Origin of the sequence: Saccharothrix sp. NRRL B-16314 (genome assembly GCF_000716595.1) — a bacterium.
GTDB lineage: Bacteria > Actinomycetota > Actinomycetes > Mycobacteriales > Pseudonocardiaceae > Actinosynnema.
The window spans coordinates 1-100,778 of record NZ_JNXC01000026.1 but is presented as its reverse complement, the minus strand read 5'-3'; the positions used below and the strand labels follow the sequence as shown (position 1 = coordinate 100,778).

At 71.7% G+C, this 100,778-nt stretch carries 109 protein-coding genes, 1 tRNA gene, 1 other RNA gene and 2 pseudogenes; 55 read left to right on the top strand and 58 right to left on the bottom strand.

What is annotated here, in order from left to right:
• Positions 1–92: 92 nt before the first annotated feature.
• Complete coding sequence (locus OQ02_RS29985) at positions 93–365, bottom strand: hypothetical protein (protein ID WP_197043560.1); 273 nt, start codon at positions 363–365, stop codon at positions 93–95.
• On the bottom strand, positions 362–658 hold the full coding sequence (locus OQ02_RS29980; protein WP_033441981.1) for a hypothetical protein: 297 nt from the start codon (positions 656–658) through the stop codon (positions 362–364). Before OQ02_RS29980 ends, OQ02_RS29985 begins: the two co-directional genes overlap by 4 nt.
• Before the next feature lie 98 nt (positions 659–756).
• Here OQ02_RS29980 and ffs point away from each other — a divergent pair.
• From ffs to OQ02_RS29960, 5 genes are all read left to right on the top strand, one after another.
• Positions 757–853, top strand: an RNA gene (gene ffs / locus OQ02_RS41995) — signal recognition particle sRNA small type.
• Between the two features lie 30 nt (positions 854–883).
• Positions 884–3,115: a DNA polymerase III subunit gamma and tau gene (locus OQ02_RS29975; RefSeq protein WP_033441980.1), complete on the top strand. Its 2,232-nt coding sequence runs from the start codon at positions 884–886 to the stop codon at positions 3,113–3,115.
• A gap of 86 nt (positions 3,116–3,201) precedes the next feature.
• Positions 3,202–3,528, top strand: a complete 327-nt coding sequence (locus OQ02_RS29970) for a YbaB/EbfC family nucleoid-associated protein (RefSeq protein WP_231500292.1) — start codon at positions 3,202–3,204, stop codon at positions 3,526–3,528.
• Positions 3,528–4,121: a recombination mediator RecR gene (gene recR, locus OQ02_RS29965; protein ID WP_033441978.1), complete on the top strand. Its 594-nt coding sequence runs from the start codon at positions 3,528–3,530 to the stop codon at positions 4,119–4,121. The genes OQ02_RS29970 and recR overlap by 1 nt, the downstream gene beginning before the upstream one ends.
• On the top strand, positions 4,118–4,603 hold the full coding sequence (locus OQ02_RS29960; protein ID WP_033441977.1) for a uridine kinase family protein: 486 nt from the start codon (positions 4,118–4,120) through the stop codon (positions 4,601–4,603). Before recR ends, OQ02_RS29960 begins: the two co-directional genes overlap by 4 nt.
• A gap of 296 nt (positions 4,604–4,899) precedes the next feature.
• Here OQ02_RS29960 and OQ02_RS29955 read toward each other — a convergent pair whose 3' ends face one another.
• Positions 4,900–8,157, bottom strand: coding sequence for an AfsR/SARP family transcriptional regulator (locus OQ02_RS29955; RefSeq protein ID WP_033441976.1), 3,258 nt, complete (start codon positions 8,155–8,157; stop codon positions 4,900–4,902).
• A 229-nt stretch (positions 8,158–8,386) separates the two neighbouring features.
• Between OQ02_RS29955 and OQ02_RS29950 the strand changes: the two genes are divergently transcribed.
• From OQ02_RS29950 to OQ02_RS29930, 5 genes are read left to right on the top strand one after another with little or no spacing between them, the layout of a single operon-like run.
• Positions 8,387–10,069, top strand: coding sequence for an ABC transporter substrate-binding protein (locus tag OQ02_RS29950; RefSeq protein ID WP_033441975.1), 1,683 nt, complete (start codon positions 8,387–8,389; stop codon positions 10,067–10,069).
• Positions 10,070–10,105: 36 nt separating this feature from the next.
• Complete coding sequence (locus OQ02_RS29945; protein WP_033441974.1) at positions 10,106–11,110, top strand: ABC transporter permease; 1,005 nt, start codon at positions 10,106–10,108, stop codon at positions 11,108–11,110.
• A gap of 6 nt (positions 11,111–11,116) precedes the next feature.
• Complete coding sequence (locus tag OQ02_RS29940) at positions 11,117–12,049, top strand: ABC transporter permease (protein WP_033441973.1); 933 nt, start codon at positions 11,117–11,119, stop codon at positions 12,047–12,049.
• 3 nt (positions 12,050–12,052) lie between these two features.
• Complete coding sequence (locus tag OQ02_RS29935) at positions 12,053–13,048, top strand: ABC transporter ATP-binding protein (RefSeq protein WP_033441972.1); 996 nt, start codon at positions 12,053–12,055, stop codon at positions 13,046–13,048.
• Positions 13,049–13,104: 56 nt separating this feature from the next.
• Entirely contained in the window at positions 13,105–14,196 is a 1,092-nt protein-coding gene (locus OQ02_RS29930) for an ABC transporter ATP-binding protein (protein WP_033442000.1), read from the top strand.
• A 48-nt stretch (positions 14,197–14,244) separates the two neighbouring features.
• Here the strand turns inward: OQ02_RS29930 and OQ02_RS29925 are convergent, their stop codons facing one another.
• Complete coding sequence (locus OQ02_RS29925) at positions 14,245–14,952, bottom strand: SDR family oxidoreductase (RefSeq protein ID WP_033441999.1); 708 nt, start codon at positions 14,950–14,952, stop codon at positions 14,245–14,247.
• Positions 14,953–15,075: 123 nt separating this feature from the next.
• Complete coding sequence (locus OQ02_RS29920) at positions 15,076–15,639, bottom strand: TIGR03086 family metal-binding protein (RefSeq protein ID WP_033441971.1); 564 nt, start codon at positions 15,637–15,639, stop codon at positions 15,076–15,078.
• A gap of 77 nt (positions 15,640–15,716) precedes the next feature.
• Between OQ02_RS29920 and OQ02_RS29915 the strand changes: the two genes are divergently transcribed.
• A complete protein-coding gene (locus OQ02_RS29915; protein ID WP_033441970.1) occupies positions 15,717–16,337 on the top strand; it encodes a TetR/AcrR family transcriptional regulator in 621 nt (206 codons plus the stop codon).
• Here the strand turns inward: OQ02_RS29915 and OQ02_RS29910 are convergent.
• Positions 16,301–16,861, bottom strand: a complete 561-nt coding sequence (locus tag OQ02_RS29910) for a DedA family protein (protein ID WP_033441969.1) — start codon at positions 16,859–16,861, stop codon at positions 16,301–16,303. The two genes, OQ02_RS29915 and OQ02_RS29910, sit on opposite strands and share 37 nt — an antisense overlap.
• Positions 16,862–17,004: 143 nt before the next feature.
• Positions 17,005–18,795 carry a 2-isopropylmalate synthase gene (gene leuA, locus OQ02_RS29905; protein WP_051772951.1) on the bottom strand — a complete coding sequence of 597 codons (1,791 nt, stop codon included), beginning with the start codon at positions 18,793–18,795 and terminating at the stop codon, positions 17,005–17,007.
• 226 nt (positions 18,796–19,021) lie between these two features.
• Between leuA and OQ02_RS29900 the strand changes: the two genes are divergently transcribed.
• A complete protein-coding gene (locus OQ02_RS29900; protein ID WP_051772950.1) occupies positions 19,022–19,321 on the top strand; it encodes a hypothetical protein in 300 nt (99 codons plus the stop codon).
• 161 nt (positions 19,322–19,482) lie between these two features.
• Here the strand turns inward: OQ02_RS29900 and OQ02_RS29895 are convergent, their stop codons facing one another.
• Together OQ02_RS29895 and OQ02_RS29890 are read right to left on the bottom strand one after the other, a co-directional pair.
• Entirely contained in the window at positions 19,483–20,076 is a 594-nt protein-coding gene (locus OQ02_RS29895) for a nitroreductase family protein (protein WP_033441967.1), read from the bottom strand.
• Complete coding sequence (locus OQ02_RS29890; protein ID WP_231500291.1) at positions 20,076–21,275, bottom strand: hypothetical protein; 1,200 nt, start codon at positions 21,273–21,275, stop codon at positions 20,076–20,078. Before OQ02_RS29890 ends, OQ02_RS29895 begins: the two co-directional genes overlap by 1 nt.
• Positions 21,276–21,375: 100 nt before the next feature.
• Between OQ02_RS29890 and OQ02_RS29885 the strand changes: the two genes are divergently transcribed.
• The 3 genes from OQ02_RS29885 to OQ02_RS29875 are packed head-to-tail and all read left to right on the top strand — an operon-like array spanning position 21,376 to position 25,153.
• Entirely contained in the window at positions 21,376–22,641 is a 1,266-nt protein-coding gene (locus OQ02_RS29885; RefSeq protein WP_033441965.1) for an aspartate kinase, read from the top strand.
• Positions 22,638–23,699 carry an aspartate-semialdehyde dehydrogenase gene (locus OQ02_RS29880; RefSeq protein ID WP_033441964.1) on the top strand — a complete coding sequence of 354 codons (1,062 nt, stop codon included), beginning with the start codon at positions 22,638–22,640 and terminating at the stop codon, positions 23,697–23,699. Before OQ02_RS29885 ends, OQ02_RS29880 begins: the two co-directional genes overlap by 4 nt.
• A gap of 26 nt (positions 23,700–23,725) precedes the next feature.
• Positions 23,726–25,153, top strand: a complete 1,428-nt coding sequence (locus OQ02_RS29875) for a gluconokinase (RefSeq protein ID WP_033441963.1) — start codon at positions 23,726–23,728, stop codon at positions 25,151–25,153.
• Here OQ02_RS29875 and OQ02_RS29870 read toward each other — a convergent pair.
• Entirely contained in the window at positions 25,136–26,308 is a 1,173-nt protein-coding gene (locus tag OQ02_RS29870; protein WP_033441962.1) for an MFS transporter, read from the bottom strand. The genes OQ02_RS29875 and OQ02_RS29870 overlap by 18 nt on opposite strands.
• Before the next feature lie 85 nt (positions 26,309–26,393).
• Here OQ02_RS29870 and OQ02_RS29865 point away from each other — a divergent pair, with 85 nt between their 5' ends.
• Together OQ02_RS29865 and OQ02_RS29860 are read left to right on the top strand one after the other, a co-directional pair.
• Positions 26,394–26,828, top strand: coding sequence for a Fur family transcriptional regulator (locus tag OQ02_RS29865; protein ID WP_033441997.1), 435 nt, complete (start codon positions 26,394–26,396; stop codon positions 26,826–26,828).
• A complete protein-coding gene (locus tag OQ02_RS29860) occupies positions 26,825–28,273 on the top strand; it encodes a catalase (protein ID WP_033441961.1) in 1,449 nt (482 codons plus the stop codon). The genes OQ02_RS29865 and OQ02_RS29860 overlap by 4 nt, the downstream gene beginning before the upstream one ends.
• A gap of 48 nt (positions 28,274–28,321) precedes the next feature.
• Here the strand turns inward: OQ02_RS29860 and OQ02_RS29855 are convergent, their stop codons facing one another.
• Positions 28,322–29,464, bottom strand: a complete 1,143-nt coding sequence (locus tag OQ02_RS29855; RefSeq protein WP_033441960.1) for a cytochrome P450 — start codon at positions 29,462–29,464, stop codon at positions 28,322–28,324.
• A 97-nt stretch (positions 29,465–29,561) separates the two neighbouring features.
• Between OQ02_RS29855 and OQ02_RS29850 the strand changes: the two genes are divergently transcribed.
• Entirely contained in the window at positions 29,562–30,107 is a 546-nt protein-coding gene (locus tag OQ02_RS29850) for a MarR family transcriptional regulator (protein WP_081916040.1), read from the top strand.
• Between the two features lie 7 nt (positions 30,108–30,114).
• On the opposite strand, the gene OQ02_RS44255 is transcribed toward OQ02_RS29850, so the two are convergent.
• Positions 30,115–30,351, bottom strand: coding sequence for a hypothetical protein (locus OQ02_RS44255; RefSeq protein WP_156077389.1), 237 nt, complete (start codon positions 30,349–30,351; stop codon positions 30,115–30,117).
• 88 nt (positions 30,352–30,439) lie between these two features.
• On the opposite strand from OQ02_RS44255, the gene OQ02_RS29845 reads away from it, so the two are divergent.
• From OQ02_RS29845 to OQ02_RS29835, 3 genes are read left to right on the top strand one after another with little or no spacing between them, the layout of a single operon-like run.
• Entirely contained in the window at positions 30,440–30,742 is a 303-nt protein-coding gene (locus OQ02_RS29845; RefSeq protein ID WP_051772949.1) for a YbaB/EbfC family nucleoid-associated protein, read from the top strand.
• Between the two features lie 17 nt (positions 30,743–30,759).
• Positions 30,760–31,080, top strand: a complete 321-nt coding sequence (locus tag OQ02_RS29840; protein ID WP_033441959.1) for a type VII secretion target — start codon at positions 30,760–30,762, stop codon at positions 31,078–31,080.
• A complete protein-coding gene (locus OQ02_RS29835; RefSeq protein ID WP_033441958.1) occupies positions 31,077–31,781 on the top strand; it encodes a hypothetical protein in 705 nt (234 codons plus the stop codon). The genes OQ02_RS29840 and OQ02_RS29835 overlap by 4 nt, the downstream gene beginning before the upstream one ends.
• A gap of 63 nt (positions 31,782–31,844) precedes the next feature.
• Here the strand turns inward: OQ02_RS29835 and OQ02_RS29830 are convergent, their stop codons facing one another.
• Entirely contained in the window at positions 31,845–32,927 is a 1,083-nt protein-coding gene (locus tag OQ02_RS29830) for an alpha/beta hydrolase (protein ID WP_033441957.1), read from the bottom strand.
• An 80-nt stretch (positions 32,928–33,007) separates the two neighbouring features.
• Between OQ02_RS29830 and OQ02_RS29825 the strand changes: the two genes are divergently transcribed.
• From OQ02_RS29825 to OQ02_RS29815, 3 genes are all read left to right on the top strand, one after another.
• Entirely contained in the window at positions 33,008–33,568 is a 561-nt protein-coding gene (locus OQ02_RS29825; protein WP_033441956.1) for an NADPH-dependent FMN reductase, read from the top strand.
• A gap of 114 nt (positions 33,569–33,682) precedes the next feature.
• Positions 33,683–34,105 carry an organic hydroperoxide resistance protein gene (locus OQ02_RS29820; protein ID WP_033441955.1) on the top strand — a complete coding sequence of 141 codons (423 nt, stop codon included), beginning with the start codon at positions 33,683–33,685 and terminating at the stop codon, positions 34,103–34,105.
• 15 nt (positions 34,106–34,120) lie between these two features.
• Entirely contained in the window at positions 34,121–34,597 is a 477-nt protein-coding gene (locus OQ02_RS29815) for a Dps family protein (protein ID WP_033441954.1), read from the top strand.
• Positions 34,598–34,666: 69 nt separating this feature from the next.
• Here the strand turns inward: OQ02_RS29815 and OQ02_RS29810 are convergent, their stop codons facing one another.
• Both OQ02_RS29810 and OQ02_RS29805 read right to left on the bottom strand, forming a co-directional pair.
• A complete protein-coding gene (locus OQ02_RS29810) occupies positions 34,667–36,475 on the bottom strand; it encodes a prolyl oligopeptidase family serine peptidase (RefSeq protein ID WP_033441953.1) in 1,809 nt (602 codons plus the stop codon).
• Positions 36,472–37,278 carry a class I SAM-dependent methyltransferase gene (locus OQ02_RS29805; RefSeq protein WP_033441952.1) on the bottom strand — a complete coding sequence of 269 codons (807 nt, stop codon included), beginning with the start codon at positions 37,276–37,278 and terminating at the stop codon, positions 36,472–36,474. The genes OQ02_RS29810 and OQ02_RS29805 overlap by 4 nt, the downstream gene beginning before the upstream one ends.
• A 194-nt stretch (positions 37,279–37,472) precedes the next feature.
• Between OQ02_RS29805 and OQ02_RS29800 the strand changes: the two genes are divergently transcribed.
• Both OQ02_RS29800 and OQ02_RS29795 read left to right on the top strand, forming a co-directional pair.
• Positions 37,473–37,673, top strand: coding sequence for a hypothetical protein (locus tag OQ02_RS29800; RefSeq protein WP_033441951.1), 201 nt, complete (start codon positions 37,473–37,475; stop codon positions 37,671–37,673).
• 898 nt (positions 37,674–38,571) lie between these two features.
• Positions 38,572–38,934 carry a helix-turn-helix domain-containing protein gene (locus tag OQ02_RS29795; protein WP_033441950.1) on the top strand — a complete coding sequence of 121 codons (363 nt, stop codon included), beginning with the start codon at positions 38,572–38,574 and terminating at the stop codon, positions 38,932–38,934.
• Positions 38,935–39,003: 69 nt separating this feature from the next.
• Here the strand turns inward: OQ02_RS29795 and OQ02_RS29790 are convergent, their stop codons facing one another.
• From OQ02_RS29790 to OQ02_RS29780, 3 genes are all read right to left on the bottom strand, one after another.
• Entirely contained in the window at positions 39,004–39,372 is a 369-nt protein-coding gene (locus OQ02_RS29790) for a hypothetical protein (RefSeq protein WP_156077388.1), read from the bottom strand.
• 63 nt (positions 39,373–39,435) lie between these two features.
• A tRNA-Pro gene (locus OQ02_RS29785) sits at positions 39,436–39,512 on the bottom strand.
• 24 nt (positions 39,513–39,536) lie between these two features.
• A complete protein-coding gene (locus tag OQ02_RS29780; RefSeq protein ID WP_033441948.1) occupies positions 39,537–40,496 on the bottom strand; it encodes a metallophosphoesterase in 960 nt (319 codons plus the stop codon).
• 62 nt (positions 40,497–40,558) lie between these two features.
• Between OQ02_RS29780 and OQ02_RS29775 the strand changes: the two genes are divergently transcribed.
• Entirely contained in the window at positions 40,559–41,026 is a 468-nt protein-coding gene (locus tag OQ02_RS29775) for a GatB/YqeY domain-containing protein (RefSeq protein WP_033441947.1), read from the top strand.
• A 282-nt stretch (positions 41,027–41,308) separates the two neighbouring features.
• On the opposite strand, the gene OQ02_RS29770 is transcribed toward OQ02_RS29775, so the two are convergent.
• The gene (locus OQ02_RS29770) at positions 41,309–43,777 is read right to left on the bottom strand and encodes a transglycosylase domain-containing protein (protein ID WP_033441946.1); all 2,469 of its coding nucleotides are present in this window, start codon (positions 43,775–43,777) and stop codon (positions 41,309–41,311) included.
• A gap of 256 nt (positions 43,778–44,033) precedes the next feature.
• Between OQ02_RS29770 and OQ02_RS29765 the strand changes: the two genes are divergently transcribed.
• On the top strand, positions 44,034–44,327 hold the full coding sequence (locus OQ02_RS29765; protein ID WP_033441945.1) for a WhiB family transcriptional regulator: 294 nt from the start codon (positions 44,034–44,036) through the stop codon (positions 44,325–44,327).
• Positions 44,328–44,396: 69 nt separating this feature from the next.
• Here the strand turns inward: OQ02_RS29765 and OQ02_RS29760 are convergent, their stop codons facing one another.
• From OQ02_RS29760 to OQ02_RS29750, 3 genes are read right to left on the bottom strand one after another with little or no spacing between them, the layout of a single operon-like run.
• Complete coding sequence (locus tag OQ02_RS29760; protein WP_033441944.1) at positions 44,397–45,512, bottom strand: ArsA family ATPase; 1,116 nt, start codon at positions 45,510–45,512, stop codon at positions 44,397–44,399.
• Positions 45,509–46,501, bottom strand: a complete 993-nt coding sequence (locus tag OQ02_RS29755) for an ArsA-related P-loop ATPase (RefSeq protein ID WP_081916039.1) — start codon at positions 46,499–46,501, stop codon at positions 45,509–45,511. Before OQ02_RS29755 ends, OQ02_RS29760 begins: the two co-directional genes overlap by 4 nt.
• Before the next feature lie 55 nt (positions 46,502–46,556).
• Positions 46,557–46,808, bottom strand: a complete 252-nt coding sequence (locus tag OQ02_RS29750; RefSeq protein ID WP_033441942.1) for a hypothetical protein — start codon at positions 46,806–46,808, stop codon at positions 46,557–46,559.
• Positions 46,809–46,932: 124 nt separating this feature from the next.
• Here OQ02_RS29750 and OQ02_RS44250 point away from each other — a divergent pair, with 124 nt between their 5' ends.
• From OQ02_RS44250 to OQ02_RS41435, 4 genes are all read left to right on the top strand, one after another.
• Positions 46,933–47,088 (top strand): hypothetical protein, encoded by a 156-nt coding sequence (locus OQ02_RS44250; RefSeq protein WP_106616451.1) that lies wholly within the window; start codon positions 46,933–46,935, stop codon positions 47,086–47,088.
• On the top strand, positions 47,085–47,543 hold the full coding sequence (locus tag OQ02_RS29745; protein WP_033441941.1) for a RidA family protein: 459 nt from the start codon (positions 47,085–47,087) through the stop codon (positions 47,541–47,543). The genes OQ02_RS44250 and OQ02_RS29745 overlap by 4 nt, the downstream gene beginning before the upstream one ends.
• 1 nt (position 47,544) lies before the next feature.
• Positions 47,545–48,147: a hypothetical protein gene (locus tag OQ02_RS29740; RefSeq protein WP_033441940.1), complete on the top strand. Its 603-nt coding sequence runs from the start codon at positions 47,545–47,547 to the stop codon at positions 48,145–48,147.
• 86 nt (positions 48,148–48,233) lie between these two features.
• The gene (locus tag OQ02_RS41435) at positions 48,234–49,547 is read left to right on the top strand and encodes a hypothetical protein (RefSeq protein ID WP_051772948.1); all 1,314 of its coding nucleotides are present in this window, start codon (positions 48,234–48,236) and stop codon (positions 49,545–49,547) included.
• Between the two features lie 414 nt (positions 49,548–49,961).
• On the opposite strand, the gene OQ02_RS29730 is transcribed toward OQ02_RS41435, so the two are convergent.
• Together OQ02_RS29730 and OQ02_RS41430 are read right to left on the bottom strand one after the other, a co-directional pair.
• Entirely contained in the window at positions 49,962–50,861 is a 900-nt protein-coding gene (locus tag OQ02_RS29730) for a Gfo/Idh/MocA family protein (RefSeq protein WP_033441939.1), read from the bottom strand.
• An 8-nt stretch (positions 50,862–50,869) separates the two neighbouring features.
• Positions 50,870–51,226 (bottom strand): hypothetical protein, encoded by a 357-nt coding sequence (locus tag OQ02_RS41430; protein ID WP_051772947.1) that lies wholly within the window; start codon positions 51,224–51,226, stop codon positions 50,870–50,872.
• Between the two features lie 52 nt (positions 51,227–51,278).
• Between OQ02_RS41430 and OQ02_RS29720 the strand changes: the two genes are divergently transcribed.
• Both OQ02_RS29720 and OQ02_RS29715 read left to right on the top strand, forming a co-directional pair.
• A complete protein-coding gene (locus tag OQ02_RS29720; protein WP_033441938.1) occupies positions 51,279–52,061 on the top strand; it encodes an NUDIX hydrolase in 783 nt (260 codons plus the stop codon).
• Positions 52,058–52,843, top strand: a complete 786-nt coding sequence (locus tag OQ02_RS29715) for an MBL fold metallo-hydrolase (protein WP_033441937.1) — start codon at positions 52,058–52,060, stop codon at positions 52,841–52,843. Before OQ02_RS29720 ends, OQ02_RS29715 begins: the two co-directional genes overlap by 4 nt.
• A gap of 60 nt (positions 52,844–52,903) precedes the next feature.
• Here OQ02_RS29715 and OQ02_RS29710 read toward each other — a convergent pair whose 3' ends face one another.
• Positions 52,904–53,197 (bottom strand): YybH family protein, encoded by a 294-nt coding sequence (locus OQ02_RS29710; protein WP_033441936.1) that lies wholly within the window; start codon positions 53,195–53,197, stop codon positions 52,904–52,906.
• A 25-nt stretch (positions 53,198–53,222) separates the two neighbouring features.
• On the opposite strand from OQ02_RS29710, the gene OQ02_RS29705 reads away from it, so the two are divergent.
• Positions 53,223–53,603: a winged helix-turn-helix transcriptional regulator gene (locus OQ02_RS29705; RefSeq protein WP_051772946.1), complete on the top strand. Its 381-nt coding sequence runs from the start codon at positions 53,223–53,225 to the stop codon at positions 53,601–53,603.
• 335 nt (positions 53,604–53,938) lie between these two features.
• On the opposite strand, the gene dnaN is transcribed toward OQ02_RS29705, so the two are convergent.
• The 4 genes from dnaN to OQ02_RS29685 all read right to left on the bottom strand — a co-directional run bounded on the left by dnaN (position 53,939) and on the right by OQ02_RS29685 (position 57,921).
• The gene (gene dnaN, locus OQ02_RS29700; protein WP_033441934.1) at positions 53,939–55,042 is read right to left on the bottom strand and encodes a DNA polymerase III subunit beta; all 1,104 of its coding nucleotides are present in this window, start codon (positions 55,040–55,042) and stop codon (positions 53,939–53,941) included.
• A 48-nt stretch (positions 55,043–55,090) separates the two neighbouring features.
• Positions 55,091–56,329, bottom strand: a complete 1,239-nt coding sequence (locus tag OQ02_RS29695) for an MFS transporter (protein ID WP_033441933.1) — start codon at positions 56,327–56,329, stop codon at positions 55,091–55,093.
• A 452-nt stretch (positions 56,330–56,781) separates the two neighbouring features.
• The gene (locus OQ02_RS29690) at positions 56,782–57,456 is read right to left on the bottom strand and encodes a Crp/Fnr family transcriptional regulator (RefSeq protein WP_033441932.1); all 675 of its coding nucleotides are present in this window, start codon (positions 57,454–57,456) and stop codon (positions 56,782–56,784) included.
• Positions 57,457–57,669: 213 nt separating this feature from the next.
• Positions 57,670–57,921, bottom strand: a complete 252-nt coding sequence (locus tag OQ02_RS29685; RefSeq protein ID WP_015097743.1) for a hypothetical protein — start codon at positions 57,919–57,921, stop codon at positions 57,670–57,672.
• A gap of 278 nt (positions 57,922–58,199) precedes the next feature.
• On the opposite strand from OQ02_RS29685, the gene nth reads away from it, so the two are divergent.
• The 4 genes from nth to OQ02_RS29665 are packed head-to-tail and all read left to right on the top strand — an operon-like array spanning position 58,200 to position 61,406.
• Positions 58,200–58,967 (top strand): endonuclease III, encoded by a 768-nt coding sequence (gene nth, locus OQ02_RS29680; RefSeq protein ID WP_033441931.1) that lies wholly within the window; start codon positions 58,200–58,202, stop codon positions 58,965–58,967.
• Complete coding sequence (locus tag OQ02_RS29675; protein ID WP_033441930.1) at positions 58,964–59,554, top strand: TlpA family protein disulfide reductase; 591 nt, start codon at positions 58,964–58,966, stop codon at positions 59,552–59,554. Before nth ends, OQ02_RS29675 begins: the two co-directional genes overlap by 4 nt.
• A complete protein-coding gene (locus OQ02_RS29670; RefSeq protein WP_033441929.1) occupies positions 59,551–60,222 on the top strand; it encodes an NUDIX hydrolase in 672 nt (223 codons plus the stop codon). The genes OQ02_RS29675 and OQ02_RS29670 overlap by 4 nt, the downstream gene beginning before the upstream one ends.
• Positions 60,219–61,406 carry a MarP family serine protease gene (locus OQ02_RS29665; protein WP_033441928.1) on the top strand — a complete coding sequence of 396 codons (1,188 nt, stop codon included), beginning with the start codon at positions 60,219–60,221 and terminating at the stop codon, positions 61,404–61,406. Before OQ02_RS29670 ends, OQ02_RS29665 begins: the two co-directional genes overlap by 4 nt.
• Here the strand turns inward: OQ02_RS29665 and OQ02_RS29660 are convergent, their stop codons facing one another.
• The 5 genes from OQ02_RS29660 to OQ02_RS29640 all read right to left on the bottom strand — a co-directional run bounded on the left by OQ02_RS29660 (position 61,407) and on the right by OQ02_RS29640 (position 66,969).
• Positions 61,407–62,330, bottom strand: a complete 924-nt coding sequence (locus OQ02_RS29660) for an alpha/beta fold hydrolase (RefSeq protein WP_033441927.1) — start codon at positions 62,328–62,330, stop codon at positions 61,407–61,409.
• An 8-nt stretch (positions 62,331–62,338) separates the two neighbouring features.
• Positions 62,339–62,815 (bottom strand): phage holin family protein, encoded by a 477-nt coding sequence (locus OQ02_RS29655; RefSeq protein WP_033441926.1) that lies wholly within the window; start codon positions 62,813–62,815, stop codon positions 62,339–62,341.
• 79 nt (positions 62,816–62,894) lie between these two features.
• Complete coding sequence (gene nhaA, locus OQ02_RS29650; protein ID WP_033441925.1) at positions 62,895–64,094, bottom strand: Na+/H+ antiporter NhaA; 1,200 nt, start codon at positions 64,092–64,094, stop codon at positions 62,895–62,897.
• A 125-nt stretch (positions 64,095–64,219) separates the two neighbouring features.
• Positions 64,220–66,196 carry an acetate--CoA ligase gene (gene acs, locus OQ02_RS29645; RefSeq protein WP_033441924.1) on the bottom strand — a complete coding sequence of 659 codons (1,977 nt, stop codon included), beginning with the start codon at positions 66,194–66,196 and terminating at the stop codon, positions 64,220–64,222.
• Between the two features lie 203 nt (positions 66,197–66,399).
• Positions 66,400–66,969, bottom strand: coding sequence for a GNAT family N-acetyltransferase (locus OQ02_RS29640; protein ID WP_033441923.1), 570 nt, complete (start codon positions 66,967–66,969; stop codon positions 66,400–66,402).
• 93 nt (positions 66,970–67,062) lie between these two features.
• Between OQ02_RS29640 and OQ02_RS29635 the strand changes: the two genes are divergently transcribed.
• Complete coding sequence (locus tag OQ02_RS29635; RefSeq protein ID WP_033441992.1) at positions 67,063–67,788, top strand: hypothetical protein; 726 nt, start codon at positions 67,063–67,065, stop codon at positions 67,786–67,788.
• A gap of 210 nt (positions 67,789–67,998) precedes the next feature.
• On the opposite strand, the gene kynU is transcribed toward OQ02_RS29635, so the two are convergent.
• Positions 67,999–69,129 carry a kynureninase gene (gene kynU, locus OQ02_RS29630; RefSeq protein ID WP_033441922.1) on the bottom strand — a complete coding sequence of 377 codons (1,131 nt, stop codon included), beginning with the start codon at positions 69,127–69,129 and terminating at the stop codon, positions 67,999–68,001.
• Positions 69,126–69,941, bottom strand: coding sequence for a tryptophan 2,3-dioxygenase (locus tag OQ02_RS29625; protein WP_033441921.1), 816 nt, complete (start codon positions 69,939–69,941; stop codon positions 69,126–69,128). The genes kynU and OQ02_RS29625 overlap by 4 nt, the downstream gene beginning before the upstream one ends.
• A gap of 106 nt (positions 69,942–70,047) precedes the next feature.
• Here OQ02_RS29625 and OQ02_RS29620 point away from each other — a divergent pair, with 106 nt between their 5' ends.
• The gene (locus tag OQ02_RS29620; RefSeq protein WP_197043558.1) at positions 70,048–70,497 is read left to right on the top strand and encodes an Lrp/AsnC family transcriptional regulator; all 450 of its coding nucleotides are present in this window, start codon (positions 70,048–70,050) and stop codon (positions 70,495–70,497) included.
• 32 nt (positions 70,498–70,529) lie between these two features.
• Here the strand turns inward: OQ02_RS29620 and murQ are convergent, their stop codons facing one another.
• The 6 genes from murQ to OQ02_RS29590 form a co-directional block, all read right to left on the bottom strand.
• On the bottom strand, positions 70,530–71,465 hold the full coding sequence (murQ, locus tag OQ02_RS29615) for an N-acetylmuramic acid 6-phosphate etherase (protein WP_033441920.1): 936 nt from the start codon (positions 71,463–71,465) through the stop codon (positions 70,530–70,532).
• Complete coding sequence (locus OQ02_RS29610; RefSeq protein ID WP_051772944.1) at positions 71,462–72,379, bottom strand: MurR/RpiR family transcriptional regulator; 918 nt, start codon at positions 72,377–72,379, stop codon at positions 71,462–71,464. Before OQ02_RS29610 ends, murQ begins: the two co-directional genes overlap by 4 nt.
• Positions 72,380–72,487: 108 nt before the next feature.
• Positions 72,488–74,140: a serine hydrolase domain-containing protein gene (locus OQ02_RS29605; protein WP_033441919.1), complete on the bottom strand. Its 1,653-nt coding sequence runs from the start codon at positions 74,138–74,140 to the stop codon at positions 72,488–72,490.
• A gap of 12 nt (positions 74,141–74,152) precedes the next feature.
• Positions 74,153–75,418, bottom strand: coding sequence for an exo-beta-N-acetylmuramidase NamZ family protein (locus OQ02_RS29600; protein WP_033441989.1), 1,266 nt, complete (start codon positions 75,416–75,418; stop codon positions 74,153–74,155).
• The gene (locus tag OQ02_RS29595; RefSeq protein WP_442973689.1) at positions 75,418–77,139 is read right to left on the bottom strand and encodes a glycoside hydrolase family 3 protein; all 1,722 of its coding nucleotides are present in this window, start codon (positions 77,137–77,139) and stop codon (positions 75,418–75,420) included. The genes OQ02_RS29600 and OQ02_RS29595 overlap by 1 nt, the downstream gene beginning before the upstream one ends.
• A gap of 599 nt (positions 77,140–77,738) precedes the next feature.
• Positions 77,739–78,551, bottom strand: a complete 813-nt coding sequence (locus tag OQ02_RS29590) for an HAD-IB family hydrolase (protein WP_033441918.1) — start codon at positions 78,549–78,551, stop codon at positions 77,739–77,741.
• Positions 78,552–79,030: 479 nt separating this feature from the next.
• Here OQ02_RS29590 and ssd point away from each other — a divergent pair, with 479 nt between their 5' ends.
• The 7 genes and pseudogenes from ssd (at position 79,031) to OQ02_RS29555 (ending at position 83,694) form a co-directional block, all read left to right on the top strand.
• A complete protein-coding gene (ssd, locus tag OQ02_RS29585; protein WP_033441917.1) occupies positions 79,031–80,089 on the top strand; it encodes a septum site-determining protein Ssd in 1,059 nt (352 codons plus the stop codon).
• Positions 80,079–80,330, top strand: coding sequence for a hypothetical protein (locus OQ02_RS29580; protein WP_033441916.1), 252 nt, complete (start codon positions 80,079–80,081; stop codon positions 80,328–80,330). The genes ssd and OQ02_RS29580 overlap by 11 nt, the downstream gene beginning before the upstream one ends.
• Positions 80,327–80,908, top strand: a pseudogene (locus OQ02_RS29575) (ATPase, T2SS/T4P/T4SS family); the annotation flags it as partial. The gene OQ02_RS29580 and the pseudogene OQ02_RS29575, both read left to right, overlap by 4 nt.
• 27 nt (positions 80,909–80,935) lie before the next feature.
• Positions 80,936–82,387, top strand: a complete 1,452-nt coding sequence (locus OQ02_RS29570; protein ID WP_033441915.1) for a recombinase family protein — start codon at positions 80,936–80,938, stop codon at positions 82,385–82,387.
• On the top strand, positions 82,384–82,785 hold the full coding sequence (locus OQ02_RS29565; RefSeq protein ID WP_033441914.1) for a hypothetical protein: 402 nt from the start codon (positions 82,384–82,386) through the stop codon (positions 82,783–82,785). Before OQ02_RS29570 ends, OQ02_RS29565 begins: the two co-directional genes overlap by 4 nt.
• 142 nt (positions 82,786–82,927) lie before the next feature.
• Positions 82,928–83,170 carry a hypothetical protein gene (locus tag OQ02_RS29560; protein ID WP_156077387.1) on the top strand — a complete coding sequence of 81 codons (243 nt, stop codon included), beginning with the start codon at positions 82,928–82,930 and terminating at the stop codon, positions 83,168–83,170.
• Positions 83,167–83,694, top strand: coding sequence for a hypothetical protein (locus tag OQ02_RS29555; RefSeq protein WP_033441912.1), 528 nt, complete (start codon positions 83,167–83,169; stop codon positions 83,692–83,694). The genes OQ02_RS29560 and OQ02_RS29555 overlap by 4 nt, the downstream gene beginning before the upstream one ends.
• A 93-nt stretch (positions 83,695–83,787) precedes the next feature.
• On the opposite strand, the gene OQ02_RS29550 is transcribed toward OQ02_RS29555, so the two are convergent.
• The gene (locus OQ02_RS29550) at positions 83,788–83,982 is read right to left on the bottom strand and encodes a MerR family transcriptional regulator (protein WP_033441911.1); all 195 of its coding nucleotides are present in this window, start codon (positions 83,980–83,982) and stop codon (positions 83,788–83,790) included.
• A 146-nt stretch (positions 83,983–84,128) separates the two neighbouring features.
• On the opposite strand from OQ02_RS29550, the gene OQ02_RS29545 reads away from it, so the two are divergent.
• Entirely contained in the window at positions 84,129–84,371 is a 243-nt protein-coding gene (locus OQ02_RS29545; protein ID WP_033441910.1) for a zinc finger protein, read from the top strand.
• Positions 84,372–84,459: 88 nt separating this feature from the next.
• Here the strand turns inward: OQ02_RS29545 and OQ02_RS29540 are convergent, their stop codons facing one another.
• Positions 84,460–84,657, bottom strand: a complete 198-nt coding sequence (locus OQ02_RS29540) for a hypothetical protein (RefSeq protein ID WP_033441909.1) — start codon at positions 84,655–84,657, stop codon at positions 84,460–84,462.
• 181 nt (positions 84,658–84,838) lie between these two features.
• Here OQ02_RS29540 and OQ02_RS29535 point away from each other — a divergent pair, with 181 nt between their 5' ends.
• Positions 84,839–85,648, top strand: coding sequence for a hypothetical protein (locus tag OQ02_RS29535; RefSeq protein ID WP_033441908.1), 810 nt, complete (start codon positions 84,839–84,841; stop codon positions 85,646–85,648).
• Positions 85,649–85,666: 18 nt separating this feature from the next.
• On the opposite strand, the gene OQ02_RS29530 is transcribed toward OQ02_RS29535, so the two are convergent.
• From OQ02_RS29530 to OQ02_RS29475, 14 genes are all read right to left on the bottom strand, one after another.
• Complete coding sequence (locus OQ02_RS29530) at positions 85,667–86,383, bottom strand: recombinase family protein (RefSeq protein ID WP_033441907.1); 717 nt, start codon at positions 86,381–86,383, stop codon at positions 85,667–85,669.
• Positions 86,384–86,431: 48 nt separating this feature from the next.
• Complete coding sequence (locus OQ02_RS29525; protein ID WP_156077386.1) at positions 86,432–86,647, bottom strand: hypothetical protein; 216 nt, start codon at positions 86,645–86,647, stop codon at positions 86,432–86,434.
• Entirely contained in the window at positions 86,644–87,423 is a 780-nt protein-coding gene (locus OQ02_RS46815; RefSeq protein ID WP_156077385.1) for an HK97 family phage prohead protease, read from the bottom strand. The genes OQ02_RS29525 and OQ02_RS46815 overlap by 4 nt, the downstream gene beginning before the upstream one ends.
• Entirely contained in the window at positions 87,423–87,944 is a 522-nt protein-coding gene (locus OQ02_RS29515) for a hypothetical protein (protein WP_156077384.1), read from the bottom strand. Before OQ02_RS29515 ends, OQ02_RS46815 begins: the two co-directional genes overlap by 1 nt.
• Positions 87,934–88,098 (bottom strand): hypothetical protein, encoded by a 165-nt coding sequence (locus OQ02_RS29510; protein ID WP_156077383.1) that lies wholly within the window; start codon positions 88,096–88,098, stop codon positions 87,934–87,936. The genes OQ02_RS29515 and OQ02_RS29510 overlap by 11 nt, the downstream gene beginning before the upstream one ends.
• The gene (locus OQ02_RS29505) at positions 88,095–88,616 is read right to left on the bottom strand and encodes a helix-turn-helix domain-containing protein (protein ID WP_197043557.1); all 522 of its coding nucleotides are present in this window, start codon (positions 88,614–88,616) and stop codon (positions 88,095–88,097) included. Before OQ02_RS29505 ends, OQ02_RS29510 begins: the two co-directional genes overlap by 4 nt.
• Positions 88,617–88,694: 78 nt before the next feature.
• Entirely contained in the window at positions 88,695–89,105 is a 411-nt protein-coding gene (locus OQ02_RS29500; protein WP_033441901.1) for a hypothetical protein, read from the bottom strand.
• A gap of 623 nt (positions 89,106–89,728) precedes the next feature.
• Positions 89,729–92,977, bottom strand: coding sequence for a hypothetical protein (locus OQ02_RS29495; protein ID WP_033441900.1), 3,249 nt, complete (start codon positions 92,975–92,977; stop codon positions 89,729–89,731).
• On the bottom strand, positions 92,974–93,342 hold the full coding sequence (locus OQ02_RS29490) for a hypothetical protein (RefSeq protein WP_033441899.1): 369 nt from the start codon (positions 93,340–93,342) through the stop codon (positions 92,974–92,976). The genes OQ02_RS29495 and OQ02_RS29490 overlap by 4 nt, the downstream gene beginning before the upstream one ends.
• Positions 93,343–93,529: 187 nt before the next feature.
• Positions 93,530–93,682 carry a hypothetical protein gene (locus OQ02_RS44245; RefSeq protein ID WP_156077382.1) on the bottom strand — a complete coding sequence of 51 codons (153 nt, stop codon included), beginning with the start codon at positions 93,680–93,682 and terminating at the stop codon, positions 93,530–93,532.
• A gap of 254 nt (positions 93,683–93,936) precedes the next feature.
• The gene (locus OQ02_RS44240; protein ID WP_156077381.1) at positions 93,937–94,092 is read right to left on the bottom strand and encodes a hypothetical protein; all 156 of its coding nucleotides are present in this window, start codon (positions 94,090–94,092) and stop codon (positions 93,937–93,939) included.
• Between the two features lie 209 nt (positions 94,093–94,301).
• Positions 94,302–96,476 carry an FtsK/SpoIIIE domain-containing protein gene (locus OQ02_RS29485; protein ID WP_051772942.1) on the bottom strand — a complete coding sequence of 725 codons (2,175 nt, stop codon included), beginning with the start codon at positions 96,474–96,476 and terminating at the stop codon, positions 94,302–94,304.
• Positions 96,473–97,444, bottom strand: a complete 972-nt coding sequence (locus tag OQ02_RS41425) for a hypothetical protein (protein WP_051772941.1) — start codon at positions 97,442–97,444, stop codon at positions 96,473–96,475. The genes OQ02_RS29485 and OQ02_RS41425 overlap by 4 nt, the downstream gene beginning before the upstream one ends.
• On the bottom strand, positions 97,441–97,641 hold the full coding sequence (locus OQ02_RS29475) for a hypothetical protein (RefSeq protein WP_033441898.1): 201 nt from the start codon (positions 97,639–97,641) through the stop codon (positions 97,441–97,443). The genes OQ02_RS41425 and OQ02_RS29475 overlap by 4 nt, the downstream gene beginning before the upstream one ends.
• Positions 97,642–97,757: 116 nt before the next feature.
• On the opposite strand from OQ02_RS29475, the pseudogene OQ02_RS29470 reads away from it, so the two are divergent.
• The 5 genes and pseudogenes from OQ02_RS29470 to OQ02_RS29450 all read left to right on the top strand — a co-directional run.
• Positions 97,758–98,321 (top strand): annotated as a pseudogene (locus tag OQ02_RS29470) (CpaF family protein); the annotation flags it as partial.
• Positions 98,318–99,121 carry a type II secretion system F family protein gene (locus OQ02_RS29465; RefSeq protein WP_033441897.1) on the top strand — a complete coding sequence of 268 codons (804 nt, stop codon included), beginning with the start codon at positions 98,318–98,320 and terminating at the stop codon, positions 99,119–99,121. The pseudogene OQ02_RS29470 and the gene OQ02_RS29465, both read left to right, overlap by 4 nt.
• Positions 99,118–99,672, top strand: a complete 555-nt coding sequence (locus OQ02_RS29460; RefSeq protein WP_081916035.1) for a type II secretion system F family protein — start codon at positions 99,118–99,120, stop codon at positions 99,670–99,672. The genes OQ02_RS29465 and OQ02_RS29460 overlap by 4 nt, the downstream gene beginning before the upstream one ends.
• A 28-nt stretch (positions 99,673–99,700) precedes the next feature.
• Positions 99,701–99,874 (top strand): DUF4244 domain-containing protein, encoded by a 174-nt coding sequence (locus OQ02_RS42905; RefSeq protein ID WP_033441896.1) that lies wholly within the window; start codon positions 99,701–99,703, stop codon positions 99,872–99,874.
• Positions 99,871–100,212 carry a TadE family type IV pilus minor pilin gene (locus OQ02_RS29450; RefSeq protein ID WP_033441895.1) on the top strand — a complete coding sequence of 114 codons (342 nt, stop codon included), beginning with the start codon at positions 99,871–99,873 and terminating at the stop codon, positions 100,210–100,212. The genes OQ02_RS42905 and OQ02_RS29450 overlap by 4 nt, the downstream gene beginning before the upstream one ends.
• Positions 100,213–100,778: the final 566 nt, after the last annotated feature.

Genomic DNA, 100,778 nt, shown 5'->3' with positions numbered 1-100,778 from the left:
CCGCCGCCATCTGGCACAACGACCACACCGACCAGCCCGTCAAGCGATCACTGACCGCCTACGACCACTAACGAGCCCTTGGACTTACTCATCTAGCAGAACCAGCCGTCGGCCACCCAGCCGTTCGCGTTGATGTGCCCGTAGGCGAAGCCGTAGATGTAGCTGCCGGACTTCGGGCCCTTCACCAGGAACGTCTGGCCGCGGTAGAGGGTGCCCATCCACGGGCCGTCGTTGGGGGCGGTGCGGACGTAGAGGTCGTCGGCGCACACGGTCTCGCGTTGGCCGATGGTGCCGTTGGCGGCGTGCGCGGGGGTCGCGGTGGCCACGAGGGCGACCGCGGCGGCCAGTGCCGCTGCTGCTCTCACCACGAGTCGTAGCCCCCGATGCACTCGAGCCGGAGGTAACCCCAGTCGTTCGGGCCGTAGTCCATGCTCGCCGCCCAGCCGTTGTAGACGGGGTGGGCGCCGGGTGTGTGGCCGATCTTGTTGCCGTACACCAGGGTCCGCTTGAACTCGACCGGGCCGACCGAGTGGTTGTAGTTGCCGTAGAAGCTCGCCGTCTGGCAGACCACGATGGCGTGCCGGGGCGGGACCGGTTCGGCCGCCGCGGTGGTGGCTCCGAGCAGCAGGGCGGTGCACGCGAGGACGAGAGCCCTCATCTGGTTCCTCCTTCACCGGGTAGTGCCACTAACCGGTGAAAGTTTCCCGTGCGGGGTGTGGGGGTGGACAGGGCCGGAAGGGCGACCGGCTACACTTGAACCGGACCTCGTGCGGCACACATCTCGCGAACCTCCCCAGGGCCGGAAGGCAGCAAGGATAAGCGGGCTCTGGTGGGTGCACGGGGTCCCCTTTCTTTGTCGGACCCTCCCGGTAAGGTCCCCGACGTGGCGCTCGCCCTCTATCGCAAGTACCGTCCGGCCACCTTCGGCGAGGTGGTCGGCCAGGAGCACGTCACCGATCCGCTGCGCACCGCCTTGGGCGCCGGTCGGATCAACCACGCCTACCTGTTCTCCGGGCCGCGCGGCTGCGGCAAGACGTCCAGCGCCCGCATCCTCGCGCGCTCGCTGAACTGCGCGAAGGGCCCGACTCCCGACCCGTGCGGCGAGTGCAACTCGTGCGTCGGCCTGGCGCCCAACGGCCCCGGCAGCGTGGACGTGGTCGAGCTCGACGCGGCCAGCCACGGCGGTGTGGACGACGCCCGCGAGCTGCGGGACAAGGCGTTCTACTCGCCCGCCGAGGCGCGCTACCGGGTGTTCATCATCGACGAGGCGCACATGGTCACCACGCAGGGCTTCAACGCCCTGCTGAAGATCGTGGAAGAGCCGCCCGAGCACCTGATCTTCATCTTCGCCACCACCGAGCCGGACAAGGTGCTGCCCACCATCCGCTCGCGCACGCACCACTACCCGTTCCGGCTGATCCCGCCGAGCGCGATGCGGGCGCTGCTGGAGCGCAACTGCGCGGACGAGGGCGTGACGGTCGACCCGTCGGTGTTCCCGCTGGTCATCCGCGCGGGCGGTGGGTCGGCGCGGGACACCCAGTCGGTGATGGACCAGCTGCTGTCCGGCGCGGGCCCGGAAGGCGTCCGGTACGACCGGGCGATCGCGCTGCTCGGCGTGACGGACGTGGCGCTGATCAACGACGTGGTGGACGGCCTGGCGGCGGGTGACGGCTCGGCCGTGTTCGGCACCATCGACCGGCTGGTCGAGGCCGGGCACGACCCGCGCCGGTTCGCCTCCGACCTGCTCGACCGGCTGCGCGACCTGGTGCTGCTGCACGCCGTGCCGGACGCGGCCGAGCGCGGGCTGGTGTCCGCGCCGGACGACGAGCTGGCCAAGATGGCGGCCCAGCGCGAGGCGACCAGGCCGGGCACCGTCACCCGGTGGGCGGAAATCCTGCACCAGGGGTTGACGGAGATGCGCGGCTCGACCGCACCCCGGCTGCTCCTCGAACTCGTGTCCTCGCGGATGCTCCTGCCGTCGGTCGGCGATGTCGAGTCCGGCCTGTTGCAGCGCGTCGAGCAGCTGGAACGCCACGGTCCGCCGGCCGGGGGCGCGGTGGCGGGCGACACGTCGGGCGGCGGCCCGGTCGAGACCAGGTTCCAGCGGCCCTCGCAGCGCCCCGCGCCGAACGCCGACGTCCCGCCTGCCGCGAGCAGCGGTCCGGCGCCCGTGGAACGGCCTGCGGCGTCCCCCGAGCGGCCCGCGGCACCGGTCGGTCCGCCGCCCCCGCCGCCGGTGCTGCGATCCGTGTCCACGCCTCAGCCCGCCGCGGTGGACCGGTCGGTCCCCACGGCTCACCCTGCCGCCGCGGACCGGTCGGTTCCGGCGCCTCAACACGACGCGGCAGACCGGTCGGCCCCGACGCCCCAGCACGACGTGGCAGACCGGTCGGCCCCGACGCCTCACCCGGCCGCTGCGGACCGGTCGGTCTCCGCGCCGGTCGAGCCACGGGCGGAACCCGCCGTGCCCGCCGCCGAAGTGCCGGCGGCGTCCGCGCCCCCGGTGGTGCCCTCGGCGCCGTCCGCGGGCGGTGTCGACGCGGCCGAGGTGCGGCGGCGCTGGTCGGAGCTGCTGGGCGTGGTCCGCGGCAGCAGCCGGAGCACCGAGGCGATGCTCACCAACGCCACCGTCGCCGACGTCGACGGCAACACGGTCACCCTCGCCCACACCTCCGCGCCGCTGGCCCGCCGGCTCGCCGAGGCGCGCAACGCCGATGCCATCGCGGCGGCGTTCTCGCAGGTCCTCGGCGGCACGTGGCAGGTGCGGTGCGTCCACGGCGACGCGAGCGCCGCCCCCGCGCGCCAGGCGGCGCAGAAGCCGCAGCGACCGGCACCGACCAGGCCGAGCCAGAACGCGCAGTCGCAGGCACAGGCCCGGCAGTCGGAGCCGTCCCGCCAGGCGCCGTCAGGCCGGTCGAACCCGGTGGACGACGTGCCGCCGCCGCCCGAGCCGCCCGAGCCCGACGACCCCCTCCCGCCGGAGCCGGTGGACGAGGAGGAGATGCTGGCCGAGGCCGCCCGCCCCGGTGAGGACGACGGCCAGCGGCTCGACCCGGAGGCCGTGGTGCTCAAGCTGCTGGCCGAGGAGCTGGGTGCCCGCCCGTTGAAGGGCTGATCGATCCGACCGCGGTCGCGACTACGCTGGCGAACGGCGGCATACCCCGAAGAGAGGAACCCGCGGTGCAACCCGGTGGGCCCAACATGCAGCAAATCCTCCAGCAGGCGCAGAAGATGCAGCAGCAGCTGGCCACTGCGCAGCAGGAGCTGGCCGAGGCCGAGGTCACCGGCACCGCCGGTGGCGGGCTGGTCACCGCCGTGGTGACCGGTGGCGGCGAGCTCAAGAGCCTCGACATCGACCCGAAGGCGGTCGACCCGGACGACGTCGAGACGCTGTCCGACCTCATCGTCGCGGCCGTGCGCGACGCGAACCGCGCCGCCCAGGAGCTGGCCGCCGAGAAGATGGGCCCGCTGGCCGGCGGCATGGGCGGGATGGACGACCTCGGTGGTCTCGGGAAGCTGTTCGGCTGATGTACGAAGGGCCAGTCCAGGACTTGATCGACGAACTCGGCCGGTTGCCGGGCGTCGGTCCGAAGAGCGCGCAGCGCATCGCCTTCCACCTGCTCGCTGCGGAGCCGGCCGACATCGGCCGGCTCCAGGACGCGTTGCAGAAGGTGAAGGACGGCGTGGTGTTCTGCGACGTGTGCGGCAACGTCTCGGCCGAGGCGACCTGCCGCATCTGTCGCGACCCGCGCCGTGACCTGACCCTGATCTGCGTGGTGGAGGAGCCGAAGGACGTGCTCGCGGTGGAGCGGACCCGGGAGTTCAAGGGCCGCTACCACGTCCTGGGCGGCGCGCTCGACCCGTTGTCCGGTGTCGGGCCGGACCAGCTGCGGATCAGGCAGCTGCTGACCCGGATCGGCACGGACGTCAACGAGATCATCATCGCCACGGACCCGAACACCGAGGGCGAGGCGACCGCGACGTACCTGGTGCGGATGCTGCGGGACTTCCCGGGCCTCACCGTCACCAGGCTCGCGTCGGGCCTGCCGATGGGCGGCGACCTGGAGTTCGCCGACGAGCTGACCCTCGGCCGGGCGTTGTCCGGCCGGCGCAGCATGTGAGGCTGATCGCGGTCGACGGGCCGTCGGGTTCGGGCAAGTCGACCTACGCGGCGCGCCTCGCCGAGGAGCTGGGCGCGGCCCTCGTGCCGACGGACCACTTCGCCACGTGGACCGACCCGGTGGCGTGGTGGCCGCGCCTGCTCGGTGAAGTCCTCGAACCGCTGTGGTGCCGCCGGGAGGCCCGCTACCGGCGGTTGGACTGGACCGGCGGCCTGCCGAAGTTGGGCGAGCACGTGACCGTGCCGGTGTCGGAGGTGCTGGTCGTCGAGGGCGTCTCGGCGGCCCGCCGTTCGATCGCACCACGCCTGGACGAGGCGATCTGGGTGGAGCTGCCGGACCCGGAGGAACGCTTGCGCCGCGCCGTCGCGCGGGACGGTGAAGCGAGCCGGGAGCACCTCAGGCGCTGGCAGGCGTTCGAACGCGGCTGGTTCGCGGTGGACGGCACGAAGGCCCGCGCCGACCGGATCGTCACGATCACCTGAGCCGGCCCGATCACGTGGGTCGGCCCGATCACGTGGGTCGGCCCGATCACGTGGGTCGGCCCGATCACGTGGGTCGGCTCGGTCACCTGTGCCGGCGCGACCGCCAAGGCAGGCTCGGCCACCCGAGTCGGCCCGATCACGTGGTCGGTTCGAGCGCTGGGCCGACTCGGTCACCTGTGCAGGCGCGACCGCCTGTGCAGGCGCGATCGCCTGTGCAGGCCCGATCACGCGGGTCGGCTCGGGCGGCTGTGTCGGCTCGGCCGCCAAGGCAGGCTCGGCCACCCGAGTTTCCCGAGTCAGCCGAGCGCCGCCCGCACAACGTCCGCCTCCGGTGACCCGACGGCGGTGTACCACTCCAGCGCCGTCCGCCAGTGCGTGCCCGCCTCGACGTGGCTCCCGGACACCGCCAGGGCGTCACCCGCCAGGTGGGCGGCCCTCGCCTGCACGAACCGCTGCCCGGTGGCCCGGCTCAGCTCGAGGCACCGCAGCGCGAGGTCGAGGGCCTGGGACACGTCGCCCTGGTCGAGCCTGATCCGCCCGAGCACCGTCATCACGTCCACCTCGGCGATCCGCAGCCGGTAGCGCACCGCGCTGTCCAGCGCCTGGGTGGCCGAGTACCGCGCCTCGTCCAGCCGCCCTGCCGCCCGGTGCGTCAGCGCCAGGCTCCGCCGCGCCGCGCAGATCCCCAACGGGTAGCCGGTCTCCTCCGCGATCCGCAACGCCTTGGTGGTCCGCTCCACCGCCTCGTCCAGCCGTCCCAACCCGCACAGCGCCTCACCCAGCGCGTTCTTCGCGTCGCACAACCCCTTCAGGTTGCCCAGCTCCTCCGCGATCGCCACCGCCCGCCCGGCTTCCCGCGCGGCGTCGGCCCACTTGCCGCGCATCACGTACGCCAGCGCCAGGCCCTCGTGCGAGAAGTGGGCGAACCGCCGCGCGCCGGCCCGTTCGTACAGCTCGCCGCACCGCTCGTAGAGCTGCGCGGCCCGCTCGGGCTGCCCCAGGAACAGGTGCGCCTCGGCCAGCGCCCGGTGGCTGTCGGCCTGCGTCATCCACGCGCCGAGCCGGTTGCCGACGTCCAGCGCGCCCTCGAACGACGACACCGCCCGGTCCAGCTGCCCCAGCTGCATGTACACGCCGCCGAGGTTGAGCTGGGCGATGCCCTCCTGCTGGAGCGCCCCGATCGACCGGGTGATCACCAGGGCGCGTTCCAGGTGGTCCGCCGCCTGCTCCAACTCGCCGACGTCGATGTACACCGCGCCGAGGTTCGCCAGCACGGCCGCCTCGACCGCGGGCGCGGCGCCGGTGCGCTGCTGGATCGGGATGGCCCGGCGGAAGTAGTCGACGGCCACCCGGTGCTGCCCGATCGCCCAGTACAGCGTGCCCAGCGACGACAGCATCGCCACCTCGCCGACCGCGTCCTGGGCGTCCTGCGCCACCGCGAGCCCGGCCTTCGCCGTCGCCAGCCACTCCACCGGCAACCCGATCGTGTAGAAGTACCGCCGCAAAGCGTCGGCCAGCTGCCACACGTCCCGGTCGGGCCGGCGGTCGGCGGCGTGCACGACGAGCCCCACCAGGTTGCCCCGCTCGGCGTCCAGCCAGGCCAGCGCCTCCGCCGACGTGGAGAACAGGCGCGGCGTCACACCCGGCACGACGTCCGTGCGCGGCAGCCTCAGCAGGGTGCTCTTGAACGCGTCCGTGGCGTTGTCCACCGACCGGATGGACCAGTCCAGCAGCCGCCGCGCGGCCTGGGCGCTCTCCGCCGGGTCGTCCTCGAACTGCCGCCGTTCGGCCGCGTAGTCCCGCAGCAGGTCGTGGAACTGGTAGCGGCCGGGCGCGTGGTTGTCCACCAGGTTCGCCGTGGCCAGCCGGTCGAGCCGGCGCCGCGCGTCCTGCGTGGTCAGGCCGCCCAACGCCGCCGCGACGTCCGGCGTGATGTCGCCCGGCGCCAGCGACAGCAGCCGGAACAACGTCGCCAGTTCCGGCTTCAACGCCGTGTACGACAGGTCGAACGCCGCGTGCACCGCGGCGCGCTCGTCACCCTCCACGGCCAACGCGGCCAGCCGGTTGCCCGCCCGCAGCTCGTCCACGTACGACGCGATGGTGATCTCCGGCCGGGACAGCAGGTTCGCCGCCGCGATCCGCAGCGCCAGCGGCAGGTGCGCGCACAGCTCGGCCAGCTCGTCGGCCGCCTCCGACTGCGCCGCCACCACGTCGTCGCCGAGCATCCCGGCCAGCAGCGCCCGCGTCTCGGACCGGTCCAGCACGTCCAGCCGCACGTTCGACGCGGCGTGGCTCACGGCCAGCCCGCGCAGCGTGTCCCGGCTGGTCACCAGCACGGCGCACCCCGGCGAGCCGGGCAGCAGCGGCCGGATCTGCTCGGCGTTGGCCGCGTTGTCCAGCACCAGCAGCACGTGCTGGTCGGTCAGCCGCGACCGGAACATCGCCTCCTGCTCGTCCTGGTCCAGCGGCACGGACTCCGGCGGCACGCCCTGCGCCCGCAGGAACCGCGGCAGCACGTCCACCGCGCTCAACGGCGGCCCCTGCGCGTACCCGCGCAGGTTCGCGTACAGCTGCCCGTCCGGGAAGTAGTGCCGCAGCTTGTGCGCCGCGTGCACCGCCAACGCCGTCTTGCCCACGCCCGGCGGCCCGGCCAGCGTCACCACCGGCACGCCCTGGGCCGTCCGCAGCAGTGCCTCGATCAGCTGGACGGCCTGCTCGCGGCCGACGAAGTCACCGATGTCGGCGGGCAGCTGCGACGGCACCACCCGGTCCCGCCGGCCGGACGCCGCGCCCTGACCCGCGTCGAGCGACTGCGCGCCGCCGAGCACCTGCTGGTGCACCCGCCGCAGCTCGTCACCCGGGTCGATGCCCAGCTGCTCGGCCAGCAGCCCGCCGACCCGCCGGTACGCGGCGAGCGCGTCGGCCTGCCGCCCGGACCGGTACAGCGCGATCATCAGCTGCGACCACAGCCGTTCCCGCAGGGGGTGTTCGCTGGTCAGGCGGGACAGCTCGGGGATCAGCTCGGCGTGCCGGCCCAGCTCCAGGTCGACCTCGACGCGGCGCTCCTCCACGTGGAGCCGCCGTTCACCGAGCCGGGGCACCTCGTCGCGGTGCAGCACGTCCGACGGCACGTCCACCATCGCCGGACCCCGCCACAGCGCCAGCGCCGCGGTGAAGATCGCCGACGCGGACTCCAGCCGGCCCGCGGCCCGCTCCCGCTCGCCCTCCTCGACCAGCTGCTCGAACCGCATCACGTCGATCGTGCGCTCGTCCACGTCGATCAGGTAGCCGTCGGGCACGGTCCGGATCGACACGCCCGGCCCGAGCACCTGCCGAAGTCTCATCACGTAGGTCTGCAGCGTGCCGCGCGTCCGAGCGGGCGGCTCGGCGCCCCAGATGTGCTCCGCCAGCTCGTCGACCGACACGCCGGCGCCGGCGCGCATGAGCAAGGACACGAGCAGCGACCGCTGCCGGCCCGCTCGCACCATGATCTGTTCACCGTTGACAAGCACTTGCAGCGGGCCGAGGACGCGGAACTCGACCACAGGGCTCACCGGCGACCTCCCGTCCGCGCACGTGCAGTTTCTGTTGTCCGTTGTACAGCGTAGGAGCGCGTTTGCCCGATCGGCGGTGGTCACGTTGGGTCAGCGAAGGTGAGCCGGACGTATGAGAATGCTCATTCACGTGGCCGGATCGTGACCTGTGTTACGTCGGAAGGGTTGTGGTGACCGGTTAGGGTCCGTGACCACACCGTGAGATCCCGGATTTCCCTAGGGGTGTTTGATGGTTCATTCCCGAACGGCCCGGCGCCGTTGGACGGCCGCGATCGGCCTGACCGGCGTCGCTGCGCTCGCACTGTCCGCCTGCGCTGAATCCGCGCGGACGGACGACCCGGGGGCCGGCCAGGTCGGTGGCACGCTCACCTTCGGTGCGGCTGGTGCTCCCAAGCTGTTCGACCCGTTCTACGCCACGGACGGCGAGACCTTCCGCGTCTCCCGCCAGATGTACGAGGGTCTGGTCGGCTTCAAGCCCGGAACCGCCGAGGTGGAGCCCGCCCTGGCGACGAAGTGGGACTCCTCCGAAGACGGCAAGACGTGGACGTTCACACTCAAGGAGAATGTGAAATTCCACGACGACTCGGACTTCAACGCCGAAGCGGTGTGCTTCAACTTCAACCGCTGGTACAACCAGAAGGGCGCCGGCCAGTCCGACGCCGTTTCGCAGTACTGGCTGGACAACTTCGGCGGCTTCGCGGACACCCCCGACAAGCCGTCGCTCTACAAGTCGTGCACGGCCAAGGACACCAAGACCGCGGTCGTCGAGCTGAACGAGGCGACGTCGCAGTTCCCGTCCGTCCTCGGCTTCACGTCGTTCTCCATCTCCAGCCCGGACGCGCTGAAGAAGTACGACGCGGACAACGTGGTCGCCGCCGGTGACAGCTTCACCTACCCGGCTTACGCCAACGAGCACCCGACCGGTACCGGACCGTTCAAGTTCGGCAAGTTCGACAAGGCGAACAACGTCGTCGAGCTGGTCCGCAACGACGCCTACCACGGCACCAAGGCGAAGCTCGACAAGATCGTCTTCCGGATCATCCCGGACGAGACGGCGCGCAAGCAGGCGCTGGAGGCCGGCGACATCGACGGCTACGACCTGCCGAACGCGGCCGACTGGCCCGGCCTGAAGGAGAAGGGCTTCAACGTCGCGGTCCGCCCGGCGTTCAACGTCCTCTACCTGGGCATCAACCAGAAGAACAACCCGAAGCTCCAGGACCTCCGGGTCCGGCAGGCGCTGATGCACGCGATCAACCGCGAGCAGCTGGTCAAGTCGCAGCTGCCCGAGGGCGCGTCCGTGGCGACCCAGTTCATGCCGAGCACGGTCGACGGCTTCAACAAGGACGTCAAGGCGGTCGGCTACGACCCCGAGAAGGCCAAGGCGCTGCTCGCCGAGGCCGGCGCGTCCGACCTGACGCTGAAGTTCTTCTGGCCGACCGAGGTCACCCGGCCGTACATGCCGAGCCCGAAGGACATCCAGGCCGCCATCGCCGGTGACCTGGAGAAGGCCGGCATCAAGCTGGAGATCTCCAGCAAGCCGTGGAACGGCGGCTACCTGACCGACGTCGACCAGGGCATCCCGGACCTGTTCATGCTGGGCTGGACCGGCGACAACGGCACCGCGCACAACTGGATCGGCACGTTCTTCGGCCGCGCCGACAACCGGTTCAACACCGGCGCGTCGCCGTGGGGCGCGACCCTGGCCGCCGAGCTGGGCAAGGCGAGCGCCGAGCCCGACGAGGACAAGCGCCGCGGCATGTACGAAGAGCTGAACAAGAAGATCATGGAGGAGTACCTGCCCGCGGTCCCGGTGTCGCACTCGCCGCCGGCGCTGGTGCTCAAGTCGGAGATCAAGGGTGTCGTGCCCAGCCCGCTGACCGACGAGAGGTTCGGTTCGGCCAGCAAGGGCTGAGCTGCACAACTCCGATAGAGACCACGGGGTAGCTCAATGCTCCGCTACACGATCCGACGGCTCATCCAGCTGGTCGGCGTGGTGCTGGTGCTGTCCCTGCTGCTCTTCGCGTGGCTCCGCGCTCTCCCGGGAGGACCGGTTTCGGCCCTCCTGGGGGAGCGCTCCACGCCCGAGTCGCGGGAAGCCCTCACCAAACAGCTCGGCTTGGACCAGCCGATCTTCGTCCAGTACTTCAAGTTCCTCGGGCGCGCCCTGTCGGGCGACTTCGGCGTGTCGACGGGCGTGCAGCCCGGTGACGCGGCCCTCGACATCTTCCTCCAGCGCTTCCCGGCGACCCTCGAACTGAGCTTCCTGGCGATCGTCATCGCCATCGCCGTCGGCATCCCGCTGGGGTACATGGCCGCCAAGCGCCGCGGCGGCTGGTTCGACAACATCAGCGTCGGCGGCTCGCTGCTCGGCGTGGCCGTGCCGGTGTTCTTCCTGGCCTACGTCCTCAAGGACGTGCTGTCGTCCGCCCTCGGCCTGCCGACGGAAGGCCGCCAGGACGCGATCGACGCGACCCGGGTCACCGGGTTCTTCGTCCTCGACGGTGTGATCACCCAGGAGTGGGACGCGGCGCTGAACGCGCTGGAGCACCTGATCCTGCCCGCGATCGCGCTGGCCACCATCCCGTTCGCGGTGGTCTTCCGGATCACCCGGGCGGCCGTGCTCGACGTGCTCGACGAGGACTTCGTCCGCACCGCCGAGTCCAAGGGCCTGACCGCGCCGACCATCCGCCGCAGGCACGTGCTGCGCAACGCGATGCTGCCGGTCGTCACGACCATCGGCCTCCAGACCGGCGCGCTGCTGGCGGGCGCGGTGCTCACCGAGAAAGTGTTCTCGTTCGCGGGGGTCGGCCAGGCGCTGGCCATCGGGTTCGAGAGACGCGACTACCCGGTGCTGCTGCTGCTGATCATCATGGCCACGATCGTGTACGTGGTGGTCAACCTGCTGGTGGACCTCTCGTACGCGCTCATCGACCCGCGGATCAGGACGAGGTAGGCCGCGATGGTCACTCCGACTCGCAAGAAGGACCGGATCGACAAGCTGGCCGAGGCCGGCTCCGACGCGGGCGTGAGCCTCGCCGCGAGCGCGTGGCGGACGCTGCGCCGCAGCCCGGTGTTCCTCACCGGCGCCGTCATCATCGGCCTGTTCGTGCTGGTGTCGCTGCTGTCACCGTGGCTGGCGCCGCACGACCCGTCCGACCCGATGCTGATCGACCAGGTCATCAAGGCGCGCAACCAGATCCCGGCGGTGCAGGACGGCCACCCGCTCGGTGGCGACCTGCAGGGCCGCGACTTCTTCTCCCGGCTGCTCATCGGCTCGCAGCAGACGCTGATCGTCGGCGTGCTGGCGACGCTGATCGGGCTGGCCGGCGGGTTGACGCTCGGCACGCTCGCGGGCGCGCTCGGCGGCTGGGTCGACTCGGTGGTCATGCGCCTCGTCGACGTCATGCTGTCGCTGCCCAGCCTGCTGCTGGCGTTCAGCATCAGCGCGATGTTCGCCCGGCCCAACCAGTACACCGTGATCGTCGCGGTGGCGGTGGTGCAGATCCCGGTGTTCGCGCGGCTGCTGCGCGGCTCGATGCTGGCGCAGCGGTCCAGCGACCACGTGCTGGCCGCGACCGCGCTGGGCGTGAAGCCGGGCGCCATCGTGTTCCGGCACATGCTGCCCAACTCGCTCGGCCCGGTGATCGTGCAGTCCACGCTGGTGCTGGCCACGGCCATCATCGACGCGGCGGCGCTGTCGTTCCTCGGCCTGGGCAACCCCGACGACCGGATCCCGGAGTGGGGGCAGATGCTCGGCGACGTGCAGAACGTCTTCGACACGCACCCGCAGCTGGCCTTCTGGCCGGCGGGCTGCATCATCGTCGTCGCCCTCGGCTTCACGCTGATGGGTGAGACGCTGCGCGAAGCCCTCGACCCCAAGAGCAGGCGGTGAGTCGTGCCACTCCTCGAAGTACGTGACCTCACCGTGGTTTTCGAGCGCAAGGGGGAGAAGCCCTTCACCGCCGTCGACCACGTGAGCTTCGACGTGGAGCCGGGCCAGACCGTCGGCCTGGTCGGCGAGTCCGGGTGCGGCAAGTCCGTGACGTCGTTGGCGATCATGGGGTTGCTGCCCCGGCGCGGCGCCCGCGTGTCCGGTTCGGTGCAGTACGAAGGCGTGAACCTGCTGTCGCTCTCGGACCGCGAGATGCGCGACCGGCGCGGCCGTGACCTGGGCATGGTGTTCCAGGACCCGCTGTCCTCGCTGAACCCGGTCATCCCGATCGGGGTGCAGGTCACCGAGGTGCTGGAGCGGCACCAGGGCATGCCGCGCAAGAAGGCGATGCTGGAGGCGGCCGAGCTGCTGGACAAGGTCGGCATCCCCGACCCGACCCGGCGGCTCACCGAGTACCCGCACCAGCTGTCCGGCGGCATGCGGCAGCGCGCGCTGATCGCGATCGCGTTGGCGTGCCGGCCCCGGCTGCTGATCGCGGACGAGCCGACGACGGCGCTGGACGTGACGATCCAGGCGCAGATCCTGGCGTTGCTGAAGGAACTGGTGCGCGACCTCGGCACCGCGCTGGTCATGATCACGCACGACCTGGGCGTGGTCGCCGGCCTGTGCGACGAGGTGAACGTGCTCTACGGCGGGCGCGTGGTGGAGAAGGCGCACCGGCACGACCTGTTCGCCGCGCCGCGCCACCCGTACACGCACGGCCTGCTGGCGTCGATCCCGCGGCTGGACGCGCCGCGCGGGGAGAAGCTGAACCCGATCCGGGGTTCGGTGGCGGACAACATCCCGTGGGCGGAGGGGTGCGCGTTCGCGCCCCGGTGCCCGAACAAGCTGGACGTGTGCGTGCAGGTGACGCCCGAGCAGGAGGACATCGGCGCCGGCCGGTTGCTGCGCTGCCACAACCCGGTGCAGCCGCCGGTGTCCGAGGAGGTGTCGGTGTGAGCACCGCGGTGAACCACGAGCCGGAGACCCCCGGGTCGGGTGCCACGAATGACACCCTGGTGTCCGTCGAGGGCATCAAGGTCCACTTCCCGATCAAGCGCGGCGTGATCCTCGACCGCACGGTCGGTCACGTCTACGCGGTGGACGGCGTCGACCTGGCGGTCCGGCGCGGCGAGACGTACGGCCTGGTCGGCGAGTCCGGCTGCGGCAAGTCCACCCTCGGGCGGGCGGTGCTGCGGCTGAGCGAGCCGACGGCCGGGCGGGTCGTGTTCGACGGCACGGACCTCTCCTCGCTCAAGGGCGAGGGGCTGCGCCGGATGCGCCGCCGGATGCAGATGGTGTTCCAGGACCCCATGTCGTCCCTGGACCCCCGGCAGTCGGTGGAGTCGATCCTGGTCGAGGGCCTGCGGGCGCACGACCTGGACAAGGGCCGCGAGGAGACCGGCAAGCGCCTGCGCTCGCTGCTGTCGGCGGTCGGGCTGCCGAACACGTCGCTGCGCAAGTACCCGCACGAGTTCTCGGGCGGTCAGCGGCAGCGCATCGGCATCGCGCGGGCGCTGGCGGTCGAGCCGGACCTGATCATCGCCGACGAGCCGGTGTCCGCGCTGGACGTGTCGGTGCAGGCGCAGGTCGTCAACCTGCTGGAGGACCTGCAGGAGGAGTTCGGCCTGACCTACCTGGTGATCGCGCACGACCTGGCTGTGGTGCGGCACATCTCCGACCGGGTCGGCGTGATGTACCTGGGCGGTCTGGTGGAGGAGGCGACGTCGGACGACCTCTACGCCGAGCCGCTGCACCCGTACACCAAGGCGTTGCTGTCCGCGATCCCCGTGCCCGACCCGCTGGTCGAGGACCGGCGGGAGCGGATCCTGCTCACCGGCGACCTGCCGTCGCCGGCGAACCCGCCCAAGGGTTGCCGCTTCCACACCCGCTGCCCGTGGAAGCAGGAGACCCGGTGCGACACCGAGCGGCCGGAGATGCGCGAGGTGCTGCCCGGTCACAAGGTCGCGTGCCACTGGGCGGAGGACATCCGCGCGAACAGGATCCAGCCGCACGCGGTCGAGGCCGTGCTGGTGGAGGAGGACGGCATCTCGCCGGACGTCCCGCTGGTCGGTCCGGCTTCCGTGACGGAGGCGATGAACCCGTGACCCCGCGGTCCGGGGGCGCTCCTCGCGGTGCGTCCCCGGACCGGGCGGTCAGATCCCGACCACCTGCGGGTACAGGGTGCCGAGGTCGGCCGAGAGGGCGGCTTTGAGGTCGACCACGACCTGGTCCGCCAGCACCTCGATCCGGTCCGCCTCGATGCCGTCCAGGGCGGCGCGGACCACGTCGGCGGGGTCGTTCTTCGGCAGGTCGACGCCCGCCGTCATGTCGGTGTCCGTCGGACCCATGAGCAGGCCGGTGACGAGCGTGCCCTGGGCCGCGAGTTCCACCCGGATGCCGTTGGTCAGGCTCCACTGCGCCGCTTTGGCCGCGCAGTAGGCGGTGGCGCCGTCGTAGGCCACCCACGACAGCGACGACAGCACGTTCAGGATCGCCCCTCCGCCGTTCGCGGCGAGCACGGGCGCGAACGCGCGGATCACGTCGAGCGTGCCGTAGAAGTGGGTGTCCATCTCGAGCCTGATCGCGGCCGGGTCGCCGGTGACGAGGTTCTGGCCGGTGATCACGCCCGCGTTGTTGACCAGCAGGGTGACGTCCGCGGCGGCGGTGGCGGCGGCCGAGACGGTGGCCGGGTCGGTGACGTCCAGCCGCAGCACCTCGACGCCCGGCAGGTCGACCAGGTCGGGGTTGCGCGCGGTCGCGTAGACCTTCGCCGCGCCCCGGTCCAGCAGCTGCCGCGCGAAGTGCCTGCCGATACCCCGGTTGGCCCCGGTGACCAGCGCGACCGAGTTGGCGATCTTCATGTGTGTTTCCCCCAGGACGGTGTCGGTGATCTCCAACCTAGCCGGCCCGGGGTCGGGTGACGTGGCCGTCCGCGCCGGGGGTGCCTCCCCCTTCGTCGAGACACCCCCGACGCGGTGATCGGGTTACGCGGACCAGGCGGGCGAGCGGCCGAGCAGGCCGACCAGCCGGTCCGTGATCGGCGCGTCCTCCGGCACGTCGACCGGCAGCGCGAACGCGGCTCCCGGCCCTCGGACGTCCGGGGTCGTCGGATAGTGCCGCGCCATCCGGTAGGCGGCCGTGGCGAGCTCCTCGTCGAGCGTGCTGTCGACGCCGAGCGCGCGGCAGAGGTCCCAGACGTGCACGAGCGTGTCCACGAAGTGCCCGGCGACCAGCGTCTTGCCCTTGCGCAGGCCGTAGCCGGGGAACTCGGCCTCACGCTCCAGCGCGCCGTCGGCGCCGAACGCCTCGGTGGCCGCGTCGGCCGCCACCCGGTAGGCGATGACCAGGTCGTCGCTCGCCGGTGCCTCGACGGCCGTGCCGCGGACGCCGGCGGCGAACGCCAGCGTGCCCTCGACCTGGTGGCGCAGCAGTTCGTAGACGGTCCAGCCCGCGCACGGTGTCGGCAGGTCCAGGTGCGGCTCCTCCAGGTCGGCCACCAGCTTCAGGTTCAGGTCGAGCGCCGAGCGGTTCAGGTCCAGGAGATCCATGCGTTCATCCACCCCTCAAGTTGTACGAACGATCGTACAATTAGTTTGCAGGTGGTCAAGAGGGCGGGGGAGATAGCGTGGGTGGTGTGAAGGTTGACGGACGGGTGGAGCGCGGCGAGCAGACGCGCCGGCTGATCCTGCGGCGGGCCGCGGAGATCGCGTCGGTCGAGGGCCTGGAAGGTCTGTCGATCGGGCGGCTGGCCACCGAGCTGGAGGTCAGCAAGAGCGGCGTGTTCGCGCACTTCGGGTCCAAGGAGGAGCTGCAACTGGCGACCGTGCGCGCGGCGGCGGCGATCTTCGTGGCGCAGGTCGTCGAGCCCGCGCTCGTGCTGCCGCCGGGGCTGGCGCGGCTGGAGCGGCTGCTGGACGGCTGGTTGGCGTACTCGGAGAACCGGACGTTCCCGGGCGGGTGCTTCTTCTACGCCGTGCAGGCCGAGTTCGACGCCCGGCACGGTCGGGTGCGCGACGCCATCGCCGGGTACGGGCGGCAGTGGAGCGACTACGTGCGCGAGACCGTCGCGGCCATCCCGGAGGTGGCCGACCCGGACCAGCTGGCGTTCGAGCTGATCGCGTTCCTGGAGATGGCCAACGCCCAGTCCGTGCTGCACGACGACCCGCACGCCTACTCACGTGCCCGGGTGGCCGTGCGGAACGGGCTCGCTCAGGCCGGCGCGGCGGTGTCCGCGACCCGGCGCTGAGCCGCTTTCACGGCCATCCCGATCGGCACGCTGATCAGCGTGGCGACCCCGAACGAGATCACCATGGCCACCAGCGGGTCGTTGAAGATCCGGCCGCCGAAGTACCCGAGCGTGGCCGTGTAGGCGCTCCACAGCCCGGACCCGACGAACGCCGTCGGCACGAACCGCCGCAACGGCCACCGCAACGCACCCGCCAGCACCGCGCCGACCAGACCGCCACCAGGCACGAACCGCACCGCCACCAGGATCGACTCACCGCGCGTGGCCAGCCGGGCCGCCGTCCAGTCCACCACGGCACGCGGCCCGGGACGCCGGCCGAGCCTCGTCAGCGCCCGCATCCCGGCGGTGCGCCCGACGCCGAAGTTGACCAGGTCCGACAGCGTGCAGCCGATCGTGGCCACCAGGATCACCGCGGGCAGCGGCAGGTCACCGGACGCGGCGAGCACGCCACAACCGATCAGCACGGCCTCCGTCGGCGCCAACGGCACCACGGCGACGAAGAACAGCACGACGAGCGCGGTCATGATCGGCGAAACGATACGTGGCCGCCGATCGTCTCCACCCTGTCGGTGTCTTCAGCATCCTGCCGATCGACACCCTCCGGTTTCCGCGCCGACGACGTGGTCGCCCCGCTGCCGCGAACCTGCGAGGCGACCACCGCCAGGCCCTACCGGTTGGCGCGGTTGACCGCGGAGACCAGGGCGCGCAGCGACGCGGCGACGGTGGAGCTGTCGATGCCGACGCCCCACAGGACCCGGTCGGACACGGCGCACTCCAGGTACGCCGCCGCGCGGGCGTCGTCACCGGACGACATGGCGTGCTCGAAGTAGTCCAGCACGCGCACGTCGTACCCGACGGTCGCCAGGGCGTCCACGAAAGCCGCGATGGGACCGTTGCCGCCGCCGGTGATCTCCTGCGTCTCCCCGTCGACCACGACCACGGCCTTGATCTTCTCGTGGCCGCTGCCGTCGCCGGAGACCTTGTGGCGCAGCAGCTTCAGCGGCACGGTGCCGTCCAGGTACTCCTGGGAGAACGAGTCCCACATGTCCTTGGGGCCGATCTCGCCGCCCTGCGTGTCCGTGACCTCCTGGATGACCCGGGAGAACTCGACCTGCAACCGGCGCGGCAGGTCCAGGTGGTGCTCGGTCTTCATCAGGTACGCCACGCCGCCCTTGCCGGACTGCGAGTTCACCCGGATCACGGCCTCGTAGTTGCGGCCGACGTCCTTCGGGTCGATCGGCAGGTACGGGACCTCCCACGGGAACTCGTCCACGTGCTGCCCGGCGGCCTTCGCGGCGTCCTCCAGGGCCTCGAAGCCCTTCTTGATCGCGTCCTGGTGCGAGCCGGAGAACGCGGTGAACACCAGGTCGCCGCCGTACGGGTGGCGCTCGGCCACCGGCAGCTGGTTGCAGTACTCGACCGTCCGGCGGACCTCGTCGATGTCCGAGAAGTCGATCTGCGGGTCGACGCCCTGGCTGAACATGTTCATGCCCAGCGTCACCAGGCACACGTTGCCGGTGCGCTCGCCGTTGCCGAACAGGCACCCCTCGATCCGGTCCGCGCCGGCCAGGTAGCCCAGCTCGGCCGCCGCCACGCCGGTGCCGCGGTCGTTGTGCGGGTGCAGCGACAGGATGATCGACTCACGCCGCGCCAGGTTGCGCGACATCCACTCGATCGAGTCCGCGTAGACGTTCGGCGTGGCCATCTCGACCGTCGCCGGCAGGTTGATGATCAGCGGCTTGTCGGGCGTGGGCCGGATGATCGCCGACACCGCGTCGCAGACCTCCAACGCGTACGACAGCTCGGTCCCGGTGTACGACTCGGGCGAGTACTCGTACCGGAACTCGGTCTCCGGGTAGTCCCGCTCCTGCTCCAGCGCGAACGCGGCGGCGTCCGTGGCGATCTTCTTGATGCCCTCGCGGTCGGCCTTGAACACGACGCGGCGCTGGAGGATCGACGTCGAGTTGTAGAAGTGCACGATCGCCTTGCCCGCGCCGCGCAGCGACTCGAACGTCCGGCTGATCAGCTCGGGCCGGCACTGGGTCAGCACCTGGATCGTGACGTCCGGCGGGATCGCGCCGTCCTCGATGATCTCGCGGACGAAGTCGAAGTCGGTCTGCGACGCGGCCGGGAACCCGACCTCGATCTCCTTGTAGCCCATCCGCACGAGCAGGTCGAACATCTTGCGCTTGCGCGCGGGCGACATGGGGTCGATCAGGGCCTGGTTGCCGTCACGCAGGTCGACGGCGCACCACAGCGGCGCCTTGGTGATCCGCTTGGCGGGCCACGTGCGGTCCGGTACGTCGACGGTTTCCACCTGCTCGTGGAACGGCCGGTAGCGGTGGACCGGCATGGACGTGCCGCGCTGCGGGTTCCACGAGGGCTGGTCGGGGACGGGACGGGCCGGGGGCCGGATGCGGCTCGTGCCGGAGGCGTACGCGTCGGGGCTCGTGCTCATGATCGGGGTGCTCCTGCTGCCGGGGTTGTCAGACGACCGGCGGCAACGCTCGATCCCGCGACGGGGGGCCGGTCTGATCAGACCCCGTCACGGCGGCGAAGCAGGAGCGCACGTGCCATGCGGCACAGGTTAACCGGTTTTCGGGACGAGGTGGAACAGCGCGCCCAGATGGTGGAACTTCACCCGGTCGAGTTTCACTCGATCGTGGGGCGGGCACCTTCTTGACATGTCCAGATGGCGAACTTCGACGGCCAGCGGTAGCTACACCGCTGCCCGAGTGATCCGCGGTGTGGGTGCCGTGTTCGCGCTCATCGAGGTGCTCTACATCCTCATGATCCTCTTCGGGGCGAATCCGGCCAACGCGTTCTTCCTGTTCATCCAGCAACTCGCAGTGCCGCTGGCGTTGTTCTTCCCCGGCCTCTTCCAGCTGGGCAACGCGAACCTCGACCTGATCGTCAACTACGGCCTGGCCGCCGTCTTCTGGTTGGTCGTCACGGGCCTCCTGGCCCGCGCCGTAGCCCGCTGACCCCCGCGAGTCCTACGTTCAGAACGCGTGAGTCCTACCTTCCGACCCCGTGAGTCCTACGTTCGGAACCCCTGAGTTCAACGCTCAGAACAGCGGCTGCGCTCCTGAGCGTTGAATTCGGGGGTTCCGAACGTAGGACACGGGTGACGCGAAGGTACGACTCACGGGTTCTGGGGGTTGGACTCACGGGGTGGGTAGGCGGGGTGGCCCCAGTGGCCTGCGAAGACGGTGTCGGCGAGCGGTTTGCGCACTCGTGGCCGATGCTCCCGCGCCCGCAGGTCCTCGGGCAGGTCGGCGTCGTCGCCGAGCACGCCGACCGCGATCACGACCACCGGCCGCACGTGGTCCGGCACGCCGAACGCCGCGCGCACCGCGTCCGGCGAGAACCCGCCGATCTGGTGCGTGACCAGGCCGAGCTCCACCGCCTGCAGCACCAGGTTCTGCACGGCCAGCCCCAGCCCGAACTCGGTGTTCGGCATCGGCCCCCGCTCGTCGGACTCGGCCACCGCGCCCACCAGCAGCACCGACGCCCGCCCCGCCCACGTCTGGTTACCGGGCCGCAGCGCCGCGAAGATTCCCTCGAACGTGTCATCCCCGCGGTAGCCGATCAGGAACCGGGCGGGCTGCGTGTTGCCGTGCGACGCCGCCCACCGGGCCGCCTCCAGCAGCACGCGCATGGTCGACGACGACACCTCCGCGGCGCCGTCGAACGCCCGCGGGCTCCAGCGCTTCGCGATCAACGGGTTGACGTCCATCAGATCGCGAACTGCCAAGCCGTGATGGCGTACGCGCCGAACCACGCGCTGAACACCGACACCCCCACCAGCACCGCCGCCACCGTGCTCGTCCGCCGCCGCGCCAGCGCCGCCGCCACCGGCACGAGCAGCGTGAACGCGGGCAGCAGCAGCCGCGCCTTCGAGTTCATCAGCCCGTTCGACCCGAGGTCCATCGCCAGCACCCCCACGCCGTAGACGATCAGCGGCCACTCCAGCCCGCGCCGGAAGCTCAGCACCACCAGGGCCAGCGCCACCACCAGCAGCCACACCGTGGCCAGTTCCAGCACCGACCGGGGCTCACCCAGGATGAGCAGCGCGAACTTCCACGTCGCCGCACCGCCGTCGAACCGCGAGTCCCACCCGTTCTGCTGCACGGCGAACCAGCCGTCCCACCGGCCGGTGCGCAGCGCGACGTACCCGAGGTACCCGACGAGCCCGAGCGGCGCGAGTAGCCCGCCGACCCACGGCCGCCAGTCGTCCCGCCGCTGCCAGATCGCCACGGCCGCCGCCGCGCACACCGCCACGATCAGCGCCGCCGCCGTGGGCCGCACCAGCCCCGCCGCCGCGCAGCACGCACCGGCCGACACCCAGCGCCGCTCCACCACACCCACGAGCGACCACACGGCGAGTGCGCAGAACGTCGCCTCGGAGTACGTCATCGACAGCACCACGGCCATCGGCGACGCCGCGAACAGCACGACCAGCACCCACCCGGCCCGCCGCGACCCGCCCAGCACCCGCGAACCGAGCCGGGCCAGCCCGTAGGCGCAGAACACGCCGCTGACCAGGCTCACCGTGAACGCCGCGCCGATCGTCGGCACGCCCGGCAGCCCGTCCACCCACCGCACCAGCGTCGGGTAGCCGGGGAAGAACGCGAGCGGCGTCTCGGGCGAACGCCGGCCGAACGCGTCCACCAGCCCGTCCGGGACGGACGCGTAGCCGCCCTCGGCGATGCCCAGGAACCACTGCCCGTCCCACGACGTGAGCACCGCGGTGACGTCCTTGTCCCACCGGGCCGCCATCAGCTGGAGCACGAGCAGCCCGAGCTCCCGCACGACCAGGTAGAGGACGGCGGGCGCGAGCGCGATCGTCACCCGGTGTCCGGCGAAGCGCGCGATCCGGCCACGCGCGTCCGGCGAGTCCTCGGGGTGCACTCGAAGGGCCTCCAGGGTGGGCACGGGGTTGAGAGTAGTGGGGGTCACGGTGACCGCTGTCCACTCCTTGGGCCAGGTACCCTGCCGTTCAGCTGGGGTCGAAGCACCTGGGAGGAGTGGGTCTGTGGCGCTCGTCGTCCAGAAGTACGGCGGTTCCTCGGTCGGGAGCGCCGAGCGGATCAAACGGGTGGCCGAGCGCATCGTCGCGACCCGGAAAGCGGGCAACGACGTCGTCGTCGCGGTCTCCGCGATGGGCGACACGACCGACGAGCTGCTCGACCTGGCGCGCCAGGTGTCCCCGGTGCCGCCCGCCCGCGAGATGGACATGCTGCTCACGTCCGGTGAGCGCATCTCCATGTCGCTGCTGGCGATGGCGATCAGCTCGCTGGGCGCCGAGGCGCGCTCGTACACCGGCTCGCAGGCCGGCGTGATCACCACGTCCGTGCACGGCAAGGCGCGCATCATCGACGTGACGCCCAGCCGCATCCAGGACGCGCTGTCCGAGGGCGCCATCGCGATCGTCGCGGGGTTCCAGGGCGTCAGCCAGGACAGCAAGGAGATCACCACGCTCGGTCGCGGCGGCACCGACACCACCGCGGTGGCGTTGGCGGCGGCGCTGAAGGCCGACGTCTGCGAGATCTACACCGACGTGGACGGCGTGTTCAGCGCCGACCCGCGCATCGTGCCGAACGCCAAGCGGCTGGCGACCATCACCTACGAGGAGATGCTCGAAATGGCGGCGTGTGGGGCCAAGGTGCTCATGCTGCGCTGCGTCGAGTACGCCCGCCGGTACGGCGTTCCGGTGCACGTCCGATCTTCGTTCAGCAACAAGCCCGGGACCATCGTGTCCGGGTCAGTGGAGGACCTTACCGTGGAACAGGCGATGATCACCGGCGTCGCGCACGACCGGTCCGAGGCGAAGGTGACCGTGACCGCGGTGCCCGACCTGCCCGGCATGGCGGCGCGCATCTTCCGCGTGGTGGCCGAGGCGGAACTCGACATCGACATGGTCGTGCAGAACGTCTCGCAGGCCGTGTCCGGCCGCACCGACGTGACGTTCACCCTGCCGAAGGACGACGGGCCGCGCGCCGTGGCGGCGTTGGAGAAGGCGCGCGGTGAGATCGGCTTCGACCAGGTGCTCTACGACGACCACGTGGGCAAGGTGTCGCTGGTCGGCGCGGGCATGCGCTCGCACCCCGGTGTGACCGCGCAGTTCTGCGAGGCGCTCGCGTCGGCGGGCGTCAACATCGAGATCATCTCCACCTCGGAGATCCGGATCTCCGTCATCTGCCGCGACACGCAGCTGGACGACGCCGTGCGGGCCCTGCACGACGCGTTCGAGCTCGGCGGCGACGAAGAGGCTGTCGTGTACGCGGGGAGTGGGCGATGAGTCCGGTTCTGGCTCTTGTGGGAGCTACCGGTGCCGTGGGCACCGTCATGATCGACATCATGAACGGCCGGGAATCCGTGCCGTGGGGCGAGATCCGGCTGATCGCGTCGGCGCGCTCGGCGGGCAAGAAGATCACCGTGCGCGGCGAAGAGCTGACCGTGATCGCCCTGTCGCCCGAGGCGTTCGACGGCGTGGACGTCGCGATGTTCGACGTGCCGGACGAGGTGTCGGCCGAGTGGGCGCCGATCGCCGCCGCGCGCGGTGCGGTGGCCGTGGACAACTCGGGCGCGTTCCGGATGGACCCCGAGGTGCCGCTGGTGGTGCCGGAGGTGAACGCGGACCAGATCTCCGCGCGGCCCAAGGGGATCATCGCCAACCCGAACTGCACGACGCTGTCGATGATGGCCGCGCTCGGTGCGCTGCACCGGGAGTTCGAGCTGCGCGAGCTGGTCGTGGCGTCCTACCAGGCGGCGTCCGGCGGCGGGCAGGCGGCGATCGACCGGCTGTACGCGGAGATCTCGGCGTTGGCGGGCAAAAACGTGGGCGTGCGCGCGGGCGACGTGCGGGAGGTGTTGGAGGCCGCCGGTCTGCCGGTGTCCGACTCGCCGTTCCCCGCGCCGTTGGCGCTGAACGTGGTGCCGTGGGCCGGGTCCTTGAAGGACGACGGGTGGACCAGCGAGGAGCTGAAGGTCCGCAACGAGTCCCGCAAGATCCTGGGCATCCCGGAGCTGAAGGTGTCCGCGACGTGCGTGCGCGTGCCCGTGGTGACCACGCACTCGCTGGCGGTGCACGCGACGTTCGCCCGCGAGGTGACGGTCGAGCAGGCGCACAAGCTGTTCGAGGAGCAGCCGTCGCTGGTGCTGGTTGACGACCCGGCGGCCAAGAGGTTCCCGACGCCGGCGGACGTCGTCGGCGGCGACCCGACCTACGTCGGCCGGGTGCGCCAGGCGCTGGACTTCCCGAACACGCTCGACTTCTTCGTGTGCGGTGACAACCTGCGCAAGGGCGCGGCGCTGAACACCTACGAGATCGCCGAGGAGCTGGCGACCCGCCTGTAGGTCACCGTGCCTGTAGCTTTTTCGGCATGGCGGAGGTAGTGCTCGCGATCGACCTGGGTACGACGGCGACCAAGGTCATCGCGGTGGACCGGAACGCGGGCGTGGTCGCATCGGCGGAGCACGGCTACCCGATGCGCACCACGCCTTCCGGTGAGGCGACCCACGACCCGGTCGAGGTGTGGGGTGCGGCGCTCCGGGCGCTGCGCGAGGTCGCCGCTCAAGGGCTCGACGTGCGGGCGTTGTCGCTGACCGGCGCCATGCACACGCTGGTGGGGCTGGACTCCTCGGGCACGCCGGTCACGCGTTCGCTGTCGTGGGCGGACAACCGCGCGCTGGAGCAGACGGCGCGGCTGCGCGGCACCGCCGAGGGCATCGCGCTGCACCGCGCCACCGGCACCCCGATCCACACCATGTCGCCGTTGGTGAAGCTGGCGTGGTTCCACGACCGGGGTTTCTCCGCTGCGCGGTGGTGCGGGCTGAAGGACTACGCGGCCTGGAAGCTGACCGGGGAGCTGGTGACGGAGCACTCGTCGGCGTCCGCGACCGGGCTGATGGACCTCGAATCGCTGGACTGGCACCCGGACGCGCTGGCGTTCGCGGGTGTGCGCGCCGAGCAGCTGCCGTCGCTGCGCGCGCCGGTGGACTCGTTGCCGTTGACCCTGGACGTCCCCGGGCTGCCCGCCGGCCTCCCGGTCGTGCTCGGCGGCGGTGACGGGCCGATGGCGAACCTCGGCGTCGGCGCGGTCGTGCCGGGGGTCGCGGCGGTGTCGTTGGGCACGAGCGGCGCGCTGCGGGTGGTGCGCTCGGAGCCCGCCGTGGACGAGCGGGGACGGGTGTTCTGCTACGGCGTCGCCGAAGGGCTGTGGGTGATCGGCGGGGCCGTCAGCAACGGTGGCGTGGTCGCGCAGTGGGCCGCCGAGACGTTCGGCGCGGACCTGGTCGAGCTGCTGGCGGAGGCCGCCGCGGTGCCCGTCGGCGCGGCCGGTGTGACCGCGCTGCCGTACCTGCTGGGTGAGCGCGCGCCGTGGTGGGACCCGGACGCGACGTCGGCGGTGATCGGGCTGCGGCGCGAGCACGGGCGGGCGGAGATCACCCGGGCGCTGGTGGAGGGCGTGGCGCAGCAGTTGGCGCTGGTGCTGGACGCGGTGCGCTCGGTGGCGGACGTGCACGCGGTGCGGGTGACCGGCGGCGCGTTCCGGAGCGACCTGTGGGCGACGGTGCTGGCGTCCGCGCTCGGCCTCGACCTGGAACTGGCCGACGACAGCGAGGGGTCGGGAGTCGGCGCGGCCCTGGTCGGCTGGCGTTCGCTCGGCGAGATCCCGTCCCTGACCGTCGCCGCCGACCTGGTGAAGCCGCTCAAGACCATCGCGCCCGACCCGGACGCGGTCCGCCACTACGCCCGCGCCCGCCCCGCCGTCGACCGCCTCTACCAGGCCCTACGCGACTTCGACTGACGTGGCGGCGCGGCGGCCGAGCAGCGCCGTGCCGGTCGCGATCAGCACCGCGCCGACGCCCGCCACCGCGAAGCCCCACGCCGGTGACGAGTGGTCGATCACGAACCCGGCCGCCGGCGCGCCCGCCGCCACGCCCAGCGTGAACGCCGACCCCTGAAGGCCCATCGCCACACCGCGAGCCGACGCGGGAGCGTACTTCGTGATCGCCTCGCCGGTCGCCGTGATCGTCGGCGCGCACAGGAAGTTCGTCGGCACCAACGCCAGCGCCAGCCACCACGGCGACCACGCGAACAGGCCGATCGGGATGGCCAGCACGCCCATGACGCCCATCAGCGCCCACAGCGGCGGCACCCGGTTCAGGCCGCCGTAGAGGAACCCGCCGACCAGCGACGCCACGCACATCACCACGACCAACGCTCCGGTCCACGACGTGAGGCCGAGTTCGCGCATCGCCGCGACCACCGACACCTCGACGCCCGACAGCACGAACGTCGCACCGCCCGCGCTGATCAGCACGCCGAGGAGCCGACCGTCCAGCCACTCCCGGCGCGCCACCGGCACCCGGCTCGCGCCCGCGCTGCGGACCGGCGGGTCCACCGCCCACAGGACCGCGCCGATCACCACCATCGACACGCCGATCGTCCACATCGCGGTCCGGCTCGACGCCTGCGTGGTCAGCGCGACGCCGAGCGCGGGACCGGCCATGAAGGCGACCTCCACGGCCATCGAGTCCATCGCCAACGCGGTGCGCCTGCGGTCGTCCGGCACGAGCGCGGTCAGGATCTGCCGGCCCAGCGACATCACCGGCATCATCGTGATACCGGCGAGGAAGGCGGTGACCAGCAGGAACTCGTACGACAGCAGGGGCGCGACGAACCAGAACAGGCCCTCGGTGGCCATCGACACCGTCAGCATCGCCCGCAGGCCGCGCCGGTCGACCAGGTGGCCCATGAGCGGCGATCCGACCGCGATCCCGACCGTGCTGACCGCCCCGACCAGGCCCGACGCGCCGTAACCTCGTTCCAGGGCGAGGAGGACGTGCATGGTGACCGTCATGCCCGCGGCGGTCGGCGGCACCCGTGCCAGCAGCATCAGCAGCATGAATCCCGGCACTCGGGGTGTGCGGAGGACGGCGAGGTAGGGAGCGACGTTCACCCGCCCATCTTCACCGGCTCGGGCAACAGGTTTAACCGATCGTTTTCTTGACCCGTTCCAGAAAGCATGATGGAGTGGTGTGACCATGACCCCAGGACCGCGCGAGCTGCTCAAGGACGTCGGGCTGCGCGTCACCGCGCCCCGGATCGCGGTGCTCGACTGGCTCGCCGAACACCCCCACGCCACCGCCGACTCGGTTGCCGAGGGCGTGCGGGCCAGGTTGGGGTCCGTGTCGACGCAGGCCGTCTACGACGTGCTGAACGCGTGCGCGCGGACCGGGTTGTTGCGCCGGATCGAACCCGCCGGGCACCCGGCGCGGTACGAGACGCGGACCGGCGACAACCACCACCACCTCGTGTGCCGGGTCTGCGGGCGGACCGAGGACGTCGACTGCGTCCACGGCGCCGCGCCCTGCCTGGAACCGTCGGCCGCGGCCGGCTTCGCGGTGGACGAGGCCGAGGTCCTGTTCTGGGGTCGTTGCCCTGACTGCCGAGGAACACCGAAGGAGCAACCAGCGTGACCGAAGCACGTCACACCACCAACAACGCAGGCATCCCGGTCGCGAGCGACGACCACTCGCTGACCCTCGGCGCCAACGGCCCGATCCTGCTCCAGGACCACTACCTGATCGAGAAGAACGCCCAGTTCAACCGGGAGCGGGTCCCCGAGCGGGTCGTGCACGCCAAGGGTGGCGGTGCGTTCGGCTACTTCGAGACGACCGAGGACATCAGCGGGTTCACCAAGGCGGCGCTGTTCCAGCCCGGCGTGAAGACGGAGACGCTGCTGCGCTTCTCCACCGTCGCCGGCGAGCTGGGTTCGCCCGACACGTGGCGCGACCCGCGCGGTTTCGCGCTGAAGTTCTACACGACGCAGGGGAACTACGACCTCGTCGGCAACAACACGCCGGTGTTCTTCCTGCGCGACCCGATCAAGTTCCCCGACTTCATCCGCTCCCAGAAGCGCCGCGCCGACACCGGCCGTCGCGACCACGACATGCAGTGGGACTTCTGGACCCTCCAGCCGCAGACCGCGCACCAGGTCACGTGGCTGATGGGCGACCGGGGCATCCCCCGGACGTGGCGGCACCAGAACGGCTACGGCTCGCACACCTACCTGTGGGAGAACGCGGCGGGCGAGCGCTTCTGGGTGAAGTACCACTTCAAGACCGACCAGGGCATCGAGTGCCTGACGTCGGAAGAGGCCGCCCGCGTCGCCGGTGAGGACGCCGACGCGCACCGCGCCGACCTGTGGCACGCGATCGAGCGCGGCGAGTTCCCGTCGTGGACGCTGCACGTGCAGGTCATGCCGTACGAGGACGCCGCGACGTACCGCTTCAACCCGTTCGACCTGACCAAGGTGTGGCCGCACGCCGACTACCCGCTGATCAAGGTCGGCAAGCTGGTGCTGGACCGGAACCCGGCGGACTACTTCGCCGAGATCGAGCAGGCCGCGTTCGAGCCGACGAACCTGGTGCCCGGCATCGGCACGTCGCCGGACAAGATGCTGATCGGCCGGATCTTCTCGTACCCGGACGCGCACCGGTACCGCATCGGCACGAACTACAACGAGCTCCCGGTGAACCGGCCGAAGTCGCCGGTGAACTCGTACTCGAAGGACGGCGCGATGCGCTTCGGCAACGCCGCCGACCCGGTGTACGCGCCGAACTCGTACGGCGGCCCGCACGCGGCCGGTGCGTCGGCGGGCGAGGTCGCGTCGGCGTACGGCGTCGAGGACGCGGTCACGCGGTCGGCGTACAAGCTGCACGCCGAGGACGACGACTTCGGCCAGGCGGGCACCCTGATCCGCGAGGTCTTCGACGACGCGCAGCGCGAGCGCCTCGTGCGGACCGTGATCGGGCACGCGTCGAACGGCGTGTCCGAGCCCGTGCTGGAGCGCGTCTTCGAGTACTGGCGCAACATCGACAAGGAGACCGGCGACAGGATCGCCGCCGCCTTCGGCAGGTGATCGAGCTGTGACAGGGCCGCCCGTCTGCTCGGGCGGCCCTGTCCTCCGCTACCCGCGCAACGCCACCGGCAGCGCCGTCAGCCGCTGTCCCTGGATGCCGCCGATCCCGCTCTGCCGCAGCTCGTCGAACGGGACGGTCAGGCGGGCGTTCGGGAAGTCGGACCGCAGCACCGCCACCGCCGCCCGCAGTTCGAGCCGGGCGAGTCGGGCGCCGACGCAGAAGTGCGGCCCGGCGCCGAAGCTCAGGTCCGGCCCGCCCGGCGCGGCGCTGCCGTGGACGTTGATGCCCTGGATGTCCACGAGCACGGGTGCGCGCGCCGGCAGCCGCACACCGCCCACCTCGACCTCGGTGGTGGTGTAGCGCCACAGCGTGAACGGGGCGGGCGGGTGGCGGCGCAGGGTGTCGCGGACCAGTTCGTCGACCGGGGTCGTCCGGTCCACGAGGGCGCGGGCGAGCAGGAACCCGAGGGACGCGTCGGTGGTGAGCTGACCGGCGAAGATCAACGCGAACAGGTGGTAGTTCAGCTCGTCCGGTGTCGTCTCCGGCGGCACGCGCGCACCCAGCTCGGCGGCGATCCCCTGCCTGCCGTCCTCCAGCCCGGCCGCGGCCAAGCCCATGAGGGCGGAGATCGCGGCGCCCTGCCGTGCGGGGTCGGCGCCGAGCATGAGTCGGCAGGCGTCGGTCGCCCGGTCCACGTGGTCGAGCGGGACGCCGAGGAGGTCGAGCAGCACGGTGATCGGGTAGCGGGTGGTGAAGTCCGCGACCAGGTCGACCTCCTCCGCCGCGTCGGCCCGGCCGAGCAGTTCGCGGGCGGTGGCGTGGATCCGCTCGGACTGGTCACGGATGCGCTTGCCGGTGAGCAGCGGGGTGTGGGCGCGGCGCAGGAGGGTGTGCTCCGGTCCGTCGAGCGTGGTCAGCGAGGGCTGCTCGGCCGCCGTCCGTTCGAGCCCGGCGGTGCGCCGGTCCCAGGTCGGCGGCGCCAGCGCCGGGTCCTTGGCGAGGCGGGGGTCGGTGAGGACCTGACGGGCGAGGGCGTCGTCCGTGACGATCCACACCCGCCCGCCCGCCGGTGCGTCGACCTGCACGATCGGCCCGGCCGCCCGCAACGCGGCGCGCTCGGGCGAGGGCTCGTCGATGCCGCGCTCGGTCGCGGTGAACGGGTCGACGTCAAGGTGCGGTGCTTCGGTCACGCCGGCTTCCCCCAGTTTGCTTCACCCGAAAGTTCCTTCACCATGAAGCTAGTTAGCGCGCAGGTAGGTTGTCAACGCACCGCGAAGACGATCAGCAGTGGACGACGGCAGTGAAGGGGCGGCAGTGGAGGGCGAGCCGGCGGACCGCGTGGCGGATGGCGACGTCGTCGACCGGAGCGTCCGACTGCTGGACGGACTACGCGCGTTCGGCGCGCTCTACACCGACTTCACCGGCCGCTTCGCGACGTGGCTCGGCCTGCACTCCACCGACGCCACCGCCCTCGTGGAGATCCTGTACGCGGAGGACAAGGGCGCACCCCTGTCCCCGACCCGTCTCAGCGAACGCCTCGGCCTGACCACCGGCGCCACCACCAACCTGCTGAACCGCCTGGAGAAGCTCGGTCATGTGGTCCGCACCCGCGAGCACGCCGACCGGCGCATCGTGACCCTGCGCAGCAGCCGCGAGATCGAGGAGCCGGCGCGCGACTTCTTCGGCCCGCTCAACGCGCGGCTGCAAACCCTTGTGGCGCAGTACGAACCGGGACAGCTGGCCGGGTTCGAGGACTTCCTCCACCGGCTGCGCGACACCATGGACGACCTGCTCGCCGACGAGGAACCCGGCCCCGCCCCGCCACGCCCCTGAGCCAGGCTCAGGAACCGTCGGCCTTCTGCCACGGGTAGCGCGGCGTGACGATCTCGAACGAGTCGACCAGCCAGGTCTTCCGCGTCTCCATGTCGACCTGGTCGACCGGGCCGGGCGGGTCCGACGAGACGGCGGGCGCGATCACGTCGCGCGCGCTCGCCCGCGCCCAACGAGGCTCACCGCCGGGGAGTGGCGCGGAGGGCGGCGGAGGATCACCGGTCCTGACCCGCACCCAGTAGTCCACAATCGTGAGATTACCGGAGCGAGCGGAACCGAGTCCGGATCTTGACCGTCCGACCGGTGACCGCCAACGCCGATCGGGGGACGCGCGTATGACGGATTCGCCATCGCTGGACGACTTGGCGGCCCGCGCCGAAAGAGTCGACCAAGCCCGCCTCGCGCTCAAGCGGGACCTCGCCCAACGGGTCGTGTTCGGCCGCGACGACAGCGGTCTGGTCGAGATCGGCGTCGACCACACGACCAAGGTCGTCGAGGTCGCGGTGAACGCCACGCTGGTGGGCCGGGTCGACCCGAAGGTGCTGGCCAACGCGATCCTCCAGGCCTCGGGCGAGGCGCAGCGGAAAGCCCGTGAGCTGGTGGCGGAGCGGCGGTCGTACTACTTGGGCACGAAGTAGCGAGTGAGGGGGAGGACGTGGCGGGTTTCAAAGCGGACACCGGCCGGATGCGCGAGTCCGCGAACGGGTTCCAGCGCGCGGGCGACCACGCGGGCACGGCGGCGAGTTCGCTCGGGGGGACGGCTGTTCCGCCGGGCGCGTTCGGCGTTTCGGCTCCGGCGCGGGGGTTGGCGGCGGATCTGGACGCGATCGTCGGACGTCGTCGTGACGGGATCGCGCGGCGGCGTGACCGGTTGACCGAGATCGCCGAGCTGGTGCGCCGGGACGCCGACGAGTACGACCGGGCGGACGCGGACGGCACCGAGGAGATCGACCGGTCCGGCGGGGGTCTGCGATGACCCACCCGGCAGTGCAGGAAGCGATGAGCGGCTGCGCTCGGCTCGCCGAGGCGGCCGGTGCGGTCGGCTCACCGAACCCGATCGACGCGATCCGGCAGATCGACTACGACCCGGCGGCGGTCGACTCCTACGCCGTCCAGCTGCGCGACGTCATCAAGGACGTCCAGAAGGCGATCGAAGAGCACGAGAAGGCGATCGCCGAACACGAGTCGGGCACCGGTGGCAGCGCGTCGGACTCCGCGAACGAGGCCATGCGCAAGGAGCTGGACGAGCTGAGCGTCGAGCTGAAGGGCTTGCAGGCGCTGGTCGAGGAGGTCGAGCGGATCGCCAAGCTGATGGACGAGGTGGTGCGAGCCACGGCCACCGAGGTCCTGGACGTCTGCCGGCGGGCCGACCCCGCCGCCGTCGTCGTGCTGGAAGGCGACTGGCTCCCCGGCGACCCCGGTGAGGACGTCGTGCACGAGGCCGTGGCCGAGATCATCAAGCTGTGCAGGCAGTGCCAGGACGAGGTCGCCATGCGCCGGTCGGAACTCGACAAGGCGATGGCCGCCGTCGAGGGCGACGGCGGGGCGGCGAGCGGTGGCGTCGCCGGCACCGGCAGTGGTGGAGCGGCAGGCAGCGGGGAGCCGGGCGCCGCGGGGGCAGCGGGTCCGGCGGGCGGCGGGTCGCAGGGCGAGCCGCAGAACGGGTCGGGCGACTAGGGACCCGCGACCCGGCCGGCGGATCGGGGCCGGTCGCCCGTGGCGGGGCGACCGGCCCTCGTCTCAAGCCGTTTCGGGGATGTCCTGCCGGGTGTTGGCCAGCGCCAGCCCGGTGCGCAGCGACCCGACGGCCTCCGCCACCGCTTCCCGGAACACGCCGCCGACCCCGAGGATGTTCGCGTACCCGTGGAACAGCCCGGCGTGCCGCCGCAGCACCACCGGCACCCCCTGGCGGGCCAGCTTCTCCGCGAACGCCTCACCCTCGTCCCGCAACGGGTCGAACCCCGCGGTCGCCAGGTACGTCGGCGGCAGCCCGCTCAGGTCCTCGGCCAGCAGCACCGACAACCGGGGATCGGTGTGCGCCTCGCGCGCCGGCGCGTAGTGGTCGAGGAACCAGTCCATCTTCTCGTCGGTCAGGAAGAACCCGTTCCCGAACAGGTCCCGCGACCGCCGCCGCACCGACGCGTCCACCGCCGGGTAGAACATCAGCAGGAACACCGGCTTCACCGCGCCCGCGTGCAAGGCCGTCACGGCCGCCAGGTTGCCGCCCGCGCTGTCACCGCCCACCGCGATCCGCCGCGCGTCGACGCCGAGTTCGGACGCGTGCGACACGGCGTACTCGAACGCGGCCTGCGCGTCGTCCGCCGCCGCCGGGAACGGGTGCTCGGGCGCGAGCCGGTAGTCGGCCGCCAGCACCCGCACGCCACCCTCCGCGGCGAGGAACCGGCACAGGTTGTCGTGGCTGTCCAGGTCACCGCTGACCCACCCGCCTCCGTGGTAGAAGACCAGCAGCGGCGATCCGGTGGCCAGGCCGGTCGGCTCGTAGAACCGCGCCGGGATTTGGTGGCCCCCGGCGCCGTCCAGGGACAGCGACCGCACCGCCACGCCGTCGATCACCGGACCGCACACCAGCGCGTTGCTGCGGGTCAGGGCGAGGCGGTTCGCGGTGGGCGTGGTCGTCCGCCAGTCCTCACCGCTGAGCTGCTGGAGCCTCAGCAGCAACTGCGCTTCGGGGTGCAGCCGCTGGCCGTCCAGCGTGATCGGGCGACCGGCGATCAGCTTGCGCAGCGGCTCCGGCAGGCCGAAGACGAAGCGCAGGGCGCCGGCGAGGACACCGGGAGGGAGCGAGTCGGCGAGCTTCGACATGCGCTGTACGTTACTCGCCGGTAGGTGAAGGGGCGAGGAACTGGACCTCCAGGTAGCTGGAGGTGGCAGGATCGGAAACCATGACGGTCACCGTGGTGGGCATCGGCGGGTCGCTGCGCCCCAACTCGCAGTCCGAACGCGCGATGAGGATCGTGTTGGAGGGTGCCGCCGACGCGGGCGCCAAGGTCCTCGAAGTGGCCGGGCCCGACCTCGTGCTCCCCTTCTACGACCCGTCCGTGCCCGAACGGCCCGAGAACGCCCGCCGCCTCGTGGACGCCCTGCGCCAGGCGGACGGTGTGGTGCTCGTCTCACCCGGCTACCACGGCACGGTGTCCGGCCTGGTCAAGAACGCCCTGGACTACGTCGAGGACATGCGCCTCGACGAGCGCCCCTACCTGGACGGCCGGGCGGTCGGCTGCGTCGCGGCGGCCCAGGGCTGGCAGGCGTCCGTGACCACGCTGACCGCGTTGCGCTCGATCGTGCACGCCTTGCGCGGCTGGCCGACCCCGCTCGGCGCGGCGGTGAACTCGCGCGAGGTCGACTTCGACCCGGACGGCGGGTGCTCGGTCCCGTCGGTGGCCGACCAGCTGCGCACGATCGGGCGACAGGTGACCGAGTTCGCCGTGTCGAGGGCGCGCTGAGCGGGTACGTGTCCGGTGGGCGTGAGCTGCCACACGAACGGACGTGGTTCGGCTTCGGCCGGGTGTTGGGTTGATCGTCAGGCCCTTCCACCAGCTCAAAGGAGAGCGTTCGCCATGCAGGTGCTCTACACCGCGGAAGCCATCGCAGTCGGGGACGGTCGCAACGGCGAGGTCCGCTCCTCCGACGGGGTGATCGACGAGCAGTTGGCCACCCCCAAGGAACTGGGCGGACCCGGCGGCGACAAGACCAACCCGGAGCAGCTGTTCGCGGCCGGGTACGCGGCGTGCTTCCACAGTGCGCTGAAGGTCGCCGCGCGGCAGGCCAAGACCAGCCTCGGCGAGACGACCGTCACCGCGAAGGTCGGGCTCGGCGCCGACGGCAGCGGCGGCTTCCAGCTGACCGTCGAGCTGGCGACGCACCTCCCCGGCGTCGAGCAGGACGAGGCCGAGCGGCTCGTGGCCGCCGCGCACCGGATCTGCCCGTACTCCAACGCCACCCGCGGCAACATCGAGGTGGCTCTCACGACCACCGTCTGAAGGAGGCGTCAGACCATGAGCAAGTCTCCGATCACCAGCCCGCTGGCCGAGCCCGACAAGGCCTCGGTCGGGGCCGTCCTCCAAGCCACCCTGGTCGACCTGATCGACCTGTCGCTGGTGGCGAAGCAGGCGCACTGGAACGTCGTCGGCCGGAACTTCCGCAGCGTGCACCTCCAGCTGGACGAGCTGGTGACGACCGCGCGCACCTACACCGACGAGGTCGCCGAACGGGCCGCCGCGCTGGGCGTCCCGCCCGACGGCAAGGCGCGGACGGTGGCCGACGGCTCCGGCGTGCCGGACGTGCCCGGCGGCTGGCTGAAGGAGGAGCAGGTGGTCGCGGCCGTGGTCACCGCGCTGGGCGAGCTGATCCAGCGGCTGCGCGGCCGGATCGACGAGACGGACAAGTCCGACCTGGTCACCCAGGACCTGCTGATCGGGATCACCAAGGCGTTCGAGCAGGCGCACTGGATGTGGCAGGCGCAGCAGGCCTGACCGGGCCCTCCCACGACGGCGAGGGGCCACCGGCGGACACCGGTGGCCCCTGATCCGCTACAGCACCCGCTACAGCACCCGCTGCACGAACGCGACCTCGGCGGCCGTCTGCCGGATCGTCTCCGCGACCACCAGCGAGCCGTGCCCGGCCTCGTACCGGTACACCTCGTACGCCGCGCCGCGCGCCGCCAGGCGGTCCAGGTAGTTGTCGATCTGCCGGATCGGGCAGCGCGGGTCGTGCTCACCCGCCAGCACCAGCACGGGCGCGCGCACCGCGTCCACGTACGTCAGCGGCGAGCACTCGCGGTACAGGTCGGGCAGCTCCTCCGGCGACCCGCCGAACAGCGCCCGGTCGAACGCCCGCAGCGGCTCCATCTCGTCCGCGTACGCGGCCAGGTAGTCCGCCACCGGCACGCCCGCGACACCGGCCGCCCACAGCTCCGGCTGCGTCCCGAGCGCCAGCAGCGACAGGTAGCCGCCCCACGACGCGCCGCTGACCACGCACTTCGCCGGGTCGGCGAACCCGGTCCGGACGGCCCAGTCGTGCACCGCCGCCACGTCCTCCAGCTCGGTCAGCCCCGGCCGGCCCTCGATCGCGTCACGCCACTTCGAGCCGTACCCGGTGGAACCGCGGTAGTTCACGTGCACCACGGCGAACCCCGCGTCCAGCCACACCGCGCGGTAGGCGGAGAACCGGTCCTCGTCCGCCGCGTGCGGCCCGCCGTGCAGGTGGAACACCGTCGGCAGCGGACCGTCGGGCGCGCCGGCCGGACGGGCCACCAGCGCGTGCACGTCACCCACGAACACGTCGTCCAGGTCGACCGACGGCGGCGCCTTGTGGCCGGGCGGTTCGAGCAGCACGCGGTCCTCGCCCGCCACGTCGAGCACACGCACGACGCCGGGCCGCGCGGCCGACGACCACGAGTACTCCACCGCGCCGTCCGGCCGCACGCCCGCGTTGCCGATCGTGCCGTGCGGGGTGTCCAGCGTGGACAGCGCGCCGGTGGCCAGGTCGTAGCGGTGCAGCGTGTTCCGCGCCTGGAACGTGTGCACGATCAGCAGCGACCGCGCGTCCGGGTACCAGTCGGCGCTGATCTCACCGGGCAGGTCGACCACGACCTCGGTCTCGGTGTCCGCCGCGACGTCCCAGATCAGCAACTCGTCCTTGCCGCGCCGCTCGTGCCCGACGAGCAGCCGGTTGTCGCCGCGCACCGGGCTGAACGCGATCGCGTCCAGGCCCTTGCCGGGACCGTCCCACTTCTCGGCGACCTTCTCGCCCGACGGCGTCACCACGCGCAGCGCGGCGTGCCGGTTGTCGCCGTGCTCCGAGTGCGCCAGCGCGACCAGCGTCTCGTCCTTGGACAGCGCGGACACGCCGCCGTCGTTCTCGTGCGCGTAGATCACCTCGGCCGGCCCGCCGGCGCGCGAGACGTACACCGTGGTGCCGTCGTCGGTGGACGCGCCGACCGCGACGACCTCGTGCCCGATCTCCAGGCCCGCCGGGTACCCGGCCTGCACGCCGTCCACGGCGGGCTTCGCGTCACCGCCGGGCGCGAACGGCTCGCTGACCCACGTGCCGAACTCGTCGCCGTCGGTGTCGGCGAACCACCAGATGGCCCGGCCGTCCGGGCTCAGCGCGCCGTGCGACGTGCCGTTCGGGCGGTCGGTGACCTTGCGGTGGGTGCCGGTGGCGCGGTCCCAGGCGTAGATCTCCCACACGCCGCTGGAGTTCGACAGGTACAGGCTGCGGTCCGGCGCGTCGTCCGCCCAGCCGGGCAGGCTCACGCGGGGCGCGGTGAACCGGGCCTTCCAGCGGGCGTCGGCCTCGGCGTCGGCGAACAGCGGGTCGGGCACTTCGGCGGTCGGGTGCGTCGTCACGCCTCCGATCCTGCCGGCTTTCGGGCGGTGACCAGGAAATAGTCCGCGAGACCGGTTTCGGCGGCCCGGATCCAGTTCCGACCCCACCCGTTCGGGTGCTCGGTCAGCGCGATCCACCGGTCGAAACCGGGCCACACGTGCTCGCCGACGGAGCGTGCGGTGACGTCGACGAACCCGGCCGCCCGCAGGTCGCGCAGCACGTCGTCGATCCGGTGCGCCAGGTCGAGGCCGGAGGCGAACGTCCTCAGCAGCTCGGCCAGCCGGGCGCCGGCGTCATCCGTCCTGGTGAAGAACGTGGTGACGGCGAACCGGCCACCGGGTGCGAGCACGCGTGCGCTCTCGTGCGCGAACCCGCCGATGTCCTCGAAGTGCTGGGCGGCCTCGACGGACAGCAGGGCGTCGAACGAGGCGTCGGGGAACGGGAGGTCGTCGGACGAGCCCTGGACGAACGCCGCGCGCGGGTCGTCGTTGGCCTCGGTCGCCCGTGCGACCTGCTCCGGAACCAGGTCGACGCCCCGGACGTGCGCCGGGTCGCGGCGGAGGATCCGCCGGGCGCCCAGGCCGCGTCCGGAGCCGACTTCGAGCACGCGGTCGCCCGTGCCGACCCCCAGCGCGTCCAGGACGACGTCGTAGAGGGTTTCCTGGGACGCGATCCGGTGCTCGACGGTCAGGTCGCCGTCCAGCGGGATGCCCGCCCAGTAGCCGAAGTTGATGAAGCCGCCCGCGAAGAGCGGGTTCGCGGCGAGGTCACCCCTGCCGTACGTCCGCTGCCGCAGGTCCGCGCGGTCCGCCTTGTCTGCCATGCTTCGATCATGGATGGTTACGGAACGTGACTTGAATCGTCAACGTTCACCTGGTTGGCTGAGTGGAACAGGTCGGGCGTCCGCGTGGTCGGTGCAGCTGCGGAATTAAGCAACAGCGAGGAGTAGTTCGTAACGTCCTCGTTCGCCCGAACGAATCACGGGATACACGCGGGTGGCACAGGGAGGTCTGACCGATGATCGAGAACACGGTTCGGCAGGGCGGTCGCGTCGGGTGCACGGACGCCCTGGGTCGTCGGCGGACGCTGGAGGTGACCCTCACGGAGGAGGGCAACATCTGCATCCACACCCCGCCCGGCGAGTCCGCCAAGCTCGACTGGCACGAGGTAGGCGAGCTGTTGCGCCGCCTCGCCGAACTCCGACCGCACGTGAAGTGACTTCGTGACCGGGGCGGCCTCGGCGGGTGAACGCACCCTCCGGGGCCGCTTTGTCATGTCCGGCCCGCCTCTGTGACGGGCTGTGGTTCCCAGGCTGACCACCCCCCCCGCGCGCCGTCCCCATGAGGGCCGTGCTTCCTCGCGCGCCCCGGCCCCCGTGCCTCCCGCCCCCCGTGCCCCCGCGTGCCCGCCGCCGTGCCGCCGCCGTGCCCCCCGTCGCCCCGCCGCCGTGCCTGCCGCCGTGCCCCCGCGCGCCCCCGTCGCCGTGCCCGCGGCGTGCCCGTCCCCATCCCGTCGCCGCGTCGGCCCCGGGATTTTTTCCACGTGTGCGCAGGTGAGGAAGCCGTCGTCACCCGGCTGAGCAAATCTATGATCGCTGGGCTAGACATTCGCACGTGGTCGTGTGTAGTGTTCTCCTCGTACGAGAGAGAACGTCCGATTGGCACGGGAGATGACGAACTACCCGTGACGCAGTGTGTGTCGGCACGTGAAGTACCGGGAACGCAAGCGGTTTGCGAGACAGCAGTACGCGGCCCCGGTGGCGACCACCACGCGTGGAAGCGGCAAGGGCGGTCAGGCGCGCAGGAGCCGATCAGTGGAAGGGGTTCCTGCACGGTGGCCGAGCAGGTGCAAGGAAAACGGTAACCAGAGGAGAAGGGACGGGTTTTACACCATCGGATCGCCTGCCACAGGCTGAAGTAGGGCCAGGCGGGTACCGCAGTCCAGCACGATTGGAAGGTGGTCTCCGGTTACGCAAATGCGATCCACGCAGTCTCCGCTGCTCGTGCGGATGACGCGGACACAGTAGACCGGCCTCACGGCCGGTTGGTGAAACCCATAACCCTGGGGCCCCGGTGCCGAGTAGCGGCACCGGGGCCCCTCGTGGCGCGGAGGTGCGATGACCCCAGAGACAAACGAGCCGCGGCCTGCGGCTGACAAGTTCGAAGACGACCACTACCCCGCCTACACGATGGGCAGAGCCGCGGAGATGCTCGGCGCCACGCCGGGATTCCTGCGCAGCCTGGACGAGGCGAAGCTGATCGAGCCGCAGCGCTCGTCGGGCGGCCACCGCCGCTACTCCCGGTCCCAACTGAGGTTGGCGGCCCGGGTCAGGGAACTGGTCGACCAGGGCATGGGCCTCGACGCCGCGTGCCGCATCGTCACCCTGGAGGACCAGCTCCAGGAAGCCAAGGACCTCAACAACCAGAACCGACCGCCCGCGGCGGACGACCAGCCGTACCCGCCACTGCGAGGCGTGTGACCCGACGGGGAGACCTGTCCGGGAGCCTCTCGGACAGGTCGAGCAACGGACGCGGTCGACCCCTCCGACTCACCCCAGCCACGGCCGGGGCAACGCGGACGGATGGGTGCGAGCCAGTTCTGCGGCGAGGGCCGCCTGCCGCCGTTCGGCAGCCTCCGCGTCGGCTAGCCCCAGCACGTCCGCGATCCGCTCCCACGACCACCCCTGCCGCCGTGCCTGGTCGATGAACGCGGGCTCGGACTGATCGGCCACCCGCCGCTGGACCGCCAACAGCCGGTGCCAGCGCCTCATGACCTCATCCGGCACCTCCGCGGGCCGGTCACGCTCGACGGCGAAGAGCAAGCCGGTCAACTGGTTGATGCCGAGCAGCATCCCGTCACCGAGCCAGTCGTCGACCACTGGATCACGCGGATCGGGACGGTTGTCATCGGAAGTCATGCCGTCAATCGTGCCCGAAACGCACAAAGGCCCGGTCCACCTTGCGGCGGACCGGGCCTGAGCTGGTCGGGGTGACAGGATTTGAACCTGCGACCTCTTCGTCCCGAACGAAGCGCGCTACCAAACTGCGCCACACCCCGGCTTGCTCTCGAACGAGGAGAACTCTACCTGACGTTCCCACCCACTCCGAACCGGGTATCGGTTTCCGCGTCGGACGCGGTCTGACCTGCGTCGACGGGGCGCGGGACCAAGGTCAGCAGGCTGGCCTCCGGCGGGCACGCGAAGCGCACCGGCGCGTACGGCGACGTACCCAGACCGGCGGACACGTTCAACCACATGTGCGAGCCCCACCGCGACACGCCACGGGCGCGCGAGCGGTCCAGGTCGCAGTTCGTGACGATCGCGCCGTAGCCCGGGATGCGCAGCTGGCCGCCGTGCGTGTGACCCGCCAGCACGAGGTCGTACCCCTCGGCGGCGAACGGGTCGAGGACGCGCGGCTCGGGGGAGTGGGTCACGCCCAGGCGCAGCGGGACGTCCGGGATGGGGCCGCTGATCTCCTCGAACCGGTCCCGCTTCAGGTGCGGGTCGTCCAGCCCGGCGGCGAAGACCTCCACGCCGTTCACCTCGAACCGGCGGCGCACGTGGGTCAGGTCGAGCCAGCCGCGCTCGATCATCGCGGCGCGCAGGTCCCGCCACGGCAGCGGGATGCCGTGCACCCGCTTGGTCTTCGCTGACGGCAGCAGGTAGCGGGCCGGGTTCTTCGGGCGCGGCGCGTAGTAGTCGTTGCTGCCGAACACGAAGACGCCGGGACGCGCCAGCAGCGGGCCCAGGGCGCGGACGACGGCGGGCACGGCCTGCTTGTGCGCGAGGTTGTCCCCGGTGTTCACCACGAGGTCCGGTTCCAGCTCGTCGAGGGCGGCGACCCAGCGCTGCTTCGACTTCTGGTCCGGCATCATGTGCAGGTCGGACAGGTGCAGCACGCGCAGCGGCGTCGACCCGGGCGCCAGCACCGGCACCGTCGCCTCGCGCAACGTCCAGTGCCTGCGCTCGATGCCCGCCGCGTAGACGAGCGTGGCGGTGCCGAGGGCGGTGGTCGCGAGCAGTGTGCGGCCGAGCTTGTTCACGTGTCGAGGGTAGGGCGTTAACCGATTCGGGGTGAGACGGGCCGCCCGGTACCGTTCGGCCCATGGCGGAGCTGAAGGCGCGGTTGCAGGCTGATCTGACGGTGGCGATCAAGGGCCGGGAGACGGTCCGGGCCGGCGCGCTGCGGATGACGCTGGCGGCGCTGACCACCGAAGAGGTGTCCGGCAAGTCCGCTCGCGAGCTGACCGACGACGAGGTGCTGAAGGTCATCACCCGCGAGGTGAAGAAGCGCAAGGAGGCGGCCGAGGCGTTCGCGGGCGCCGGGCGCACCGAGCAGGCCGAGCTGGAGCAGGCCGAGTCGAAGGTGCTGGAGGCCTACCTGCCGGCGCAGCTCGGGGACGACGAGCTGGCCACCCTGGTCGACGCGGCGATCGCCCAGGTGGCGGAGCAGCTCGGCGAGCAGCCGGGGCAGCGCCAGATGGGGCAGGTCATGAAGGCGGTCAACGCGCAGGTCGCCGGGCGCGCCGAGGGTGGCCGGGTCGCGGCAGCGGTCAAGTCCCGCCTGGCCTGACCCGCCCAACCCCATCCGGCCGCGCGCCCAACCTCGCGTGAGTCCTACGTTCAGAACGCGTGAGTCGTCCCTTCCGAACGCGTGAGTCCTACGTCCGGAACACGCGAGTCCTACGTTCCGAACACCCGAATTCAACGCTCGGAACACGGCGCCGTCGGCCTCGGGCGTTCTGAGCGTTGAACTCATGCGTTCCGAACGTAGGACTCGGGTGTTCGGAAGGGACGACACACGCGTTCGGAACGTAGGACTCACGCGGGGGTGGGCACTGGACTCGCGGCCCGGCTACCTCGTGGGATCGGTGGGCAGGGTGATGCGCGGTGGGCCGCCGGGGCGGCCGGGTTCACCGGGCGGGGTCGGATCGGTGTGGCCCGGTGGCCTCGGGTCGGAGGTGGTGGTCGGCTCGGACGGCTGCGGCGGCGGGACGTAGCCCGAGGACACCACCAGCGTCACCACGGTCCCGCGCAACGCACTGCCGCGCGGCGTCTGGCTGACGACCTGGCCCTTCGGCTGCGGCGAGTTCCGGGTCTGCACGGACACCTTGTACCCGGCCTGCTCCAACGTCCGGGTCGCGTCGTTCACGTTGCGCCCCACCACGTCCGGGATGCGGATCTCGGCCCCACCCTTGAGGTAGCGCTCCTCCACCGCCGGCAGCCCGCGCACCGGCAGTCCTTCGTGGACCTTCGTCATGGTGTCGAACCACGTCCGCGCGGGCACGGTGCCGCCGTAGATGTCGCCCTTCCCGCACAGCCGGGGCGGACCGCCGTTGACGCAGATGCCGCGCGGCTCGACGCCGTCGTTGAACGTCTGCACCGCACCGGCGAAGTCCGGCGTCGCGCCCATGAACGCGGCCGACTTGAACTCCTCCGTCGTCCCGGTCTTCCCGATCATCGGCCGCGACCACTTGAACTGCCGTGCCGCCGCCGCCGCCGTGCCACCGGCCTGGTCGTCCTTGGACATCCCGACGGCGAGCCCGTTCGCCAGCGGCTCGGCCACCACCTGCTCGCACGGCGCCTCGTTGACCTCGACCGGCTTGCCGTTGCGGTCCAGCACCTGGCCGATCGGCGACGGCGGGCACCACACCCCGCCGCTCATGATCGTCGCGGCCACGTTCGCCAGCTCCAGCGTGCTCACCGGCGCCGGGCTCAGCGTGAAGGAGGCGTTGCCGCCGTTGGACTTGTAGAACTCGGTCTGCGAGACCCGCAGCTCCTTGTTCTTGGCCTTCGGGTCAGGCCGCACGCCCGCGATGTTCGTCGCCATCGTCTCGCGCATCCCCAGCCGGGACGCCATGTCCACCACCGGGTCCATGCCCAGCTGCTCTTCCAGGATCACGAAGCCCGTGTTCGGCGACGTCTGCAACGCCGTCTGCAACGACATCTGCGCCGGGTACCGCGAGTTCTCGTTGCCCAGGCAGTACCACCGCGTGCTCGGCTCACCCGTCGGCGGGCACTTGTCCCCGCCCCCCTTGAACACACGTGACACGTACGAGTTCGGCGTGGCCATCGTGCTCTCGATGCCCATGCCCTTCTCCAGTGCCGCCGCCGCCGTGAAGACCTTGTAGACCGACCCCGCGCCGAACTTGTTCTCCACCCCGGACGGCAGGTCGAACTGGGTCTGGTACTGGTCCGCCTTCAACCCGTAGTCCCGGTTCGCCACCAGCGCCACGACCTCGTGCCGCTCCTTGCCCGGCCGCACGACCGCCATCGCGTTGGCGAGCCCTTCGGTGGACTTCGAGACCTGGCCCTCCGCCGCCCGCTTCGCGTGCTGCGTGATCGTGCGGTCCAGAGTGGTCTGGATCGTGTACCCGCCGGTCTTCAGCTGTTCGAGGCTGAAACCGTTGCGCTCCAAGTAGTTCAGCACGTACGAGCAGAAGAACCCGTGCTCCGGCCCGGCTCCGACGCACCCGCTCGGCGGCGTGCGCACCGGCGACACCAGCCCGAGCGGCTCCAGCTTCGCGGCCTCGGCGGCGTCACGGGACAGCTTGTCGTTCTCCACCATCTTGTCGATCACCTGGTTGCGCCGCAGCAACGCCTTCTCCGGGAACACCTCCGGGTTCAGCGCGGACGGGCTGTTGACCATGCCGGCGAGCATCGCCGACTGCGACACGGTGAGCTTGTCCGGCGTGGTCTCGAAGTACGCCTGGGACGCCGCCGCGATCCCGTAGATCGTCGAGCCGAACGGCACCACGTTCAGGTAGCGGGCGAGGATTTCCTCCTTACCCAGTTTGCGTTCGAGTTGCAAAGAGATGCGCGCTTCTCGCGCTTTTCGCGCAACTGTCTGCTCTTGTGCCTTTTGCTGTTCGACTTGGTTGTTCCGCGCCACCACGTGCACGAGGTAGTTCTTCACATATTGCTGCGTGAGCGTCGAGGCACCCTGCGTGACGGAGCCGCTGAACTGGTTGGTCAGGCCGGCGCGGATCGTGCCTTTCCAGTCGACGCCCTGGTGCTCGTAGAACCGGCGGTCCTCCACCGACACCAGCGCGGCCTTCATCGTCGGGGAGATCTTCTCCGGCGGCACGAGCACGCGGTACTGGTCGTACAGGTAGGCGATCGGCGCGCCGTCCTTGTCCGTGATCGTGGAGATCAACGGCGGGTCGGTGCTGACCAGGTCGGCCGAGATGCTGTCGACCGTGTCGCTGGCTCTGTTCGACACCACGCCGAGCGCACCCACGACAGGGAACATCATGCCTGCCAGCAGCACTCCCGCCAGCAGACACAGTCCGAGCAGTTTCAGCACGCCGTTCCGGGCTCGCATGCAGGTCAGCGTACGTGGCACCCGAAGAGGTGATCCGGATCGCGCACAGTTGATTACACAGGATGAGTACTCGTACTCAAGACAGGTAACAGGTGGGCAACCCAGGCTTGGAGGTGGAACCAGAAGGCTCTACAGTCCGTCACTGTCCAAGACAGCAGCCGAACGCGCGACCACTCGATGGTGAGCCTACGGCATCCGCGGCAGGGGTGTGGCGGATTTAGGAAGTCTGGGCACTGTGTGAACTGAGGTGGGGGCTATGCAGCAGGGGGATTGGCGTATCAAGGCTTCGTGCCGTGACGAGGAGCCGGATCAGCTCTTCGTCCGAGGTGCGGAGCAACGCAAGGCCAAGGTGGTGTGCCTGGGATGCCCGGTGCGCACCGAGTGCCTTGCCGAGGCTCTCGACAACCGGATCGAATTCGGTGTCTGGGGCGGCATGACGGAGCGTGAGAGGCGGGCGCTGCTGCGGCGTCGCCCGGACGTCACCTCCTGGATCGAGCTCCTGGACACGGCACGCCAGGAGCACCACCACGAGGAGTCCAAGGTCGGTTAGGCCAGGTCAGGCCCGAGTCGGGCCGGATCAAGCCCGGGTGGGGCGGCAGAACGCCGCACGACCCGCCCGCTACTCGCCCGCCAGCCGCCGACCGATCTCGTGCAGACCGTCCAGGTCGTGCACGTCGGTCGGCAGCGCGGGCACACCGATCAGCGGAACACCGGGGTGCGCACGGGTGAATCGCGCGAGCAGTCGCTTCTCCCGATCGGCGACCGCCACGCGATCCGCGTGCACCCGCAACACCGCGGCGGCCAGCGGGGCGTCTCCACTGCGCTCCAGCCGGTCCGCCGCCGCCAACGCACCGGGTGCCGGCAAGGGGGCCAGCACCGGGTGCGTCCGGTTCGCCACCAGACCGGTCAACGGCATCTTCTCCGCGCTCAACCGCTCGACGAAGTAGCTGGCTTCGCGCAACGCGTCCGGTTCGGCTGCCGCGACCACCAGGAATCCCGTGCCGGGTGATCGCAGCAGCTCGTAGGTGGCCTGGGCGCGTTGCCGGAAGCCGCCGAACATGCCGTCGAAGGCCTGCACGAACATCGAAGCGTCGTGCAGGAGCTGGCCGCCGACGACCGTCGACACGACCTTGGTGAACACGCCGAAGCCCGCGCCGACGACCTTGCGGATGCCGCGCCCGCCCGCGCGGGCCGGCGCCGACAGCACCCGGATGAGCTTGCCGTCCAGCACCGTCGACAGCCGCTGCGGCGCGTCCAGGAAGTCCAGGGCCGACCGGCTCGGCGGCGTGTCCACGACCACCAGGTCCCACTCGTCGCGCTCGACGAGCTGGCCCAGCTTCTCCATCGCCATGTACTCCTGCGTGCCGGAGAACGACGTGGAAATGGTCTGGTAGAACGGGTTCGCCAGGATCTGCTCGGCCCGTTCGCGGCCGGCGTGCTGCCACACCATGTCGTCGAACGTGCGGCGCATGTCCAGCATCATCGCGTGCAGCTCGCCCTTGAAGCCCTCCACGTCGACGCGCCGGGGCTGGTTGTCCAGCTCGCGCAGGCCGAGCGACTGGGCCAGCCGTCGTGCCGGGTCGATGGTCAGCACGACGACCCGCCGGCCGCGTTCCGCCGCCCGCACGCCCAGCGCCGCCGCCGTCGTCGTCTTGCCGACGCCACCCGAGCCGCAGCACACCAGCACCCGCGTCTCCGGGTTGTCCAGCAGTTCGTCCACGTCGAGCCGGTTCACCGCACACCCCGCGCGACCAGCACCTCGGCCAGGTCGTAGACCGCGGCCACGTCCACCCCGTCGGACAGGTCCGGCAGCTCCAGCGTCGGCAGGTCCGCCTCGGTCAGCTTCTCCTTCGCCCGCTCCTCCATCCGCACCCGCAGGGCGTGCTCCACGGTCTGCTCGATCAGCCCGTCCAGCACGTCCTCGTCGAAGTCGAGGCCCGCGGCCTCCAACCCGGCGCGGACCCGGCCGGCGTCGATCCGGCCCTCCGCCGCCGAGACCGTCGACCGCGCGGGCAGCCGCGGCGGGCTCACCCGGTTCACGAACACCGCACCCGGCCGCAGGTCCGCCGCGTCCAGCTCGGCCACCGCGTCCAACGTCTCGCGCACCGGCATCTCCTCCAGCAGCGCCACCAGGTGCACGGCCGTGTCACCGGAGTGCAGCAGGTTCACCACGCCCTCGCTCTGGCCCTTGATCGGCCCGACCTTCGCCAGGTCGGCCATGCCCCTGGTGACGTCCAGGAACCGCACCACCCGACCGGTCGGCGGCGCGTCGAGCACCACGGCGTCGTACTCGTGCCGCCCGTTCTTGCCCGCGCGGCGAACGCACTCCTTGACCTTGCCGGTGAGCAGCACGTCCCGCAGGCCCGGCGCGATGGTGGTGGCGAACTCGATCGCGCCCATCTTCCGCAGCGTCCGGCCCGCGAAACCCAGGTTGTAGAACATGTCGAGGTACTCGAGCAGCGCCGCTTCCGGGTCGATCGCCAGGGCGCGAACCTCGCCGCCACCGGGCGCGGACGCGATCCGCTCCTCGGCGTACGGCAGCGGCGGGCGGTCGAACAGCTGGGCGATGCCCTGCCGGTTCTCCACCTCCACCAGCAGCACCCGCCGGCCCCCGGTGGCCAGGGCCACCGCCAGCGCCGCGGCGACCGTGGTCTTGCCGGTCCCGCCTTTGCCCGTCACCACGTGCAGGCGCGCGCGGGTGAGTTCGTCGGTCCAGCCGTTCACCAGAGCAGCCTATGCGCGCCGCGCTGAGACCCGCTGGCCACACTGCCAGGCAAGGTCAATCCATCATGGTGACGAACACCACCGCGATGGCCGTCGCCGCGACGATGCCCCACGCCACCACCGACGGCAGCACGTACGCGATGAGCACCGCGACCAGCGCGACGATCACCGCGCCGATCAGGAGCGCGCGCCACACGTCCGACCCCCGCGCACCCTTGCGATCCCTCGCCTGAGCCATCCCGACGAGGATCATCACCAGCCCGCCCACCAGGAACGCGCTGGTGGCGACGATCCGCCACGTTTCCACGTGATCAAGCTAGCGCCGGGGACCACCCCGTCACGCTCGACGTACTGGTCCGTGGGCGCCGCTTCACACGATCGGGGGTACTCGACCGGGTGCCCCGATCCGGCCTCCCGCTAGGCTGCGCCCCATGCAGAAGTGGGAGTACGCGACCGTCCCGCTGTTGATCCACGCCACCAAGGCGATCCTGGATCAGTGGGGCGACGACGGTTGGGAGTTGGTCACCGTTCTGCCGAACCCGAGCGGTGAGCAGCACGTCGCCTACCTGAAGCGGCCCAAGGCATGAGCTGGACGGCGCGCCTCGCGGAACTGGGCATCGAACTGCCCGAGGTCGCGGCTCCGCTCGCGGCGTACGTGCCCGCCAACCGCTCCGGACAGTACGTCTACACGTCCGGGCAGCTGCCCTTCGTCAAGGGCGCGCTCGCGGCCACCGGCAAGGTCGGCGGCGACATCAGCCCGGAGGAGGCCAAGGCGCACGCCCGCACCTGCGGCTTGAACGCCCTGGCCGCCGTGCACGCGCTCGTGGGCATCGACTCCGTGGTCCGGATCGTCAAGGTGGTCGGCTTCGTCGCCTCCGCCGAGGGCTTCACCGGCCAGCCCGCCGTGGTCAACGGCACGTCGGAACTCCTGGGCGAGGTGTTCGGCGAAGCCGGGCGGCACGCCAGGTCGGCGGTCGGCGTGTCCGAGCTGCCGCTGGGCGCGCCGGTCGAGGTGGAGCTGATCGTCGAGATCGGGGAGTGAGATGTCCGACACGTGCCACGAGCTGCTGCTGAGGCTGGCCGGGCGGCTGCCGGACGACGTCCTCTGGCGGTTCCGGGACTGGGCCGCGACGGACGCGGTCACCGTGCTCGCCCGCGCCCTTCCCCGCACGCTGCTGCACGACCGGGTCGGGCTGACCGACTACGAGCAGCGGCTGCTGGCGGACGCGCTCGTGCCGCACGGGGCCGACCGGTCCACGATCAGTTCGGTCAAAGGGCTGGACGAACTGCCCGAATCCGGCTACACCTTCTCCCCGGAATCACCCGATCGGGTGCTGATGGGTGATTCTGTGACCGTGGTGCTCGGAGCGACCTTGCGGGGACGCCTCGGGGTCGGCGAAGTCCGGTCCGCGTGGCGGCTGGGCGGGGACGGACCCAGGAGGCTCATCCTGGTCACCGCGTCGACCGGGGAAGCCCGGCTGACCGGTGAGCTCCAGCGGGTGCTGCGGGCGCTCGGCGAGCACGACCCGTGTGTCGAGGTACTGCCCGCCGGATTGGACCTGCCGCCCTACCACCGGGCGGCGTTGGCGGCATCGGAGCTGGTCTGCGCCGGCGCTGACGCCGATGGGCACCTGGTGCCCGTATAGAGCTCGGCGCTCCCGCGCGGGCCGGAAGGAGAACAGGCGTGACGAACGACGGAGTGGGACTCCCCGTCCGTTTACACGACCTCCTGTTGGCGCTGGCCGGACGCGTCGACGACGACGCGTTGACCCAGGCTCGGGAGCTGCTCGCGGTGGCCGAGCTGGACAGAGCCGTCGAACTCGTCGTCGGCTGCCTGCTGGCCGGGCGCATCCCGGTGACACCGGAGGAGCGCCACGAGTTCGGCTGGCTGCTCGGCGAGGTCCGCTCGGACCCCGCGCTGGCGGACCGGCTGTTCGCGGTCGAGCGGGTGCCGGTGGTCAAGCACCGGTTCACCGTCGAGTCCGACCCGGCCGACCGCCTCGGCGAGGTGCTGGGCAAGACCGTGTCGGTGCTGCCGGACGTGCGCGGCGTGCGCGCCACGTGGCGGTCCACCCCGGCCGGTGCGACACCCGGACCGCTGCCGCAGCGCGTCGTCCTGGTGGACATCGGCCCGTCGGGTTTCGCGCCCGCCACCGCCTACCGGGTGGACACCGTGCTGCGGAAGGCGGGCATCCGCGCGGCGGTCGAGGTGCTGACCGTCGGCACGCAGCTCGGCGAGTACCACGCGGCGGCCGTCACCACGGCCCGCGAGGTGTTCTTCTCGTCCGGGTCGACAAGCCCTCAGCCACCGCCCGACGCCGCCACGTGGTTCGACGGTGAAGTGCGGGACCAGGCACCGGTGGTCGAGCCGGAACCGGTGCCTGTCGAACCGCAGAACGGCTCCAAGTCACGTCGTGCGCGCGCCGAGTCCTACGAGGGCGCCCAGCCGTTCCCGCCGAAGCCGGTGAGGCGGCTGCCGGTGCGCGAACCGGCCGAGGTCGTCCACGTGGACGAGGTGGACGACGTCCGCGCTGACGATGTCCGTGCCGACGTTCGCTCCGATGTCCGCGCTGACGTTCGCGCTGACGTTCGTGCCGACGTCCGTGCTGACGACGTCCGCGCCGATGACGTTCGCGGTCACGGCATCCGCGTCGATGACGTGCAGGTCGACGACGTGCGCGCCGAGAGCGAGCACTTCCCGGAGGCGCCCGTCGAACCGCCGCCGGCGGTGGAGGAGCCCGCGCCCGTCGCCTCGCCGGCGTTCGCGTTCGCCTTCCCGGACGACCACCCGTTGTCGCGGGCGGAGGTCACCACCGAGCTCGGCCCGGAAGACCTGGCGATGCTGCAGGCCGCGTTGGCCGACGGGCAGGCCCCGACCCCCGTGCAGCTGCCGCCGACCGTGGACGCCAAGCTCAGCGACCGGGAACGGGCGTTGTTGCAGCAGCTGCACGAGGAGCTGGCGCAGCGCGAGCAGCAGTCGTGGCCGGCCGGACCCGAGTTCGTGAACGGCGTCCCCAAGCCGGCCAACGGCAAGTACCAGGGCTGAAGGCCCCGGAGTCCCGTCAGCAGCTCGGCCCTGGCGTCCGCGGAGAGCGGGCGGCAGGGCCGAGCCGCTTTCCGGTCCGTTGCGGCTTCGACCCGGCGGCGGACCGGGTCGTCGGCACACGTGCGGCGGGCGTGCGCCGTGGAGATAGCGCGCGCTCAGCCGGTGCACGGGCGGGACCAGCCGGTGCAGGTCCACGGCGGCCTCGGCCGCGGTGGCGCAAGCGTTCGCGGCGTCCAGCGCGAGTTCGCCGGCCGCCTGCGACTCCGGATCGTCGTCCAGCGCGATCCGGAAGTGGCGCTCGGCCTCCCGCCAGTCGCCGTCGTCGTAACGGCTCTTCCCGCGAGCCAGGCCGCTGACGACCCGACGTCCACCTCGCTCGGGACCTCCGGGTCCGATCAGTGGTCCCGCGTCACGTCACGCCTCCGACTTCCGCCTGGCCAGGTCGATGATCCGCTGGAGGTGCAGGCCGCGGCGGACGTCGAGCGGGTGCTCGGTGGTGCCGCTGTCGACCATCGCCACGAAGTCGTCCAGCAGGTTCGTGAAGCACTGCTGCGCGGTCGTGCCGCGGTCGGCCAGCACGCGGTGGCCGTGCTCGCCGTACACGATGACCTCGGCGATGCCCGGGTTCAGCGGCAGCGTCATGGTCATCGTGGCCACGCTCGTCGCGCCGCCCTCGTGCTGGAAGACGATCTGCCACAGGCCGTGCTCGGACCGGTTCGCCGAGATGACGTCCGTGATCGTGCCGAGGGTGGCGTCGAGCAGGTCGAACGCGTGCGGGCCGATGTCGTCCAGCGGGCCGCGCTCGTGCCGCCACGGCGAGTGCGAGAACGGGCCGCCGAGGAGGGCGCCGGTCAGCCAGCGCGCACTGCCGCCGACCCAGCCACCGGCCTCGGCGAGCTGGTCCAGCTGCTCGCGGGTCTCCGGGGCGAACCTCTTCGTGAGCACGACGAGGGACGCGACGCTGTTGCGCTCCACCGCGTCGACGAGCCGTTCCGCGTCCGCGAGGGTGCCCGCGATGGGCTTCTCGAGGATCAGGTGCTTGCCCCGCTCGGCGGCCTGGACGGCGATCTCGGCCTGCACCGCCGGCGGCACGGCGAACGCGACCGCGTCCACCTGGTCCAGCAGTTCCTCGGGCGTCTTCGCGACGGTGGCGCAGTGGATCTTGGCGAGCTCGGTGGCCGCCTCCTCCCGACGGGCCCAGACGGTGGTCAGGTGGGTGCCCGGGTGATCGGCGATGCCCGGTGCGTGCACCATGTTCGCCCACGGGCCGGCACCGATGAGTCCTACGCGCAGCTGTTCGTCCACTCGGCCCATCCTGCCTTTCATCGGCCGCCGACGTAAGTGGCTTCCGGCACGAAGATCCGGCCGCCGTTCTCGAACCGCAGCTCCACGCCGTCCGGTCGGCGGTCGACCTCGGGCGTGGCGCCCCAGTCGTCCGGGATGGCGACGCGGTGCCCGTAGTCCGCCGACGAACCCAGCCAGACCTCGTGCTCGACGCCGCCGAGCAGGCTGGAGCGCTCCTTCACGTAGATGTTCGGCGTGCCCTCGTTCGTGCTGGTCGTGGTGCTGGTGGGCAGGAAGAGCAGCACGGCGGTCGTCGCCGTCAGGCCGGTGCCGACGACCGCGCCGACGACGAAGAGCAGGACGTTGACCAGGCAGCCCTTTTTCTTGGTGTCCACGGGGGGAGATCCTCGCCGTAGGCTCGGGTTCGTGCGCGAGCTTCCGGAGGAAATGGTGTTGCCGGCGGGTCTGGTACCGGAGGTCTTCACCGGGCCGCCCGCCGAGCCGCGCGACGCCGCGACGGTGGCGTTGGTGCGGGACGGTGCGGCCGGGGTGGAGGCGTTCCTGCTGCGGCGGGTGGCCGGGATGGCGTTCGCGGGCGGGATGACGGTGTTCCCCGGAGGCGGGGTCGACCAGCGGGACGCGGACACGTCGGTGGCCTGGAGCGGGCCTTCGCCCTCGTGGTGGGCCTCGCAGTTCGGGTGCTCGGTGGAGTTGGCGACGGCGCTGGTGTGCGCCGCGGTGCGGGAGACCTTCGAGGAGTCGGGGGTGCTGCTGGCCGGGCCGTCGGCCTCGTCGGTGGTGGCCGACACCGCCGGGTTCGCCTCGGCCCGTGAGGCGTTGGTGGCCCGGGAGTTGTCGTTGGCGCAGTTCCTGTCCGCGGAAGGGCTGGTGCTGCGGGCGGACCTGCTGCGGCCGTGGGCGAACTGGTTGACGCCGGAGGAGGAGCCGCGGCGGTACGACACGCGGTTCTTCGTGGCCGTGCTGCCGGAGGGGCAGAAGGCGGACGGTGCGACGACGGAGGCCTCGGACGCGGAGTGGCAGCGGCCGGTGGACGCGTTGGCGGACTGGAAGGCCGGGCGGCGGGCGTTGATGCCACCCACCTGGGTGACGTTGGCGGAGCTGGACGAGCTGGGGTCGGTCGCGGCGGCGCTGGACGAGCAGCGGACCGTGCAGAAGGTGATCCCGAAGTTGGTCCGGGATGGCGACGTGCTGCGGGTGGTCGTGCCGTGAGCGAGTTGGCTTATGGGGTGTTGCGGCAGGTCACGCCCACGGCGGCGGTGTTGCTCGCGGAGAACCCCGGTGTGATGACGTTGGACGGGACGAACACCTGGGTGCTGCGCGCGCCCGGTTCGTCGTCGTGCGTCGTTGTCGACCCCGGTCCGTTGGACGCCGCGCACCTGGGCCGGATCGCTGACCAGGCACCGGTGGAGGTCGTGCTCCTCACGCATGGTCACCCGGACCACTCGGACGGGGCACGGGCGTTCGGGCGACAGGTGGATGCGCCAGTGCGATCCGTCGACCCGGCTTTCCGGCTGGGTGGTCGAGGTCTGGAGGAGGGCGAGGTGATCGAGGCGGCCGGGCTGTCGATCCGGGTCCTGTCCACGCCCGGCCACACGGCCGACTCGGTGTGCTTCCAGCTGGACGACGCGGTGCTGACCGGTGACACGGTCCTCGGGCGCGGCACGACCGTCGTGGCCCACCCGGACGGGAAGCTGGGCGACTACCTGGCGTCGCTGCGGCAGCTCGCGGCCCTGCCGCCGAACACGATCGGGCTACCCGGCCACGGTCCGGAACTGCCGGACGTCGTGGCCGCCGCCACCGGCTACCTGGCCCACCGGGAACAACGCCTGACGCAGGTCAAGGCGGCGGTGGAACACCTGGCGTCGGACGGCGCGACACCCACCCCGCGCCAGGTGGTCGAGCTGGTGTACGCCGACGTGGACCGCTCGCTGTGGCCGGCCGCCGAGTGGTCCGTCCGGGCACAGCTGGAGTACTTGCTGCACAAGCCCTGACGGCCACCGGCTGGCGGCCTGGCGGCTGACGGACTGGCGGCCTGGCGGCCTGACTGACGGCTACGCGACCCCTGTCGGGTTGTCGATCACGTACCGCCAACCGCCGTCAGCGCCCCGCCGCGCGACGTCGGTGGCCGTGCCGGTCACGTCGCCGATGCGCCAGTCGACGACCAGCAGGGCGAGGTCGCCCCTGGTGATGACCTTGCGGGCGTTGACGGTCATCGCCAGGCCCAGAGCCAGGTGCCCGGCCAGTTCGGCCGGCTGGGCGCCGGGTTCGTAGAGGGAGGACGGGTCGCCGGCGTTGAACGCCTCGGCGAACAGCCGGGGCAGCTCTTCGGGGGTGCTCGCGATCATGCCGACGACGCTAGGAGGGCGGCGCGTGACCAACCAAACGGTAAGTGCCCAGGTCAGACGGGATCTCTGGGCCGACGAGGAGTACGGCGGGGTCGACCACCCGGTGGCCGACTGCCCGGTGGAGGTCACGTTGCACGCGCTGCGCGGCCGGTGGACGACGCTGGTCGTGCGCGAGCTGCTCGCCGACGAACGAACCTTCAGCGACCTCGCGACAGTCCTGCCCGCACTGTCCGACAAGGTCCTCACCGACCGCTTGGCACACCTGACCGCCTGCGGCGTGGTCGTGCGCTCCCGTGAACCCGGCTGGCCCAGCCGGGTGAAGTACGCCTTGACGCCCCGCGGGCAGGCCCTGCGCGACGTCCTGGAGGCCATGTGGGCCTGGGGAGCCGGCCCCGGCACCGATTAGCCGCCCTCCGGCTCTCGAACCGCCTCCCGCGCGGACCGAGCGCTGGAGGGACCGAGCGCTTGGCGGACCGAGCGCTGGAGGGAACGGGCGCTGGAGGGACCAAGAGCCGGACGGGCCGGGCGTTGGGCGGAACGGGCGCCGGGCGGACCGAGCGCCGGGCGGACCGAGCGCTGGAGGGACCGAGCGCTGGAGGGACCGGGCGTTGGGCGGAACGGGCGCTGGAGGGACCAAGAGCCGGACGGGCCGGGCGTTGGGCGGGCCGAGCGCCGGACGGGCCGCCCTCCGCGCAGACCGAGCGCCGGCCGGCCGGGCGGGGCGGCAAGGTGGGCGTTGGGTCAGGAGACCGTTCGCAGGGGCACCACCAGGTACGTCAGCTCCACGCCGTCGTCCCCGGCCTGCGACGTCAGCACCGTCGACCGCAGCCCGTCCTGGATCCGCAGCTCGACCCGCCGCCCGCTGAACGCCCGCAGCGCATCGGCCAGGTACCTCGCCTGGAAGGTCTTCGTCACCCGGTTCCCGTCGATCGTCGCCTTGACCGACTCCTCCGACTCGCCGTTCTGCGGATCACTGCCCCGCACCCGCAGCTCACCGTCGTCCACCTGGATCGTCACCGACCCGTGCGGACCGGCGTAGGGGACTGCTCGTCGGACCGCGCCCGCCAGCACGTCCGCTTCCACCAACACCGTGCTGTCGATGACCGCCTCCAACAGCTTTCTCACTCGATCGTCCGGGAACGGGGCGGCCAGCAGCGCCGTGCTCACGCTCCCACCCGCCCACGACAGGGCGACGCGGTCGGCGTCGGCGTGCACCGTCACCTCGGCATCCCGCTCCGGTCGGCGGGACGCCTCGGCCAGGGCCACCGCCGGAGCGAGGACGTCCAGTTCGCCTGTCGGCACCCACGGTAGCGAAGCGAAGGCCATTCGGTAACGGTCGGTGGCGATCAGCTCCAGCCGACCGCCCGCGCCGTGGATGCGGACACCGGTGAAGACGGGGAGCGCGTCGTCCTTCGAAGCAGCGCTGGACACCGGGACCAGGGCCGCGGCGAGGGTGCGGGCCGGCAGCGAACCGACGGCGGGCGGCAGCGGTGGGATGCCGGGGTGGGTGGCCAGGTCGAGCAACGGCAGGGCGAAGCGGGCCGTCGACGTGCGCACGGCAAGGCGTGAACCCTCCACCACCAGCCTGACCTGCGGGTCGTCCAACCCCCGAAGCGTGTCCGCGAGGGGTTTGGCGGGAACGACCACCGCGCCGTCGGCGTGCACCGTGGCCGGTCGGGTCAGGCGGACGGCGTGTTCTCGATCACTGCCCGCCAGCGTGACGCCACCGCCGTCCGCGCGCAGCACCAGACCGGCCAGCACCGGGTCGTACACCCGCGATGGCAGTAGGCGGGCGACGTCGGCGGTGGCCGAGGCGAGATCGGCTGTGGTGGCGGTCAGGTCCATGTCGGGGACGCTAGACCCGACCACCGACAATTCCGGTCGGGGCGCAGGTCAGGGCGACATCAGGGCCAGCTCGTCCTGCTTCGGCAGCGGCACGCCGGCCGCCACCGTCCCGCGGAACGCCCACACCAGCCCGGCGATCGCCAGCCCGGACACCGCCGCCGCGACGAACGCCGCACCCGTCCCGTACGACTCGACCAGCTGGCCGCTCGCCGACTGCCCGATCGCCAACCCCACGGTCACCGCCGTCACCACCCAGCCGAACGCCTCGGTGGCCGTCCCGGCGGGCGCCACCTGCTCGATCGCGGCCGAGTGGGCGGTGGCCTGCGGCGTGATCAACGTGCCCACCACGAACAGCGCGGCACCCAGGCCGATCAGCCCGGTCGGCACCGCCAGCAGCAGCGACAGCACCGCGAACCCGCCGAGCAGCACCGGCAACCGCAGGTGCATCGGCCGGGGGAACGGCTTCATCGAGTACAGGACGCCGAACATCACCGAGCTGACCGACCACAGGCTCAGCAGCAGCCCGCCCACGCCGACGTGACCCGCCTGCGCGGCGGCAGCGGGCACGGCCACCTCGATGAACCCGATCGTCATGCCGAAGCCCAGCGCCGCCAGCGCCACCGTGCGCATGCCGGGGGACGCCAGCGCGCCCAGCAGGCTCCGGGTCCTCGGCGTCGGGCGAACGCCGCGCACCGTCGGGTCCAGGGCGAACCACACCGAGCCGACGACCATCGACGCCGCGCCGATCACCACACCGGTGCCCGCCCACGGCGCCGTGACCAGCAGCCCGGCGAGGCCGGGACCGAGGATGAAGAACACCTCCATGCTGATCGCCTCGTACGCGTACCCGGCGAGCCGCGTCGACCCGGCGGGCACCACCTGCGACCACAGCGCACGGGACGCGGAGCCGACCATCGGTTCGGTGAGACCGACCGCGAACGCCACCGGCATCAGCACCGCCAGCGCGGCACCGACCTCGACCGCGCCGATCGCCAGCGCCACGAACGCGGAGAACAGCGCCACCGAGACGAGCAACGGGCGCGTCGGCCCGTGCCGGTCCATCAACCTGCCCTGCACGATCGACCCGACAGCCACGCCCACCAGCGACGACGCCGACACCAGACCCGCCGCGGCGAACGAACCGGTCTCCCGCTGCACGTACAGCAGCAGCGACAGGCCGATCATCGCGATCGGCAGGCGGGCGAGCAGTGACGCGACCACGGGGCCGCGCATGCCGGGCGTGGTCAGGGCAGCGCGGTAGTCGGAGAGGCGGGCAGAGTGGGACATGCGTACCAGTATGCACGCACTGGTACGCGCGTACTAATCGTTTTCGGGGGAAGCGCCAGTCGGCTCCGTCACCTGCCCAGTCGCGTCCAAGGCCTGGGAGTGCGTTGCGGTTCGATTACAACACTGGGATGACTGGGTGAAACCCGGCGGCAAAACCGCTGAACAGAGGCCCCGTGAGGGTGAACGGGCTTGAGTTGCCCACGAGGTGGCGTGCGATCGTTGAGGTAGCAACCGCTGTCGGCACCGGATTCGGCGGGGAAACCCGTTTCGACCGCTGTCTCAGTGGGAACCCAGACCTCCTTCCGGCGCTTCAAGGGTCGGGGCCTACGGGCGCCGGATGTGTGGAATGCGCGGTCTGTCGGGGGATGGGCCGTGCGACAGCAAGACCGGTGCGCCGCGTCGGGGGCGGCGCCCGGTCTTGTTGTGCTTTCCGGTGGTGTCGATCCCCGGGATCAGCGGGCCCGGCGGGCCAGCCGCTCCGGGTCGAGGATCAGCACGCTCTTGCCCTCCAGCCGGAGCCAACCGCGGTGGGCGAAGTCGGCCAAGGCCTTGTTCACCGTCTCGCGCGAGGCGCCGACGAACTGGGCGATCTCCTCCTGCGTGAGGTCGTGGGTGACCCGCAGGAGCCCGGCCTCCTGGCTGCCGAAGCGCTGCGCGAGCTGCAACAACGCCTTGGCCACCCGGCCCGGCACGTCCGTGAAGATCAGGTCGGCCAGCATGGAGTTCGTCCGGCGCAGCCTGCGGGCCAGTGCCCTCAGCAGCTGCTCGGCGATCTCCGGCCGGTTGGTGATCCACTGCCGCAGCGCGGGGCGGTCCATGCTGACCGCGCGCACTTCGGTCACCGTGGTCGCGGTGGACGTGCGCGGACCGGGGTCGAAGATCGACAACTCGCCGAACATGTCCGACGGCCCGAAGATCCCCAAGAGGTTCTCCCGCCCGTCCGGCGACTTCCGGCCGATCTTCACCTTGCCGGATTGGATGATGTAGAGCCGGTCTCCCGGCTCGCCTTCCGCGAAGATCACGTGGCCGCGCGGGAATTCGACCGACTCCAGCGTCTGCGCCAGTGCCTCCGCCGCGGCCTGTTCGACCCCCTGGAAAATGCCCGCGCGGGCCAGGGTCTCGTCCACCTCGTCCCTCCTGTCGAGACGCGGCGGCATGGTTGAGCGCGTTCCGCCTTCTGGCGGATCAGCGCCTGCCGCCGATCACTGAGTGCAGTCTAAGGGCTGTGGTGTGGATCGCCTTTCGGCACGCCGCTACCGAAGCCCTGATGACATTGACGCGGACAGCCCGATAAGGCCCGCCGGGGGTTGACCCCGTGGGCCTCGCCGGTCTTGCCCCGCTTAGCGGCGGGTTCGCCGCTGACGCAGGTTCCTGGCACGACCACCCAGCCTGCGCAGCCGGAACAGCTCCAGCGCGCGGCCGATGCCGTGCCCGTAGAGCGCCCTGACCTCGTCGGGGCGCGCCGACTCCAGGAACTCCTCGACCTCGTCCTCCTGCACGGCTACGTGCCGGAGGCGAGCTTCAACGCGCTCCATGAAGAGTGCGAAGAACATGATCACGATCGGAACGGCGATGACGAACCAGGCAGTCATGATGGCTCCGATCTTTGCGCATCCGGTTCGGCGCGCGGTCAAGGGGGTCACTCTGGCGTGTCGGTTCGAGGTCGTCCGTCGTGTTGTCCAGAGGACGTGCACGGTCCGCTCGTGGTTGCTTGCCCGTGATCGTGCCGCTTCAAACGGGCCGTCGCCGGGTGGATCGGTACCGGCTCCCCCGGACGGGCGGGACACCGGCGGCGCGGCGCCTCCCGGGCGATCGGGCGGTCGGACGACCGAGCCGCCGTCCACCACGCGTCGGCCATTAACCTGGGCGCATGGCGAAGAGCGCGGCGAAGCAGCCGGAGACGAGGCTGGGGCTGGTCCGCCGGGCGCGACGCATGGTGCGGGTCCTCGGTGAGGGTTACCCCGACGCGCACTGCGAACTGGACTTCGAGGACCCGTTGCAGCTCCTGGTCGCGGTCGTGCTCTCCGCGCAGACCACCGACGTCCGGGTGAACCTCGTCACGCCCGCGCTGTTCCGCCGCTACCCCACGGCCGCCGACTACGCCTCGGCCGACCGCGCGGAGCTGGAGGAGCTGATCAAGTCGACCGGCTTCTACCGGAACAAGGCGACGTCGCTGATCGGCCTGGGCTCCGCGCTGGTGGAGCGGTTCGGCGGCGAGGTGCCGGGCAACCTCAAGGACCTGGTGACGCTGCCCGGCGTCGGGCGCAAGACCGCGAACGTGGTGCTGGGCGACGCGTTCGGCGTGCCGGGGATCACGGTCGACACCCACTTCGGCCGGCTCGTCCGCCGCTGGGGCTGGACCGAGGAGGAGGACCCGGTCAAGGTCGAGCACGTCGTGGGCGCGCTGATCGAGCGCAAGGAGTGGACCCTGCTCTCGCACCGCACGATCTTCCACGGCCGCCGCGTCTGCCACGCCCGCACCCCCGCGTGCGGCGCGTGCCTGCTGGCGCCGCAGTGCCCGTCCTACGGCATCGGGCAGGTCGACCCGGTCAAGGCGCAGAAGCTGGTCAAGGGCGAGGAAGCACCGCACCTGATCGAACTCGCCGAGCGCGTGCGGGCGGGGGCGAAGCCGGCGTGAGCGTCGCAGCGCGGTGGGTCGTCGTCGCCCTGGTGCTGGCGGTGGCGGGTGTCGTCGCGCTGTGGCCGCGTTCATCGGAGAACGACCAGGCCGTGCCCACCCGGACGGCGCCGACGGCTGACCTGGGCGTCGTGCGCGGCCAGGCGGCGCTGCGGCCGTGCACCCGGGCGGACGGCCAGGGACCGCAGGCGCTGCGCGGCGTCACGGTCACGTGCCTCGGCGACGGGCAGCAGGTGGACATGGCTTCCGCTGCGTCCGGTCGGGTCCTGGTGAACTTCTGGGCGACGTGGTGCGTTCCCTGTCAGGAGGAGCTGAAGGTCCTGGACGCGTACGCGCAGGAGCCGGGCGCGGTGCCGGTGGTGGCGGTCCTGGTGGGGAGCAAGGAGGCTGACGGTCTGGAGCTGTTGGCGAAACTCGGCGTGCACCTGCCCGCGGTCTTCGACGAGGGCGACGGTGTGCGCAAAGCCCTGCGCGTGCCACCGAGGTTGCCCGTGAGCTACGTCACCGGGGTGGACGGGTCGTTCGCCGAGGTGACCGACCCCATCGCGTTCACGTCGGTCGACCAGGTGCGCGAGGTGGTCGGATGACGGCCCTGGTCGATCCGGACGGTGTGCCGGAGTGGATGGGCGGCCTGGTCAAGGCCACCGCCGACATCGACGCCCGCACGTTCACCCGCATCTCGCCGCCGCCGGACGGCACCGGACGTCCCGCCGCCGTGCTGATGCTGTTCGGCGACGGCGGTGCAGGCCCGGACGTGCTGCTGCTGCGCCGGGCCGACACCCTCGGCTCGCACCCCGGCCAGGTCGCCTTCCCCGGCGGCGCGGCCGACCCGACCGACGACGGGCCGGTGGACACGGCGCTGCGCGAGGCGTACGAGGAGACCGGTGTGCTGCGCGAAGGCGTCCGGCCGGTCGCCACGCTGCCGGAGCTGTACGTGCCGGTGTCCGGGTTCGTCGTCACGCCGGTGCTGGCGCACTGGGACGAGCCGTCGCCGGTCGCGCCGGTCGACCCGGGCGAGACCGCCGCCGTGGCGCGGGTGCCGATCGCGCACCTGGCGGACCCGGCGAACCGGTTCCGGGTGAGCCACCCGTCCGGTTACACCGGTCCGGCGTTCTCCGCGCCGGGGATGCTGGTGTGGGGCTTCACCGCCGGCCTGCTCAACGGGCTGCTCGCCCTGGGCGGCTGGGAACGGCCGTGGGACACCGCGGACGTGCGCGACCTCGACCTGGCCTTGCGTGCGACGGAGGTTCCGTGAACTGGGTTGACCTCCTGGTGCTGGCGCTCGCCGCCTTCGCCGCCGTGTCGGGCGCACGGCAGGGCATGGTCGTCGCGCTGCCCGCCTTCGTCGGCGTCCTGATCGGACTGGTCCTCGGCACGCAGCTCGCGCCGCTGGCGGTGGCGCAGTTCGACAACGTGGTGACCAAGGTCGTGTTCGCGGTCGGCATCGTGGTGCTGCTGGTCGCGCTGGGCGAGACGCTCGGCGTGTACGTCGGCCGCATCATCAAGCCCCGGGTCAACTCCAGTCCGCTGCGCGGCGCGGACAACGCGCTGGGCGCGATCGTGCAGGGCGCCGTGGTGTTCGTGGTGGCGTGGATGATCGCGCTGCCGCTGACCATGGTCGCGGGCCTGCCGTCGCTGGCCAAGGCGCTGAACCAGTCGGTGATCCTGTCCACGGTGGACGACACCATGCCGCAGGCGGCGCGGACGTTGGCCGACGACCTCCAGAACCTGTTCGACGTGTCGGGCTTCCCGGCCGCGGTGGACCCGTTCAACCAGATGCCGTTGAAGGAGGTCGGCCCGCCGGACCCGGGGCTGAGCTCGAACCCGATCGTGCAGCAGCTGCGGCCCAGCGTGCTGAAGGTGCGCGGACGCGCGCCGTCGTGCTCGCGCGCGTTGGAGGGCACGGGTTTCGTCATCTCGCCCGAGCGCGTGATGACGAACGCGCACGTCGTCGCGGGCACCACCGAGGTCACGGTGGAAGTCGGGCTCGGCCAGTTCGACGCCACGGTCGTGCACTACGACCCGCAGACGGACATCGCGATCCTCGCCGTGCCGGACCTGGAGGCCGTGCCGCTGGAGTTCCGCACCGACGAGATCGCGCAGGGCGAGGACGGGATCGTGCTCGGCTACCCGCTGGACGGCCCGTACACGGCGTCCGAGGCGCGGGTCCGGGAGCGGATCCCGATGCTGCGCGGGCCGGACATCTACGACGCGCAGACCGTGACGCGGGAGGTGTACACGGTGCGGGCGAAGGTGCGCAGCGGCAACTCCGGCGGCCCGCTGGTCGACCCGCAGGGCCGGGTGATCGGCGTGGTGTTCGGCGCGGCCGTCGACGACCAGGAGACCGGTTTCGTGCTGACCGCGCAGGAAGTCGCGCAGGAGGTGGCGGACGCGCCGACGATGGTGCGGCGCGCGTCCACCCAGACCTGCGCGTCCTGATCAGACCTTCGCCAGGAAGTCGGTGACGATCCGGCTCGTGGTCTGGGGCGCTTCCTGGTGCGGGAAGTGACCTACCTCCGGCACCACCTGGAACGACGAGCGGGCACCCGTCCAGATGCCCGAGTCGGACGCCGTCGTCTGGAGCATCACCGGGTCGAGCGCGCCGTGCACCTGGAGCACCGGCACCTCCAGCCGGCGGTCGACGGCCTCGGCGAACCGGCGGCCGTCGCCGCGCAGCTGGGAGCGCACCGCCCAGCGGAAGTACTCCATCGAGCTGTGCGCGACGCCCTGCACCAGGACGGCCTCCCGGTTGCGCCGCACCACCTCGTCGAACTCGGGCGACACCGTCCACTTAGGACCACCCCACGCGCCGAGCAGGCCGGCCACCGCCGCGCCGCCGTCCTTGGTCAGCCACCGCTCCGGGTACATCGGCAGCTGGAAGCGGAACAGGTGGGCGCTGGCCCGGCCCTGGTGCCGCGGGTGGCGCCGGATCGCGCGGCGCAGCGCCAACGGGTGCGGCGCGGAGACGGCCGTCACCGAGTAGACGAGGCGGGGGTGCATGGCGCCGACCGTCCACGCCAGCATGCCGCCCCAGGCGTGGCCGACGAGGTGCGCGCGCGGTTCGCCGAGCGCCTTCACCAGGCCCGCGACGTCACCGGCGAGCGTGAACCCGTCGTACCCGCGCGGTGGTTTGTCCGAGTCGCCGTAGCCGCGCAGGTCGACGGCGACGGCCCGGTAGCCCGCCTCGGCGATCGCGACCAGCTGGTGCCGCCACGACCACCAGAACTCCGGGAAACCGTGCAGCAGCAGCACGAGCGGACCTTCGCCCAGCTCGGCGACGTGCAGGCGGATGCCGTTCGCGGACACGTCGCGGTGCGCCCAGGGGCCGGGCACCCGAGCGGTCGACGGGTCGGGCAGCCGCACGGCGCGGTTCAGTGGCCTTCGCCGCGGTGGCGGAGGGCCGCGACGGTGTCCTTGGCCGACGCGATGGTCCGCTGTGGCGCACGCAGCTTCTTCATCTTCCGCACGCCGAGGGCGACCAGCAGCCCCACCGTGGCGATCACGACGACGAACACGATCAGGAACGACAACGACAGCGGGAAGTCGAACAGGTCGTGCAGCGCGTGGGCCAGGGTCATGAAGAGCAGGATGAGGGCGAACGGCAGCACCGCCAGCGCGAGGATGAAGTAGACGCTGCCCCGCACGCCCTTCTTGATCTCGCCCGCGACCTCGGACTTGGCCAGCTCGACCTCGGCCCTGAGCAACGTCGACAGGTGGGCCGTCGCATCGCGCACCAAGCCGCCGATGGACGTTTCCTCCGCGATCTTGACCGCGCTCTCCGCGGTCAACGGGATCGACGGAACAGGTGGCAGTCCGCTGCCGTTGGTGGTCTCCCGAGCGCTGGTCACCGGTTCATCGTGCCATGCACCGCCCACCGGGGCTCCACGACTGGCTGATGTCCGCGATTCTCCGCCGATCCCGGCCGGTTCAGGCGTCGTCGTCGGCGCGCTGGTGCACCCGGTTGCGCCGCACCAGCAGCACCGCGGCCAGCAACGAGGCCGCCAGCGACGCCAGCAGCACGGCCGCCTTGGCCTGTTCGGCGGCGGCGCCCTCCAGGGCGAGGTCGGAGATCAGCAGGCTCACCGTGAACCCGACGCCGCCGAGCATGGCGACCGCGACGATGTCCCGCGGTCCGGCTCCGCTCGGCCACACCGCGGCCTTGAGCAGCACCGCCAACGCGGACGCGCCGACGATGCCGACGAGCTTGCCCACCACCAGGCCCAGCATCACGCCGAGCGCCAGCCGGTCCGAGAACAACGCGCCCAGCGCCTCGCCGTTCACCGGCACGCCGGCCGCGAACAGCGCGAACACCGGCACCGCCACGGCCGCCGACCACGGCTGCAACCGGTGCTCCAGCCGCAGCGCGGGCGCTTCGTGCTCGTAGTTGTCCTTGCGCACGCGGGTCAGCAGGGCCAGCGCGACGCCGGCGATGGTGGCGTGCACGCCCGCCGCGTGCACGGCGACCCACGTGCCCACCGCGATCGGCACGTAGAGCCAGGGTGTCGTCACCCGCTTGTGCTGGAGGAACGCGTAGAGCGCCAGCAACGCCACCGCAGCCGCCGCCGCGACCAGGTTGAACGTCGCCGTGAACAGCACCGCGATCAGCACGATCGCACCGAGGTCGTCCACCACGGCGAGGCTGAGCAGGAACAACCGCAGGCTGTTCGGCAGGCCCGACGCGGTGATCGCCAGCACGCCCAGCGCGAACGCGATGTCCGTGGCCACCGGGATCGCCCACGCCCGTTCGATCCCCGGCTCGCCCCAGCCGACGCCGAGCGCGATCGCCGCGGGCACGACCATGCCGCCGACCGCCGCCACCACCGGCAGGATCGCGGCCTTGAAGTCGTTCAGCTCGCCGATCACGAGCTCGCGCTTGAGCTCCAGCCCGGCGACGAAGAAGAAGATCGCGAGCAGGCCGTCCTTGGCCCAGTCGCCGACGCTCAGGCTCAGGTGCAGCGACTCCGGCCCGAGGTGGAAGTCACGCAGCGCGGTGTACGCGCCGGACAGGGGTGAGTTCGCCCAGATCAACGCCACGGCGGTCGCGGCCAGCAGGATCATGCCGCCGACCGTTTCGGTGCGCAGGTAGCGCGCGAACTCGGTGGCGGCGTTCCGCTTGCGACTCGTCAAGATCCACTCCGGTGCGTCGGGTACGGCTCATCCTCGTGCCGACCAGACTTCCCGGCTCACCCCCACGACCCTAGCAACGCGAAAGGGGTGTCCACCACTCGGTGAACACCCCTCCCAACCCCTGGTCAGTCCTCTGCGGCGCCCGACTTGAGGCCCCTGGAGATCAGGTCCATCACCGACGAGTCCGCGAGCGTGGTCACGTCGCCGACCTGCCGGTTCTCCGCCACGTCCCGCAGCAGCCGGCGCATGATCTTGCCCGAGCGGGTCTTCGGCAGCTCCGGCACGACCATGATCTGCCGCGGCTTCGCGATCGGGCCGATCTCCTTGGCCACGTGGTCGCGCAGCGCCTTGATCGCCGCCGCGCCGTCCGAGCCCTCGGCCGCGCCGCCGCGCAGGATCACGAACGCCACGATGCCCTGGCCGGTGGTGGGGTCGGTCGCGCCGACCACCGCCGCCTCGGCCACCGTCGGGTGCGAGACCAGCGCGGACTCGACCTCGGTGGTGGAGATCCGGTGCCCCGACACGTTCATCACGTCGTCCACCCGGCCCAGCAGCCAGATGTCGCCGTCCGCGTCGTACTTCGCGCCGTCACCGGCGAAGTAGAAGCCCTGGTCGGCGAACCGGGACCAGTACGTGTCGCGGTAGCGCTGCTCGTCGCCCCAGATGCCGCGCAGCATCCCCGGCCACGGCTGGTCGAGCACCAGGTAGCCGCCGCCGCCGTTGGGGACCTCGTTGCCCTGGTCGTCCACGACCTTCGCGCTGATGCCGGGCAGCGGGCGCTGCGCCGAGCCGGGCTTGGCGGTCGTCGCGCCGGGCAGCGGGGAGATCATGATCGAGCCGGTCTCGGTCTGCCACCAGGTGTCCACGACGGGCGTGCTGCCCGCGCCGACGGTCTCCCGGTACCAGATCCACGCCTCGGGGTTGATCGGCTCGCCGACGCTGCCGAGCACGCGCAGCGTCGACAGGTCGTACTTGGCCGGGATGTCCGCGCCCCACTTCATGAACGTGCGGATCAGCGTCGGCGCGGTGTAGTAGATCGACACGCCGTACTTCTGCACGATCTCCCAGTGGCGGCCCTCGTGCGGGGTGTTGGGCGTGCCCTCGTAGACGACCTGCGTGACGCGGTTGGACAGCGGGCCGTACACGATGTAGCTGTGCCCGGTGACCCAGCCGATGTCGGCGGTGCACCAGTAGACGTCGGTGTCCGGCTTGAGGTCGAACACGTTGTAGTGCGTGTACGACGCCTGGGTCAGGTAGCCGCCCGACGTGTGCAGGATGCCCTTCGGGTTACCCGTGGTGCCCGAGGTGTAGAGGATGAACAGCGGGTGCTCGGAGTCGAACGCCTCCGGCGCGTGCTGGTCGGACTGGCGCTCGACGAGGTCGTGCCACCAGACGTCGCGACCCTCGGTCCAGTCCACTTCGCTGCTCGTGCGCTTGACCACGAGCACGTGCTCGACGCTCTTCGCCTTCGACACGGCCTCGTCCACGGCCGGCTTGAGCGCCGCCGGGTTGCCGCGCCGGTACTGGCCGTCGGTGGTGATCACCAGCTTGGCCTGGGAGTCCTCGATGCGGGTGCGCAGCGCCTCGGCGGAGAAGCCGCCGAACACGACGCTGTGCATCGCGCCGACGCGCGCGCACGCGAGCATGGAGAAGATGGCCTCGGGCACCATCGGCATGTAGATGGCGACCCGGTCCTCCGCGCCGACACCCAGCTCGACCAGGGCGTTGGCCGCCTTGGAGACCTCGCGCTGCAGCTCGGCGTAGGTGATGGCGCGGCTGTCGCCGGGCTCACCCTCCCAGTGGATGGCGACCTGGTCGCCGTGGCCGGACTCGACGTGCCGGTCGACGCAGTTGTACGCGACGTTCAGCTTGCCGCCGACGAACCACTTGGCGAACGGGGCGTCCGACCAGTCCAGGACCCGGTCCCACTTGGTGTCCCAGGACAGCCGCTCGGCCTGCTTCGCCCAGAACGCCTCGCGGTCGGCGCTCGCCTCCTCGTACAGCGCGGCGGTCGCGTTGGCCTGCGCGGCGAACTCCTCGCTGGGCGGGAACGTCCTGTGCTCGGTCGACAGGTTGTCCAGGGCGGCTTGCGGCTCTGTCATGGTGGGCGGACCTCCTGAATCCGTGGGGGTGCGGCACCGACCGTAGTGCGATCGAGGTCACTGTGCACCCAAAAGGTTCAGACCAATTTCGGCGGATTGGGAAACGCGTGGGTAACTGTGTAACCCGTGGCACGCCCGCTGACCACCGCGATTCCGCCGAACGACACCTAGGCTGCGACCAGCGGCACACTCCGTGACTCGCGTCACGTGGTCAGGGCGGCCCTCGCAGCCGGCCACTCGGCCGCCGTCATCGAGTACACGACGGTGTCGCGCAGAGTTCCGTCCGGACGGACGCGGTGCACCCGGAGGACGCCTTCGCGGGTCGCGCCGAGGCGTTCGATGGCCCGCTGGGAGCGTTCGTTGCGGAGGTCCGTGTGCCAGCCGACGCGAAGCGCGCCCAGGTCCTCGAAGGCCCGTCGGAGCAGCAGGAGCTTGGCGTCGGTGTTGAGGGCGGTGCGCTGCCAGCGCGTGCCGATCCAGGTGTGTCCGATGTAGAGGCCGCGGTGCTTCGGGTCGATCTCGTAGTACGACGTCGTGCCGGCGACCTCGTTCGTGCGGGGGTCGATCTGGGCCCACGCCAGGCGGGTCGGGTCGGCCAGGCTCCGCTCGACGTACGCGCGGGTCTCGTCGACGGTGGTGGGGTGGGGTGTGCTGAGCCAGGTCCAGACGTCCGGGTCCTTGCCCGCCTCGTGCAGGCCCTCGACGTGGTCGGGGGTGAGGGGTTCGAGGCGGACGTGGTCGCCGGCGAGCACCGGGCGGTCGTACCAGTTCATGCCCCGGACGGTAATGCGGTGTAGTGGCTATCTCAGATAGCCAGTTTGAGGTTGTTTCAGATAGCCACTTACCGGCGAGTAGTGTTCTGCGGCGTGACCGATCCGCTTGCCCCGCTGCTGGACCTGCCCGGTGTGGCCGACGCCGTCGCCGCCGCGCGTGACGCCGTGTTCCAGGTGCACCGGCACCGGGTGAACCTGCGCGGCTGGGCGACCACCGCGGCCGAGGCGTCCGTGCGCGCCGCCCGTGCGTCGGCGGCGTTGGACGGCGGGCCGACCGCCATCCCAGCCGACGGGTCGGTGACCGACCCCGTGCTGGCCGGTGCGCTGCGGGTGGCGGAGGCGTTGGGCGTGGTGCTGCCGACGTGGCAGCGGGCGCCGATGCAGGCGTTGGCGCGGTTGCACGTGCTGGCGGGTGCGGACCTGGGCGGTGAGCTGGGGCGACCGCGGGCCGAGCCGGGGATGTCCGAGCGGCTGGACCTGCTGGCGAACCTCGTCACCGGCGGCACGTCCGTTCCCGGTCCCGTGCTGGTGGCCGTGGTGCACGGGGAGCTGATGTCGCTGGCGCCGTTCGAGACGGCCAACGGGGTGGTCGCGCGTGCCGCGTCCCGCTTGGCGTCGATCGCCGGCGGGTTGGACCCGAAGTCGTTGGGCGTGCCCGAGGTGATGTGCCTGCGCCGTCAGAACGACTACTCGGCCGCCCTGCACGGCTTCTCCACCGGTGACCCCGAGGGCGTCACCCGCTGGCTCCTGTTCTGGTGCGAGGCCGTCGAAGCCGGCGCCCGCGAAGCCCGCAGCATCGCCGACACCGCCACCCCCTGACCCCGTGAGTCCTACGTTCCCGTCCCGTGAGTCCTACGTTCGGAACGCGTGAGTCCTACGTTCGGGACGGGTGAGTCCTACGTTCGGAACCCCCGAATTCAACGCTCGGGACACATGGCCGGTTCTGAGCGTTGAACTCGGGGGTCCTGAACGTAGGACACGGTTGTTCTGAACGTAGGACTCACGGGTCCTGAACGTAGGACTCACGGGTTAGAGGAGGGTTTTCAGGGTGTCGGCGGCGCGTTCGGCGTCCGCGAAGGTGTTGTAGAGCGGGGCGAAGCCGAAGCGGAGGACGTCGGGCGGGCGGTGGTCGCCGATGACCTGGCGCTCGATCAGCTGCGTCATGATCCGCTTCGCCTCCGGGTGGCGCAGCGAGACCTGGTGGCCACGCCACTCGTCCCGCGGAGTGATCAACTCGAGGCCCGGCAGGTCCTCCACCAACGAGATGAAGTGCGAGGTCAGCCGCAAGCCCTTGGCCCGCACATCGGCCAGCTCGACGTGGTCCCAGACGTCCAGGGCGGCGTCCAGCGCGAGCATCGAGATGATGTCCGGCGTGCCGACGCGGGCCCGGGTCACGCCGGGGTCGGGTGTGTACTCCGGCGCCATGGCGAACGGCACCTCGTGGCCCGTCCACCCGGTCAGCGGCTGCTCGAACGCGGACTGGCCGGCCTTCGGCACGTAGATGAACGCGGGCGAGCCGGGACCGCCGTTGAGGAACTTGTACGTGCAGCCCACGGCCAGGTCGACGCCGAGCGCGTCCAGCTCGATCGGCAGCACGCCCGCGCTGTGGCACAGGTCCCAGACGACCTTCGCCCCCACCGCGTGCACCTGCTCGGTCAGCCGCGCCATGTCCAGCAGCCGACCCGTCCGGTAGTCGACGTGGTTCAGCAGCACGACCGCCGTGGTGTCCCGCAGGTCCAGCTCCTCCGGCGGCGCCGCCCGCAGCGCGAGCCCCGTCAGCTCCGACACCGACCGCGCGATGTACCCGTCCGTCGGGAACGTGCCCTCGTCCACGACGATCTCCATGCGGTCGGTGTTGCGCACCGCCCCCATCAACGCCTTGAACAGGTTCACGCTGGTCGAGTCCGCCACGACGACCTGCCCCGGCGCGGCGCCGACGAGCCGTCCGACCCGGTTTCCGACCCGTTCCGGCGCCTCCCACCAGCCCTCCGACCAGCTGCGGATGAGCCGCCGGCCCCACTGGTGGCGCACCACGTGCTGCACCCGTTCGGCCACGGCCTTCGGCGGCGCGCCCAGCGAGTTGCCGTCCAGGTACACGACGTCGTCGTCGAGGTCGAACAGGTCGCGGATGTGCGCCAACGGGTCGGGTGGGCTCGTCATACGTGACTCCTGGCCGTCCACAGCTCGGGGAAGACCGAGCGTTGCGTGCGCTTCTCCAACCACGCAACTCCCGCGGAGCCGCCGGTGCCGGTTTTCGCGCCCATCGAACGACGGGTCGCGAGCAGGTGGTCGTAGCGCCAGCGGGCGAACTCCTCGGCGATGTCGGTCAACGCCTCGCCGAGTTCGAGCAGGTCACCGGACCCGCTGCGGTAGATGTCCGCCCACGCGGCCTCCACGTCGGCACTCGGCTCGTAGGGCCCGCTGACGTCGCGTTCGAGGACGTGGGACGGGATCGGCAGGCCCTGGCGGTGCAGGAAGCCGAGCACCTCGTCGTACAGGCTCGGCTCGCTGAGCAGCTTCTCGAGCGCGTCGTGCTGCTGCGGCACGGCGCGGTGCGGCACGAGCATCGACCGGGACTTCTCGCCGAGCAGGAACTCCACCTCCCGGTACCGGCCGGACTGGAAGCCGGAGCCCTCGCCGAGCGCGTCGCGGAACGAGTTGAACTCGGCCGGCGTCATCCGGGCGATGGGCCGCCACGCCGCGTTGAGGGCCTGCATGTGCAGTTCGCTGCGGCGCAGGGTGCGGACCGCGGCACGCACGTCGTCGGCGCGCAGCTCCTTCTTGGCCTGCCGCCACTCGAAGCACAACAGGCCGAAGTACAGCTCCATGACCTGGGTGATCACCAGGAACGACATCTCGCGCGGGTCTTCGGACCACTGCTGTTGCAGCGAGTGCAGCACGGAGGCGTGCACGTAGTCCTCGTAGGGCGTCGTGCCGCCGAAGTCGAGTTTGGGTGCGACCGGGCAAGTCATGTCGTCATCATGACTCGGCGTTCGAGTGATCTGAATGGCCATCGAACGGTGTTTGAGCCCGAACTTCTTATGATCACGAGGCGATTCCCGGAGTAGCTTTGCAGTCGTGAGCATCGAACTGGATCACGTGGATTGGGCGCTGTTGGAAGCCCTCCAAGAGGACGCCCGGCTGTCGTACAACGAGCTGGCGCGGCGGGTGCACGTCTCGCCGCCGACGGTCGCGCAGCGAGTGCGACGGCTGGAGAACGCGGGTGTCATCACCGGCTACCGCGCGACCGTCGACCCCACGGCGGTGGGGCGGTCGGTGGTCGCCCTAGTGCGGATGAAGTGCTACGGGCCGCGGTGCATCACGGTGCACCCGGAGCTGCTGGACGACTGCCCCGAGGTGGTGGAGGTGGTGCGGCTGACGGGCGACATCTGCTCGGTGGTGAAGGTGGTGACCACGTCGATCAGCGAGCTGGAACGGCTGCTCGTGCGGCTGGGCGGCTACGGCGAGACGTCCAGTGCCATGGTGCTGTCGACGCCCATCCCGTGGCGCCCGGTGCTACCCGGCTGAACCCCCGGCCCGGGGGCCCAGCCGGTCGGACGTCAGGTGGCCGGACCCGGCATCAGCTGGCCGAGCGCTTGCCGGACGTGCCCTTGCGTGCGTTCTAATGCCTCTGCAGCGCGCGCCGCGGGCACGTTGGTCAACAGGTGCACCAGAGCGACCTTCAGGTCGCCGCCCGCGTCGGCCAACGCGGTCGTGCACTCCGACTCGCCCAGACCCGTCGCCTCACGCAGGATGCGCACCGTCCGGCCGCGCAGCTTCGCGTTGGTGGCCCGCATCGAGACCATCAGGTTCGAGTACGTGCGGCCGAGCCGGACCATCACCGCGGTGGAGAACGACGTCAGCACCAGCTTCTGCGAGGTGCCCGCCTTCATCCTGGTGGAACCGGCGATCGCCTCCGGACCGGTGTCGACCGCGATCAGCACGTCCACCTCGACCGGCGCGGGCGCGGTCGGGTTGTTGGACACCAGGACGGTGTGCGCGCCCATCGTGCGGGCCTGTTCCAGCGCGGCCACCACGAACGGCGTGCGTCCGGACGCCGTGACGCCCAGCACCAGGTCGCCCGCGGCGGCGTGCCGGCGGATCTCGGCGGCGCCGTCGGACCCCTGGTCCTCCACGTCCTCCACGGCGTTGACCAGCGCGTCCCGGCCGCCCGCGTGGTGGGCGACGAACCAGTCCGGCGGCGCGTTGAACGTCGGCACCAGCTCGGCGGCGTCGAGCGTGGCCAGCCGGCCGGACGTGCCCGCGCCGACGTAGTGCACCCGGCCGCCCGCGCGCAGCGCGCCGACGGCGAGGTCGGCGGCACGGGCCAGTTCCGGCAGCACGGCCGCTACCGCGTCCGGGACCAGTTGGTCCTCGGCGTTGATGAGGCGGAGCACCTCCAGCGTGGAGAGCCGGTCGATGTCCTGGGTCCGCGGGTTCCTGGCCTCGGTGGGGGATTCCACGCGGACCGCGACATCGTGCCGGTGCGGCGTCATTTACCGGACTCCCGGCGCCGCCTGCCATCCGGTCGGGCACCCAGGCGGTGCCCGGACACCGCGTCGTACGTCGCTTCGAGGGCCATCTTGGCGCTGTCCACGTGCCGTTGCGCGACGCCGATGAACAGGCAGTCGATCACGGTCAGCTGGGCGATGCGGCTGGCCATCGCGCCCGAGCGGAACGTGGTCTCGCGTGCCGCCGTGGTCAGCACGTGGTCGGAGACCTCGCTGATCGGCGAACGCGGGAAGTTGGTCAGCGCCACCGTGGTCGCGCCGTGCTCCTTGGCCACCCGCAGCGCCTCGACCGTCTCCGACGTGGAGCCGGTGTGCGAGATGCCGACCGCCACGTCCGCCTTGGTCAGCACGGCGGCGGACGTGAGCGCGATGTGCGTGTCGTTCCACGCGAAGCAGATACGCCCTATCCGGTGCAACTTCTGCTGGAGGTCGAACGCCACGAACGCGCTGGCGCCGAAGCCGTAGACGTCTACCCTGCCTGCGCCGGCGACCGCCTCGACCACGGCCTCCAGCGTTTCCACGTTCAGCTGCTCGGCGGTCTCCTCGACCGCTCGAGCGTCCGCGAACGCCACTTTGCCCACCACCTGACGCATGTCGTCGCCCGGACCGATGTCTCCGCCCAGGTCGCGGTCGGTGCGCATCGACGTGCGGGCCGTATCGGCCGCCAGCGCTATGCGCAGTTCGGGGTAGCCGCCGACACCGATCGCCTTGCAGAACCGGGTCACCGTTGTCTCGCTGGTGCCCGCGGCCTCCGCGATTTCGGTGATGCTGCGGTGTGCGACGGTCGCCGGGTTGTCCAGCACCACCTTGGCGACCCGTTGTTCCGCGCGGGCCAGGCCGGGCAGGAGTGAACGGATCTTGACAAGGGGACTGGAGTCGGCGTGACTTTCGGTGGACACGTGGGAAACTTACTAACCGCTCAACGTACGGTCAACGGAAGGTGGGTCTAACTCACCCCAAACGTGACCGGATCTCACCACTTGGTGGATCACGCCGGCGGCATGTCACTAACGGTCCGCGGCCCACCACCCTTCGGCGCGCAAACCCGCTGGTTCGCGCTCTGCGTCGAGTGCCACGCCCTGCTCGTCGGTGATTCGCACGGCGTCCACGTACACGCCGCGCCCGCCGTAGCCCGTGCCCTGGACGTACCGCCAGCGGTACTGCGCCGCCGATGCCGCCTCGACCTCGACCTTGTGCCACCGCCGCTGCCCGTAGCCGGCCAACACCTGGACATCGCGCCAGGTGGTGCCGTCGTTAGTCGCCTCGACCACGACCTTGTCGCCGGGGTCCAGGTCCACGAACGCCCAGAACGACAACCGCTGCGTCTCCGACCGCTGCGGGAGGTCACGGGTCGTGAGCGTGCCGCCGTTCGTGTCGGGGGCCCACGCCGTGCCGTGCCGCGGCCTCACCGCCAGTGCCTGCGCCAGGCCGTTGGCCACCGCGCGCCGGGCCGGGTTGATCGAGCCCCAGTTCCGGCTCGGGTGCACCCGGTTGGTCAGCAGGATCGCGATCGACCGCGACAGCGGGTCCAGCACCAGCGTGGTGCCCGTGTATCCGGTGTGCCCGGCGGCCCTCGGCGACGTCAGCGCGCCCATGTACCAGCGCTGGTCCAGCTCGAAGCCGAGGCCGTGCGAGTTGCCCGGGAAGGCCTGGTTGAAGTCCGTGAGCATCAGCTCGACGGTGCCCTCCTCCAGGATCCGGCCGCCCGCGTGCACGCCGCCGTTGAGGATCGCCTGGCCGAGCACGGCCAGGTCACGCGCGGTGGAGAAGACGCCCGCGTGACCCGCGACCCCGCCGAGCGACCAGGCGTTCTCGTCGTGCACCGAGCCGCGGATGATGCCCCGGCCCGCCTGGTACTCGGTGGCCGCGATCCGGTCGAGCTTCGCCGCCGGCGGGTTGTAGCCGGTGTCCACGAGGCCGAGCGGCGCGGTGATGTCGTCGCGGACGACCTCGTCCAGCTTCTTGCCCGACCACTTCTCGACCAGCAGGCCGAGGGTGATCAGGTTCAGGTCCGAGTACACGTACGTGGTGCCGGGCGTGCTGCGCGGCTTCGTGTCCATCACGGCCTTGATCCGCGACGGCACGTCCGGGTACTGCGACCACAGCGGCAGCCAGGCCACCAGGCCGGACGTGTGCGTGAGCAGCTGCCGGACGGTGATCGACTCCTTGCCGTTCACGCCGAACTCCGGCAGGTGCCGGGCCACCGGGTCGTCCAGCCCGAACCGGCCGAGCTCGTGCTGCCGCATCACCACGATCGAGGTGAACAGCTTCGAGATCGACGCCAGGTCGAAGATCGTGTCCCGGGCCATCGGCACGCGCTCGGCCTCGGGCAGCTCGGTGCCCGCGCCGTCGGAGTAGCGGACCGCCCAGCCCGTCGGCTCGTGGGTGACCACCACGCCGTCGTGCGCGAACAGCGTGACGGCGCCCGCGAACATCGGGTGGCCGGTCGCGTCCGCGATGGTGTAGCGCTGGACCTGCGCCAGCGCGGCGTCCAGCGGGGCCGGGTCGAGTCCCACGTGCTCGGGGGTACCCGGTCGCAGCACGCTGCTCGCCCAGCCCTGGTGCGGCTGGTCGAAGCGGGCCTCGCGGCCCTCGGCGTGCGCCGGCAGGGTGAGGCCCACCGCCATGGTCGTCGCGATCAGCAGGGCAGGGATGCGCATCGCTGTCTCCCTCTACCGGTAGCTCAGGTACGGCGCGCGGGTGCGCTCGAAACCGGCCAGCTCGTCGGCCCAGGCACCGACCACGTCGTCGGTGCCCGCACCCGCGTCGACCATGAGGCGCAGCCGGTCGGAGCCGCTGAGCTTGTCGATGTAGTGGTCCGGGCGCCAGGCGAAGACCTGCGGGTAGCGGGCCTTCGCCGTGACGATCATGGCCACGGCGGTGCGGGGCGCGTCGAACGCGTGCGGGTCGGTGAGGTGCAGGGCGACACCGCCGCACAGCTTGTTGGCGAACTTGTTGAACGTCGGCGTGAAGTAGGTCTCGCGGAACCGGACGCCGGGCAGGCCCAGCGCGTTGAGGTCCTCGGCCCAGCGCCAGTCCAGGCCCGGCGCGCCGATCGTCTCGAACGGGCGGGTGGTGCCGCGGCCCTCGGAGAACACGAGCCCTTCGAACAGGCACGTGCCGGGGTAGACCAGCGCGGTGTCCTGCGTGGGCACGTTCGGGCTCGGCGGCACCCACGGCAGGCCGGAGTGCAGGTCGCTGCGCTTCCAGCCCTTCACGTCGACCACTTCGAGGCTGCTCACCCGGCCGCCGTCGGTGGGCAGGAACTCGCCGTCGAACAGGCGTGCCAGCTCGCCGATGGTCATGCCGTGCTGCTGGACGATCGGCTTGCGGCCGACGAAGGTGGCGTAGGCGGGGTCGAGCTGCGGGCCGCGGGCCGTGCCGCCGACCGGGTTGGGGCGGTCGAGCACGACGAACCGCGTGCCGGTCGCGGCGGCGGCCTGCATGACCGCGTACATGGTCCAGATGTAGGTGTAGAAGCGCGCGCCAATGTCCGCGATGTCGAACACGAGCGTGTCGACGCCCGACTTGGCGACCATGTCGGCGATCTTGGCGACGTTCGCGCCGTAGGTGTCGTAGACCGGGATGCCGGTGCGCGGGTCGAGGTAGTTGCCCTCCGAGCCACCGGCCTGGGCCGTGCCGCGGAAGCCGTGCTCGGGCCCGAACGCGGCCTGCGGCCTGATCCCGGCGGCCACCATCGAGTCGACGATGTGGGTGTGGTCGCGCAGCACGCCGGTCGGGTTGGTGACCACGCCGACCTTGTGGCCGGCGAACCGCTGCCAGCCGTCCCCGGCCAGCTGCTCGGCGCCGGTGTGGACGGTGCGCGGGCGGTCCGGGTGGTCGGGGTTGTCGGTGCTCGCGCCGCTCTCGGTGGCGAAGGCGCCGAGAGCGGGTACGGCGAGCGCGCCGGCGAGGAAGTGCCTGCGGTCCATCCTGATCACCAGTCCATGCCGTGGCCGAAGGGGTACGGGGTCGGTCCGGGCACCGCGACGGGGAGCCGGCCCGCCGGTGACACCTCGCCGGTGATCACCCTGGCCAGCGACTCCATCGAGCCCGCGCCGTAGGAGTAGGTGGCGAGCCAGGTCGGCGCGGCGGTGTGCGCCACGTCGTACGGGTTCCGCACGGCCACCGCGACGACCGGTTTGCCGGTGGCCAGGAGCCTGGTCAGCAGGGTTTGCTGCGCGGGCTGGCCGGACAGCGCGTTGGTGAGCACCACGACCACGTCCGCGTTGGCCGACGCCTGGACGACGGCGGTGATCTGCGCCTGGGTCGGCGCGGTGCCGGTGGGCATCGCCGTGCCGCCGAGGGTGGTGGCCAGGGTGCGGGTCGTCGTCTCGCCCCAGCCGGTGACCAGCGCGGCGGTCGGCTTGGCCCGCAGCGGCAGCACGCCCGCGTCGTTGCGCACGGCGGTGATGGTGCGGTCGGTGATCCGCCGTGCGGCGGCCAGGTGCTCCGGCGTGCCGAGGGCGGCGTCGACCTGGTCGAGGTCCACCTGGCGCCCGTTCAACATGCCGCGCAGGAACTTCATCCGCAGCACCCGCAGCACGCTCTGGTCGATCCGCTGCTCGGTCAGCTCACCGCTGCGCACGGCCGCGAGGACGCTGGTGAACGCCTCCTCCAGCTTCACCGGCATGAGCAGCTGGTCGACGCCCGCTTTCAGCGCCAGGACGGGGATCTCGGCGTCCGGGTGCAGCTGCCGCACGCCCGCCATGGCGAGCGAGTCGGTGATCACCACGCCGTCGTAGCCCAGGTCTTCGCGCAGCAGGTCGAGGACCGGCTTGGACAGCGTCGCCGGCTCGCCCGACGGGTCGATCTTCGGCATCCGGATGTGCGCGGTCATGATCGAGTCGATGCCCGCGTCGATGGCGGCCTTGAACGGCGGTGCGTCCAGTTCGCGCCACTCGTCGGCGGTGCGGTCGACCTTCGGCAGCGTGGTGTGGCTGTCCTCGGCCGTGTCGCCGTGGCCGGGGAAGTGCTTCGCGGTGGCGCTGACCGCGTGCGGCGACAGGAAGTGGCCCTGGTAGCCGCGGACCTGGGCGGCGGTCAGCTCGGCCGCCAGCGCCGGGTCACCGGAGTAGGAGCGCACGCCGATGACCGGGTTCTGCGGGTTCGAGTTGACGTCCGCGTCCGGCGCGAAGTTCTGGTTGATGCCCATGGCGCGCAGCTCGCGCGCGGTGATCGCGGCGGCCTGCTCGGCGTCTTCGGCGCTGCGGCCGGCACCCAGTGCCATGTTGCCGGGGAACTGGGTCGCGGGCGCGCCGATCCGGGTGACGATGCCCATCTCCTGGTCGACCGAGATGGCCAGGGGGATGTCGCTCGCCCGCTGGACGCCGTTGGAGAGCGCGGCGATCTGGCGCGGCGTGTCGATGTTGTCGTAGCTGGAGTTGTTGAAGTAGATGACGCCGCCGGGCTGGAACTTCGCCACCACTTCGGCCGGGGTGGCGACACCGAAGTCCCGCACGTTGCCGGGGTGCGCCTCGTCGGGCGACTGGCCGTGCAGGTAGGTGACGAACAGCTGGCCGACCTTCTGCTCCAGCGACATGCCCCTGAGCAGGGTGGTGACGTTCCGGGCCTCGTCCGGAGCGGCTTGCGCCGGTGTTGTCACTGCGGTGACTGCGGAAGCCGCGGCCAAGGCGACGGCGACGAGCGGACGGAGCACGACGGCCTCCAATGGGAATCTTCCACCACTAAGTGGTGCGGTTCGCAAGTTACCCACGTCACAGGGGTGGGTCAACGGGTTCGTTCGGTGGACCAGTGTGCGGAGGGGGTCCGACAGTTCCGGGGTCTCGGGCGTCACCCAGTCGGGCATTGTTCGGAGGTTCCGGCGGCACGGCGGTTCGTCGGTTCACGGAACAAGTGCGCAGCACAAAGACGGTGGGGCCCCTCGTGAGGGGCCCCACCGTCGTCAGCGCGGGCTTGCGAGTTACCAAGCGTGCAACTCGTGTCGTACCAACCTGGCCTCGGCGTCCGGCGTCCCGGTACGCAGGCCCTAGACGACAAGCCTCCCGCGGCGTGCTGCGCGTGGGTGTCTCGAAGTCCGCGCACGGAGCTCTGCCGGGGTGGACGCCGCTTCTCCTCCGCTTCGTCCCTGGCCGACCCGAGGTCCGCACTTCCTTTGTAGTAGGTGTTCGGCGTCACAGCAAGGGCTCGATGGGGTGCACCGGTCAAGCGACGTTCAGTAGCGGAAAGGCTTTTGTGACAGCGGTTTCACGTCGGTGCGCGCGGTCGGTACCGCTGACCGGGGCAAGGCCGGGTGAATCAGCTCCGGCGCCGCCTGCGCAGGCCGTACCAGGCCACGCCCGCGGCCGTCGCGGCCCCCAACCCGATCGCGGTGACGGCCACCGCGGTGCCGGACGGGCGCGGGATGCGGGCGCGCAGGGACACCGGGTCGGAGAACGTCAGCGACGGCCACCCGCGCTGGACCGCGACCTTGCGCAGCGCGCGGTCCGGGTTGACCACCGTGGGGTGGCCGACGGCCTCCAGCAGCGGCAGGTCGCTGATCGAGTCCGAGTACGCGTAGCAGCGGCTCAGGTCGTAGTCGTGCTGCTCGGCGAGCTGCTTGACGGCGATCGCCTTGTTCTCGCCGGCGCAGTAGAAGTCCACCTCGCCCGAGTAGCGGCCGTCGGCGACCACCATCCGCGTGCCGACGCTGTGCGTGGCGCCGACCATGGTGGAGATGGGCGCGACCAGCTCCTCGCCCGAAGCGGACACCACGACCACGTCGTGGCCTTCGGTCTGGTGGTCGGTGATGAGCTGGGTGGCCTCCTTGTAGACGAGGGGGTCGACGATGTCGTGCAGCGTCTCCTCGACGATCGAGCGCACCTGCTCGACGTCCCAGCCCTGGCAGAGCGCGGTGATGTGCGAGCGCATCCGGTCCATCTGGTCGGCGTCGGCGCCGGCCAGCATGAAGACGAACTGCGCGTAGGCGCTCTTGAGCACCGCACGCCGGTTGATCAGGCCCTCTTGGAAGAAGGGCCGGCTGAACGCCAGCGTGCTCGACTTGGCGATGACGGTCTTGTCCAGGTCGAAGAACGCGGCGACTCGACTGCCTTCGGTGGCGTGCTCGGTCACCGGTCCAGCTTAAGGCGGGGCAGCCGGTACCGACCGCCGACAGCAGTTCGCCACTTTACGAACTGAGTGTGCGGTCGCGAAATTTCCGTGTCCCTCTAACGTGAACACACGCATGACCGTGTCTCGTGGGGATACAGTAGACGGGTCCGGCTCGACCGGACAGGTTCAGTCCGACCCCCCGGGACTGAACCAATGACGACCCCCGTCCCTCCCCCCTGGCGGGGGTCGTCCCATGTCCGGAGTCGGTTTTCCCGGGCCTTCGCGCTGGACCTCCGCGCACTTGCACCCCTTCTTGCATCGACACCCGATCTTCTTCCGCCGCGTCCGCGTCCGGCCCGTCCCGGCGTCTTTGCACCCGTTCGTGCGGCCTCTGGTTGTCCACAGCCCCTCCGGTTGTCCACATCTTGATCATGAACCGTTGTGTCCTTCCTCACCGCTGACCACGGTGGAACCCGGAGATCCACGACGGGGAGGGCGCGATGAAGCGACCGGTGGCCTTGGTGGCCGGAGCGGTTCTGGTGGACGAGGTGCTGCACGCGGCGGCGGTCGTCGGCTGCGAGGTGGAGCGCGTGGTCGACGTGACGGCGTTGCGCCCTCGTTGGCACGGCGCTCCGGCGGTGGTGCTGGACGAGGAGGCCGTGATCGCGTGCGCGGCGGCGGGGTTCCCGCGCAGACCGGGTGTCCACGTCGTCGGAGCGGGGCTTCCTGATCCCGCGACCTGGCGGCGCGCGCTGGCGCTGGGCGCGGAGCAGGTGTTGGAGCTGCCCGGCGACCACGACCGGCTGCGGGCGGTGCTCGCCGACGCGGACGAGGGCGATCCGGTCGGGGACGGCAAGGTGCTGGCGGTCCTCGGCGCGCGTGGGGGTGCGGGAGCGTCGGTGCTGGCGGTGGCCGTGGGCCAGGCGGTGCTGTCCGCCGGCGGCCACGGGTTGCTGGTCGACTGCGATCCGTTGGGCGGCGGGTTGGACCTGACGTTGGGCGCGGAAGGGCAGGAAGGGCTGCGGTGGCCCACGTTGCAGCTGACCGGCGGCCGTGTCCCGGCGGCGGCTCTCCGTTCCGCGTTGCCCGGCCGCACGGGCAGGCGCGGCAGCCTGACGGTGCTGTCCTGCGGCCGGACGGGGCCGGGTCCGGAGCCGGACGCGGTGGTGGCGGTGATCGAGGCGGGCAGGCGCGCCGGTGGCACGGTCGTGTGCGACGTGCCGCGCCAGCTGACGGGTGCGGCGTGCGCGGCGCTCGACCGGGCCGACCTGGCGGTGCTCGTGGTGCCGGCGGACGTGAAGGCGTGCATGGCGGCCAAGACGTTGGTCGAGCAGGCCGGTGAACGCGGTGTGCCGCTTGTCGCGGTCGTGCGCGGGCCGGCACCCGGCGGTCTGTCCACCGCGCAGGTGGTGGCGGCGGTGGGTGTGCCGCTGCTGACGGCCATGCGTCCGGAGCCGGGGCTCGCGACGGCGCTGGATCAAGGCCGTTTCCCCGAGACCGGTCGTGGTCCTCTGGCGAAGGCGGCGCGGGAAGTCCTGGCGGTGCTCCATGGCGTGTGACCGCAGGCCGACCTTGAAGCGGCACCCCCGGTTCCGGCCGGTGCCGGTGTTCCGGACCTGCCGTCCGGTGCTCCTGTCGACCCTCATGCTCGCCGAACTGTCCCTGTCCGATCGGCCGTTGCTCGCTTCGCGCGTGACGGCGGTCGGAGCCGGCGGCGCGTTGGTCGAGGCGGCGCAGGAGGTGTTGGCGGTGCGCGCTTCTCGTGCGCTGCAAGGCGCGGTCGAAGGAGGCGGACCGTGAACGAACTCGTGGAACGGGTTCGGCAGCGCCTGGCCAACGGGCGTGCCGACCTCACCTCGGCGGCCGTCGCGGCGGCGGTGCGCGGCGAGGCCGGCGGGGTGCTGGGTGACGAGGACGTGCAACGGGCGCTCACCGTGCTGCGCCAGGAGTTCGTCGGCGCCGGCCCGCTCGAACCGCTCCTGCGCGACCCGGACACGACCGACGTCCTGGTCACCGGGCCGGACCAGGTGTGGGTCGACGGCCTCACCGGCCTGCGCCGCACGGACGTGACGTTCCCGGATGAGGCGGCCGTGCGGAGACTCGCCCAACGGCTCGCGGTGGCCGCCGGCCGGCGGTTGGACGATGCCGCGCCGTACGTCGACGGGTGGTTGCCGGGTTCGGTGCGGCTGCATGCCGTGCTGCCCCCGATCGCGCCGTTCACGTGCTTGTCGCTGCGCGTCCTGCGGCCGGCCGTGCACGACCTGGCGGCGTTGGTCGCGTGCGGCACGTTCGACCAGCCGACAGCTTCTCTTCTGCGGGCGATCGTGGTGTCGCGCCAGGCGTTCCTGGTGGTCGGCGGCACGGGTTCCGGGAAGACGCGACCCACTCTATGACACCCTTCCGGCATGAGCACAACCCGTTGCGCGATCTATGCCCGAATCAGCGAAGACCGCGAGGGCGCGCACCTCGGTGTTGATCGTCAGGTGGCGGACTGTCGCGAGTTGGCCGCCCGGCTGGGTTGGCATGTGGTGCATGTCTTCACCGACAACGACATCTCGGCGTACTCGGGGAAGCCGAGGCCGGGCTACCGGGCCTTGCTCGCCGCGATGCGCGACGGCGAGATCGGCGGCGTGCTCGCCTGGCATACCGACCGATTGCACCGCAACGTCCGGGAACTCCTCGACTACATCACTACGAGCAACGCGGGCGGCGTCGACACCCACACGTGCCGGGCCGGTCAGCTCGACCTGACGACCCCGACAGGCCGGGCGTCGGCGATCACCCAAGCCGCGTGGGCCGCGCAGGAGAGCGAGCACAAAGCCGACCGGGTCCGACGCGCCCGCCTGGAGGCGGCCCGGGAGGGCCGTTGGCAGGGCGGCGCGAGGCCGTTCGGGTTCGGGGCCGACGGGGAGTCCCTGAACCCGGCGGAGGCCGCCGAGATCGTCAAGGCGGCGGAGGTGATCCTGGCCGGTGGGAGCCTGCGCAGCGTCGTGCGCGACTTGAACATGCGGGGCGTGCGGACCACGTTCAACAAGGACGAGTGGTCCACGATCGCGTTCCGCGACGTGCTGCTCCGGCCGCGCAACGCGGGCCTGGTCGTCTACCGAGGCGCGATCATGGAGGGCGTCAAGGGGCGCTGGCCCGCGATCCTCCCGGAGCCGACGTGGCGCGCGCTGGTGGCCGTGCTCACCGACCCGGCCCGGCGGACCAACGGCGCGAACAACCAGGTCCGGTGGTTGGGCAGCGGCCTGTACCTGTGCGGCGTGTGCGAGCAGCCCACGCTCCGTGCCAGCGTCGCCGGGGGCTCGCGCGCCCCCGCCTATCGCTGCTCGTCGCGGGAACGGCAGATCACCGGGCCGCACGTGAGCCGCCGCGCCACGGTCGTGGACGAGGTGGTGGAGCGCGTCCTGGTGGAGAAGCTGTCCAGGCCGGACGCGGTGGGCCTGCTCCGGCGTCGCGCCGACGCGGTGGACGTGGCCGCGCTCAACACAGAGATCCAGGCGGTTCGCCACCAGCTCGACGCCCTGGACGACGACTTGGACGCGGGCGCGATCAGCCGCGTCCGCTGGGCACGCCGCAACGAGCGGCTGAAGGCCCGCCTGGACGAGCTGGACAAGGCGTTGGCCGGCGCGGTGCGCGTGGACCCGCTGGCCGGGGTCGCCGGCGCACCCGACCTCCACACGGTGTGGTTCGGGACCCTGCCGGACCGGTCGGACGGCCTCGACCTCGGACGCCGCCGGTCGATCCTCGACGCGGTGGTCACGATCACGATCCACCGGCAGAAGCCGGGCCGCAGGGCCGACGGCGGGTACTTCGATCCGGAGTCGATCACGTTCGACTGGAGGGACGCGCGGTGACCGGCTGGGGTGAGGTGCGGCTGGTGTGCACGTGCGGCCGGACCGGTCGCCGGCCGCGCCGGATCGAGCTGTTCGAGCTGCTGGACGGCGCGTGGACCGGCGAGCACTGCGGACCCCTGGCCGACGGGCCGACCCTGCCGGACACCCAACACCCGGAGGACGCGTTGCCAGGCAAAGGGCACTCGCGCGTGTTCCAGCGGCCCGGCGGCGCGGTGTGGCGCGGACGCTGCCCCACGTGCTCGGCGACGGGGGACCGGCGCGGGTCGGCGACCCTGCCCGTGGATGCGTTGACGGCGCTTCTGGACGCCTGGGAGGCGGCCGGGGGCGGGCGGCTCGACCTGCACGACATGACGCACCACCCGGAGCGTCTTCACGCCGTCGTGGGCGACCGCGGATAGCTTTAGCCCTAGAGCTAAGGCGGTCGGCGCGGACGCCGCCTCACCCCAGTGCCGCGCAGCATGGTCCTTCGGGAAGCCGCCCCGCATCGCGGGCGCGCGAGCTTCCGGCCTGGACGTCCTTTGGCATGTCCGGGAGCAACCCGTGTCAGATCCTGTCATCGAAGCCCGCGCACACCTGGCCCGCGCCGTGAAGCAGCACGGCCGCGACCACGAGATCACCCGGCAGGCCCGCGCCGCATACCAGGAGGCGCGCCTGGTCGCGTACGTCCAGGCCACCGTGGACGCCGCGCCGCCGTTGAGTCCCGAGACGCGGGCGAAGGTCGCCGCGATCCTCGCGGGCGCGCCCGCCCTCGACGCCGCGTCCACCGAGGAGGCCGCCGCGTGACCGCCTCCGACGTCTCGACCATGTCCCTGCCGCAGCCCGGCGGCGAGGAACCGGCCGCCCGCTTCCGCGCCGCGCTCGTCCGGGAGGCCGGCGCACCGTCCGCCGTGCCGCTTGGGCAGCAGCTCGCGCGGCTATTGGAGAGCTGGGCGGGGCCGCTCACGCTCAACGAGGACGGGGCGCTGGTCGGCCGCGAGGCGGGCCAGGCCGTGCTGATCACGACGGACGTGCTGCGCGACATGGTCGCCAGGCGCAACGTCGTGCCGCAGCTCGGCGTCACGCCGGGGCCGGCCGACCTGGAGGCGGCCGTCAAGCTCGCGTCCGGCCGCGCCCGTGCCGAGCGGGAGCGCCAGGCGGTGGCCGCCGAGCACCGGGCCGACCGGGCGCGCGTCGAGCTGGTCGAGGACGTCGAGCGCGCCGAGCGCCGCGCGGCGTTGCTGCGCCAGCTCGCGGCGTTGGACGACCGGCCGCAGCAGGCCCCGGCGGAACCGCCGCCGGGGTGGACCCGCATGTTGCGGCGCGGCTGACGGTCGTGCCCCGGTCACGGCCGGGGGCACGACCACCAGGGCCGCCCCGGACGTGGTGCCGGGGCGGCCCTGGTATGTCGGGGACGGGCGCGGTCAGTCGTCGTCGCCGTCGCGTCGGCGCAGCGCCCGTAGCTGCTCGCGCAGCTCGTCCAGGTTCCACCGGCCGTGGCCGCCCGCCGTGACGAGCGTGGGCGTGACGAGGCCCTGTTGCCACCAGCGGACCAGGGTTGCCCGGTCGACGCCGAGCGCCTTCGCGGCCACGCCCGTGGGCACGAGTTCGCTGGTCACGGATGCAACGATCCGCCACGGCCGCCCCGAACGCCGTCGCTGCACCACGTCTGCAACGTTCGCAACACCCGTCCGGGGTCTTTACGGCGCGACCGCGACCGGGTACGCAACGTTTGCAACGATTGCCCGACTCGGTGGGAGCGCTCATGGCCCGGCACACGTGGCACGACGGCGGCGGACTACGGCACGCCTACGACGTGGCGACGTACCTCTTCCCGCCGCGCCCCGGCGAGAAGATCACCGTGCTGTGTGGAACGGAAGTCACCCTGGCCCGCGAGGACTTCCCCCAGCTTCCCGAGCACCGCAAGCACCGCACCTGCTGGGACTGCGACGACGTGTGGCGGCGACGCGAAGGACTCGCACCGCGCCCCGCCGTCGCCAGCGGCTAGCCGCCCGGCACGTGCCACGACGACAACCGGCCCGCCCCACGTCGGGGGCGGGCCGGTTCGTCATCCGGGGAGGCTGAGTGCCAGCGGCCTAGCGGTCTCCGAGCCGCCTGGTATGCGCACCCAGGGCGTCGTAGTGATCACTCATCCGCATGCTGTGCTTCGCCAGCGCCTCCGTGTGCGCCAGCAGCGCGGCCACGGTCGCCTCCGCCACCAACTCCACCCGCTTCGTCCCGGTCGCATCCAGTGCCCGGCCGAAGGTTTCCGCCGCCACGCGCTCGTAGTCCATAGGCCCACCGAACCGCGTCGTGATGGACGGCGGGAGGGCCAGAACGCAACACCACCCGATCGTGAAGGCGGACCAGCGCCCGCCCGTCCCACCGCAAGTCCAACCACCTCCGGGAGTAGCCGCGTCGGGTCGGCGCATCATTCGCGTAACGGGTGGTCAATCGCGTCGTAGCGGGCGGCGCATGGCCTGCTTGGATGGCCCGATGCCCTTAGGTCAGCAACTGCCTGCGGAAGATCCCTGGTACGCCTCAGGCACGTTCTGGGCGATCGTCGCGGTGGTGGTCGCGGTGGTGGCGATCATCGTGGGGGCGTGGGCGGCGTTCCGCTCGGCCCGACCCCGACGCGTCCTGTACGTGTGGGTTGATTCGGCGGTGCCCTTGATGAACACGGCACGAGGACTGCACGGCCAGCGGCTCGCAGTCACTCTCGACGACCAGGAGTTGACCGCGCCGTACGTAGTGGCCGTGGAGGTGGTCAGTCGGGGCGCGCTGGACATCGCCGCAGCCGCGTTCGGCGGACGTCCTCTGGAGTTGGAGTTCGGCGCGCCCGTGCTGGGCATGCTGGAGTGGCAGGCCGACGCCGGACGGGCGGCGGTCCGCCCACCGGAGGTCGAGGTCACCGGGACCGCACTACACCTGGGTCCCTCGTTGCTGACACGGCGGCATCGGCTCCGCTATACCGTGCTGCTCGACGGCGAGCCAGATTTCCGTCCGGTCGGCGACCTGGTGGACGTCACGGTTCGACAAGAACGGGCACCCCAGGCACTGACGACGGTCCGTCTGACTGCCACGCTGGCCGGACTGGCCGGTGTGATCATCTCGATCATTCTGATGGCAACGACGGGCAAGGACTCTCCGGCGACCCAGATGGCCGCCCTGTCCGTGGTGGTGCTGTTGGGAACCGATGTCACGGCGAATGCTGTTATGCGCAAGCAGTACCGAGCGGCGTACCCACTCCGGCGTACCACCACAAAAACGAAGCGACGCAGTTAAATCGTTCGGTAACGTTCGTCAGCGGAGGTCAAACGAAACCTTCTCCGCCGATGCCCGCAACACGACGCCGCGCACGCTCATCGCCGACCATGCGGCGGCCCGGCGCGGCCGGTGCCCCTCCGCGTCCAACGTGGACGCGATCGACCGGAACGACTCCCCAGCGCCGCGCAACTCCACGATCCGGCGCACGGCGGCCTGCTCGGCGGGCTCCGGCGCGGCGTCGCGGGCACGGCCCTTGCCCTCACCGTGGTAGCCGTACGGGTACTCGCCGACGGCGTGCCGTCCCGTGCGGGCCTTGACGCGCCGGCCGTCACGGAGCCGCTTGGTGACCATCGCGCGGTCGAGCTGCGCGAAGACGCCCTGAACCTGCCTCAAGGCCGTGCGCATCGGGTCGTCCACGTCGTCTTGAAGGATTTCGCCCTGGTCGGCGGCGAACGCGCGGTGCCCGTCGCGCCAGAGCATCGCCAGGATCGCCTCCTGGACCGTGAGCTGACGGGCGAGCCGGTCGAGCCGGCCGACGAGCAGCCCATCCGCTCCGTTCAGGGCCTCCAGGGCATCGGTCAGCCCTTCGCGCTCCACCGAGTCGGACTTGCCCGTGATGCTGTCGACGTACTCCCCGACGATCTTGTGACCGTTGGCCTTTGCCCACCTGGCCATGTCGGCGCGCTGGGCGTCCGGGCCGTAGGCGTCGAGCTGGCCCGTGGAAGAGACGCGGATGTAGGCGATCAGGCGCATGGAACGACCCTAAACCCTCTGACCTGCACTGTAAATATTTCTACAGAATTATTTACGCCGGATCGGCTCCGGCATGCCCTCCGACAGTGACGGAGGCAGCCCCAACACCGCCTCGACCGCCGTCACCGCCCCCTCCAGCCGGTGCCGGTACGCCGTGCCCACCGGCAGCTCGCCCGACTCGACGGCAGCCAGTAGCTCCCGGAGTTGGTCCAGCAGCACCACCGCCCGGCGGCGGACCTCCGCCGCCGACCCGGCCCCGCTCACGCCGCCCGTCCCCACGCGTGCCGACCGCAGTACAGCGAGCCGCCCGCCCGGCCGCCGTCGCGCGCCAGCACCCGCCCCCGGCACACCGCACACGCCGCCGGGACCACGTCGCCGTCCGGAGTCATCACGTGCACGGCGTCCGCGTCCAGCGCCGCCTCGTACAGCTTCCCCACGTCCTGCCGCAGCTCCCGCACCGCCGCCAGGTCCACGCGCGACAACCGGGCACGGCCCGGCCGCGACGACGGGCCGCCGGCGCGCAACGCGACCACCTTCGACTCCGACACGAACGGGATGCCCTTGACCGCGATCAAGCGCGCGTGGCGGTTCGCCGGGTGCAGCACCGGACCGAACTCGAACAAGTCCAGGTCGTCGATGTGGCGGGTGCCGCCGACCTGGCGCGTCCGCTTCGCGTTGTACCCAATGGACCACGTCGACTCCTGCGGGCCGAAGAACTTCGCGTTGAGCAGCGCCGCCCGCCCGTCCGGCGTCTCCGTGTTGATCAGCGCCCGCGCCCACAGCGCCCCCGCGCCCTTCGGCCAAGGCGACCCGTCGGTGGTGGTCCCGGGCAGACGCGCGTCCCCCGGCAGCAGCTCCCGCACCTCCAGCACCCGCCCGATCGGGCGGGACCAGTCGTGGGACAAGCACACCTTGGGCCTGCGCTCCCGCAACGTCCGCGCGAACGCCCCCGGCGTGATCACGTCGCCCACGTCGTCCTTGACCCCGGTCACCGCCGCCAACACCTCGACCACGCCCGTGGCCGGCTCCGTCGTCGTCATCACGCCCCCTGCCCGTCCCCGGCCGCACCCGGCCGCTCGTAACCGGCCTGCCGACGCACCGCCAGCACCGCCTCCCGCGCCGCCCGGCGCGTGGCGTCCGACTCCCACTCCAGCCCCAGCGCCGTGGCGAACTCGCGCAGCGCGGCCACGATCAGCGCGCCCGACGCCGCGTCGTTGCGGCCCGCGCGGGCCTCCAAGTCCAGGCGCAACATGTCGCGGGCCAGGCGCTCCGCCGTGGCGCGCTCGCGGTGCTCAAGGTCCGCCAGCGCCCGCACGTACTCGCCCGTCCGCGTCGGCAGGCCCTCCGGCCCGATCCCCACGACCGCGCCCACCACGCCGCCCACGCCGTCCCACTCGACCTGCTCGGCCAGGCGGTCAGCGAGCCACGCCGCGCGGGCCTGCGCCAGGCGCAGCAGCCGGGGCAGCGCCACGACCGGGTCCACGCCGTCGGCGTCGTGCCCCTGAGCCACGCTCCGGGGCGTCGGGAACCGCCCACCGGGGACCGCCACCTCAACCGTCACCGCGCACCGCCTCCAGCTCCTCCAGCGCCTCGTCCAGCGCCCGCCGCGACACCGCGTCCGGGTTCGGGGCGGGTGCCCAGCGCGCCAGCTCGGCCACGTCGACCGCCCACATCTCCGCGTACCCGCCGCCGCCCTGGGCGGCCGGGCCGGTCACGCCGCGCCCCGCACGGCGGGCCGACGCCGCGCCCACAGCGTCGGCTCCGGCTCCAGCGCGGCCAGCGCCGCCGCGAGGGCCAACGCGTCCGCCGCGTCCGGCGGGGCCTCCAGGCGGGCCGCCGCTTGCTCACGCACCCTCCGCACGTGCGCCCGCAGCGGCTTGCGGCGTAGCCGATGCAGCGACGGCCCGGCGGCGCGCTCCAGGCGCAACGCCAACACCGTGCGGCTCACCGGGTCGGAGTCGGGCAGCAGCGCGGCGGCCAGGCGCGCGCACACGCGCGCCGTCGGCCGGACGGTGCCGCCCTCCCAGCGCTGCACGGTCCGCGTGGACACCCCCAGCGCGGCGGCCAGCACGGGCTGGGACCAGCCGCGCGCCGCGCGCTCCGCCCACACCAGGGCACCGAAGTCGGCTCGCAGCCGGGCGCGCTCGGCGGGCGGCACCGGCCGGGGCGGCAACCTGTCGGGTCGACGCCACGAGGGCGACGCCACGGGCGCGCGGGAGGTGTCGGGTTCCACGACACGCATGGTGCGCCTGGCACCCGCTCGGCGCGTCAAAAACACGCCGCACGAGTCGAGACGAGCACAACAGCGACTTCAGCGCGGCTGGAGGGTTCCGAGGTACCAACCGCCGACCTGGGCAAGATCGACGACCATCGGCCCCACCTCTTGAGGCCCATCTGTCCCGAGCCACAACTTCACATCGAGGAGGTGCGCCTTAGTGACCGCGCCGGGGTCGAAGTTCCGATCACCAGCAGGGGCGTCCCCCGCGATGGTCTCCATGACCGTGCTCATCGAACTCGCCAGGTTGCCTGTCCCTTTGCTGCCGACATGCTCGGCCAGTGCCTGCGCCCAAGCCCAAGGGCTTACGAGGTGGCCGCCGACAAGCGCCCCATGCGTCAGGAGAGTCACGCTCATCCTGATCGCATCGTCCTTGTACACGAGCCCTGCGATCAGTATCCGCAGGTCGAAGTCAGGCGTATCCGAGGTTTCTTCGTCCTCTGCCATGCCACTCCTCGCGCCACGGCGGCGGATCAGCCGCACCAGCCCAGTGTTAGCCGCATCCCGGCGATTCGCGGTCCGTGGAGCGGTCCGTGCCCCGTTCGAGTGGCGGCTCCGAACCGGCCCAGTTCCCGCACCACGGGACGTAGGGCAAGCCGCGGAACGCGGGGCGGCTCACCGCGGATTCCCGTCAACGGGCCGCCAGGCGGGCTCCAGGGCGGGCGGCCGGGTGGCCACGCACGGTGTTAGGTCGGAAGTTAGGTTGCCGACCAGGGCATGTTAGGTCGGAGGTTAGGTTGCCGAACCGGTCCTGACCTGCACGTGTTAGGTCGGTTAGGTCACCAGGGCGGGTTCACCACCCACACGGGCGCGGCGCGCGGGCTACAGCGGTACGTGCTACTCCCCGCCCTTTTTTCTCCACACCCGCGTAGAGCTTGAAGAACAACCTAACCAACCTAACAACGCCAGGTCAGAGGCGGTGTGGCAACCTAACATCCAACCTAACATCCCCAGGTCGGCAACCTAACCGGCAACCTAACCGGCAACCTAACCGGCCCTCCCCGAACGCCCCGGAACACGGAGCAGCCCTCGGCCGTGGAGACCGGGGGCTGCGCGGGTGGTGCCGTGGGTCAGGCGTCGGGGTCGTCGGACATCAGGCTCTCCCAGCGGGCGGCGTCCTCGTCGTCGGCCGTGGGCCTCGGCCTGGCCGGGGCGTCGTCGCGGTACTTCACGCCGGGGACGCGGATGCCGTTGGGGGACAGCGGCACGGGCGAGGTGCGGTGGAGCCCTGTGGAGCCCCGCTTCGCGTTCGACGCGGCCGGGGGGTCGGCCCTGGGAGTGCGCTTGCTGGTCGGCTTGGCGGGGGCTTCGACGGTGATGCCACCCTCGTCGAACTGCCCGGTGCCGTCGTCGTGGATGCGGTAGTGCGCGACGTTGCGCGGCTTGCTGGTGCTGAACGTGTACGGCCCGATGGGCGCACCGACGACCTTCGCCCGGAGCCACCTGCCGAAACGCGAGCGCCGGTCGGTGCCCTGGGGGCCGACCTGCTCGGGCAGCTCGATCTTGTAGCGGTCCACGAGGTCCAGCAGCTCGTCTACGCGGACGGCGCGGTTGGCGCAGGACGGGCGGCCCGGCTTGACGATTTCGCCGTCCACCTTGACGGGCTCTTCGCCAGGGTCGTTGGCCCACGTGGTGCAGAACGTGCCGATCAGCTCGGTCTCGAAGTCGATGTCGGCGGCTGCGGCGGAGCGGTTGGCCAGGAAGCCCTCGACCCCGGCGTGGGCGAGGATCGAGCCGACGGTCTTCACCCAGCGGCCGAAGCTGCCCATGACGGGCAGGTTCTCCGCGATCGGCTTCCCGGCGGCGATCCAGTTCTGCACGAGGGTGAGCACGGCCCACACCATCTGCCCGGTGTTGGCCTCGACGTGGCCTTCGAGGTCTTCGTGGCGGAAGTTGGTGCGCTCCTCGGGCTTCGCCACCTTGGCGTCCATCCTGATCCTGACGATCCTGCGCGCCAGCTCGCTGGAGGCGGCGGCGTTGTTGGCGGTGCCGAGCCACAACCCGGGAGCGGGCAGGCTCAGTTCGTCGTGGCCTCCCATGAGGCGGATGCGCACCAGCGGGTAGCCGGTGAGCGCGGCGGCCACGGCCCCGGAGTCCATCGCGCTGTTGATGTTGTCGAACCCGATCACGGACCGCCCGGAGCGCATGGACGCGGCGAGCTGCTTGGCCCATTCGGTCTCGTCCTTGGGGGCGACGGTCCACGCGAAGTCGGGGGCGAACGGCCGGACCATGACGGTGCCCAGCAGGCCCTTGCCGGTGCCGGGGCGGGGAGTGTCGAGCAGGAACATGGGGCAGGGGCCGCTGATGAGGGTCTGCGACACCAGCGTGACGGGCATGGCGAGCGCGGCGGCCTTGTCGCCGATGGGGTCGGCCCACGGGAAGTCGTGCAGCACGTCCTCCAGCACGTCCAGCGCCGCCGCGACCTCGGCCGGGCTGGGCTTGGGGCTGACCTCGGGAATGACCGGGTAGCCCTTCGGCACGATGCGGTAGATACCGGTCTCGCGGTCGTAACCGGAGGCGGTGACCAGCCGCCCGGACGGGGTGTAGAACGGGATCGGGGAGACCCGGGCCAGTTCGGGCAGGCGCAGCATCCCGGGCGCGCTGTGCATGGAGGACACGAGGTCGGCCGGCACCCGAGGGGCGTGCGCCAGCTTGACGGCCCCCGTCTCGTGATCCACCAGGCGGTCCCTGAAGTTCATGCGGCGCGACAGCAGCAGCGCGAATCGGGCGGCTTCGACGCGGCGGAGCTGCCCGGTGATCGGGTCCACCTCCACCATGCCGTCGTCGCCGTGCAGGAACAGCGACGGGGTCTCCACCTCGGCCAGCGTGAGGTGCCTCTCCGCGTCGGCCTGGATGTCGCGCAGGGGGCGGCCGGTCAGGATCACGTCGGGCAATCCGCCGCCCCCCTCGTGGCTCTCGTCGGCCTCCTTGCGGCGCTTGGGCGGCTTCGCCTTCTTGGCGTCCTTGTCCTCGGTCTTGGTCACGTCGGCCGGGTCGCCGGTCGAGGGCTCGGAGGCGAGCAGGGCGTTCAGGGCCTCGTCCGTGACGGCCGACGCGTCGGTGGTCGGCTCGATGGTGGCGGTCACGGTCGAGGTGCCTTCCTGGGTGGTGACGGCGCGGTCCCGGGCGTCCGCTGGCTTGGCGGCGGCGCGGGTGATGGTCGTGACGAGGTAGCTGACCCGTCGGGCGGGGTCGATCTTCTCCGGCTTGCGCCCGTGGTCGAGGCGGTGCGTCATGACCATGAGCGCGGTCCGCTTGGCGGCGGCGGGGTTGATGCGCTCCTCGGTGTACTTCTGCCCGCCGAACGCGGCGTACGCGCTGTTGGCGATGGCCTGGTCCGCGCCGCTGTCGTCGCGGGTGCGGGTGGGGCTGTTCCTGCGCTCGCGCTTCCAGATGTCCAGGAAGCGCTCGTACTTGTCCATGCCCGGGGTGCTCGACATCGTGTCGAGGAAGTACTGCGCCTTGCCGGCCTTGGCGTCCTGCCAGATGCGGGCTACGCCGTCGGGGCCGCCGAGCGCAGCCAGGGTCTCCAGCGCCTTCTGCTCGGTGACGGCGTCGGCCCCGCCCAGGTTCCGCTTCAGGTACTCGGGGTCGGCGAGCACGGCGCGGATGTCGTCCAACTCATAGACGCGGTGCGGCTCGTGGACCAGGAGGGTGACCGGGATCGGGTCGTCGGCGTCCTTCTTGTTCACGCTGCCCGCCGCCCTCATCACGCGCGCCAAGTCGCCGACGCTGTCGACGGTCCACATGCCGACCTCGTGGGCGCGCAGTGCGATCGTCTGGACGAGCTGCTTGACCAGGCCAGCGGCTTCGGCGCGCTCCTCGGTGGTGTCGAGGACCCACGGGTCGGCCAGCCGCCACTCCAGGTGGATGCCGTGGCCGGTCTTCTTGATGACCGACGGGGGCAGGCCGAAGGCGTCGACCACGCGCATGGCGTCCTCGAACGTCGGCGGCGGGTTCTTCTTGTCGGAGGGGCCGTAGTCGACCTCGCCCCACAGGTGGGTGATCACCCGGGCGTCGGCGGCGTTGTAGCGGCCCGACTCGGGGACGTGGTCGCACAGGGCCTGCGCGAGAAACACGCCGGCGGTGTCGGGCAGCGCGTCGAGGCGGGCGACGGCATCGGTGATGCCGTCGATGTCGTCGGCCTTGTAGAACTCGGTCGGCAGGCCCAGGACGCCGCGCCGGTTGCGGGAGACGCCGATCCGGTAGGCGGGGTGGCCGTGCTCGGCGGCGAGCGCGTCGAGGTCGTGGCCGCCGAGCAGACCGGAGACGTACTCCCTGATCAGCGCCGTAGCGGCGGGGATGGTCGGGGCGCTCACGCCGCGCCGCCCTGGTGCACGTCGGCGCTTCCGATGAGCGGGACGCCGAGCAGGGTGAAGATCAGCAGGCGCGTGCCGTCGATCTGGTGGACGTGCACCCGGACCTGGTCGAGCACGTACGGCGGCGCGTCGAGCGCCATCCTCAACGCGTCCCGCTCGGCGGTGCTGGGCGGGCGGGTGCGGGTGCCACCGGGGTTGGCGCGCAGCCAGCGCAGGTCGTCGGCGCGCTGGCTGCGGTCGACGGCGGAGGCCGGGCAGCCGTGTTCGTGGGTCAGCGCGACGGGGCCGGTGCCGCTCGGGTCGGCTTCTGCGTTGCAGTCGACGCACCGGAGACGTTCGCGCTGGTCGGGGCCGTGTGGCACCATGAGTGAGTCCTTCGAGGAGGCGGAACGCCTTCGCGAGGTTCACTAGCCGAGCAAGCTCGGCTAACCTTGTCGCTGAGGTCGTTCCTGGTCGGGAGTGGTCTCCAGGCCCCGCTCCGCCGCGTGCGCTAACACGTGGACCCCGGAGCGGGGCTTTTCGCTGGTCAGGGGTGGGTCAACCCCCTGTCGATCATGCGGCGGCCGGGCCGCCGTTCTCGTTCCCGCGCTCGGCGGCGACGCGCGCCCAGCGCATGCGCACCAGGGCGCGCATGCGCTCGGAGCGCTCCTCCGCCGAGACGCCGGCCCACTGCGCGCGGGCCGCCGCACGCCGTCCGGCGCGCATGCGCTCGACATTGCGGATGGTGTACTGGCCAGCCATTTTCTGTCCCTCCCAGGGTGACTTTCCGTACGGCCGAACTGTACGGGCGAAGATCGCTTGACGCAAGCCATTCACCCCGTCTGACCTGCGGTTATGTCTTCCCGAGTTAACTCGGCGCGTCAAAGGGAAATGACTAGCCGAGTTAACTCGGTGCGGTCGGAGCCATATTCTGCGGAAACGCAAAATAGTCGGGGTGAAAGCCGGTCCGGCCCGGCCGATCAGGGCGCGCACACCGCCGACGGCGGCGGGGCGGTCGTGGTGCTGTCGGCGGTCGCGGTGAGCACCCCGGCGGCGTAGGCGACGACGAGCGCGACGGCGATCACGGCCAGCAGACGGCCGGGCCGGAACTCGCGGCTGTGGTTGATCGTGGGCATCGGTTCCTCCAGTTGGTGTGCGGACCCCGGTCGGTGTGCCGACCGGTCGGCACAGGCCCCTGAACGGGCCTGTGCGGGGCGTTTCAGGGGAGGCCGCGGGCTGACCCTCCAAGGTCGGCACTCGGCCTCTCCGTACAGATCAGGGCCTGTGCCGACCCCTTCGGGAGGTCGGCACGACGGCGGCTGGGGTCGGCACCCCTGTGCCGACCTCAGCCGCCGTGGATCGCAGCCCGGATCGCGTCCAGGTCGACCACGCTCACGGCGTTCTTGGAGCCGTTGACGCGTTGTCGGGACGGCTCCGGCGACGGCACTCCGGCCCGGGTCAGCGCCTCGCCCAGCGCCTTCGCGGACCAGCCGACGCGGGCCGCCAACTCCGCGACCGCGACCACGCCGTGCTCCTGGTCGTCGAGCACGTCGGCCAGCAGCTCCAGGACTTCGGGCAACAGCTCCGCGTCCACCGGCTCGTCGTCGGTGTCCGCGTTGGCCAGGCCCGCCAGGACGGCCGGGTCCACGCCGTCGGTCAGGGGGCGGCCGGCGGCGTCGCCGGTCAGCAGCCCCAACGCCTCCCGGCGGTCGCGGCCGATCTCCGCCGCCGCCCGTGTAGGGCCGAGGTCCAGCTTCGCGGCGCGGATCACCACGCCCTCGTCCGCGCCGACGCCGGACAGGTCGTCGGCGACGAGCCAGGCCGCGCCCCGGTGGCGGGAGGTGAACGCGGTCGCGGACACCCCGGCGGCGTGCATCCCGGTGCCCAGCACCATGTCCGAGGCGGCCTGGGTGGGCAGGCGCAGCGCGGCCCGGCTGCCGACGTTGTCGCGCAGCCGCGTGGGCACCGACTCGGCGGAGGGCTTCTGCGTGGCCAGCAGGACCGTGCAGCCCGCCGCCGGACCCTTCCTGATCAGCCACGACACCTTGTCCACGATCACGCGGCGCAGCGCCTTGACCTCCTTGGTGTCGCTGCCCAGCGCCTCGAACCCGAGCTGGCATTCGTCGATGGCCAACACGAGCCACGGCATGCCCTGCGTCGGGTCGGTGGCCAGGGCGCGCGTGATCTTGCCTTCCGGCACGTCCACTTCGGACATTCCCTTGAACCGCTTGTACCTGTCCAGGACTTCCTGCTCCACCTCGACCAGCAGCGCCAGCAGCCGCAGCAGCGTGGGCGTGGTGTCCTCGCCCTCCGCCGACGCGATCAGCAGCCGGTGCGCCACCGGTCGGAGCGGGTTGAAGTCCGCGCCGTCCTTCAAGTCGACCGCGTAGATGCGGGTGTGCGGGTCCAGGCACGCGGCGACCAGGAACAACCGCAGCAAGTTGGACTTGCCGTAGCGGGGCAGGCCGCCGATCAGCCACGCGGTCCAGGTCAGGGCCACCACGACCTCACGGCCGCGTGCCGTCGCGCCGATCGTGATCCCGTCCCAGATCGACAGTTCCGGCAGGCTCTCCAGGTAGGAGACCAACGGCGGCTCCGCCAACGGGTCGGTGTCGGCGACCCACATCGTGAGGCGTCCGGCGTGCCCGCCCTTGCCGCGCACCCTCTCCAGGACGAGCTGCGCTTCGTCCACGCCCAACGCGCTGGCCAGCGCCTCACGGGCGGCGATCGTCGCGGACGCCTTGCGGCCGGCCGGCAGGTCCACGACCACCGACCAGCCGTCGCCGTCGCGCACCGGGCGCGCGTGGAACATCAGCCCGTCGCGCGGGCCGATGATCTTCGCCGCGCGGAACGCCTCCACCAGCGCGTCACCGTTCATCGTCCAGGCCAGCGTCCGGGTGCCGGGGAACACGGCCTTGCGGCCGGGGTTGCCGTCCTTGCGGCGGCCCGCGACGGCGAGCGCCAGCGTGCTCAGGCCGCCCGCGACCAGCAGCGGCAGTGACCCGGCGGCCAGCTCCACCACGGTCCCGGTCACGCCGCCCGCGCCGACGACGATCCCGGTGGTGCGCCACCGGGCGCGAGCCAGCTCGCGCACGTCGTCGAACCGGGCCACCACCGTGGCGGCCCCGGCCTCCTTGGCGGCGTCGCGCAGCTCGGCGACGCGGACCCAGGCCCGCCAGGCCCGCCACGTGACGACCGTGCCGCGCGCCACGGCGGCCGGGTAGTCGAGCGGGACGCGCACGACCCGCGCGCCCAGGTCCCGGCCGGCCTGCCGCCGCGCGGCCGGGTCGCCCAGCAGCGCGGGCAGGCTTTCGGTGAACCGCCGACGACGCTGCGCCGCGTACTCGACCTCGTCCACCAGCTCGCCGTCCAGCACGGGCGCGGCGGGCTGCACCGGCCCGGCGGCCGGAGCCGGCGTGGCCGGCCCCGGCTCGTCGGCGGGCACGGCCGGCGCGGCGTTCGGGAACAGCGGGATGATCTCGCCGGCCACGTCCTGCTCCTCTCGGTTCGGCGCGCTCACGCGGCACCCCCGCGCAGTGCGTCGCGGACCTCGCGGGCGGTGTCCATGCCGCAGCCCAGCGCCGTGCGCAGGCGGTTCGCGGACGGGTCGGCGGGCAGCTCCCCGGCGGCGATCAGGTCCCGCGCACGAGCCGCCAGGCGGCCGGTGAGCCCGTCCCCGGCGGGGGCGGACGCGGTGGCATTTCCGCTGTACTTCGCGGGGGTAAGGCCCTCGGTAAGGCCGGCAGTAGGGCCGGCCGGGAGACCGTGGTCCAGCTCGGCGAACGCCGTCCAGATCACCGGCAGGACGGTGACCGCGCCGACCGCGACGAGCGGCCCGACCGCGTGCGCGAGGAGCTGCATCGGCTCGAACCGGGCGGCCACCCACGGCAGGTGGTGCCAGGTGTTGAGCACCAGCGTGACGGCCAGCGCGACCGCCTCCACGACCGTGAGGTGCCGGTGCCGCAGCACCCGGCCCCGGGCCGCGAGGAACGCCTTCGCGCCGACCACGACGAGCAGCACGGCGGACACGACCGGCTCGACCAGCCACGCGCCCCACCACGCCGCGCCCCGCTCCGCCATGTCGCGGGTCAGCGTGGCGTGCGCCCCGGTCGTGGACCACGCCAGCGCCCCCACCAGCGCCGTCAACGCCACGGCGGTGAGCACCAGGCGCACGCGGGCGGCCTGCCACGCGCGGGCGGCCGGGTCCTGCGCGAGGGCGTGCAAGCGGGCCGCTTCCGCCGCCCGCTTGCGGGAGCGGCGGACCCGGTCCGTGTCGACCAGCAGCGGGGCGGCGTCGCCCTGGAGATCCAGCAGCACGTGCGCCTCCGCGACCTCCGCGCGCAGCTCCCGCACCCGCCGAGTGTCGGCGGACGGCGTCGGGGCCGGTGCGACGGCCGGGGCCTGCTCGGCGACGAAGCGCACGATCTCCTCCACGGTGCTGTCCAGGTCTTCCGGACGCGGTTCGGGGTTGGGGGTCCGGGTGCTCATCGCTGCACCCCGCAGTCGTCGCCGGGGCAGGAGGTGATGGACCAGACGCGGCGCGCGGCGGCGCTGCGACCGGACAGCAGGTTGGTGGCGTCCCGAAGGTCTTCGGCGGCGGCCTGGTCCTCCAGGCAGTGACCGGGAGATGTCCAGCCGCCCGGCTCGGTGTACGTGAGGTGCGCGCGACGGTCGCGGGGGACCATTGAACTGGGCTTATGGCAAGATCGACACACGTCCGGGACCTCCTGCGTCCTGGTCGAGGCCCCGTCAACGTGTTCACAGCACGCGGCGGGGCCGTCTTTTCGGGTGTCTCCGCCGGGGTTTCGGGAAGACGACGCTGTTGGCGGCGTTGCTGGGCTGCGTGCCGCACCACGAACGGGTGGTGTGCGTGGAGGACGCCGGGGAGCTCGAGCCCGACCACCCGCAGGTCGTCCGGCTGGTCGCGCGAGGCCCGAACGTCGAGGGCGCGGGCGAGGTGACGATGCGCGACCTGGTGCGGCAGGCGTTGCGGATGCGGCCGGATCGGATCGTGGTCGGCGAGGTCCGGGGCGCGGAGGTGTGCGAGCTGCTGTCGTCCCTCAACACCGGGCACGACGGTGGTGCGGGCACGTTGCACGCGAACTCCCCGGCCGAGGTGCCGGCGCGGCTGGAGGCCTTGGCGGCGCTGGGCGGGCTCGACCGGCACGCGTTGCACAGCCAGCTCGCGGCGGCGGTGAAGATCGTGCTGCACATGCGCCGCGCGGGCGACGGCACGCGACACCTGGCCGAGATCGGTGTGCTGGAACGGCGTTCCGGTGAACTGGTCGTGCGGCCGGCGTGGCGGCGTGGCGGTGGTCGGCAGGAAGCCACCGGCGTGCTCAAAACCCTGGTGGGGTTGCCATGAGCTTCCTGCTGTTGGCGGTCGCGCTCCTGGTTCTGCCGTCGTCGGCTGCCCGGCGGCGCCTGGCCGGGCTCGAACGAGGGCCGGAGCCGAGGGGGCGGCCGGGGTGGCAGCCCAGGTGGTGGCCGAGGTGGCAGCCGCCGAAGCCCAACCGACCGCTCGTCGTCCTGGCCGGTACGGCTCTGGGTGTCCTGGCGGGAGTGGGCGGGGCGATCGCGGGCGCGTTGCTGGCCGCGACCGTCTGGCGCACCTACCGGGAGACCACCGGGCAGCGTGACCGCCTCAAGTCGTCCACCGCCCTGGCCGAAGGGCTGAGCGCGTTCGTCGCCGAGTTGCGCTCGGGCGCCCACCCGGCCAAGGCAGCTCTCGGCGCGGCCGAGGACGCGGAGCCACCAGCGACGGAGGTCCTGCGGGCGATCGCGGCGACGTCGGCTCGCGGCGGGGACGTGGAGGCGGCACTCGCGGACTTGCCGGAGGCCCGCCACCTGGCCCGTGCGTGGCGGCTGTCGGCGGTGCACGGCGTGCCGTTGGCCGAGGTGCTGGAGGCCGTCCGTCGGGACCTGGATCGGCGCAGCGCCTTCGCCAGGCAGGTGCACGCCCGGATGGCCGGACCGAGAACGGGCGCCGCCGTCCTGGCCGGTCTGCCGGTCTTCGGCGTGGTGCTCGGCGAACTGGGCGGCGCGGGTCCGCTGGCGGTGCTGACCGGAACCACGCCGGGGCAGGTGCTGCTGGTGGCAGGGGCGGCGCTGATCTGTGCCGGGTTGCGGTGGAGCGGTCGGCTGACGAGGCAGGTGATCGCATGAGCCTGCTGGTGTTCGCCTTGGCGCTGTTGGTGTTCCCGCCGCCGCCGAAGGCCGCGCTGAGGCTGAGGCCGAAGCGCGAGCGTCAGCCGAAGGTGACACCCGGGCCGCCCGACCCGTTCGCGCAGCCGGCCACCTGGGACCTGCTGGCCGCCGCGCTCCGAGCGGGCCTGCCGGTGGCGCGGGCGCTGCACGCCGTCCTGGCGGGCGTGCCGCCAGGACCGGCCCAACGTCTCCGGGAGGTGGTCGACCTGCTGACATTGGGCGCCGACCCGGTGGACGCGTGGGCCGGGGCCCTCCACCACCCGGACACCGCGCCGCTCGCCAGGGCGGCACGCCGCACCGCCCGTTCGGGAGCGGCTTTGGCCGGCGCGGCGGCGGACCTGGCCACGGAGGCGCGGGCGAAGGTGTCCGACCAGGCCGAGGCCCGCGCGCAACGTGCCGCGGTGCTCGTGGCGGGGCCGCTGGCCCTGTGCTTCCTGCCGGCGTTCCTGTGCCTGGGCGTCCTGCCCGTGGTGATCGGTTTGGTCGGCAGCGTCAGCGAGAACTGGTGACAGTCCGAAGTAGACAGGAGAGCGGAACATGGTGGTAGTCAGGACGTTTCGGGATGACAGTGGGATGTCGACCGTGGAGTACGCGATCGGCATGCTCGCGGCGGCGGCGTTCGCCACGGCCCTGTACTTGGTGATCACAGGGGACTTGACGCTCGGCCTCCTCCAAGGGCTCGTGCAACGGGCCTTCACGGTGACCTTGTGAAAGGTGCGCTCGCGGGCGACCGGGGTGGGGTGACCGTTGAGGCGGCGGTGGCGGTGTGCGGGTTGGTCGTCGTCCTGGCGCTCGGGCTCGCGGCCGTCATGGCGGTGGTGGCGCAGCTCCAGTGCACCGACGCGGCACGGGAGGCGGCTCGGCTGGTGGCTCGTGGCGACGACTCGAGGGCCGAGCGGGTGGCCGGGGAGATCGGGCCGCACGGGGCGCGGTGGACGATCCGAAGAGAGGGCGACACGGCGTGGGTGGAGGTCACCGCCTCACGCCTCGGGGTGGAGCTGCGAGCCCGTGCCTACGCGGTGCTGGAGCCAGGGGTGGCCGATGGGTGACCAGGTCGGTGCACCGGCAGGCGAGACGCGGCGGGCGTGCTGATGGTGGTCCGGTTCGGCGTCTGCGGAGCTGGGCGGGAAGCGGGGGTTGGTCGACGGGTCGCGGGGTTCGGCGTCCGTAGATCCGGGTGCGGGTGCTGAGGTGGAGGTGGAGGTGGTGGGTGACCGGGTTGGTGCGTCCTGAGGCGGGTGGGGGGTGCGCTGCTGGTGGGTGCGCTGATGGGTGCTGGGTTCGGTGTGTCCGCTGGACGCGGATGGGAGTGGCGGCGGTGGGCGACCGGATCGGTGCGCTGAGAGGCGAGGTGGTGGGCGTGCTGATGGGTGGACGGGACGGCGGGACTGGACGGGACGGCGGGACTGGACGGGACGGCGGGACTGGACGGGACGGCGGGACTGGACGGGACGGGACGGCGGAGCTGGATGGGTCGGCGGAGCTGGATGGGTCGGCGGAAGTGGGTGGGTCGGCGGGAGTGGGTGGGCGGCAGGAGTGGGTGGGTCGGCGGGACTGTGTGGGGCGGTGGAGCTGGGGTGAGGCGGCAGGAGTGGGTGGGGCGGTGGAACTGCGT

What these genes read in the sequence shown, in the direction of transcription:
- OQ02_RS29730 (WP_033441939.1), bottom strand. Translation starts at nt 50,861, where the DNA reads ATGGGCCGAGTGGACGAACAGCTGCGCGTAGGACTCATCGGTGCCGGC.
- OQ02_RS29830 (WP_033441957.1), bottom strand. Translation starts at nt 32,927, where the DNA reads ATGTCGAAGCTCGCCGACTCGCTCCCTCCCGGTGTCCTCGCCGGCGCC.
- kynU (WP_033441922.1), bottom strand. Translation starts at nt 69,129, where the DNA reads ATGACGAGCCCACCCGACCCGTTGGCGCACATCCGCGACCTGTTCGAC.
- OQ02_RS29800 (WP_033441951.1), top strand. Translation starts at nt 37,473, where the DNA reads ATGATCGAGAACACGGTTCGGCAGGGCGGTCGCGTCGGGTGCACGGAC.
- OQ02_RS29895 (WP_033441967.1), bottom strand. Translation starts at nt 20,076, where the DNA reads ATGGACGTCAACCCGTTGATCGCGAAGCGCTGGAGCCCGCGGGCGTTC.
- OQ02_RS29640 (WP_033441923.1), bottom strand. Translation starts at nt 66,969, where the DNA reads ATGAACTGGTACGACCGCCCGGTGCTCGCCGGCGACCACGTCCGCCTC.
- acs (WP_033441924.1), bottom strand. Translation starts at nt 66,196, where the DNA reads ATGACAGAGCCGCAAGCCGCCCTGGACAACCTGTCGACCGAGCACAGG.
- OQ02_RS29900 (WP_051772950.1), top strand. Translation starts at nt 19,022, where the DNA reads ATGTCCAGATGGCGAACTTCGACGGCCAGCGGTAGCTACACCGCTGCC.
- OQ02_RS29545 (WP_033441910.1), top strand. Translation starts at nt 84,129, where the DNA reads ATGGCCCGGCACACGTGGCACGACGGCGGCGGACTACGGCACGCCTAC.
- OQ02_RS29940 (WP_033441973.1), top strand. Translation starts at nt 11,117, where the DNA reads ATGGTCACTCCGACTCGCAAGAAGGACCGGATCGACAAGCTGGCCGAG.
- OQ02_RS29605 (WP_033441919.1), bottom strand. Translation starts at nt 74,140, where the DNA reads ATGCGCATCCCTGCCCTGCTGATCGCGACGACCATGGCGGTGGGCCTC.
- nth (WP_033441931.1), top strand. Translation starts at nt 58,200, where the DNA reads ATGGCGAAGAGCGCGGCGAAGCAGCCGGAGACGAGGCTGGGGCTGGTC.
- recR (WP_033441978.1), top strand. Translation starts at nt 3,528, where the DNA reads ATGTACGAAGGGCCAGTCCAGGACTTGATCGACGAACTCGGCCGGTTG.
- OQ02_RS29695 (WP_033441933.1), bottom strand. Translation starts at nt 56,329, where the DNA reads ATGTCCCACTCTGCCCGCCTCTCCGACTACCGCGCTGCCCTGACCACG.
- OQ02_RS29670 (WP_033441929.1), top strand. Translation starts at nt 59,551, where the DNA reads ATGACGGCCCTGGTCGATCCGGACGGTGTGCCGGAGTGGATGGGCGGC.
- OQ02_RS29805 (WP_033441952.1), bottom strand. Translation starts at nt 37,278, where the DNA reads ATGGCAGACAAGGCGGACCGCGCGGACCTGCGGCAGCGGACGTACGGC.
- OQ02_RS29865 (WP_033441997.1), top strand. Translation starts at nt 26,394, where the DNA reads ATGACCCCAGGACCGCGCGAGCTGCTCAAGGACGTCGGGCTGCGCGTC.
- OQ02_RS29875 (WP_033441963.1), top strand. Translation starts at nt 23,726, where the DNA reads ATGGCGGAGGTAGTGCTCGCGATCGACCTGGGTACGACGGCGACCAAG.
- OQ02_RS29835 (WP_033441958.1), top strand. Translation starts at nt 31,077, where the DNA reads ATGACCCACCCGGCAGTGCAGGAAGCGATGAGCGGCTGCGCTCGGCTC.
- OQ02_RS29490 (WP_033441899.1), bottom strand. Translation starts at nt 93,342, where the DNA reads ATGGTGCCACACGGCCCCGACCAGCGCGAACGTCTCCGGTGCGTCGAC.
- OQ02_RS29685 (WP_015097743.1), bottom strand. Translation starts at nt 57,921, where the DNA reads ATGACTGCCTGGTTCGTCATCGCCGTTCCGATCGTGATCATGTTCTTC.
- OQ02_RS29625 (WP_033441921.1), bottom strand. Translation starts at nt 69,941, where the DNA reads ATGACTTGCCCGGTCGCACCCAAACTCGACTTCGGCGGCACGACGCCC.
- OQ02_RS29970 (WP_231500292.1), top strand. Translation starts at nt 3,202, where the DNA reads ATGCAGCAAATCCTCCAGCAGGCGCAGAAGATGCAGCAGCAGCTGGCC.
- OQ02_RS29790 (WP_156077388.1), bottom strand. Translation starts at nt 39,372, where the DNA reads ATGACTTCCGATGACAACCGTCCCGATCCGCGTGATCCAGTGGTCGAC.
- OQ02_RS29765 (WP_033441945.1), top strand. Translation starts at nt 44,034, where the DNA reads ATGCAGCAGGGGGATTGGCGTATCAAGGCTTCGTGCCGTGACGAGGAG.
- OQ02_RS29820 (WP_033441955.1), top strand. Translation starts at nt 33,683, where the DNA reads ATGCAGGTGCTCTACACCGCGGAAGCCATCGCAGTCGGGGACGGTCGC.
- OQ02_RS29745 (WP_033441941.1), top strand. Translation starts at nt 47,085, where the DNA reads ATGAGCTGGACGGCGCGCCTCGCGGAACTGGGCATCGAACTGCCCGAG.
- OQ02_RS29460 (WP_081916035.1), top strand. Translation starts at nt 99,118, where the DNA reads ATGAGCCTGCTGGTGTTCGCCTTGGCGCTGTTGGTGTTCCCGCCGCCG.
- OQ02_RS29710 (WP_033441936.1), bottom strand. Translation starts at nt 53,197, where the DNA reads ATGATCGCGAGCACCCCCGAAGAGCTGCCCCGGCTGTTCGCCGAGGCG.
- OQ02_RS29535 (WP_033441908.1), top strand. Translation starts at nt 84,839, where the DNA reads ATGGCCTGCTTGGATGGCCCGATGCCCTTAGGTCAGCAACTGCCTGCG.
- OQ02_RS44240 (WP_156077381.1), bottom strand. Translation starts at nt 94,092, where the DNA reads ATGCCCACGATCAACCACAGCCGCGAGTTCCGGCCCGGCCGTCTGCTG.
- OQ02_RS42905 (WP_033441896.1), top strand. Translation starts at nt 99,701, where the DNA reads ATGGTGGTAGTCAGGACGTTTCGGGATGACAGTGGGATGTCGACCGTG.
- OQ02_RS29530 (WP_033441907.1), bottom strand. Translation starts at nt 86,383, where the DNA reads ATGCGCCTGATCGCCTACATCCGCGTCTCTTCCACGGGCCAGCTCGAC.
- OQ02_RS44250 (WP_106616451.1), top strand. Translation starts at nt 46,933, where the DNA reads ATGCAGAAGTGGGAGTACGCGACCGTCCCGCTGTTGATCCACGCCACC.
- OQ02_RS29825 (WP_033441956.1), top strand. Translation starts at nt 33,008, where the DNA reads ATGACGGTCACCGTGGTGGGCATCGGCGGGTCGCTGCGCCCCAACTCG.
- OQ02_RS29950 (WP_033441975.1), top strand. Translation starts at nt 8,387, where the DNA reads ATGGTTCATTCCCGAACGGCCCGGCGCCGTTGGACGGCCGCGATCGGC.
- OQ02_RS29770 (WP_033441946.1), bottom strand. Translation starts at nt 43,777, where the DNA reads ATGCGAGCCCGGAACGGCGTGCTGAAACTGCTCGGACTGTGTCTGCTG.
- OQ02_RS29720 (WP_033441938.1), top strand. Translation starts at nt 51,279, where the DNA reads ATGGTGTTGCCGGCGGGTCTGGTACCGGAGGTCTTCACCGGGCCGCCC.
- OQ02_RS29980 (WP_033441981.1), bottom strand. Translation starts at nt 658, where the DNA reads ATGAGGGCTCTCGTCCTCGCGTGCACCGCCCTGCTGCTCGGAGCCACC.
- OQ02_RS29925 (WP_033441999.1), bottom strand. Translation starts at nt 14,952, where the DNA reads ATGAAGATCGCCAACTCGGTCGCGCTGGTCACCGGGGCCAACCGGGGT.
- murQ (WP_033441920.1), bottom strand. Translation starts at nt 71,465, where the DNA reads ATGACGCCGCACCGGCACGATGTCGCGGTCCGCGTGGAATCCCCCACC.
- OQ02_RS29500 (WP_033441901.1), bottom strand. Translation starts at nt 89,105, where the DNA reads ATGGCAGAGGACGAAGAAACCTCGGATACGCCTGACTTCGACCTGCGG.
- OQ02_RS29475 (WP_033441898.1), bottom strand. Translation starts at nt 97,641, where the DNA reads ATGGTCCCCCGCGACCGTCGCGCGCACCTCACGTACACCGAGCCGGGC.
- OQ02_RS46815 (WP_156077385.1), bottom strand. Translation starts at nt 87,423, where the DNA reads ATGACGACGACGGAGCCGGCCACGGGCGTGGTCGAGGTGTTGGCGGCG.
- OQ02_RS44245 (WP_156077382.1), bottom strand. Translation starts at nt 93,682, where the DNA reads ATGCGCGCCGGACGGCGTGCGGCGGCCCGCGCGCAGTGGGCCGGCGTC.
- dnaN (WP_033441934.1), bottom strand. Translation starts at nt 55,042, where the DNA reads ATGGACCTGACCGCCACCACAGCCGATCTCGCCTCGGCCACCGCCGAC.
- OQ02_RS29945 (WP_033441974.1), top strand. Translation starts at nt 10,106, where the DNA reads ATGCTCCGCTACACGATCCGACGGCTCATCCAGCTGGTCGGCGTGGTG.
- leuA (WP_051772951.1), bottom strand. Translation starts at nt 18,795, where the DNA reads ATGAGCACGAGCCCCGACGCGTACGCCTCCGGCACGAGCCGCATCCGG.
- OQ02_RS29845 (WP_051772949.1), top strand. Translation starts at nt 30,440, where the DNA reads ATGACGGATTCGCCATCGCTGGACGACTTGGCGGCCCGCGCCGAAAGA.
- OQ02_RS29740 (WP_033441940.1), top strand. Translation starts at nt 47,545, where the DNA reads ATGTCCGACACGTGCCACGAGCTGCTGCTGAGGCTGGCCGGGCGGCTG.
- OQ02_RS29815 (WP_033441954.1), top strand. Translation starts at nt 34,121, where the DNA reads ATGAGCAAGTCTCCGATCACCAGCCCGCTGGCCGAGCCCGACAAGGCC.
- OQ02_RS29920 (WP_033441971.1), bottom strand. Translation starts at nt 15,639, where the DNA reads ATGGATCTCCTGGACCTGAACCGCTCGGCGCTCGACCTGAACCTGAAG.
- OQ02_RS29570 (WP_033441915.1), top strand. Translation starts at nt 80,936, where the DNA reads ATGAGCACAACCCGTTGCGCGATCTATGCCCGAATCAGCGAAGACCGC.
- OQ02_RS29910 (WP_033441969.1), bottom strand. Translation starts at nt 16,861, where the DNA reads ATGACCGCGCTCGTCGTGCTGTTCTTCGTCGCCGTGGTGCCGTTGGCG.
- OQ02_RS29880 (WP_033441964.1), top strand. Translation starts at nt 22,638, where the DNA reads ATGAGTCCGGTTCTGGCTCTTGTGGGAGCTACCGGTGCCGTGGGCACC.
- OQ02_RS29580 (WP_033441916.1), top strand. Translation starts at nt 80,079, where the DNA reads ATGGCGTGTGACCGCAGGCCGACCTTGAAGCGGCACCCCCGGTTCCGG.
- OQ02_RS29775 (WP_033441947.1), top strand. Translation starts at nt 40,559, where the DNA reads ATGGCGGAGCTGAAGGCGCGGTTGCAGGCTGATCTGACGGTGGCGATC.
- OQ02_RS29540 (WP_033441909.1), bottom strand. Translation starts at nt 84,657, where the DNA reads ATGGACTACGAGCGCGTGGCGGCGGAAACCTTCGGCCGGGCACTGGAT.
- OQ02_RS41425 (WP_051772941.1), bottom strand. Translation starts at nt 97,444, where the DNA reads ATGAGCACCCGGACCCCCAACCCCGAACCGCGTCCGGAAGACCTGGAC.
- ssd (WP_033441917.1), top strand. Translation starts at nt 79,031, where the DNA reads ATGAAGCGACCGGTGGCCTTGGTGGCCGGAGCGGTTCTGGTGGACGAG.
- OQ02_RS29795 (WP_033441950.1), top strand. Translation starts at nt 38,572, where the DNA reads ATGACCCCAGAGACAAACGAGCCGCGGCCTGCGGCTGACAAGTTCGAA.
- OQ02_RS29465 (WP_033441897.1), top strand. Translation starts at nt 98,318, where the DNA reads ATGAGCTTCCTGCTGTTGGCGGTCGCGCTCCTGGTTCTGCCGTCGTCG.